Origin of the sequence: Mycolicibacterium bacteremicum (assembly GCF_002086115.1) — a bacterium.
In the GTDB taxonomy this organism is placed as follows: domain Bacteria; phylum Actinomycetota; class Actinomycetes; order Mycobacteriales; family Mycobacteriaceae; genus Mycobacterium; species Mycobacterium bacteremicum.
The window spans coordinates 171407-284366 of sequence record NZ_MVHJ01000006.1; the positions used below are offsets into that span (position 1 = coordinate 171407).

Sequence of the window (112960 nt, forward strand, 5' to 3'; positions counted from 1 at the left end):
CGCACGCAGAACGCGTGCCGGATCGTGATGATTACGCCGACGAGGATGTGCATGTCGCGCGCCCGCCGGCGTCAGGTGTCGAGTTCTCACCTCCTACCGCACTCGGGCAGTCCCGGTGCCGCACGGGCGCCCGCCTGGGGCAGGTGCCGCCGTGAAGCATTCACGGGTTGTTGGCACCGACGGTAGTCGGAGTTCACCTGACTGTGCCACCAATTTCGCAGACCTGTTTTGAGTTCTTCATCTACCGGCAACAGCCGCCCGCCCGGATCACGCGGCGGCCAGTGCGACAACTGCCTGCACAGCCGCCCCGGCAGTTTGCAGGGCACGCACCGATTCACAGGCCGTCGCGCCGGTGGTGACCACGTCGTCGATGACGATCACCGGTCCGTGCACCGGGCGTGTCACCCGCACCCGGCCGGCCAGGTTGCGCTGCCGGTCGGCACTGGACAGCCCGACCGAGTCGCGGGGGAATCCGGTCAGCCGCAGCGCCCCGGTGACCGTGACACCGGGCAGGTCGGCGGTCGCCGCGCGCGCCACCCGGGTCACCGGATCACCCCCGCGGCGCCGGGCCGCCAGCCGGCGGGTGGGCGCCGGGACCACGGTCAGCGGGACGTCGAGCAGGCCCCAGCCGAGCAGCCGGTCCAGCCCGACCCGCAGCGTCTGGCCCAGCGGACCGACCAGATCGGCGCGGCCGCGTTCCTTCACCGCGACGATGGCATTGCGCCGGGCGCCGGCATAGCGGCCGAGCACCAGCACCGGCACACCCGGGTCGAGGCGTGGCGTGGCGACATGGGGCTGGGCGGCGCGGGCGCGCAGTTCGGCCGCACAGGTAGCGCACCAGCGCGTCGCCGGCGCGCCGCAGCCCCCGCACTCCAGCGGCAGCATCAGATCCAGCAGCACCGGTCCAGTGTCGACGGGGGCTCTGACATCACCCGGCCGGTGCGCGGCGAAACCCGCGTACCGGGGGTGCACGCGTCGAAGTCCGCCCCGGGTACGCGGGTTTCGCCGGCAACCGGGCCGGACACCGTCGGCGTTACCGTTAGCATTTCGGCATGTTCGCGCAGCAGCAGGCCATCGTCACCGGCGCCGGCTCCGGGATCGGCGCGGCACTATGCCGCGCGCTGGCCGGGGCCGGGGCCGAGGTGGTGTGCACCGATATCCACGCCGCCGCCGCCCGCGCGACCGCCGAACCGCTCGGTGCGCGCTGGGCCGCCCTCGACGTCACCGACGCCGTGGCCGTGCAGGCCTGCGTCGACGAGGTGGTGGACCGGGCCGGCCGGCTGGACCTGATGTTCAACAATGCCGGCATCACCTGGGGCGGGGACACCGAACTGCTGACGCTGGCGCAGTGGGACGCGATCATCGACGTCAACATCCGCGGGGTGGTGCACGGGGTCGCGGCCGCCTATCCACTGATGGTGCGCCAGGGGCGCGGGCACATCGTCAACACCGCCTCGATGGCGGGGCTGGCCGCCGCCGGTCAGATCACCAGCTACGTGATGACCAAGCACGCCGTCGTCGGGCTGTCGCTGGCCCTGCGGTCCGAGGCGGCCGGCCGCGGGGTCGGGGTGCTGGCCATCTGCCCCACCGCCGTGGAGACACCGATCCTGGACAAGGGTTCCGTCGGCGGGTTCGTCGGCCGCGATTTCTACACGATGGGCCGGCGCAACGCGACGTTCGCCTCGGCCGACGACCTAGCCGCCGACACCTTGCGCGCCATCGAGGACAACCGGGCGCTGCTGGTGTGGCCGCGGCAGGCCCGGCTGGCGTGGCGGTTCGCCCGGTTCGCACCCGGACTGATGCAGCGCATGTCGACCCGGTTCGTCGACCGGCAGCGCGCCGCGCAGCAGCGCCGCTGATCAGCCCGGTAGCACCGGCACCGCGCCGGCGACCATCAGCGGCCGGACCTCCGACCAGGTGAGGTCGTTGTCGGCGGCCGACCCGGACAGCTGCAGGATCCCCCGCCGGTCGGCCACGTACACCGTGGACGGGTTGGCCGCGACCACCGACATCGGCACCGCCAGGTTGCCGTTGGGACCGTCGGAGTTGACGCCGTCGAGGTTCACATAGGACACCGGGTGCGCGGTGTCGGTCCGGGTGACCACGATGTCGTCACCGGTGCGCCATGACAGCGACACCGCGGTGTCACGCAGCCCGAAACCCAGCCGGCGCGGATAGGTCAACGCGTATCCCCCGCCGGGGGTCTGCTCCACCCCGGCCAGGATCACCTCGCCGTTGATCACCATGGCCGCCCGGGTGCCGTCGCGTGAGAGCTGCAGTTCGCTGATGGCGCCGGGGAACTTGGTGGCCACCGCGGTCGAGTCGACCGGGATGCGCGCGGGCTGCCCCGAGGCCGCCTCCTGCAGCACGCGCACCACGTTGACCCCGTCGACGACGGTCCAGATCGCCTCGTCGAGCGACCAGCTGGGCCGGGTCAGCGAGCGCCCGTCCAGCGCCTGTGCCGCATCGCCACCCACCGGCCCGATCCACAGCGAGGACGCCATGTCGGGGGCATCGCGGCGCAGCACCACCACCGACGCGATCTCCTGCCCGCTGCGCGACAGCGCGGCCGCGGTCTGGTCGGGCATCTGACCGAACGGGCCGGGCACCCGCGGGGCGCGCTGGCCGTCCAGGTAGACCAGCGATCCGCCGACCAGGGCGTGCAGCCCGGCGCCGGCACCGTCGGCCGCACCAGGGTCGCTGGCGGCCACATCGGCGGTGTCCCAGCCCTCGGCGAACCGGTCGTCCAGGGCCGCACCGTCGGCGTTGATGATGTAGGGGCCGTTGATACCGGCCCGCGCCAACGTCCAGATGATCTGCGCGGCAAGCAATTGCCGAGTGTGCGGGTCGGTGGTGGACAGGTTCTCCAGGTCGATGCGGGCGCCGCCGTACCCGCGGCCCACCCCGGTCTTGCTGCCGTCGGCGCGGGTGACCGGGCCGCGCAGCCGCATCGGCGCGGCTAGCAGATTGCGCACGGTGTGCGCCATCTCCGGGCGCGGGCCGGTGATCAGCTTGCTCATCAGCTCGGTGGCCAGTTGATCGGAATCCGACACCGCCACATAGCGTGGGTCGGGCACCACGGTGTTGCCGGTCGGGTCGGTGAAATACAGCGTGTTGCGCCGGTAGGTCTGTTGGAACTGCTGCCAGTCCAGGAACACCCCGTTGGGCAGCCGGTCGATGCGCCAGCCGCCGGGAGTCTGCACCAGCTCGATGGGCCCGGGATCGGGCAACGCGCCCTCGGCGGTCTCGAAGACGCCGACATCGGACAGCGAGCCCAGGATGTCGGCCTGCATGGTGACCGACACCCGATCGGGCCGGCGGGTCTCGGTGAACACCACCCGGTCGATCAGCAGGGCGCTGCCCGCGTCATCCCAACCGCGCGAGGCGGATTCGGTGAGGAACTGGCGGGCGGCCAGGTGCCGGTTCGCCGGATCGGCGGTGGCCTTGAGGAATTCGCGCAGCAACACGTCGGGTTCCATGCCCGGTGTCGGGGTGGGCAGCCGGGGCGGCGCGGCCCGCTCGACGGTGCCGATCGCCTGCGGCGCAGACGATGTCGGCACGCCCGCGCATCCGGACACGGCGAGCACCACCGACAACGCGACGCTCACCGCCGCGAGGACGCGTCTCATACGCCCTCCGATTCCCGGTCGCGCCTGCCGCGGTCGGCGGCGCGGGTCGGCCCGCTCACACCGACGGGCTTGAGCGGCAACGGGCTGGTGGTCACCTTGTGCCCTCGCACCAGCGGCAGCGTCAGTCGGAAACAGGCACCCTTGCCGGGTTCGCCCCAGGCCTCCAGGCGCCCCTGGTGCAGCCGGGCGTCCTCGATGCTGATCGCCAGGCCCAGGCCGGTGCCCCCGGAGCGGCGCACCCGCGACGGGTCCGAGCGCCAGAACCGGCTGAACACCAGCTTCTCCTCGCCCGGGCGCAGCCCGACGCCGTGATCGCGGACCGTCACGGCGACCGTGTCTTCGTCGGCGGCCATCCGGATCTCGACCGGTTTGCGTTCGGCGTGGTCGATGGCGTTGGCGATCAGATTGCGCAGGATGCGTTCCACCCGGCGCGGATCGACCTCGGCGATCACGCCGTCACCGGGCATGTCGACATCGAGTTGCACGGCGGCGTCGGCGGCCAGGTGCCCGACGTTGTCCAGCGCGCTCTGTACGGTGGCGCGCAGATCCACCGCCTCGACGGCCAGCTCGGCGACACCGGCGTCGTGCCGCGAAATCTCCAGCAGGTCGGCCAGCAGCGTCTCGAACCGATCCAGTTCGTTGACCATCAACTCGGTGGACCGGCGTAGCGCGGGGTCCAGTTCGTCGCTGTGATCGTGGATCAGGTCGGCGGCCATCCGCACCGTGGTGAGTGGGGTGCGCAACTCGTGACTGACGTCGGAGGTGAAGCGGCGCTGCAGATTACCGAACTCCTCGAGCTGGGTGATCTGACGCGACAGGCTCTCGGCCATGTCGTTGAACGACACCGCCAGCCGGGCCATGTCGTCCTCGCCGCGCACCGGCATCCGCTCGGTGAGATGACCCTCGGCGAAGCGCTCGGCGATCCGCGACGCCGACCGCACCGGTAGCACGATCTGGCGGGCCACCAGCAGCGCGATCGCGGCCAGCAGGCCCAGCAGCACGATGCCACCGGTGGCCATGGTGCCGCGCACCAGCGCGATGGTGGATTCCTCGTTGCTCAACGGGAAGATCAGGTACAGCTCGAGATTGGTGACCGCCGACCGCGACGACCCGCTGGGGCTGCCGACGATCAGCGCGGGGCCGGAGAAGCCGTCGGTGTGCACCGTCGCGTACTGATAGCTGACCTGCCCGGCCTGTACGAAGTCGCGCAACGCAGCGGGGATCTGCTGTACCGGCCCGGCCGCGGTGGCCGCGCGCGGCCCGTCACCGGGAACCACCAGCACCGCGTCGTAGGCGCCGGCCAGACCGGGTCCGGCATCGGCCTTGCGGTCGATCAGGGTGTTGCGCGCCAGTTGCAGGCTGCTGTCCAGCGAGCGGGTCTCCTCGCCGCCGACGATGCCGCCGACGGTGTCGCGGGCCCGCTCGATCTCCTCGGTGGCCGCGCGGACCTTCACCTCGAGGATGCGGTCGGTGATCTGACTGGTCAGCACGAAACCGAGGACCAGGATGACGGCCAGGGACAGCCCGAGGGTCAGCGAGACCACCCGCAGCTGCAGCGAACGGCGCCAGGCGAAACTGATGGCGCGGCCGAGCGCGCCGAGACCGCGCAGCATCGGGGACGGGCCCCGGAACCGGCTGCGGCCACGTTGTCTGGATCCGAAGATCACAGGTACTGCCGAACGATCACGACGGCGGTGCCGTCACACATCACGGCGGTCCGGCCTTGTATCCCACTCCTCGAACGGTCAGCACCACCTGCGGATTCTCCGGGTCGGTCTCGACCTTGGCCCGCAGTCGCTGCACATGCACGTTGACCAGCCGGGTGTCGGCGGGATGCCGGTAACCCCAGACCTGTTCGAGCAGCACATCCCGGGTGAACACCTGCCGGGGTTTGCGGGCGAGGGCCACCAGGAGGTCGAATTCCAGCGGCGTGAGCGAGATCTGCTCACCGTTGCGGGTGACCTTGTGGGCCGGCACGTCGATGTCGATGTCGGCGATCGAGAGCATCTCGGCCGGCTCGTCGTCGTTGCGGCGTAACCGGGCCCGCACCCGGGCCACCAGCTCCTTGGGCTTGAACGGCTTCATCACGTAGTCGTCGGCGCCGGATTCCAGACCCAGCACCACATCGACGGTGTCGGTCTTGGCGGTCAGCATGACGATCGGGACGCCGGAGTCCGAGCGCAGCACCCGGCAGACGTCGATGCCGTTCATCCCGGGCAGCATGAGATCCAGCAGGACCAGATCGGGCCGCAGCTCACGCACGGCGGTGAGCGCCTGGCTGCCGTCGCCGATGACTGCGGTGTCGAAACCCTCGTTGCGGAGGACGATGGTGAGCATCTCGGCCAATGACGGGTCGTCGTCGACGACCAGGATCCGTTGCCTCATGGTGACCATGGTGTCACCACAAGGGGACAAAACCCGGGTGCCACGCGGTGCCGGCTGTGTTATCGGCGTGCCGCGCCCACCCCGGCCGGGCGGCCGCCGGAACTGCGCGTGGCATGTCCGCGTGCCGAGTGGGTACACCGACCCGCATGAGCAACCAGGACGCCTCCGCCCCGGATCCCGACACCGTCGTCATCTTCGCCCCGCTGCCGGTCCTCACGGTGACCGTCGAGGACCGCTCCGGTGAGGACGACATCCACGTGCACGCCGGCGGACAGGGCGTGTGGCAGTCCCGGATGGTGTCCTCGCTCGGCGTGCCGGTGGTGCTGTGCTGCGCGCTCGGTGGCGAGACCGGTCACGTGCTGGGCCACCTGTTGCCCGGCCGTGGGATCGACGTCAAGTCGGTGCCGGTGAGTTCCCGCAACGGGGGCTACGTCCACGACCGCCGCGAGGGCAGCCGCGACATCGTCGCCGAGTCGGCCGGCAACGCGCTGGACCGCCACGAACTCGACGCGCTCTACGAGCTGACCCTGACCGAGGGCCTCACCCATGGCCGGGTGCTGCTGTCGGGTCCGCAGGAGGACCGTGCGCTACCCGCCGAGATCTACCGGCGCCTGGCCGCGGATCTGAGCGCCAACGGCTGCAAGGTCACCGCCGACCTGGCCGGCGACCGGCTGGAGGCGGCGCTCGCCGGTGGCCTGGAGCTGGTGAAGGTCAGCCACGAGGAGTTGCTCGACGACGGCCGCGCGAAGTCCGACGACGCCGGCGAATTGGTCAAGGCCATGCACGGCATGCGCGAGGAGGGTGCGGCGACCATCGTCGTCTCCCGTTCCGGCGCGGCGCCCGCGTTGGCGCTGACCGCCGAGGACGACGTGCTGGAGGTCGTGATGCCCAGCCTGGAGCCCGCCGACCCGCGCGGCGCCGGGGACTCCATGACGGCGGGCATGGTGGCCGCACTGGCTGCCGGTGATCCGATCCGGCGCGCCCTGCAGATCGGTGCGGCGTGCGGGGCGCTCAACGTGGTGCGGCACGGGCTGGGCACCGGCGGGGCGCGCGCCGTGCAGACCCTGGCCGAGCGCGTCGAGCTGCGGCCCTGGAAGAAGTAGCCCCCGTCCGCGAGCAACCGCAAAGGAGACACCATGCCACGGGCACTGGTCACCAACGACGACGGGATCGACTCCCCCGGCCTGCACGCGCTGGCCGGTGCGGCGGTGGCCGCCGGGCTGGAGGTCATCGTGGCCGCCCCCGCCGAGCAGGCCAGCGGCGCGAGCGCCGCGCTGACCGCAGTGCGCGAGGACGGCCGCACCGTCATCGAGCGCCGGGATCTGCCCGGACTCGACGGTGTGCAGGCGTGGGCGGTGCACGCCCAGCCCGGGCACATCGTCGCCGCGGCGCTGGGCGGCTGGTTCGATCCGCCGCCGGATATCGTGCTGTCCGGGATCAATCACGGCGCCAATGTCGGTCGCGCCGTGTTGCATTCGGGCACGGTCGGCGCGGCGCTCACCGCGCAGATCGCCGACACCCGGGCGCTGGCGGTATCGCTGGACGTCGCGCTGCACCCCACCGGTGAACGCTATTGGGACACCGCGGCGGGTCTGGTCGCCCCGGTGCTCGATCTGCTGCGTGACGCGCCGGCGGGCACCGTGTTGTCGTTGAACGTGCCCGACCGCCCGGCGGCCGACCTCGGCCCGCTGCGCCATGCCCGGCTGGCCCGCGGCGGCGCCGTGCAGACCCGCGTCGACGAGATCGGTGACGGCGGGCTGCGGCTCGCCGAGGTCGAGATGGCCGATCCGCCCGAGGAGGGCACCGACAGCGCGCTGCTGATCGCCGGGCACCCGACGCTGACCGCACTGCGGTCACCGGCCGAGCACCATGACGAGCTGGTGCGCAGCTGGCTGGCCTCAGGCTGAGGTGATGTCGGCCGCGAGGGCGGCGGCGTCGACCGCGGGCCCGACGACCCGCCACGGCCCGCCCCAGCCCGCCGCGGCCAGTTCGGCATAGACCGCGCCGGTGCGCTGCTGCAGACCGCCGTCGCGTTCGTAGGCATCCCGGGCGCGGCCGATGTCGGCGGCCGCCCTGCCGATCGCCCGCTGCGCCGCAAGCTCAACTGGAACATCAAGCAGCACTTGATAATCCGGCACCGGCAGGCCGAACCGACCGAACTCCAAGTCGCGCACCCAGGCGACGACTTCGCCGTCTCCACGCTGATGCAGCCGCGCGGCGCTGTAAGCCGCGTTGGATGCCACATACCGATCCAGGATCAGCACGTCATGGCTGTCGGTGAGCCCACGAATATCGTCTGCGGCTCCCGCACGGTCGAGCGCGAACAGGGTCGCCATCGCATACACCGAGTCGGTCAGGTCGCCGTGCTCGCCGTGCAGCGCCTCGGCGGCCAGATCGGCGTGCACGGATCTGCCGTAGCGCGGAAAGGCCAGTGTGGTCACGGTTTTGCCGTCGGCCTCCAGCGCTGTGCGCAGACCTTCGGTCAGCGTGCGCTTGCCGGCCCCGTCGAGGCCCTCGATCACGATGAGCACGCGGCGAGCGTAGCCGACGGCCCTAGAACTGGCCGCAGTTCGGTCTCGTCGGAACCCCGTTGAACCGGTCGGCGATCCACTGCATCGCCGGCTCACCGTCGACGAGCATGGGCAGCGCATGGTTCACCACGGCCTTGTTCAGAAACGGTGGTTGTTCGTTGGTGCGGAACTCGATGTCGGCCCCCTTGGCGCACCAGTCCTTGCCGAGTTGGACCGATGGCCCGTAGGGCACCAACGGATCGAAGCGGTTGTGGTTGATCAGCACCGGCGCATTGGGTTTCAGCGTGCCGAGCTTCTGCAGGTCGAGCAGACCGCGGAACTGCGGGTCCTGCAGTAGTTCGAAGATGGGACCGGTGAAGTAGGGCTGCAGGTGCCGGAACATGAACTTGATCAACGATTCGCCGACACACTGGTCCTTGGTCTTGTCCACGAAGTCCATGCCGCGCGGGGTGAGCAACCCGCGGATCTTGGCCTCCACCTCCGGGTAGGTCTGGAAGACGCTGTTGAGCGCGTAGCCGATCACGGCGACCAGCGCGCTGCCGTCGGCGAACGGGATCAGCTCGGCCAGATCGGCCGGCGGCGCCCCGGCATAGGTGCCCACGATGTTCAGCTCGGGGGCATATGCCGAGGCCATCTCGGCCGCCGACGCCGCCGCGCCACCGCCCTGCGAGTAACCCCAGAAGGCAATGGGCCCACCCGGTGTCAGCGAGGTGCCGGGCAGCAGGCGTGCGGCGCGCGCCGCGTCGAGCATGGCCTGGCCCTGGGACACCCGGTTGACGTAGGTGTGGGTGACCCCGATGGTGCCCATACCTTCGTAGTCGGTCATCACGATGGCGAATCCGCGGGCCACCATGGTGGCGACGAACAGTTCCTCGTAGTTGAAGGTGAAGTCCAGGTACGGCGACCAGTGGATGCCCTGGTTGAATCCTCGCGACGGTGCGCATTGATCACCCTGGCCCTGGGTGCCCGGCCCGTAGACGATCAGCGGCCGCGGCCCCTGGCCCGGCCACGGCGCCCACGGTTCGAAGTAGGTACCGGTCACCACGTCGGGCTTGCCGCGACCGTCGGTGCTGCGATACATGATGCGGGTGCCGTTGGCCATGATGTGGCCGAGTTGGCCGGACGGCTCGAGAACCAATCGGGAGGGCTCGGTTCGCACGAGGGCACCCGGCGGCACGTCCGGCAACGGATTCGGTGGCGTGTAGAACGCGGTGTACTCGTCCTCGTTGTAGTACGGGTACCAGTCGTCGGCATGCGCCAAACCGCTTGCGAGGCAACTGATGACGAATCCGAAAGACATCACGACGAACAGCGCCCCGGCCCGAATCACTACCGGACAGTAACATCACGGTGACCGATTGGCTACGGATTCATCACGTTTCGTTTGACGGCCAAGGTGTAACGTCGCGGCGCGAAATTTGCTTGCCCGCGCGCAGTTTCGCCGGCCTGACCATCCACCAGCTACCGCGGTGTCACGCCGGGCCGCTCAGTCCAGGCTGGTTGCCTGCAGTACCAGGGTGGAATGGGCGCGGTCCAGGAACGCATAGGTGCTGGTGGCCCCGGTGGAAAATCCCGCATCGAGAAGTTCGCCGGACAGGAACGGGCCCGCGGGCACCTCGGCGGCCAGGACGTCGACGACACGGGGAGCGCGGCCACCGTCGACGGGGTCGAACTGCGCCACCAACGCCTCGACCACCACCGGGTTCATCCGCACCACGGCATCGGTCCACCGCGCGCCGGTGGCGTCACTGTCCTGCACCCAGGCCACGGACTCCGGGATGCCGATGGCCGGGATGGTCGCGGTCAGACCCTCGACGTCGTGGCGCACCACGAGTTCGGGTCCGGCGGTGGGCTCGGCAGGCGCGTCCGAACCCCCCGAACAGCCAGCCGCCGCGACGGCACATACGGCCGTCGCGGCGACTGCTGCGATCACACGGTGCACCGTCAGTAGCGGTAGTGCTCCGGCTTGTACGGACCCTCGACGTCGACGCCGATGTACTCGGCCTGGTCCTTGGTCAGCTTGGTGAGCGTGCCGCCGAGCGCCTCGACGTGGATCTTGGCGACCTTCTCGTCGAGATGCTTGGCCAGGCGGTAGACCTCGTTGTCGTACTCGTCGTTCTTGGTCCACAGCTCGATCTGGGCGATCACCTGGTTGGAGAAGCTGTTGCTCATCACGAACGAGGGGTGTCCGGTCGCGTTGCCCAGGTTGAGCAGCCGGCCCTCGCTCAGCACGATGATCGACTTGCCGGACTCACCGAAGGTCCACTCGTCGACCTGCGGCTTGATGTTGATGCGGGTGGCACCGGAACGCTCCAGGGCGGCCATGTCGATCTCGTTGTCGAAGTGGCCGATGTTGCCCAGGATCGAGTGATCCTTCATCGCCTTCATGTGGTCGAGGGTGATGATGTCCTTGTTGCCGGTCGAGGTGATGACGATGTCGGCGTCGGCGATGGCCTGCTCGACGGTCACCACGTCGTAGCCGTCCATCAGGGCCTGCAGCGCGTTGATCGGGTCGATCTCGGTGACCTGGACGCGGGCGCCCTGACCGGCCAGCGACTCGGCGCAGCCCTTGCCGACGTCGCCGTAACCGCAGATCAGCACCTTCTTGCCGCCGATGAGGGCGTCGGTGCCGCGGTTGATGCCGTCGACCAGCGAGTGACGGGTGCCGTACTTGTTGTCGAACTTGCTCTTGGTGACCGAGTCGTTGACGTTGATGGCCGGGAACGCCAGTTCACCGGCGGCGGCGAACTGGTACAGGCGCAGCACGCCGGTGGTGGTCTCCTCGGTGACACCCTTGACCGACTCGGCGATCTTGGTCCACTTGTCCTTGCTCTGCTCGTAGCCCTTGCGGACCAGCTCCAGGAAGACCTTCCACTCGGCCGAGTCGTCTTCCTCGGCGGGCGGAACCACGCCGGCCTTCTCGTACTGCGCGCCGCGCAGCACCAGCATGGTGGCGTCGCCACCGTCGTCGAGGATCATGTTGGCCGGCTCACCCGGCCAGGTCAGCATCTGCTCGGCGGCCCACCAGTACTCCTCCAGCGTCTCGCCCTTCCAGGCGAAGACCGGGGTGCCCTTGGGCTCCTCGACCGTGCCGTTGGGGCCGACGACGATCGCGGCGGCGGCGTGGTCCTGGGTGGAGAAGATGTTGCAGCTTGCCCATCGAACTTCGGCACCGAGGGCCGTCAAGGTCTCGATCAGCACGGCGGTCTGCACGGTCATGTGCAGCGAGCCGGAGATGCGGGCGCCCTTGAGCGGCTGCACGTCGTGGTACTCGCGGCGCAGCTCCATCAGGCCGGGCATCTCGTGCTCGGCCAGGCGGATCTCCTTGCGGCCGAATTCGGCGAGGGAAAGGTCGGCGACCTTGAAGTCGATGCCGTTGCGGACATCGGCGGTCAACGCAGTCATAAGTGGTCAGAGCCCCTTTGTGTCGTTCGTCATCACTGGAGGCAGGCTTGCCCGATACGGCGCAGGCCATGCCGAAACCCGTAGCCTGCGGGCTCGCGGGACAGGTCCTTCGCATCATCGGAGGCGCTCTGCCAGCTACGGGGTATCGCCTTACACCGTAGCCGAAACCGACCATGCCCAACCTCTTCCCCCGTGGCGGGCCGGTTTCGGGACCTCGGCGCCGGGGTACCAGGCCGCTCGCGTTCAGGACCGAGCGGGAGGTGTGCGGTGCGCGCGGAAAACGTCTCCCGCAACGACAGCGGCATGCGCCGGTCGTTGGTGTCCCTGGCGATACTGAACTTCTTCCTCGCCGACGCCCGCGACGGGCTCGGCCCGTTCCTGGACGCCTTCCTGGCCACCCGCGGCTGGTCCTCTGCGAGAGACCGGACGGATCACTGCGGTCCCGGGTCGATGACGCCGTAGCGCTCGGCGAACGGGGACATCAGGCGGGCCAGATCGCGGGCCACATCGTGGTCGGCTTCCGGCGGCATCGACACGTAGCTCATCGCCAGCCGGACGATGGCCCGGGCCAGTACCCCGGCGTCCTCGTCGGTGGCCTTGATCCAGCTGTTCTGGAAGGTCGTGGTGAGGCGCTCCGAGCAGCGGCTGATGATCGGGCCGCTGTCGGTGGTGATGATCTGCAGCAGGTCGGGTTTGGCCTCCCCGTTGAGCAGCGAGATCACCAGCGGATCCGAGGCCGACTCGATGAAGAAGGCCCGGAAGCCTTCCAGGAAAGCCTCGTACACCCGGCCGACGTTGTGGGCGATCGCCGCGTCGACGGCATTGACCAGACGGTCGGCCAGCCGCAGGGCGTACCCCTGCGCGAGACCCTGCCGCGAGCCGAACTCGTTGTAGATGGTCTGCCTGCTGATGCCGGCGGCGCGCGCCACATCGGTCAGCGTGATCGACGACCAGTCGCGCACCAGCAGCATCTCGCGCATGCCGTCGAGGATCGAATCGCGCAACAGGACCCGCGATGCCTCCGCGTACGGCACGCGCTGGGCGCCGGGCCGTGGTGCGTTCATGACCGCGACCCTATAACTTTCGCGCCGGTCAGTTGTGACCGTCACGGCCGTGCGATCTCCACCATGTCGAAATCCGATTTCGCCGCACCGCAATCCGGGCAGCTCCAGTCCTCGGGGATGTCGGCCCACCGGGTGCCCGGCGCGATGCCGTCCTCGGGCCAGCCCTTGGCCTCGTCGTACTCGAATCCGCACTGCACGCAGACGAACAGTTTGTAGTCCATGTCATTCCTTTCCCCGTCGACTCTGCGCTCACGGTGGCGGCTTCTCGTCCTTTCGCGCCGTCAGCGCAGAGTCGGCATCACACTGTTTCGAAATCGGGCTTCTCGCGGACCGCGCAGTCCGGACAGGTCCAGTCCTCGGGCACCTCGGACCAGCTGGTACCCGCCGGGAAGCCCTCCCGGGGAGCGCCTTTGGCCTCGTCGTAGGTGTAATCGCAGCCCGGGCAGCGGTAGACGCTCACCGGTCGGCCCCGTACCGCGCCAGCACCTTGTCGCGCATCCGCGGGTGGATGTTGGCCCGGGTGATGTCACCGTCGTAATGGGCCAGCACGCGGTGGTCCATCACCTTGCGCCACAGCGGCGGGAAGTAGGTCAGCCCGATCATCGAGGCGTAGCCACTGGGCAGGTTCGGTGCGCCGTCCATGCTGCGCAGCGTCTGGTAACGCCGGGTCGGGTTGGCGTGGTGATCGCTGTGCCGCTGCAGGTGATAGAGGAACAGGTTGGTCACGATGTGATCCGAGTTCCAGCTGTGCACCGGCGCGCACCGCTCGTAGCGGCCACTGTCGAGCTTCTGCCGCAACAGTCCGTAGTGCTCCAGGTAGTTCACCGTCTCCAGCAGGGTGAACCCGTAGATCGCCGAGATCAGCATGTACGGCAGCACGCCGACGCCGAAGGCCGCGATGAGCGCACCCCACAGGACCACCGACATCGCCCAGGCGTTCAGCACGTCATTGGACCAGTGCCACTTCGACTTTCCGGCCCGCTCCAGCCGCTTGGCCTCCAGTTCCCACGACGAGCGCAGGCTGCCCCACACGCTACGCGGCAGGAACTCCCAGAACGTCTCGCCGAACCGGGCCGAGGCCGGGTCCTCCGGGGTCGCGACCCGGACGTGATGGCCGCGGTTGTGCTCGATGTAGAAGTGCCCATACCAGGTCTGCGCCAGGGTGATCTTGGACAGCCACCGTTCCAGCGAGTCCTTCTTGTGGCCCATCTCGTGTGCGGTGTTGATGCCGACACCGCCGAGCACACCCACCGAGAGGGCCAGACCGATCTTGGCCGGCCAGCCGAGGCCACCGTCGAATCCCAGCCACCCCAGGTCCGTCGCCGTGAACAGATACGCCCCGAAGATGACGCTGGCGTACTGACACGGGATGTAGGCGTAGGTGCAATAGCGGTAGTACTTGTCGTTCTCCAGCCGCTCCATCACCTCGTCGGGCGGGTTCTGCCCGTCGGGCCCGAAGAAGCGGTCCAGGATCGGCAAGAGCACGTACACCAGCAGCGGGCCGACCCAGAACGGGATCTGCGCCGCGGCGTGCCATCCGGCGTTGTTGAACGCCCAGACCAGCGGCAGCATCACGAACAGTGCCGTCGGGGCGATCAACCCCATCAGCCACAGGTAGCGCTTCCGGTCACGCCATTCGATCGCTGGGACGTCGGTTGACTGGTCGATTTGCGATGTCATCTGTCACACCTCTCTGTGAGGACCATCACTGCTGCATTTGACTATAGACGGCGTTTTGTCGCACGTCTAGACAAATTGTCGGCTTTTGTACAACGCGACGGCTTGAATGGTCCGGCAGAACCGACCCAGCACACTTCGGACACCTTCGGCAGACCGTTCTGACCTGGAAAATCTGCGTGACCCGGCACACACCGCGTACGGTCGGCCAGATGGGGGCACATGCCATCGTCATCGGGGCGAGCCTGGCCGGGCTGTGCGCGGCGCGGGTGCTCGCCGACCATTTCGACCGGGTGACCATCTACGAGCGCGACACGCTGCCCGACGGGCCGGCCAGTCGCACCACCGTGCCGCAAGACCGGCACGTGCACATGCTGATGGCCCGAGGGGCGGCCGAATTCGAGGACCTGTTCCCCGGATTGCTCGACGACATGGTCGCCGCCGGAGTGCCGAAGCTGGAGAACCGGCCCGACCGCATCCACTTCGGCGCGGCCGGTCACGTGCTGGGCACCACCGACGTACTCCAGCGCGAGTTCACCGCCTATGTCCCGAGCCGGCCGCACCTGGAATGGCAGATCCGCGGCCGCACCCTGGCGCTGCCGCGCGTCGAACTGGTCCGCACCGGCGTGGCCGAGCCGACCTACGACCCCGCCGCCCGACGGGTGACCGGCGCGGTGCTCGACACCGGCGAGACCGTGACCGCCGATCTGGTGGTCGACGCCGCCGGCCGCGGTACCCGGCTGCCGGTGTGGTTGGCGCAGTGGGGGTTTGACCGTCCGGATGAGGACACCGTCGACGTCGGCATCGACTACGCCACCGCGCAGGTGCACATCCCGGCAGGTGTCATCGAGGAGAAGGTCGTGGTCGCCGGGGCCTCGCACGACGAGCCCGTCGGTCTCGGCATGCTGTTGTACGAGGACGGCAACTGGAGCGTGACGACCTTCGGCACCGGCAAGGTCCGTCCCCCGCAGAATCTGGCCGAGATATACGCGCTGGCGGACCGGTTGCTGCCCGCGCATCTGAGCGCGGCGTTGCGCAGCGGAACTCCCCTGGGCGGCATGGCCTTTCACAAGTACCCGACCAGCCGGTGGCGCCGCTACGACCGGATGGGAAGGTTCCCGGCCGGCATCATCCCGTTCGGCGACGCGGTGGTGAGCTTCAATCCCACCTACGGCCAGGGCATGACCATGACCTCGCTGCAGGCGCGCAACCTGCGCGAGGTGCTGGCCGCCGGGCACCACGACCTCGCGCGACGGCTGGCGAAGGCGACGAAGAAGACCACCTGGCCGGTCTGGACCATGAACGCCATCGGCGATGTGGCGCTGCACAACGCCGCCGCCGATGGGGCGCCGTGGTGGTATGCGAAGGTGGGCACCCTGTTCGACCAGTTCCTCGGCGCCGCCGAGAGCGATCCCGTTCTCGCGGAATGGTTCCTGCGCCGGTTCAGCCTGCTCGACAGCCTCTACATGGTGCCCGGTCCGCGCACGGTCGCACGGACCGTCCGGCACAACATGAGCCTGCTCGTCGCCGAGAAGCGGCGGCGGCCGGTTCGCGTCACCGCCGCGCGCTAGATACCGACGGTCACCCGGAACAGCCGGGCGGGTTGGTCGGCGTGCAACCGCACCGGTCCGTCGTCGGCGGCGACCCAGGCCGACTCACCCCGGCGCAGGGTCACCGCATCGGCGCCGGCGTGCACCCGCACCGCACCCTCGATCGCCAGCAGGATCTGCGGCCCGGCATGTTCGGCGGGCGCGTCGATCTCGCGGCCGACATGTTCGGCCCCGAGCTGCAGCAGCGAGACCGCGAACTCGGGTGCCGGGGTGTCATAGACCAGTTCCATCCCGTCGTGCAGGACCCGCGGCAGGATCGGGGCATCGTCGGTGGGCGTGAAGTCCAGCACCCGCAGCAGCTCGGGCACGTCGACGTGTTTGGGGGTCAGCCCACCGCGCAACACGTTGTCCGAGTTGGCCATCACCTCGAACCCGACTCCGTGCAGGTAGGCGTGCAGGTTGCCGGCCGGCAGATAGATCGCCTCGCCGGGCGCCAGCGTGATCCGGTTGAGCAGCATGGCCGCCAGCACCCCGGCGTCGCCCGGGTAGCGCTCCCCGAGCTCCAGGATGGTCTTGGCCTCGGCCAGGAAGGCGGTCTCCTTGGACCGGAGATAGTTGATGGCCCCGTCGAGCACCGAGGGCACCAGCACGTCGAGGTCGGGCTGCGGGAAGGTGATCCAGGTGGTGAACAGCGCACGCAGACCGTCGGCGTCGGACTGATCCTTGAGCAGGGTGATGAACGGGGCCAGCTCGGGCACCGACAGCGCCCGCATGAACTCGGCACTGCGGGCGGCCGCGCGGAAACCGGCCAGCGCTTCGAACTGCCCCAGCGCGACGATGATCTCCGGCTTGTGACTGCGATCGCGATAGTTACGGGTGGCCGCCGTGACCGGGATGCCGAGGTGGTTCTCCAGTTCGAAACCCTGCACCGCCTGCTGGGCGCTGGGGTGCGCCTGCAGCGAGAGCGGCTCGTCGGCCGCGAGCACCTTGGCCAGGAACGGCAGCGCATCGCCGAAGCGGGTCCGGGTGGCCTCGCCGAGCTGGCCCTGAGGGTCGGCGGCGATGACGTCCAGCAGCGAGCGCTCCCCGACCTCGCCGGCCAGATACGCCGAATCGCCGGGGTGCGCACCCAGCCACAACTCGGCCTCGGGATTGGCTGTGGGACTGGGCCTTCCGGTGAACTCGGCAATCGCGGTCCGCGACCCCCACGCATATTTCCGAATGGCTCCACGGAGCAGGTTCACGCGATCAACCTCGCACCAGTCGCAGGTACACCGCCGTCATCTCCAGCCGCACCGCCACCGTCGCCAACTGCTGCTCGGGGCGGCTACGGCCCGGGGTCGGCGCGATGTCGGGGACATCATCGGCGCTGACCACGTCGAGGTCGGCGAACCCCTCGGTGCGGGCGACCACGACGGGCCGCTGCTCATCGGAGGTCAGCACGACGGTGCGGACCCGCGACGGTAGCGGACCGTCGAGTTCCTCGTCGTGGAACAGCGCGGCCTCGTAGTCCACCGGCGCCGCGCCGAACTGACTCAGCGCACCCAGCGCGTCGGTCAGCCCGACGGCGGCCACCACCTGGCGGGCCACCCTCAGCAACACCGCCGCACTGTGCTGGGCCAGCGCCAGCGTCGCCGCGCTGTCACCGGCCAGCACGACGTCGCGCCCGGTCAGCCGGTCGGCCAGGGTCTTGGCGGGATTGGTGAACAGCTCCCGGGTGGCACTGTTGCGCAGCGCCTCGGCGTCCAACTCGTCGGCCAGCGCGTTGATGTCGACGCGCAAGCCGCGGTCCAGGACCGCCAGGATCGCCACGCCCGCCGCCAGGTACCGGGTCAACCCGAACTCGTCGGGCACCGGCAGCCGCGGCGCCAGCACCGCGGCGCGGCCGGCGGTCACCTCGCGCAGCGGGCCCTCGTGCGGCGCCACGACCACCACCCGCGCGCCCCGGCGCACCCCGGTCGCGGCCGCCGAGACCAGTACCGGGTCACCGGCGTCGGCACCGGCCACCACGACCACGTCCAGCGCCCCGGTCCACGGCGGGACGTCCGCGGTCACCACGATCGGCACCGCGGTCGCCGCGCCGAGCGCGGCGGTCAGCAGTGTCCCGGCCGCGTGCGCCGGCCCGGAGTCGGCCACCCAGATCAGCGTGCGCGGTGGGCCGTCGGCGCGCACCGCGTCGAGAGCGCCCTCATCGACGGCGGCGGCCGTGGCACGCACCTGCGCCCCGGCCATCGCGGCCGCCCGCAACAATCCGTCCCGGTCGGCAGCCAGCAGTCCCTCGACATCGTCGAGATCGATGGTGGCGGCCCGGGCGGTCATGGCGCCGGCTCGCTCGCCGGCCGGCCGTCATCGGCCTGGGCGGCGATCACCTTCGCCACCTCGTCGACCACCTCGTCGACCTCTTCTGTCGTCCGCGCCTCGACATTGAGTCGCAGCAGCGGTTCGGTGTTGGAGGTGCGCAGGTTGAACCAGCGGCCGTCGCCCAGATCGACGGTGACGCCGTCGAGGTGGTCGAGGGACTGGACCCGACTGCCGAAGGTGGTCAGCACGGCGTCGACGGTCGCGGGGGCATCGGTGACCGTGAAGTTGATCTCTCCGGACGCCTCGTAGCGCTGGTAGTCGGCCATCAGATCCGACAGCGGGCGTTGCTGCTCGCCAAGCGCGGCCAGCACGTGCAGCGCGGCCAGCATGCCGGAGTCGGCACCCCAGAAATCGCGGAAGTAGTAGTGCGCGGAGTGTTCGCCGCCGAAGATGGCGCCGGTCTCGGCCATCAGCGCCTTGATGTACGAGTGGCCGACGCGCGACCGCACCGCGGTCCCACCGCGCTCGGTGATCAGCTCGGGCACCGCCCGCGAGGTGATCAGGTTGTGGATCACCGTCGCACCGATCTCGCGGCCCAGTTCGCGACCGGCCACCAGCGCGGTCACCGCCGACGGCGAGACCGGCCGACCCAACTCGTCGACCACGAAGCAGCGGTCGGCGTCACCGTCGAAGGCCAGGCCGATATCGGCCTTGGTGTCGAGCACGTGCCGTTGCAGATCGACCAGGTTCGCCGGGTCCAGCGGGTTGGCCTCGTGATTGGGGAACGTCCCGTCGAGTTCGAAGTACAGCGGCAACACCGTGATGCCGGGGATCGCCGCCAGCACGGCCGGCGTGGTGTGCCCGCCCATGCCGTTACCGGCGTCGACGGCGACGCGCAGCGGGCGCAGCTCGGCGAGGTCGACCAGCGACCGCAGGAAGTCGCCGTACTCGGCGAGCACATCGCGGTCGGTGATGGTTCCGGCGGCACCGTCATGGGCCGGCACGCCGTTGATCACCTCGTCGCTGATGACGGTCAACCCGGAGTCCTTGCCGACCGGCTTGGCGCCGGCGCGGCACAGCTTGATGCCGTTGTAGGCGGCCGGGTTGTGGCTGGCGGTGAACATCGCGCCCGGGCAGTCCAGCAGGCCGGAGGCGAAGTACAGCTGATCGGTGGAGGCCAGGCCGATCCGTACGACATCGAGCCCCTGCGCGATGACGCCGTCGGCGAACGCATCCGACAAAGCCGGCGAGCTGGCGCGCATATCGTGCCCGATCACCACGGTGTCCACCGGTCCGTTGCCCTCGTCGCGGACCAGGCGGGCGAACGCCCCGCCGACATCGCGGACGAAGTCCTCGTCGATCTGCTCTCCGACCAGGCCCCGCACGTCGTAGGCCTTGATGACAGCGTGGACAGCCTCAGCGGGCCGAGACATGGCTCTCCTCGCTCTCTGTTCGACGGGGGTTGTCAGGACTGCTCTGCGAGCAAGCCTAGTAGTTCGTCACCACCGACGCGGCAGGTCCCGTGATGACATCGCACGGCATCGCAGTTCGCACCGACCACCGCGGTCATACCCCCACGCCCGGCGAATTATTCGGCCGGCGGATCCGGCAGCACCCGCAGGTGGCCACGGCGGCGACCGTTGGGCTCGGGACGGCGCACCGGTGGCGCCATCAGCGACCCGCCCGGCAAGCCGGTGGTCGGGTCGGAGAATCCGGCGGTGACACCGTTGACCGTGGACGGCAGGCCCTCGCGTCCCTCGCGGACGGCATCGGCGAGGGCGACCAGATCGTCCTCGTCGGGATGGGCGGGCAGCGGGCCGGCGTGGCGCACCAACTCCCATCCGCGCGGGGCGGTGATCCGCCCGGCATGCACGACGCACAGGTCCCAGGAATGCGGCTCGGAGACAGTGGCCAGTGGCCCGACGACCGCCGTCGAGTCCGAGTAGACGAAGGTCAGCGTCGCCACGGCGTAGTGCGGGCACCCGGGCCTGCAGCAGCGACGGGGAACGTTCACGCCCCGAAGATTATCGTGCGGGCACCGCTGGGGGGTCCGGACACGCGCGTGCGGGATCGTCGATCTCCAACCGTTACCGGTCGATTATCAACCGTTACCATCTGTCCCGTGGCGCAGCGCAACCATCGGGGATCACGCCGCGGCCGCGGGATGCGTGGACCGCTGCTGCCGCCGACGGTTCCGGGCTGGCGCAGCCGGGGCGAGCGATTCGACATGGCGGTGCTGGAGGCCTACGAGCCCATCGAGCGCCGCTGGCACAGCCGCGTGGCGACGCTGGATGTGGCGGTCGACGAGATTCCGCGCATCGCGCCCAAGGATCCCGACAGCGTGCAGTGGCCGCCGGAGGTCGTCGCGGACGGTCCCATCGCGCTGGCCAGGCTGATCCCGGCCGGGGTGGATGTCCGCGGTAATGCCACGCGGGCGCGAATCGTGTTGTTCCGCAAACCGATCGAGCGCCGGGCCAAGGACACCGACGAACTCGCCGAGTTACTGCATGAGGTGCTGGTGGCCCAGGTGGCCACCTATCTGGGTGTGGACCCGGACGTCATCGACTCACCGTCCGACGACGCCTGAGGCGCGTCCGGACTCAGATGATGCCGCGCTTGAGGCGACGGCGTTCACGCTCGGACAGACCGCCCCAGATGCCGAAGCGCTCGTCATTGGCCAGCGCGTACTCCAGGCAGCGATCCCGCACCTCGCAGCCCTGGCAGATGCGCTTGGCCTCGCGGGTGGAGCCGCCCTTCTCGGGGAAGAACGCCTCGGGGTCGGTTTGCGCGCACAGGCCGCGCTCCTGCCACTGATCGTCGTCGTCGGACGGCGCGCCGAGTTCGGTGCGCTCGGGCACCAGACTCAACTGCGGGCGTGCGATCACTTCGTTCGATTCCGGACCGGTAGTGGTGTGCGGTGCACTGCCCACTGAACCGAGCATCCGGTTGTCGAACCGGAGCACGCGGTCGAGATCGACCTGCTCAAAAGACATGTTCCGCCTCCTCACCTACTTGATGTTCCCCACGGGTGGGGCTCGATGCTGGATGATGAAATCCGAACCCCACCAGCACTACCCCAGCTATCACTATTGTGATGTCCGGCCATCTCATTCGAACGTCTGATCGAAACTCGGTCTGCGCCACCGAAACCGGCGGCGAACCACGAAATGACACTGATGTGATTAGACACTTGTTAGCTGTCCCGGTCAAGCGGAATGGCCAGTTTTCATACCATCCCGTGACATAGATCCGGCGTGTCCGTTCTCCGGCGTGTTCACCACACCCCGGGCGGCGACGACGAAGGATGCGCCAGGGCCTAGGGTCTGAGGGCGTGAAGGTCACCGTTCTGGTCGGCGGCGTGGGCGGCGCCCGGTTCCTGCTCGGGGTCCAGCATCTGTTGGGGCTGGGCCAGTTTGCCGACCCCTCCGGAGGTGCCGACGGCACAGGCGAACACGAACTCACCGCGGTCGTCAACGTCGGCGACGACGCCTGGATGTTCGGCGTCCGCATCTGCCCCGACCTGGACACCTGCATGTACACCCTGGGCGGCGGTATCGACCCCGAGCGGGGCTGGGGCCACCGCGACGAAACCTGGAACGCCAAGTCCGAACTGGCCGCCTACGGCGTGCAGCCGGACTGGTTCGGCCTGGGCGACCGGGATCTGGCCACCCACCTGGTGCGCACCCAGATGCTGCGCGCGGGGTATCCGCTGTCCCAGGTCACCGAGGCCCTGTGCGCGCGCTGGTCGCCGGGCGCCCGGTTGCTGCCGGCCAGCGACGACCGCAGCGAGACCCACGTCGTGGTCACCGATCCCGACGGGGAACGCAAGGCGATCCACTTCCAGGAGTGGTGGGTGCGCTATCGCGCAAAGATCGAGACGCACAGTTTCGCGTTCGTAGGATCCGACAAGGCCACCGCCGCACCGGGTGTGGCGGATGCGATCAGCGGGGCGGATGTGGTGTTGATCGCACCGTCGAACCCGGTCGTCAGCATCGGCTCCATCCTGACCGTCGGCGGTATCCGGGCGGCCCTGCGGTCCACCGCGGCCCCGGTCATCGGCTACTCCCCGATCATCGCCGGAAAGCCGTTGCGCGGCATGGCCGATGAATGCCTGTCCGTGATCGGCGTCGAATCCTCCTCGGAGGCCGTGGGCCGGCACTACGGCGCCCGCAGCGGTGTCGGCATCCTCGATGCCTGGTTGATCGACGAGGGCGACAGCGCCCAGATCGACGGTGTCACCGTCGCGCAGGCACCGCTGCTGATGTCCGAGCCGGCGGTCACCGCCGAGATGGTGCGGGCCGGACTGCAGCTGGCGGGACTGTCGCTGTGAGCACCGAGCACGGCAGTTCGGCGGTGTGCCAGATCATCCCGGTCACCGGCCTGCCCGAGTTCCGGCCCGGTGACGACGTCGCCGCCGCCATCGCCGCGGCCGCCGACTGGTTGCGCGATGACGACGTGGTGGTGATCACCAGCAAGGTGTTGTCCAAGGCCGAGGGGCGCATCGTCAGCGCGCCCACCGATCCGGAGCAGCGGGACCTGCTGCGGCGCAAACTGATCGACGACGAGGCCGTCCGGGTTTTGGCGCGCAAGGGCAAGACGCTGATCACCGAGAACGCCATCGGGTTGGTCCAGGCGGCGGCCGGGGTGGACGGCTCCAACGTCGACGCCGCCGAACTGGCGCTACTGCCGGTCGATCCCGACGGCAGCGCCGCGGCGCTACGCGATGCGCTGGCCCAGCGACTCGGTGTGCGGGTGGGCATCGTCATCACCGACACGATGGGACGCGCGTGGCGCAACGGGCAGACCGATGTCGCCATCGGCGCGGCCGGCCTGCGGGTGCTGCACGGCTATGCCGGCGCCCAGGACGTGCACGGCAACGAGCTGGTGGTGACCGAGATCGCGGTGGCCGACGAGCTCGCCGCCGCGGCCGATCTGGTCAAGGGCAAGCTCACCGGCATCCCGGTGGCGGTGGTGCGCGGGCTGACCCTGCACGACGACGGCTCCAACGGGCGCACGCTGGTGCGCGGCGGCGAGGACGATCTGTTCTGGCTCGGCACCGCCGAGGCGATCGAGATGGGCCGCCGCCAGGCACAGCTGCTGCGCCGATCGGTGCGCCGGTTCGGCGCCGACCCGGTGCCGGGGGAACTGATCACCGACGCGGTGGCCGAGGCGCTCACTGCACCGGCACCGCACCACACCCGGCCGGTGCGGTTCGTATGGGTGCGCGACGGCGACACCCGGACCCGGCTGCTGGACGCGATGCGGCAGCGCTGGGAGCAGGACTTGATCGGCGACGGCCGCTCCCCCGAGGCCGCCGCGCGGCGTACCGAACGCGGCAGACTGCTCTACGACGCACCCGAACTCGTCATCCCGTTCATGGTGCCCGACGGCGCACACGACTACCCGGATCCGGCACGCACCGCGGCCGAGCACACCATGTTCACCGTCGCCGCCGGCGCGGCCGTGCAGGCGCTGCTGGTGGCCCTGGCGGTGCGCGAGGTCGGCAGCTGCTGGGTGGGCTCGACCATCTTCGCCCCCGATATCGTGCGCGCCGAGCTCGACCTGGCCGCCGACTGGGAACCGTTGGGAGCCATCGCGATCGGTTATCCCGACCAACCGCAGGATGTCCGCGCGCCGGTGCCGGTCGACGGGCTGCTACACCACCGATGACCCTGCACACCTCGGTGGTCGACCTGCTGACCCGGTGGCAGACCACCGATCCCGGACAGGACGCGCTACGCCACGCGGTGCTGGCCTTCGTCCTGGCCCGACCCGATGCCTGCCGGCGGTCCTGCGAGCCCGGCCACATCACCGCCTCGGCACTGGTGCTCGACCACACCGGCACCCACGCGCTGCTGACCCTGCACCCACGCGTCGGGCGCTGGCTGCAACTCGGCGGTCATTGCGAGCCGACCGATCCCGACATCCTGGCCGCCGCCCGGCGCGAGGCCGATGAGGAATCCGGGATCAGCGGACTGCGCATCGACCACGAACTCGTTGCCATACACGTACATCCGCTGACCTGCTCGCTGGGGACGCCGACCCGCCATCTCGATCTGCAGTTCGTGGTGCACGCGCCGGCCGGGGCCGAGATCACCCGCAGCGCGGAGTCACTGGACCTGCGCTGGTGGCCGCTGACGGCGATGCCGCCGGGCGACCCGTCGCTGGACGCGCTGGCCCGGGCCGCGCAACGCCGGGTCGCCGAGACGACGGGTTCTGGTGCCAAATCCGAGGAATCACAGCAGAAACCGTAGTGTAGGCGACACTCGGTCAGACGGTGCGGCGACGCCGCGTCAGACGTCGGTGGAGTACCGGATCCCGCCGTCGGGGATGGTGATGCCCGGCCACACCCGCGCCCCGCGCAACAGCTCGCAGCGGGCACCGATATCGGCACCGTCACCGATCACCCCGTCGCGGATCAGCGCACGCGGGCCGATGCGGGCGCCGAACCCGATGATGGAACGCTCGATCACCGCGCCGGCCTCGACCCGCACACCGTCGAAGATCACCGCTCCGTCCAGCCGCGCCCCGGCGCCGATCTCGGCGCCGCGGCCGACCACCGTGCCACCCAACAGCAGCGCACCGGGCGAGACCGCCGCCCCGTCGTGGATCAGGAACTCGCCGCGCTGATGGTTCAGCGCCGGCGACGGCGCGATGCCGCGCACCAGGTCCGCCGAACCGCGCACGAAGTCGTCCGGCGTGCCCATGTCGCGCCAGTAGCTGGCGTCGACGTAGCCGCACACCTTGCGGTCCTCGGCCAGCAGCGTCGGGAACACCTCGCGCTCGACCGACAGCGCGCGGCCCTTGGGGATCTCGTCGATGACCTCGCGCCGGAACACGTAGCAGCCGGCGTTGATCTGGTCGGTCGGCGGATCCTGGGTCTTCTCCAGGAATGCGGTCACCCGCTGGTTCTCGTCGGTGGGCACGCAGCCGAAGGCGCGCGGATCGCTGACCCGCACCAGGTGCAGGGTGACATCGGCGTTGTGCTCGGCATGGCAGTTCAGCAGGGCGCCCAGGTCGGCACCGGAGAGGACGTCGCCGTTGAAGACCAGCACGGTGTCGTGACGCAGCTTGCCCGCCACGTTGGCGATACCGCCACCGGTGCCCAGCGCCTCCTCCTCGACCACATACTCGATCTCCAGGCCGAGCTTGGACCCGTCACCGAAGGTCGCCTCGAACACCTCGGCCTTGTACGAGGTGCCTAGCACCACGTGCCGGAGGCCGGCGGCGGCGATCCGGGACAGCAAATGCGCCAGGAACGGCAGACCGGCGGTCGGCAGCATCGGTTTGGGCGCCGACAGCGTCAGCGGACGCAACCGGGTGCCCTGGCCGCCGACCAGGATGACGGCATCGACCTCTGCGGGATTCACCATTGCTCAGTGCCGTCCTTTCGCCTGCCTACGTCGGGAGTTCCGGACCACCAGACCGGCACGGGTGGCCAGCGCACCGCGGATGGTCCAGCGCAGCGGCGCCTGCCACCAGCGCGGATGTCGGTCAGCCAGAAAAGTGTAGGTGCTGCGGTGGTGCGCCGCCAGGTTCCGCGCCGGATCGCGGCCGGTCGAATGTCCCTTTGCGTGCAGGATCTCGGCAGTGGGCACGTAGACGTTGGTGAACCCGGCCCGGGCCAGCCGGTCGCCGAGGTCGACGTCCTCCATGTACATGAAGTAGCGCTCGTCGAAGCCGCCGATCCGAGCGAACGCCTCGCGGCGCATCAGCAGGCAGGCGCCGGAGAGCCAGCCGACGACGCGCTCACTGGGGGCGAGGCGCTCCTGCCGGTAGGCGGCCGTCCACGGGTTGGACTTCCACACCGGACCGACGACGGCGTGCATCCCGCCGCGGATCAGGCTGGGCTGGTGGCGCGCCGAGGGATACACGGTGCCGTCGGGATCGCGGATCAGCGGGCCGAGTGCGCCGGCCTCCGGGCTGCGCTGCGCCGCGGCGAGCAGTTCGTCGATGCTGCCGGGTCCCCAGACCACATCGGGATTGGCGATGATGAACCATTCGCCCTCGCCCACGTGGGACTCGACGGCCCGGTTGACGGCGGTGCCGTAGCCGAGGTTGCCCCCGGTCCGCAGCAGGGTGGCGTTCGGGTAGCGCTGCTCGGCCGCCTCCGGCGCGCCGTCGGTCGAGCCGTTGTCGGCCATGATGACCGTCACCGGACGGTCGGTGGCATGGGCGAGCGAGGCGAGGAAGCGATCCAGATGCGGACCCGGCGAGTAGGTCACCGTCACAACCGTGAGTTCGTCAGTCACTCTGCCCAGCCAGTTCGTCGCGCACGCACCGTAGATAACCGTCTCTATCGCAGCGCCGTCAAGGCGGCGGCCAGGCCGTCCTGCCAAGACCGCATCGGGGTGTGGGCAGCGTCATAGCCGGCCGTGGACAGCGCCGAATACACCGGTCGCGGGGCGGGGCGGGGATGCTCGGCGGTGCTCACCGGCCGGACCCGCTGGGGGTCGGCGCCGATCCCGGCGAACACGGCCCGGGCCAGTTCGTAGCGGCTGGCGGGACCGCTGTTGGCCACGTGCCACACCGGTTGCGGTGCCGGGTCGTCGGCCAGCGTCAGCACGGCGTCGACCAGATCCGCCACATACGTCGGGGATCCGGTCTGGTCGGCGACGACGTCGACGGTGTCGCGCTCGGCGGCCAGCCTGCGCATGGTGCCCACGAAATCGGCACCGGTCCCGGTGTAGACCCACGCGGTGCGCACCACCTGAGCGCTCGGCAGGGCGGCATGCACGGCACGCTCCCCGTCCAGCTTGCTGGCGCCGTAGACGCTCAGCGGACCGACCGGGTCGTCGACCTCATACGGTCGCGGCGGTCCGGTGAACCGGCCGCTGAACACATAGTCGGTGGAGATGTGGATCAACCGGGCCCCGGCGGCCGCGCAGAGGTGCGCGACGTTGCCGGCACCGGTGGCGTTGACCGCGAACGCACGCGGTTCGTCGGCCTCGGCGACATCGACGGCCGTCAGCGCCGCGCAGTTGACGACGATGTCGCCGGCGCCGAGCAGGCCGCGACCGGCGGCCGGGTCGGTGATGTCCCACTGCGCGGAGGTCAGGGCGAGCAGATCGCGCCCCCGGTCGGTGAGCACACCGGCCAGGAAGCGTCCGACCTGTCCGCCCGCTCCGGTGATGACGATGCGGGCGGGCACGACCGCTAGCCGGCGAGCACCCCGGCGGCGACCTTCGGCTTCCAGTCGCTGGTGAGCAGCGCGCCGTAGTTGGCTTCACGGTCGTTGCGGTTGGAGGTGTCCAGGTCGCGCACGGCGTGGATGAACGCCGGCCCGGCCCAGCCGACGGCGGCCGCGGCGCCGAGCACGTCGACGATCTGCTTGGCCTGCTCCTGCTGGCTCACCCCGTCGCCGGGGATGTCGCTGGTGGAGGCGCCCATCTCGGTCAGCCAGATCTTCTTGCCGCCGTCGCCGTTGGCGGCCATCACGTCATGCATGCGCAGCACATCGGACCAGCCGTTGTTGCTGTCGGCGGCCAGGCCACCGGGGAACACATAGGGATGCGCGGCGGCCGCGTCGAAGGAGCCCTTGGCGCCCGCGGCATACATCTGCTGCAGGAATCCCGGGGGCGAGTCCGGCCCGTTCAGCGGGCTGAGTCCGGCCGCGACGACGGTGGCGCCGGGGTTGGCGCCCTTGATGGCCGGGTAGGCGGCCTTGAGCATGTCGGTGTAGCGGACGGCCTTGTTGTCGGCGAAGCCCATGAACAGCGGAAGGTTCGGCTCGTTCCAGACCTCCCAGGCGTTGATGCGTCCGGCGTAGCGGCTGGCCGCGGCGGCGGCGAAGGCGCCGAAGTCGGCGTAGTTCTTGGGCGGCGAGGACGGGAACAGCAACTGCGCGCCCTCGGTCCGCGCCCAGAACGGGGTGTTGGAGATCAGCCCGAGGATGCGCAGGCCGTTGCTGCTCGCGGCGTTGACCAGGCTGTCGAAGTAGCCCCAGTTGTATTCGCCCGGCCCGACCCCGACGATGCCCCAGTCCAGGGGCAGCCGCACCCAGGAGGCGCCGGTCTTGGCGACCGCGGCGATCTCGCGGGCCGAATCACCCGGGTTTCCGGTGGCCCAGGTGTAGCCCTGGGCGAACCCGTAGCCGTCGGCGGGCGCGGTGACCGCGTACGCCGGCGCGGGCGCCACCGACACCATCGACGTGACCAACGCAACCAGCACCGCGGCGCGGCCCAGCTTCCTGCCCAGAGTTTTCCGCATGACCGACAATTTACCGGACCTTTCCTGCACGTATCGAGCGAACTCCCTGCGCAGACCGGGGTTCACGAGCGGATGCCGGACGCGTCCGTCGTGCACTGTGTCGTTCGCTCAACCGTTGCCGTTACCGGTCACCGCGGCGACGGGATGCGGCAGCGACCGGTTGGCACGCCGACGCGCTTGGGCGGACATCGCAGGGCCGGACAGTAGCCTGGGCTGATGCAGATTCGGCTGACCAGGACGGTCGGCGTCATCGCCGCGGTCGCGGTCGTGGCGTCCACCGGCGTGGCCTGGAGCACGGTCCGCTCGTTCGAGGACGGTATCCACCACGTCAACTCGGCGGCACTGGGCGGCGGCGGCGAGGACGGGGCCATCGACATCCTGCTGGTCGGCGTCGACAGCCGCACCGACGCGCACGGAAACCCGCTCTCGCCCGAGGAGTTGGCCGAGCTGCGGGTCGGCGACGACGTGGCCACCAACACCGACACCATCATCCTGGTCCGCATCCCCAACAACGGGAAGTCGGCCACCGCCATCTCCATCCCCCGCGACACCTATGTCGAGCTGCCCGACGACGAGGGCAAGATGAAGATCAACGGGGTCTACGGCGACGCCAAGCTCGCGACCATGAAGGACCTGATCGAGGTCCAGGGGATGGACCCGGTCGAGGGTGAGAAGGAAGGTATCGAGGCCGGCCGGGAGGCGCTGATCAAGACCGTCGCCCACCTCACCGGGGTCACCGTCGACCACTACGCCGAGATCGGGCTGCTCGGCTTCAGTCTGATCACCGACGCCCTCGGCGGTGTCAACGTGTGCCTGAAAAACCCTGTCTACGAACCTCTTTCGGGTGCCGACTTCCCCGCGGGCTGGCAGAAGCTGGACGGCCCGCGGGCATTGAGCTTCGTGCGGCAACGCCACGACCTGCCACGCGGCGATCTGGACCGGGTGACCCGCCAGCAGTCGGTGATGGCGTCGCTGGCCCACGAGGTGATCTCGGGCAAGACGCTGTCCAGCCCGGCGACGTTGAACCGGCTGCAGACGGCCGTGCAGCGGTCGGTGGTGCTCTCCGACGGCTGGAACATCATGGATTTCATCTCCCAGCTGCAGGAGATCGCGGCCGGCTCGGTGGCGTTCGCCACCATCCCGATCCTGCGGGAGGACGGCTGGAGCGACGACGGCATGCAATCGGTGGTGCGCATCGACCAGGACCAGGTCAAGGAATGGGTCGAGGGCCTACTCAACGAGCAGGCCGAGGGCAACACCGAGAAGGTGGCGTACTCCCCGGACAAGACCACCGTGGACGTCGTCAACGACACCGACATCAACGGATTGGCCGCGGCCGTCTCCGAGGTGCTGACCGGCGGCGGGTTCACCGCGGGCGCGGTCGGCAATCACGACGGCGAACGGGTGGCCAACAGCATGGTCCGCGCGCCGAGCGTCGATGACCTCGGCGCACAGGCGGTGTCCAAGCAGCTGGGCAACCTGACGGTCGTCGAGGACCCGTCGATGGCACCGGGCACCGTGCAGGTGGTGCTCTCCGACGACTACTCCGGACCGGGATCGGGCCTGGAGGGCACCACACCGTCGGCGGATCCGGCCTCCAGCGATTGGTACGAGGGCTATCAGGGCGACGGCCTGGTCTCCTCGACCGAGACCGCTCCCCCGCCGCCGTCGCCGATCATCACCGCCGGCTCCGACGATCCGCAGTGCGTGAACTGACGTGGCGGCCGTGACGGTCAGCGGCGCGCTGCTGGACCCGCTGCTGCAGCGCGATCCGGTCGGCCCGCGGATCACCTACTACGACGACGCCACCGGGGAACGCATCGAGCTGTCGACCGTGACGCTGGCCAACTGGGCGGCCAAGACGGCCAACCTGTTACGCGATGAGCTCGGCGCCGGACCCGGGAGCCGGGTCGCGGTGTTGCTGCCCGCACATTGGCAGACCGCGGCGGTGCTGCTGGGCATCTGGTGGATCGGCGCGGAGGTGGTGCTCGGCGGGTCCGCCGGTGCCGACGCCGAGGTGGCGCTGTGCACGGCCGATCGGCTCGAGGAGGCCGACGCGGCCGTCGGCATGGGTGAGGTGGTGGCGCTGTCGCTGGACCCGTTCGGCAAACCGGTACCGGATCTGCCGATCGGGGTCACCGATTACGCGACCTCGGTGCGGGTGCACGGCGACCAGATCGTCCCCGAGCGCGCACCCGGGCCGGCGCTGGCCGGCCGCAGCGCCGGCGAGGTGCTGGCCGCGGCGCACGCCTCGGCCGAGGCGCAGGGACTCACCGGCTCCGATCGCGTGCTGTCCGCGGCGGCCTGGACCACCCCCGCCGACCTCGAGGCGCACCTGCTCGCGGTGCTCGCCGCGGGGGCCTCACTGGTCCAAGTGAGCAATCCGGACGCCGAGCGGCTGCCGCGACGCAGAGAGATGGAGAAGGTCACCCGGGGCTGAGGTGTTCCGGTTAAGGCCAAGATCAAATACCCTAAGCGTCAATATTCGGCTCGCAGTGGGCCTTTTGCTCCCGCAGTGAGTACATGAAGTTCGCTGCATATCGGCATCTGGGGCATCGACGTGTGCAGGGCTATACGGAGTCCTCCGCCATCGGGTTGCTGCACGCCGTCGACGACATCCAGCGCGCGACTGGCGTCAACGGCCCGATCGCCGAGATCGGCGTGCACCACGGCCAATTGTTCATCGCGATGAAACTGCTCCAGCAACCCGGCGAGGCGTCCGTTGCGATCGACCTCTTCGAGGACCAGGAAGCAAACATCGACAAGTCCGGGCAGGGTGACCGCGACCGGTTCCTCAGCCACCTGGACAGGTGGACCGACCGCGACGGGCTGGTCATCCACCAGGGCGACTCCACCCAGATCATGCCCGGTGACATCGCCGAGATGTCGGCCGTCCGCCTGTTCTCCGTCGACGGCGGACACACCCAGGAGATCGTGCTCAGCGATATGCGGCTGGCCGAGAAGAGCCTTGTCGACGGCGGTGTGGTGATCGCCGACGATGTGTTCAACCAGCAGTGGCCGGGCGTCTGCGTCGGCACCGTGCACTATCTGGAGCAGGGCGGCGCCCTGGTGCCGTTCTACATCGGCTACAACAAGGTGCTGTTCACCCAGCCCGAGCACGCCGACCGCTACCGGCGCACCCTGGACGCCGCTTACGCCGGCAAGACCATGACGGCGATCTTCGAGTCCAGCTTCGTCGGCCACACCGTGAGCATCCTGGTGCCGGTGCCCAAGCATCCGGCCCACATCGCCCGGCGCAGCGATGCGCTGCGCAGCACCTACCGCAAGGTGACCGAGCTCATCAAATAGTCCGGCGAGCAGTCCCCCGCAAGCGGGAGGTGCCCCCAACAAAACTGCCCACTCTCTCGCGAGAGTGGGCAGTTTTGTGTCTGCTCGCGGTAGAACGCTACTTCAGCAGCTGACGGCTCATCACGACGCGCTGGATCTGGTTGGTGCCCTCGTAGATCTGGGTGATCTTGGCATCGCGCATGAACCGCTCGACCGGGAAGTCGACGGTGTAGCCGTAACCGCCGAACAGCTGCACGGCGTTGGTGGTGACCTCCATCGCGACATCGGAGGCGAAGCACTTCGACGCCGAGGCCAGGAACTGCAGGTTGGGCTCGCCCCGCTCGGCACGGGCGGCGGCGGTATAGACCATCAGCCGGGCGGCCTCGATCTTCATCGCCATGTCGGCCAGCATGAACTGGGTGTTCTGGAAGTCGGCGATCGACTTGCCGAACTGCTTGCGCTCCTTGGTGTAAGCGATCGAGGCGTCCAGCGCGCCCTGGGCGATGCCGACGGCCTGGGCCCCGATGGTCGGGCGGGTGTGGTCCAGGGTGGCCAGCGCGGTCTTGAAGCCGGTGCCCGGCTCGCCGATGATGCGGTCCCCCGGGATGCGGCAGTTCTCGAAGTACAGCTCGGTGGTGGGCGATCCCTTGATGCCCATCTTGTGCTCCTTGGGCCCGGCGCTGAACCCCTCGTCGTCCTTGTGCACGATGAACGCCGAGATGCCGTTGGCACCCTTGTCGGGGTCGGTCACGGCCATCACGGTGTACCAGGTGGACTTGCCGCCGTTGGAGATCCAGCACTTGGTGCCGTTGAGGATCCAGTCGTCACCGTCGGCGACGGCCTTGGTGCGCATCGCACCGGCATCGCTGCCGGCCTCGCGCTCACTCAGCGCATAGGAGGCGGTGGCCTCGCCCGCGGCGATCGAGGGCAGCACCTTGGCCTTGAGTTCCTCGGAGCCGCGCATCAGCAGGCCGGTGGTGCCCAGCTTGTTGCAGATCGGGATCAGCGAGGACGACGCGCACACCCGCGCGACCTCCTCGATGACGATGCACGCGGCGACCGCGTCGGCACCCTGGCCGCCGTACTCCTCCGGGATGAACACCGCCGAGAAGCCGGAGCCGTCCAGCGCGGCCAGCGCCTCGTCGGTGTAGCGCGCCTTGGCGTCGACATCCGCGGCATGCGGCGCGATCTCCTTCTCACACAGATCACGCAGCACGGTGCGCAGTTCGTTGTGCTCGTCGGACAGCTGGAACAGGTCAAAGGACGGGTTGGCAACCATCGGGATCTCCTCGCTACTCGCCAGTAACTTTAGCCGGTTAATCCCGATTCACTCAATCGCCGAGCAATCGACCACGCAGAGCGGCGTCTTTCTGCAGCACCATCTCCTCCAGGTCGGCCTGGAAGGCCTCGATCCGGGCCCGCAATGCCGGGTCGGCCGCGCCGAGGATCCGCACCGCCAGCAGGCCGGCGTTGCGGGCGCCGCCGATCGACACCGTCGCCACCGGCACCCCGGCGGGCATCTGCACGATCGACAGCAGCGAGTCCAGGCCGTCCAGGCGCGCCAGGGGCACCGGCACACCGATCACCGGCAGCGGGGTCGCCGAGGCGACCATGCCGGGCAGGTGGGCCGCCCCGCCGGCGCCGGCGATGATGATCTCGATGCCGCGCCCGGCGGCGTGCTGCGCGTAGTCCAGCATCCGGGCCGGGGTGCGGTGGGCCGAGACGACGCCGATCTCGAACGGGATGTCGAACTCGGCCAGCGCGGTCACCGCGGCCTCCATCACCGACCAGTCGCTGTCGCTGCCCATGATGACCCCGACGCGGGGCTGCAGTTTTTCCGTCACCTCAGTGTCCATCCCATCCGTCGGTCCACTCGGCGTGCGACAGCCAGTGCGCCGCCCGTTGCGCCCGTTCCCGCAGGGCCGCAACATATTCCGCATCGTCCGGGGAGCCGCCGGGGGCGCCCACGATGTTGACGTGCCCGATCTTGCGGCCCGGCCGTTCACCCTTGCCGTACAGGTGGATCTTGGCGTCGGGCATCCGGGCGCACAGGTGATGGACGCGCTCGTCCATCGACATCGGAGGTGCCTCCGCCGCACCCAGGACATTGCCCATCACCGTCACCGGCGCCAACGCCGAGGTGTCCCCCAGCGGATAGTCCAGCACCGCGCGCAGGTGCTGTTCGAACTGCCCGGTGCGGGCGCCGTCCATGCTCCAGTGCCCGGAGTTGTGCGGGCGCATGGCGAGCTCGTTCACCAGGATCTGGCCCGCCTCGGTCTCGAAGAGCTCGACGGCGAGCACGCCGACGACACCGAGTTCCTCGGCCAGCCGCAGGCCGAGCGCCTCCGCACCGGCGGCGAGTTCCAGCGGCAGCCCAGGCGCCGGGGCGATCACCTCGACGCAGATCCCGTTGCGCTGCACGGTCTGCACCACCGGCCACGCCGCACCCTGACCGAACGGGGACCGCGCCACCAGCGCCGAGAGCTCGCGGCGCCAGGCCACCCGCTCCTCCAGCATGACCTCGACGCCGTCGGCGAGGTAGCCGGCGACAGCCTCGCGGGCGTGCGCCAGGTCGCGTGCCAGCACGACGCCGCGGCCGTCGTAGCCGCCGCGGACCGTCTTGATGACCACGCCGGCGCCGGTCCGCGCGGCGAACGCGTCGACGTCATCGACGGTGCGCACCGCGGCGTAGGCCGGGATCGGCGCACCGAGGGCCTCCAGCTTGCGGCGCATCACCAGCTTGTCCTGCGCGTGGATCAGCGCCTGTGGCGGCGGGTGCACCGTGACGCCCTCGGCGACCAACTGCTCCAGATGCGCAGTGGGCACGTGTTCGTGATCGAAGGTCAGCGCGGCCACCCCGGCGGCGGCGCGGCGCAACGCCTCCAGATCGGTGTGCGCGCCCACCACCACATCGGGTGTCACCTGGGCCGCGGGATCGGCCGGGTCGGCGGCCAGCACCCGCAGTGACTGGCCGAGCGCGATGGCGGCCTGATGGGTCATCCTGGCGAGCTGGCCCCCGCCGATCATCACGACGGTGGGCGCGCGGGAAGCACTGGGCGTTCGGGGCACGGCACATATGGTGTCATGTCCGGCGGACCCGGTATGCGGACCGTCGGCACCGGCGGTGACCTGCACAGGTTCACGTTGGGCTGGCCGTTTACGTAGACTGCTTCCTCGTGTCCTTTGCTGATGCCACGATTGCGCGGCTCCCCCGCGGACTCCGGCCCTTCGCCGAGCGGCACCATGAGCTCATCAAGTTCGCACTGGTCGGTGCGACGACGTTCATCATCGACTCGGCGATCTTCTACACGCTGAAGCTGACCGTCTTGGAGCCCAAGCCGGTGACCGCGAAGATCATCGCCGGCATCGTCGCGGTGATCGCCTCCTACATCCTGAACCGGGAGTGGAGCTTCAAGGACCGCGGCGGCCGGGAGCGGCACCACGAGGCATTGTTGTTCTTCGGCGTCAGCGGTGTCGGCGTGCTGCTGGCGATGGCTCCGCTGTATTTCTCCAGCTATGTGCTCGGGCTACGGGTGCCCGAGGTGTCGCTGACGGTGGAGAACATCGCCGACTTCATCTCGGCCTACGTCATCGGCAACCTGCTGCAGATGGCGTTCCGGTTCTGGGCGTTCCGGCGCTGGGTCTTCCCCGACGAGTTCGCCCGCAATCCCGAGAAGGCACTGGAGTCCACGCTGACCGCGGGTGGTATCGCCGAGGCGTTCGAGGACCACGCCGAGACCGGGCGCAACGGCCACGCCGCCGACGGCGGCCATCTCGGTAAAAGCGTCGGGCTGGCCCAGAACGGCGTCCACAACGGGTCGGTCACCCCGCTGCACCGCACCGTGCCCGGGCCCGATCAGCTCGGCGATTCCTCCGCGTCGAGGGTGTCGAAGACTTCGTGATAGAGCAGGGAATGCACCTGCTCTACGCGCGGAATGTCGTAGAACTCCAGCGGATCCTGTGACGCCGATTCGATGATCAACGTGCCGGTGCGCAGCATCCGGTCGAGCAGGCCGTGCTTGAACTCCACGCTGTTGATGCGCGCGAGCGGGATGTCGATGCCGCTGCGGGTCAGCAGTCCGTGGCGGAACATGACGCGACGGTCGGTGATCACGAAGTGTGTCGTCCACCACGTCAGAAACGGCCAGACCGAGAGCCAGCCGACCAGGATCAGCCAGACGGCGGCCAGGACGCCGAAGAGGATGCGCTTGGCGTTGTCGTCCCAGTCGGTCTGATTGACCCAGCCGGCGCCGAACGCGGCCGCCGTGCTGGCCAGCAGCAGCACCAGAATGGCTCCCAGCAGCCGCTTCCAGTGCGGGTGCCGATGCAGCACGACACGTTCGTCCCTGGCCAGGACGTTTTCCGGATAGCCCACGAAAGTGGACTCTACTCAAACACCTCGCCGGACAGCGGGCGTAAATGCACAATATCGGCGGCCGCCACCACTTCGGTTCCGGTGCCGGTGTCGATGCAGAGCCGGCCCTGCTCGTCGATTCCCGCCGCGGTGCCCGCGATCTCCCGGCCGCCGGGCAGCAGCGCGCGCACCGACCGGCCCAGGGTGGCCGAGCGGGCCCGGTAGTCGGCCAGCAACCCGGCGCCATCGCCGGCCTGCCAGGCCTGCACCCGCGTGCCCAACTGCTGCAACAAGGTGCGTGCCACCTCGGTGCGGTCGGTGCCCGCACCGAGGATCTGCATGGACGTGGCCTGCGCCTGGCCCAGTTCATCGGGGGTGACGGCGACGTTCAGGCCGATGCCGAGCACCACGATCGGTGCCGGCGAGGCCACCTCGGCGAGGATGCCGGCGATCTTGGCGCCGTCGACCTGCACATCGTTGGGCCACTTCAGCCCGGCGGTGACACCGTGGGCGGCCAGCGTGTCGACGACGGCGACCCCGGCCAGCAGCGGCAACAGCCCCCACCGGTCCTCGGCCACACCGGCTGCGGAGATGCCGACCGACACCACGACCAGCCCGCGTGGCACCGCCTGCCAGCTGCGCCCGCCGCGGCCGCGGCCGGCCGCCTGGTGCTCGGCCAGCAGCACGGCACCGGCGATCTGCTCGTCGGCCGACCGGGCGATCAGGTCGGCATTGGTGGACCCGGTCTGTTCGACGACGTCGAGCCGGTGCCACGGCGCGGCCAGCCCGGCACGCAGCGACCCGGCGTCCAGCGGCGCCCGGTCAGCAGTCATTGCGCACCGGCTGGTCGGCGAATCGCGTTGCCATCCAGTTCAACTGGCTCACCAGGTCGACCTCCGCATGTCCCTTGTCCGGTTCGAACTGCACCGTCACGGTGCCGCCGAGTGCGCACGCCCGGTCGATCGCCGCGGCGGTCCATTCCGCGTCGACCAGGGTATCGGCACCGCCGTACCAGACCGACATCGGCGCGGACAGCGCCCGCTGCGGCAGGGCCCAGGCCCGTAGCAGCGCGCGCATCCGGTCGGCGGCGACCGCGTTGCGCGGTGCGACGTCCTCGGGGCGCAGGTGCTCGGCGGCCGCGCCGCGCTGGTAGATCTGCGGCGCCTGGCAGGCGGTCAGGATGGACCAGTGTTCGGCGGCGGCCCCGGCGCGGAAGTCGTCGCGGTTCAGATCGGGATGGACCCGGGCCAGCGACTCGACGATCACCGGCATGGCCAGCAGCTGGTCGGTGGTCAGCCGGCCGGTCAGGGCCTTGTCGACGAAACCGGTGACATCGGCCGCGGGCGAGGCCGCGACGGCGCCGAGCAGCTGCAGTTCGGGGGCGTAGACCGAGGCCTGCTCGTCGGCGGCCCAGGTGGCCGCGCCGCCCTGGGAGTGGCCGAACGCCATCCAGGTGCCCGAGACGTCGGCGAAGGTGTGCCGCAGCGCCCGCACGCTGTCGATCATGTTCAGTCCGGCGGTCTTGGCGTCCAGGTAGGGGTGCACCCCCTTGGTGCCCAGGCCCTGATAGTCGGGCACGGCGACGGCGTAGCCGCGGTCGATGAACGGGGTGACGAAGGCCAGCGCGCCCAGCATGGTGTCCGACAGCGACGGGGCGCACGGCCCGTCGATGCCGACGGTCCCGTGCCCGATGGCCACCACCCGCCAGCCGCCCGGCGGCGGGTCACCCAGCGGGGTGAACACCGAGCCCGAGACGACGGTGGGCCTGCCGGTGTCCCCCTCGGTGGACCGGTAGAGCACCCGGGCGGCGTGCATGTTGCGCGCCTCGATGCGCCGGGTCACCCCGGGCATGGTGGTCGCCGACACCAGCGAGCCCGGACCGGTGGCGGTCAGGTCGGCGCCGTCGATGGGCACCGGCGGGCCGCCCGCGGACGGGAAGGTGTTCAGGACGGCCAGTCCGATGGGCACGGCGAACGGGGCCAGTGCGGCGTAGAGGGCCACCTGCGCGACGAGTGCGACAGTGACCGCCAGGATGCCGAAGAGCCGGCGCGGTCGGCGGGCTCTGACCTCGGACGGCACGAAAGCCACGCTACCGGAGCGCAGCCGCGCTGCCGGGCCGGCTAGTAGGCGCCGGTACCACCGAGCACGGTGCGCACCGTCTTGAAGGCAATCAGCAGATCACTGCTGATGGACCAGTTCTCGACATAGGACAGGTCCAGGCGCACCGAGTCGTCCCAGGACAGGTCCGCGCGACCGCTGACCTGCCACAGCCCGGTGATACCGGGCAGCACGAGCAGCCGGCGGCGCACCTGGTCGGTGTAGGCGTCGGCCTCGCACGGCAGCGGCGGGCGCGGGCCCACGACGCTCATCTCCTTCTTCAGGACGTTGATGAACTGGGGCAGCTCGTCGATGCTGTAGCGGCGCAGGATGCGGCCGACGGTGGTGACGCGCGGGTCGCGGCGGATCTTGAACAGCACCCCGCCGTCCATCTCGTTCATATCGGCCAGACCGGCGACCATCTGGTCGGCGTTCTCGACCATGGTGCGCAGCTTGATCATCTGGAACGGCTTGCCGTCCAGACCGATCCGCTCGGACAGATAGAAGATCGGGCCGCGACTGGTCAGCTTGATGGCGATGGCGCTCACCAGCAGCAGCGGGAACGCGGCGAGCAGCACGCTGAGCGAGACGAAGATGTCGAAGGCCCGCTTCTGCAGCTTCTTGGTGCCGCTGTACTGCGGCTTTTCCACGTGGATGAGCGGCAGACCGGCGACCGGGCGCATGGTCAGGCGCGGTCCAGCGACGTCGACCATGCCCGGGGAGACCACCAGGTCGACGCCGAGGCGGTCCAGGTCCCAGGACAGTTCCCGCACACCGTCGGGGCCGAGATGTTCGGTGGTGGTCAGCGCGACGGTATCGGCGTTGACCTTGGTGATGGCCTCTTCGACCTGGTGTTCGTCGCCCAGGATGGGCAGCGGGCCGACGCCGGGCACATCGAGGGTGCCGCCGCCGGCCCGGCCGGTCAGGCAGACGCCGACGACGGAGTAGCCGTAACCCCAGGACCGCTCCAGGGACTGCACGAGGCTGCGGACCGCGGCGGCATTGCCGACCGCGACCACGGAGGTGACGCAGCGGCCGCGCTTGCGGTACCAGGCCAGCACGCGCCGGCAGGCGCTGCGGCCGATGAACAGGAAGACCAGTCCCAGCGGGAAGGCCAGCGCCAGATAGCCGCGGGCGTACTCCGGCCGGAAGATCATCAACGTGACCGCAACCACACTGATGGTGGACAGGGTCGCCGACAGCACCCGGCGGTATTCCTCCATGCCCGCGCCGACGATCCGCGGCGAGCGGGTCCGGTACGCGGTCAGCAAACCCAGCCAGATGAGTCCGAAGATGACCGACAGCAACCCGAAGTACTTGGTGAGCGGATCGAAATCGGTGACGGGACGACCCAACCGGACCATCTGGGCACACGCCATCGCCGCGCCGACGACCACGACGTCGGTGATGAGCAGGGCGTGACCGTAACGCCGCTGCCACAGCAACCCATCGTGATCACGAGCGGGCGCCGAGCCCGTCAGGGCAATCGGCGCTTCCGTCTCTCTCACCAACGTCACTTGCGTGTCCACCTTCGTTTGCTGCACCGGTCACTGCATGCTGGATAAGACTATCGCTTTGTTTCCTGATACTTGCAACATTTTGGGTCAAATATCCACCCATTGGCTGACGCGCGCGCAAATTCGCTCACCGATTCGGTCATGATTTGCCACCCCCCAGAGCCCATGTGCATCGGCCAAAACTGACGCCCCCGACAGTTTGACCTGGTAGTTAGCGTAATCCAGCCGTGTTAATCAGACGTACGTATGTCTTTTCGTCCACGTAGCCACAGCGTTACATCGACCCCCGATCCGGGGGTACCTGCGGAAGTGGGCTGACTCACCATTGCTGAAAATGCGATCGCACGCGCGAATCGGATGAATGGTGCTTAGCCGCGAAGCGAAACGCCGCCGGCAACGTGACCGGTTCGGGCCCGGTGTACCCCCAATTCCCTGATCGGCGGCACCCTCGGCGGCCGGGACGGGTACGGCGGTACCGAAAGGGCCCCCGTACCCCGGCGTACCGGGGCCGCGCGGCCTACCTGTACGTCGTTGCGAATTACCCGCCGGCGGGCGCGCGGAAACGTGCGCCGGCCGACCACCGGAACGCCGCGGCAACGGTGTCCGGGCGCCGGCGGGCTAGGCGCACTCGGTGGTCGCGGGCAGCCCGCCGAGACGCTCGGTCAGCCACCCCAGCTGATCGGCGACCTCCAGGTCGCCGTGGCCCTTGTCGGGTTGGAAGTCCCACACCACGTTGCCACCGAGGGCGCAGGCCCGCTCGATCGCGGCGCGGGTCCAGTCCGGGTCGATGTACTCGTCCTCGCCGCCGTAGACCACCGACAGCGGAGCCGCCAGCGGCTGCTGCGGCAGCGCCCAGGCCTGCAGGTACCCCCGCAGCCGATCGGCGGCCTCGGGCGTCTTCGGGGTCAGGTCACCGGGCTGCAGCTGCTCGATGAGGTCCTCCCGGTCGTGCACCGCCGCTCCCGAACACGCGATCAGGGTGTCCCACCGCTCGGCGGCCACGCCGTGGCGGTAGTCGTCGCGGTTGACATCCGGGTGCATCCGGGCCAGCGATTCGATCACCAGGATCAGCGCGGCGGCCTGTTCGTTCGTCAGGGTGGCGTTGACGGCCTTGTCGACCAGTCCGGCGACATCGGCCACCGGCGCGAGCGCCAGTACGCCGCTGGGCAGCAGTTCGGGCGCGTAGGTGCCGGCCTGCTCGCCGACGGCCCAGACTGCGCCACCGCCCTGCGATCCGCCGAGCGCCGCCCAGCGTTCCGACACGTCGGGGAAGGTCTTGCGCAGCGCGCGCACCGAATCGATCATGTTGCGCCCCGCGGTGCGCGAGTCCAGGTAGGGATGGACGCCCGGTGCGCCCAGGCCCTGGAAGTCGGCGAAGGCGACCGCGAAGCCGAGGTCGGTCAGCTTGACCACCCAGTCGGTCATGCCGAGCAGCGTCGCCGACAGCGACGGCGCGCACATCTCGTCGATGCCGACGGTGCCGTGCCCGAAGGCGACCACCGGCCAGCCCCCGGCGGGCGCGCTGCCCTGCGGGACGTAGACCGAACCCGACACCTCCGTCGGCGCACCGGTGTCACCGTCGGTGGACCGGTACACCACGCGGGCGGCGTCGATGCGCGAACCCTGCGGGCTGCGGCTGAACTCCGGCATGGTCATCGCACTGACCAACGAGCCGGGTCCGGCGCCGGACAAGTCCGCTCCGGGGATCGGTTCGGCCGTCGCGACCGGCGGCGGCGGGTCGGACAGCCCGGCCTGTTGGCGCGCCCGCGGCGAAACAGCCAGCGTCACAACGGCAATCAGGATCAACACGGCCAGCACACCGCCGGCCACCAGCAGGATCCGGCGCATCAGCGCTTCCGGAACCGCTTGACGAGGTCCAGGCCCGGACGTTCGACGGCGTAATAGGTGATCGTCGACAGGACGATGGTCACGACTGCCACCACAGCAACGTTACGCAGCATTCCGCCCCAGGAGTCACCGGCGGCCAGATCGTAGCGGCCCAGCAGCAGCAACACCGGGTAGTGCCACAGGTACACCGACAGCGAGATCAGGCCGACGAAGTAGAACGGCTTGGCGTCCAGGAAGCGCGCGATCCGCGAGTCCCGGCCGCGCGCCAGCGGGAACACGACGATCGCGATGAACACCGCGGACACGAAACCGATTCCGGCCGTGGCGAATACGGTGCCCGCCACCGCCAGCACGAGGGCGCCGACGAAGGACACCAGCAACAGCGGGTAGCAGGCCATGTTGATCCGGCGGGCCGCCGGCGCCGAGATGACGCCCTGCTCGATCGCGACGAACAGGATCGCCGCGAACATGCCGTAGGCGAACAGGTCGGCGTTGGTCAGGAAGCTGCGCATGAACACCGCGGCCCAGGTCGGTCCCCAGTTCTGCATCATCACGGTGTCCGCGCCGGTGGCCGAGAACACCAGCGGTGCGAACAATCGGCCCACCACGCCGACGGTCAGCAGGATCACCGGGGCCAGGCATGCCAGCACCAGCGGTTTGACGTCGGTGCGCCGGCGCAGCCCGAAGAGCATCAGACCCAGCAGCGGCAGCGAGGCGTAGAACGCGATCTCCAGGGTCAGCGACCAGGACGGGCTGATTCCGGTCTGCACGTAGTCGGGGATGTAGGTCTGGGTGAGCGTCAGATTGGCCAGCAGCTCCCACGGATCGGTGATCATCCCGGTGCCGGCGTCGGTGCCGTGCGGCTGGATCGCGGAGTTCTCCACGTAGGCCACCTGCAGCACGTAGTTGCACAGCAGGAAGATCACCAGATACCCGGGGAACACCCGGAAGATCCGGTGCAGCACATACTGCTTGGTGTCGGGCATCGAGGCCGTCGACCGGTCCTTGGTCAGCCGGCGGATGTAGGGCAGGAACAACAGGAAGCCGCTGAGCACGAAGAACAGGATCAGCGCCAGGCCCAGCACACCCAGGAACGCCTTGTCGTGGGTGACCGGCGAATAGCTCAGCGCGACATGGCCGACCACGACGGCCAGGCAGCCCAGCCCACGGATGCCGTCGAGCCCGATGATCCTGGCGCGATTCGGCGCGCTGGCCATCACCTGTGATTCGACCGCCGAATCGGGGGCGGCCGCCGCCGGCGGTGGGACGTCCCCGCGGGCCGCGTTCGTGTCTGTCATGGGGGTTCTCCGGTCGGGCGACGGTCTCGGTGCGGGTCCGGCGGTGGACCCGCTAGGCGGTCCGGAGGATCGACGGCCCGCCCTCCACCGTGCAGGTGTTGTCGGCGGGAGCGTCGGCGAACCGCTTGATGATCCAGTCCAGCGCGACGATCGGGTCGAAGTCGCCGTGTCCGCGACCGCCAGCGATGAACGATGCCACGATGTCGCCCAGATCGCAGGCTCTTTGCACCGCGTCGGTGGTCCAGGCCACCGGCACCACGTCGTCGGCGTCGCCGTGCACGACGAACATCGGGGCGGCCGCCGGGGCCTTGGGCAGACCGCTCATCTGCTGCAGGTATCCACGCAGCCGATCGACCGCCTCGGGGGTGGCCGGCCGCAGATCCTCGGGCGGGATCTTCTCGGCCACCTCGAGACGCTCCTCGGCGGCGTCGATCGAACACCCGGCCAGCAGGTTCCAGTTCTGGGCGACCAACCCGCGCCGGTAGTCGTCGAGGTTCATCTCGGGATGCGCGTTCTGCAACGAGGACAGGATGAGCACCATCGCGATGCGCTGCTGCGGGGACAGCGTGCCCGCGGCGGCCATGTCGGCCAGGCCGGTGATGTCGGCGGCCGGGGACACGCTCACCGATCCGAGCAGCCGGGTGTTGCGGGCGCCGTAGGTGTTGAACACCTCGTTGGCCGCCCAGGACGCCTGCCCACCCTGGGACACCCCGAAGGCGACCCAGCGCTCGGAGATGTCGGGGACCAGGCGTTGTGCCGCGCTGGCCGCGTCGACCATGTTGTAGCCGGCCGTCGTCGCATCCAGGTACGGGTGGTAGCTGTTGGTGTTGCCCAGCCCCTGATAGTCCGGCACCACCATCACGTAGCCGAGGGTCACCAGCGCCCGGATGGCGTCGGCCGAGCCGAGCAGGGTCGGCGACAGCGAGGGCCCGCACTCCGACAGCACGCCCGTGGTGCCGTGCCCGAACACGATGACCGGCCAGCCACCCTCGGGCGCCGTGCCGTCCGGCACGAAAACGCTGCCGGTCACCACCTGCGGGCTGCCGTCCACCCCGGAGGTGGAGTTGTAGCTGATGTGCGCGGCGATCGAGGTGATGCGCAGCAGCCGGCGGTCGACGGTCGGCAGCCGGGTCGCGCTGACCAGCGAGCCGGGGCCGGTCGCGGAGAAATCGGCGGGCAGCTGGATCTCGGTGACCGCGGGCGCCGGGGGTTCGGTGTCGGGCCCGGCACAGCCGGCGGCCACCAGCGCGACCGCCAGCAACGAGCTCGCCAGCATCTTCTTGGGCAGTATCACAGAGCTCCTAGGACTTACCGGTGGACATCGCGACGTTGACGACGTCGACCAGCTGGCCGCGGGTCAGCACGTTGTCCCTGGCGATACCGACGGCCAGCACCAACACCGCGCTGAGCGCGAAACCCAGCCCGGCGGCCACGATCAGCGTGTTCTTCACGTCGGGTTGCACCTCGTGGGCGGTGGTGGCCGGATCGACCGGCATCAACTCGGCGACCGGCCCGGTGTACTGGATGGCATCGGTGGGCTCGGCCTGGATCCACTCCAGCTCCCCCGACAGCTTCATCAGGTTGCCCGCCAGCGCGTTGACGGCGGTCACGGTCTGGTCGGCGTCGGAGCCGGCGACGGTCACCCGCAGCAGCACCGAGCTGGGCCGGCCGAACCTGTTGATGCCGTAGGGCTCCCAGGTCGCGGTGGTGTTGGCGGCCAGCTGCTCGGCCGTCATCGGCAGGCCGGTCTCGTCGATGGCGCGCTGGCTGACCACCCGCGACTGCGCCAGCGAGGAGTATGTCGCCATCCGGCTGTTGGCGCCGAGACCACCGGCATAGGCCGAGTACGTCCCGGGGTCACCGGCGACATGGGCGAACAGCAGCGCCGACGCGGTGTAGCTGCGTTCGAAGGTGGCCTTCTGCAACAGGTAGGCCGCACCCGGGGCCAGCACGGTGGCAACCAGGATGATCAGCCAGCCCTTGGCCAGGATCGTCGGATAGTCCCGCACCCGCGGAACATCAACCGGGGCCCTCAATTTCGCCCCAGGCAATCGTTGGGCGGCGGGTCGGCACCGTCGAGGCGGTCCATCAGCCAGGGCAGCGTGAAGCCACTGTCCAGATCGGCGTGCCCCTTGCCGACACCCTTCTCGATCTGGATGTAACTGCCCATCGCGCAGGCCCGGTCCAGCGCCTGCTCGAACCAGGCCTGGTTGACCAGCATGTCCTGGGTGCCGTAGCCGACCACCATCGGCGTCAGGTTGGGCGCCTGGGGCACCGCGATCTCGGCGAGGCGGTCCCGCAGCCACACCACGTCCTCATATGTCGCGGGCTTGAGGTCCTCGTTGGTCATCAGCGCGCGCACCCGGGCGATGTCGTCGAAGTTGGGTGGGATGCAGTCCAGCAGCGCGTCCCAGTTCTGGGCGGTGACACCGCGGCGGTAGTTGTCCAGGTTCATCTCGGGGTTGAACCATTTGAGCGACTGCAGCGCGAACACCAGGGTGACCCGCTGATCGGGGGTCAGCGTCTCGTTCCACGCGGCGTCGGCCAGGCCGGCCATGTCGGCGGCCGGAGCCATCGACACGGTGCCCAGCAGGTCCAGGCCCTGCCCGTAGGTGGGGGCCTGCTCGGCGGCCGCCCACACCGCCAGTCCACCCGCGGAGTGCCCGTAGGCCAGCCACTTGCCGGTGGTCTCGGCACCGACCCGCTGCGCCGCGCGCACCGAGTCGATCACGTTGTAGCCGTAGGTCTTTGCGTTCAGGAACGGGTGCTGATAGCCCTCCACCCCGGCGCCCTGGAAGTCCGAGACGGTGACCAGGAATCCGGCCCGCACGAACACCGACATGGTCCAGGCGTTCAGCGGCAGGCTGCCGTACAGGCTGCTGGCGCACTTGTTCAGCACACCCTTGGTGCCCTGCCCGAAGGCCAGGATCGGCCAGCCCCCCTTGGGCGGATCGCCGGGCGGGATCGCCACGGCGCCGGAGACCTCGGTCGGTTGGCCGTCGACACCGGAAGTGGACCGGTACACCACCCGCATATAGGTGGCGTCGTCCTGGTTGAGCAGTTCGCTGCCCGACATCGGCTCCACCGAGATCAGCGATCCGGGCCCGTCGTCGGTCATGTCCGGCGGTGGGAGCCGCGGCTTGCCGTCGAACGGCGGGGTGAAGGTCTTGATGGCCGGCGGTGCCGAGGCCTCCGGCGGGGGCGCCGGCTCGGCGGGCGCGCAGGCGGTCACCAGCACGACCGCCGCACACAGCGCCGCCGCGGCGCGGAACACCCTCGGCGACACTCCTACCTCTTGGCCGATGACGAGGTGGGCGAGTCGGCCTTGGCGGCGTCATCGTCGGACGGGGCGGCCGCGGCGCGCGAGGTGCCGGCCGCGGACGCGCTGTGCTTGCGATCGGCCGAGAGCTCACGACGGTGTCCCGGCTCGAAGGTCGCGACCACGCCGAGCACGGTGGCGTGCGCGGTCTGCAGCACGGTGATGCCCTTGCGCAGTGCCGAGGCCTTGGTGTGCCCGATGCGGCCGAGCACCAGGGCGCCGTCGCCCAGCGCGGCGGGCACCGTGCCGTCGGCGTACTTGGTCAGCGGCGGGGTGTCGATGATCACGTACTCGAAGTGCCCGCGCAGCAGCTCGAGCACCCGCGAGGTGCGCTGGTCGCCCCACAGGTCGCGGCGCACCGAGGGCACCGGGCCGGCGGGCAGCAGCGCCACCCGCGATCCGGGCACCTCGATCAGCGACTCGGACAGGTCGTGCTGACCGGCCAGCAGGGTGCTGAATCCCTTGGTGCCCGCCTGCTTGAGGGCGGCGCCGTCGAGGCCGAGCAGTTGCGGCAGTTCGGGTTTGACCAGATCGCCGTCGACGAGGACCACCGAGTGGCCGGCCTCGGCGAACGCCGCGGCCAGATCGGCCGCGGTGGTGGACCGGCCGTCCTGCGGGGACGGGCTGGTCACCGCGATCACCCGGGGGTGCTGGCCGTGCGCGTTGCGGGCGAACTGCACATTGGTGCGCAGCTCGCGCAGGCGCTCGACGGGCAGACCACCGGCCTCGATGTCGACGATGCCGGTGCGGTTCTCACCGTCGGCGACCAGGGTGCCCAGCAATGGCACGCCGGTGACGTCCTCGATGCGCTCGCGGCGGCGGATCTTGGTGTCCGACAGGCCCAGCGCGATGGCCAGCAGCACACCGAGCACCAGCCCGCCGACGGCGCCGGCGGCCAGCCGGATCGGCAGGCCCATGGACTCGACCCGGGTGCCGTAGCTGGCGTCGTCGACCAGCACGGCCGCCGCGGCGGCCTCGCCACCGCGGCGCGAGGTCTCCAGCTCGGCGGTGACGTTGACCAGCTGATCGGCCACGGCGTTGGCGTAGCGCTGCGCGGCGGCCGGATCCGGATCGGTGGCGGTGATGTCGAGCAGCACGGTCTGCGGCATCGGGACGGCCGTGATCTTGGAGCGCAGCTCCGCCACCGAGATGGGCGCCTTCAGCTGCGCGATGGCGCGGGCGGCGACCTGATCGCTGGTGGCCAGACCGGCATAGGAGAACACCCGCTCCTGGGAGAACAGGTTGTTCTGGTAGGCGTCACCGACCGAGGTACCGCTCTGGGTGGTGACGAACAGCCGGGTCGTCGAGGAGTACTGCGTGGTCGACAGGAAGGTGCTGGCATAGCCCACAGCAACGCCGATCAGCGTTGCCAGGAGAACCACCCACCAGAACCGGCGAAAAATTCGCAGGTAATCACCGACGGCCAAGGGAGCACTCCATTCGCTTCTGGATCGCCACGACAATGCAACGATAGCGTCAACAACGACAGCCGCACAGTTTGCGGGTGGCACCCTAGGTAGCGGCGCCGGCGAAACCGATGCAAGGATAGTTAAATGCAACAACGGTGCAGTAAAGCCGTGAGGATCATTCCGCAATGAAGACGAGTCCGCAATGAAACTCGTCGCGTCGGCGCGGAACAACGTGCTCGTCGGCGCCGCGATCGTTGCGTCGGTGGCGCTGGTGGCCGGTGCGGCCACGGTCGTCGGCAAGCCGGCGATCATGGCGGTGGCGGCGCTGATCGCGCTGTCGGTCGGCGTGTATATCGGCCTGCGTCATCCGCTCTGGCTGTACTGGGGCATGGCCGTCGCGGTCGGCACACTGCCGTTCGGCTACTTCCCCGGTGTGCACCTGCCGCTGTATCTGCCGTTCGCCGGCGGGGCGCTGGTCGCGGCGCTGGTACATCCCAACGCGGCCAAGCGTTTCCCGGTGTTGGGCAGCACCCTGGCCAAGGCTGTGCTGGTGCTGGTGATCATCTCCGGGATCTCGATGATCATCACGTTCAGCTCGATCGTCAACATCCTGGACTACACCAAGTGGGCCATCGCGACGGGCGCGTTCTTCGCCATCCTCGCGCTGCCCCGTGAGCACCTGGCCAAGTTCGGCCGGGTGTTCGTCTACGCGGCGGCGTTCAACGCCTCGTTCGGCATCGCGTCGATCGTGATGGGGTCCAATCAGATTCTGCTGCAACCGTTTCGGATCTTCGGCTACGCCGTCGCCAACACCGAGCGGTTCTTCTTCACGGGCGGTACCGCCGACCTGCGCGGTGACGGTCGATTCGCGGTGGCCGCCGACAGCCAGGCGTTCAGCCGCCTCGGCGGGCTGTGGCTGGACCCCAACGCCGCAGGCATCGGGCTGGTGATCTCCTTCGTGATCGCCCTGATCGTGTTCAGCGGCTGGCGCCGGGTGGTACTGGCCGGCATCCTGGGCGCGGCGATCGCCCTGACGCTGAGCCGGTCGGCGATCGTGTCGGTGTTGGTCGGCGTTTTGCTGGTGTTCCTGTTCCACCCGATGCGCGCCCGCGACCGGCAACTGCTGATCGGCACGCTGACGCTGGCCTTCATCAGTGCGTTCATGGTTCCCTCGGTGCGCACCCGGCTGCTGGGGACGCTGAGCCAGAACGATGCCGGTGCGACCGACCGCGTCGATTCGATCCGCGAGTTCCCCGGCCGGATGGGCGGGCATTGGCTGTTCGGGTGGGGTTGGTCACAGCGCGAGTTCAAGGACGGCGCGTACGCCTTCCTGGAGAATTTCGTGTCCAACGCACCGTTGATCGCCATCCACCGCGGCGGGATCTTCGTCGGACTTGCGTTCCTGGGCGTCGTTGCGATCGGTTGCGTAATTGGCTACCGACTGCTGCGGGCGAATTCGCTGCCGCGGGCGCTATATGGCGGCGTATTCATCGGATTCTCGTTCGTCGCGCTCAATCTGGACCATCCCGTGGTGGTCATCCCGCAGATCGTGTTCCTGTACACGATTTTCCTGACATTCCTGGCCTACGCCGATCAGCTGCGGGTGGAGGCCGCCGAATCCGACGCGCAGGTGGCGCGCGTCGAGGATGCCCGAAAGTTCGAGGACCCGCCGGTGGCGGTGCCCGCCGGCGGCTAACCGAGCAGCGCCTCGACGGCGCGGTGCGGGCGCCGCTGCTCCCAGTACCGCCGGTTTCGCTCATACAGCCGATCCCCGGCCGCGGCCGCTTGCTCGACGTCGAGCAGCGAACGCCGGCAGGCGGCGACGAAGGCGTCGTCGTGGTCGTAGGTGTCCAGTTCCAGCAGCTCCCCCAGCGAGCCGACCGCCGCCGTGGTGCCCACCACGGGCAGCCCCATCCGGGCCGCGTCCAGGATCTTCACCCGCACGCCGCCGCCGGTGCTGATCGGCGCGATCATGGTGCGGCACGTCGCCAGGAACGCGCCGAGATCGTCGACGAAGCCGAGATCGCGCACTCCGCCCGGGTACATCGGATCCTTGGCGCCGGCGTTCTTGGCGCCGATGATGCACAGCTCGGCGCCCTCGATGCCGGCGGCGATCCGTGGCCACAGCCGCAGCGCGGTCAGGAACGCCTCCTGGTTCGGCGGCCAGTCCCGGGTGCCCATCAGCACCAGCCGGCGCCCGGTGTCGGCGACCGGAACCTGGTCGGCCGGTGGCAATGTCAGGTCCAGCCAGCGTGCCGAGGGCACCCCGTTGGCGCGGTAGAACTCCGCCTCCTCGGCGTCATAGGTGCCCACCGCGTCGGCCGCCCGGGCCACCCGCAACTCGTCACGCACCAACGGAGGTGTCTGCAGCCGGCCCAGCAGGCCGCGGGTGGCCCGCCACACCAGGGACTCGCTGACATGGGTGTTGACCACCAGCCGGGCCCGGCCGACCTGTGTGCTGCGCAGGAAGGATTCGGCCATGTAGCTGTGCTCGGCGACGAACACGTCGGCCCGGGCCGCCGAGATCGCGGCGACCAGGTCGTCGTTGTCGAAGCGGGCGTGGGTGAGGCTGCGGCCCGTGCGGGCGACATCGGCGAGCAGGCGCAGCGGCTGCACCCCGGACTTGGGCACCCGCACCAGGGGCATCCCGCCGGCCAGCACGTCGGTCTCGACGGTGCCGGGCGGCAGGTGGGACAGACAGATCGCCGACACCTCGTACCGATCGGCGGCCAACGACATCACCAGCCGGGACAGCTCGACATCGCCGCCGTGTTCGGTGGACGGATCCTTCGACAGCAGGAAGATCGCAGTCGGGGTCATTGCGGCGCCTTCGTGTCGGCGGGCCTGCGGTACAGGATGTAGGCGTAGATGGCGAGCAGCAGGGCGTCGGCGATCACGGTGGCGATCGCGGCGCCGACGGCTCCGGCGACGGCCAGCAGCGCCACCAGACCGAGTTTGACCGGCAGCAGGCTCAGATTGGCCACCAGCCGCGTGGTGTCGCGGCGTTGCAGGTAGAGCACCGCCTGGAAGACCGAGGTGACGGTGCGCATACCGCAGAACAGGCTCATGATGATCATCGCGACGGCGAGTTCCTGCGGCGCGGGCGTGAACAGCATGACCACCCCGGCGATCAGCACCAGCAGACCGGCGACCACGCCCAGGATCAGGGTGCTGCGCAGCGGCGGTCCGGACGCCAGGTGCCCGTCCCCCTCCCGCATCGACCTGTTGTAGGACATACCGAACGACTGGCCCACGGCGACGATGGCGATCGTCACCGTCACGGTCAGCGCGTAGTAGCCGACGGTGGTGTCGTCGGTGAGCCAGCCCAGCAGCAGCACATCGCCTTGCAGATAGGCCGCCAGGCCCAGCATCTCGCCGATCAGGACGGCGATCAGTCGGGGCGGGCCGGGCATGCCGGGGCGGTGCCGGAGCACGATGAAGCCGACGACCACGGCGATCACCACGTACGGCGACACCAGCCACATGCTGGCCGCCTGCAGGGTCGGGTTCTCGGCCAGGAACAGATACGCCGCGGCCAGCGCGACGCTGACCACCTGGCGAATGGTGTCGGCCTGGGCGACCCGCTGCGGTTGCCCGTCCCGCGCCCAGTGACTCTGGTAGGCCTTCATGATGATCTCGCCGCCGGCCACGAACAGCCCGAACCAGGCAATGTAGCTGACCTGCACCAGTGCCACGCCGGCCACCATCAGGGCCAGCCCGAGCAGGTACCGGCTGGCCCGTTCGGCCAGGAAGCGGTCCTCGGACTCGCGCACCGCGCGCACCGCGAACGGGTTGTCCAGCGGCGGGCCGATCAACGAGAAGACCGCATAGGCCATGCCGTACTGGCCGTAGTCGGCGATGCCGAGCTGGGCGATGATGATGACCGTCCACAGCAGGCCGACACCACGCCCGCCGTACAGCCAGAAGACGGCCCACAGGGTGCGCATCAGGTGGTGCCGGGTCGGGGCGGCAGCGGCCGGCGCCGGCTGCTCCAGCGGATCGCTCACCCGGGCCGCACCCGCGACCAGATGTCGACGAACGCCTCGGCGGTGCGCGCGGCCGATCGTTCCTGCCGGGTGCGATCGGCGTTGTGCCCCAGCTCGGTCAGCCGGGCCCGGTCCTCGAGCAGCGACTCGATACCGGCGGCCAGCCCGGCGGCCACCGCGTCCTGCCCGTCACCGCGCGGGGTGACGTTGAGAACGCCCTGAGCGCTGCCCAATTCGGCCAGCGACCCGTACCCGGTGCACACCACCGGGGTGCTGTAGGCCATCGCGTGGGCCACCACCCCGGAGGCCGGGTAGGTCTCGGCGTAGAAGTGCCGCTTGCCGTAGGGGACGACGATGGCGCGCACCGACGCGAAGAAGGCGTCCTCCTCGGCGCCGTCGACGCCGCCGAGGATCTCGATGCCCTCGGCCTTCGGCAGTGCCTCGGTGCCGCGGCCGGCGACCCGGATGGTGATATCGGCGGGCAGCAGTTCGCGGATCCGGGCGATCTGCTCGAAACCCTTGCCGCGGTAGACGAATCCGAAGAACCCGACCGCCTTCGGGCGGTCCTGTGCGGGCGTGATGGCCGGGCGTTCGCGCACCAGGTGCGGCACACAGTAGGTGGTGGTGTCGGGGTAGGTGCGGGCGATCGACTGCCGACCGGTCTCGGTGAGCGCTATCAGGGTGCGCCCCGCGTGTACCCGGCCCTCGACGGCCCGTGACACCGGCCGCAGCGGGTAGTGGATGCCGTGGGTGAGCAACCGCGAGGACGCGATCCGCTTGGTGCGGGCCAAGAACCACAGTCCCTGCGGCGGGTCGTGGATGGTCGCGGTGACCGGCACATCGGTGATCCCGGCGGTGGCCCAGAACGTCGGCAGCACCCCGGTGGACAGTTCGGCGTGCACCAGGGTCCGCCCGGGCGGTCCGTCGTCGATCAACCTGCGCACCTGCGCGCGGTGGCGGCGCAGGTCGGCAAGGGTGTCCGCGCCCGGGCCGGCGGTCCGGTGCTCGACGATCTCGCCGAGGTGGGGACGCAGCGCGGTCACCAGATCCTGGGCGTAGTCGCCGACGGCGGTCTGCCCCTCGTCGGGCGCGACGAAGACGAGCCGGTGATCGGCCAGCGGGCCCATCAGTAGAACAGTGGGCGGTGATTGTTGGTGTAGCCCAGCGATTCCGCCGGACGCTTACCGATCACCTTGGCCGGTACCCCACCGACGATGTCGAGGTCGGCGACGTCCTTGTTGACCACGGCGTGCGCGGCCACCACCGCACCACGGCCGATGAGCGAGGGCAGCACCATCGCCCGGCTGGCGATCCACACGTAGTCCTGCACGACGGTCGGGATCGGGACCGGCAGGAAGTCGGGGTGGTTGATGTCGTGCCCGCCGCCGATGAAGTGCACATCGCTGGCGATGGTGACGTTGTTGCCGATGTAGAGCCCGGCCCGCGAATCCAGCAGGCAGCGGAATCCGATCGCCACGCCGTCACCGACGGTGAGGAACTCGATGTCCAGCACGGTCGTGCCGCGCAGGATCGAGGTGCGCTGGCCGATCCGGGCGCCCATCAGGCGCAGATAACCCTGCCGGATGGTGTGCGACGGGATGTAGGTGACAAAGCTGTTGAAGAACAACTCGCCGAGCCGGTTGCGGATCTTCCGGCCGCGGGTCATGCCCTGCATCTTGTAGTCGACGACGCGGTTGTTCTCGTCGAGGATCCACTCCGGCGGCGGCGGCATGTGCAGTGCGGGCGCGGCGGCCTGCTTGCGGGCGACGTCCTCCGGATCAGCCGACGCGGGTACTCCGGTCATGATCATGTGCTCCTTTTGCGATTGCGCGTCCACCATAGCCATCCGGGCGGTGGTGTCGCCTGGTTCAGGTCAGGATGGTGTGGGCGGCGGGGCCACCGGACCGACGAGTTGTTCGACGGCCGCGTAGAGCGATTCGGCGTAGCGCGCCTCGGTGAAGCGCTGGGCGTGCGCGCGCAATGCGTCGGGGTCGAACGCACCAGCCTCGAACCGGTCCAGCGCCGCGGCGATGGCGGCGGGCTCGGGGCGGTCGAAGAAGACCCCGGTGCTGCCCTCCACGACGGTGTCCAGGAAGCCGCCCCAGCGCAGCACGATGCTGGGCTTGCCCGACACCGCGGCCTCGATGGGCGTCAGTCCGAAGTCCTCGTAACTGGCCGCGATCAACGCCCGGCAGGACTGGTACAGCCAGGCCATCTGACCGTCGGTCAGCGCCGAGAGCAGCATCACGTTGGGGGTGCGCATCTTCTCCAGCCGCGCGGCCTCGGGTCCGTGACCGACGACGACGAGCCTGCGGTCGCCACCGGCGAACGCGCCGACCACCGCGTCGACGTTCTTGTAGGCCATGAACCGGGACACGCACAGATAGAAGGGGTCACCGCCGTCGGTGAGCCAATGCGCGATCTCGGGAACGGGTTCGGTGGCGGCATGCGGTTTCAGCGCGATCGGCGAGGGCAGCACCCCGGCGCTGATGCCGTACGCGGCGTGGATGCGGTCCTTGATGGCCGTCGATACCGCCAGGTAGCGGTGCACGCTGTCGGCCGCCCGCTTGTCCCAGGCCTTCAGCGCGGGCGAGCCGACCTTGAGCACGGCGCGCTTGAGCTTGTCCCCGTCGGGCTTGAGGTAGTGGTCCAGCGCGTAGAGCCAGTGCGCCGGGGTGTGGCAGTGCACCAGTTTGGCTCCGTCGGTACGGAATCCGTGCGCCCACCCGCTGCTGCTGGTCACCACCACGTCGGCGTCGACGTACATGGCGCCGGCGGCGAAGGGCAGCACCGGCAGGGCGGCGCGATGATGCTTGCGGAACAGCGGGATCCGGTTCAGCGGGGACACCCGCACATCGCGGTCGGCGAACTCGGGATAGGTGCCGTCCGGATCGTAGAGCAGGGTGTAGATCGGCGCCTCCGGAAAGGCCTTGCTCATCGAGAGCACGACCTTCTCGGCGCCGCCGCGCTGGGTCAGATAGTCGTGGGCGATGGCCACCCGCGGGCCGTCGACACCGTCGAACCGGTGCGGGGGCACGATGCGATCCTCACCCACCGAGGTGTCCTCCCGGCAGCGGCCCCATACCGGGGCAGCCCTTCGACGTCGCCTGCAGGCTCAAACTCTTCGACCCTCTCCCTCGACGCCGGGTACTCGGTGTGACGTTAGCCGACCCGGTCCGGCCCCGCCGACCCGACACCCGCCAGTCCCGCGGACCCGGGCAGGTGACCGCGTGGCGGGGCGTTCAGGTGGCGGGCGCGGCGGCCTCGGCGGCGGGCACGGTCTGGTTCGCCAGATTCTCGGCCACCTCCTCGGCCCAGATGCCGTAGGCGTGGGTGGTGTCGACCTCCAGCTCGAAACGGTCGGTCATCGCGGCGGTGACGTCGGCGGCGTCCACATAGAACTGCTCATACCAGCGGCGGTGCTGATACACCGCGCCGTCCTCCTCGGTGAGCAACGGGTTCTCGATGCGCGTCTTGTGCCGCCAGATCTCGACGTCCTCCAGGAAACCCTCGCCGAAGGACCGGCTCATCGCGCCCGCCAGCTTGGCCGCCTTCTCCGCGGGCAGGCCCGGCATCTGCTGCACGGCCACCCCCCACTGCAGCACGAAAGAGTTGTGCGTCACCGGGTAGTGGCAGTTGATCAGCGCGACCTCGACGGTGAAACCGGGCGCCAGGTCGTTGTGCAGCCAGTTGATCATGTACGCGGGACCGAAGTAGGTGGCCTCGGAGCGCAGATGCGTACCGTCCCACAGCTTGTCGGGATCGGCGGTGTAGTCCGGCCGGGGCTTGGACTCCATGAACTGGCTGGCCGTGTGCCCCTCGATGACGTTCTTGAAGAACGTCGGGTAGGCGTGGTGGATGTAGAAGAAGTGCGCCATGTCGACGTTGTTGTCCACGATCTCACGACAGTGCGACCCCTCGATGAGCACCGAGTTCCACTGCCAGGGCGACCAGCGCCCCTCGGCGTAACCCTCGATGGTCGGCGGGATGAGTTCGGCAGGCGGGGTGGAGCGTTCGGGGTCGTGCCAGACCAGCAGTTGTCCGTTGACCTCGTGGGTCGGCCAGGTGCGGGTGCGGGCCAGCCGCGGCGTGCGTTTGGCGTAGGGCACCAGCGTGCACCTGCCGTCGGCACCCCAGCGCCAGTCGTGGAAGGGGCAGGCCAGGCTGTCGTCCTTGATCGAGCCGCGGGACAGGTCCCCACCCATGTGCCGGCAGTAGGCGTCCAGGACGTGGATCGACCCGGCGGCGTCGCTGAACACCACCAGCTTGGTGCCGAAGGCCTCGATACCGTGTGGTTGCCCGTCCCGGAAGGTCTCGGCCAGCCCCAGGCAGTGCCAGCCCCGGGCGAAACGGGTCATCGCCACACCGGCGTCGATCTCGCGGATGTCGGTCATGAGGTCCTGCCTAGCATGTCGCGGACGGCGAGGTGGCTGAACAGCATGCTCGTTCCGATCGGATTTCCGCCGCCGGGATAGGCGGTGCCGCTCGGCGCGGCCATGGTGTTGCCCGCCGCGTACAGCCCCGCGATGACCTCGCCCGCGGTGTCGAGCACCCGGGCGGCGGTGTCGGTGCGCAATCCACCCTTGGTGCCCAGGTCCGAGACACCGAACGCGGCGGCGTGGAAGGGGCCCCGCTCGATGGGCACCAGCGGCGACGCCCCACCGGAGAACGCCCGGTCATACGGTTCGTCGCCGCGGCCGAAATCGTCGTCGTGCCCGGCGGCGACGAAGGCGTTGTACCGCCGGACCGTCTCGGCGAGATTGTCCGGCGAGACGCCGATGGCGATGGCGAGATCGGCCAAGGTGTCCGCGGTGCGCCACAATCCGGCTCGCACGTACTGTTCGGTGGCCACCATCGAGACGTTGGTGGCCTGAACCGGCGGCACCACGCCGGCGCGGTCGTCGTAGACCATCCAGAACGGCAGCGTCACGGTCCCGGCCGCGATCGCCGCCAGCACGCCGCGGCCCAGCCGGTCATAGGCCGCGGACTCGTTGACGAAGCGTCGGCCGGCGTCGTCGACGAAGATGCCGCCGGTGAACCACAGGGCGAACGCCGAGCTGCCGTCGGGGTGGGTCAGCCCCGGCGACCACCACGCCTGATCCATCAGATCGGTATCGGCGCCGACGGCGATGCCGGCCAGGTGCGCCAGTCCGCGGTTACTCGCCGGCCCCATGCTGTCGCGCACCGTACCGGGCACCCCGTAGCGCTTCCGCATCTCGGTGTTGTGCTCGAATCCGCCGGCGGCCAGCAGCACGCCGCGGGTCGCCCGGACCGCCGCGCGTCGGCCGCCGTGTTCGGTGACGGCGCCGACGACCCGGCCGTCCTGCACGATCAACTCGACCAGCGCGGTGTCCAGCCGTGCCGCGGCATGTGGGTACCGGGCGGTCGCGGCGAGCAGCCGGGCGATCAGCGCCCGCCCGCCGACGAAGTAGTCGTCCGGCTGCGGCGCGCCCAGACGGTCGGCGTCCAGCGGTCCGCGCACCGCGGTCCGCAACTGCGGTGCGGCCTCGACGCGTAGCGGTCTGGCACAGATGTGGCGCATCCCGTCGGCCCGGGCCTTGGGTGCCGCACCGAAGTAGTCCGGCCACGGCAGCAGCGAGAACTTCAGCAGCTCATCGGATTCGAGGTACTCGATCAGTGGCGCCCCGCCCCGGACGTAGGTCTGCTGCAGGGCGGCCGCGGTGCGGTCCCCGACCACCGCGCGGTAGTACTCGTAGGCGTCGTCGAGGGTGTCGTCCACCCCCGCGCGCTGCAGCACCGGGTTGCACGGGAACCACATGCCGCCGCCACCGGAGTACGCGGTGGTGCCGCCGAATTTGTCCGATGCCTCCACCAGGAGTACCGAAAGGCCTTCGCGTGCCGCGGTATAGGCGCCGGTCACCCCGCCCGCTCCCGACCCGGCCACCAGCACGTCGACGGTCTCGTCCCACACTCCGGCATCCGCATCGCTCACCGTCCCTACCTAGCATGTCCGGCGCCGGGCCGGGCGCGATCGGACGGGGTGGACCGCAACACATCGGGACAGCAAAAGTCTTTGCGATTGCCACAACCTCGGCGTGCCGACCCGAAATTGACGCCTATGTCGAGCACCCGGACCCGATGGCGGTATCGGGGACATTTAGCCATCCGTCACACAGCTATGTCCGATTCCGGCCCGCCGGGCGGGCCGCGCGCGGTAACGTCCGACATTCCACGACGACTTTGCGGGGGCAAGCCGAATGGTGCAGACCTACTTCACCGACACTGCCGATGATGTCGAGTACCGGGATTTCGCCGACCTGTGGCAGGGCTACGACGAGTCGGTGCTCGAGCTGGCCCGACGGGAGGGTGTGCACGCGGTCGCCGAACTCGGCGGCGGGGCCAACCCGGTGGTCGGCGACCACGACAAGTGGGGTTTCGCCGATCACCGTGTGGTGGTCGACATCTCACCACTGGAACTGGACAAGGCCGCCGTCGATGTCGCCACCCGGGTGGTCGATCTGTGCCAACCGGTCACCGAGGACATCGGTCGCTACGATCTGGTGTTCTCCAAGATGCTGTGCGAGCACCTGCCCGATCCGGTTGTCTTCCACCAGAACTGCCACCGGCTGCTCCGCCCGGGCGGGTTGTCGGTGCACTTCTACCCCACCCTGGGCACCTTCCCGTTCCTGGTGAACAAGATGATCCCGGAGCGGACCGCGCGGCGAATCCTGGACAAGGTGCAGCCCGGCCGGCTGGACCAACCGAATCTGGAGAAGTTCCCCGCCTACTATCGCGGGACCACCGGGCCGACCCGGCGCGCGATCGACAAGTTCGAGGGGTTCGGCTTCAAGGTCGAGCAGTGGAAGTCCAGCTTCGGCCACGCCTACTACACGGTGATCCCACCGCTGCAGGCGCTCGAGGACGCCAAGAGCAGATTCCTGCGCAGGCACCCGATTCCGGCGCTGGCCAGTTTCTCGGTGGTCGTGTTGCGCAAGATCGGCTGAGCACTCAGGCGTGCCGGCGGCGGCCGTGGCGGGCGAATTCCTCGTCGAGTGCCGCCCGGTGGTCCGCGTCCATTGCCTGATACCGCACCGGCGGCCGGCCCGACCACCGGTAGACATCCTCGTCGGTGCGCCAACGCTGTTGTTGCAGTTCGTGTTTGACGACCTTGTTGGATCCGGTGACCGGTAGCCGCCGCGATACCCGCAGCAGCCGGGGAATGGCCTTGGCCGCGAGATCGGGCTGGCCGATCAGATATTCGGCGAAGGCGGCGACGTCGAACCGGTCGGGCTCGGCCACCTCGATGGCCGCCATCACCTGATCGCCCGAGCGCGGATCGGGCACCGCGAAGGCGGCCGCCGCGATCACCGCGGGGTGGCGGCGCAGCGCGTGTTCGACGGTCAGCGCGGACAGATTCTCCCCGTCCACCCGGATCCAGTCGCCGCGGCGGCCGGCGAAGTAGATGAACCCGGACTCGTCGAGGTAGCCCAGATCCCCGGTCCAGTACCACCCGTGCCGGATGCGTTCGGCGTCGGCCGCCTCGTTCTTGTAGTACCCCTCGAAATTGCGGGTGCCGAACTTGTCGACGATCTCACCCACGGCGTCGTCGGGGTTGAGGACCCGCCCGGCGCCGTCGAGGACGGCGGGCACCCGGTCGCGCAGTGTCACCGGGTCGACGATGGCGACACCGTCATGGGCGGGCCTGCCCAGCGCACCCGGCGGCGCGTCGGGATCGGCCGCGACCGCCCCGCCGCCCTCGCTGGAGCCGTAGCCCTCGTGCAGCTGCGCGCCGAAGCGACGCCGGAACTCGACCTGATCGTCCGGGGAGGCCTCGGTGCCGAACCCACGCTGCAGCGGGTTGTCGGCATCGTCGGGCCGCTCGGGGGTGGCCATCAGATAGCCCAGCGCCTTGCCGACGTAGGTGAAGAAGGTGGCCCCGAAATAGCGGACGTCGGGCAGGAACGCCGACGCCGAGAACGACGGCGCCAGGCAGACCGTCGCACCGACCGACAACGCCGGCGCCCACAGCGCCATGATCGCATTGCCGTGGAACAGCGGCATGCTGCAGTACTCCACGTCGTCGCGGTGGTGGCCGTATTTGTCGCGGGCCGCATAGGCGATACGGGCCAGCCTGCCCTGTGTGCAGCGCACCGCCTTGGCCGCGCCGGTGGTCCCGGAGGTGAACAGCAACAACATCAGGGTGTCGGCGCCGACGGCCGGCAGTGCGGTGCCCCGGTGCCCACCGAGCGCTGCCCGGTAACCCGCGTCGTCGACCACCAGCACCCGGTCCGGCGCCAACCCGGAGGTCAGCCGGCCGAGCCGGGCGGCGCCGTCGGTGTCGGTGATGATGAGCCGGCAGTCGGCATGGTCGATCTCGGCGGCCAGCTCGGCGTCGCCGCGGGTCGGGTTGATGCCCACCACGGTCAGCCCGCCCAGCGCCGCCGCTCCCAGCCAGAACACGAAGTCGGCCACGTTGGGCAGCAGCACCCCGACATGGGGCGGCAGCTCGGGCTGCCCGGCCAGCAGTGCCCGCCCCAGTTCGGCGCGGGCGACGGATTCGGCGACGACCTCGTCCCAGGTCCAGTCCCGGTCCCGGGTGCGTAGGCCGAGGTGGGTGTCACCGCGTCGGTCGAGCAGCATTGCCGCGATGGATTCGCGGGTCTGGTGGGTGGTCGGCACCGACACAGCTTGGCCGCCGGAGCGGACACGGTGACTTAACTCGCACCTCTCTTATGCAGTTCTTAGAAGTACGGCTAGCATCGACTCCCATGACGAGCACTATCGAGCCGGCGGCAGAGCACGTAGTAGACATCCACACCACGGCCGGCAAGCTGGCCGACCTGCGCAAGCGCGCCGAAGAGGCGCTGCACCCGGTCGGTGAGGCCGCGGTCGAGAAGGTCCATGCCAAGGGCAAGCTGACCGCCCGTGAGCGCATCTACGCGCTGCTGGACGAGGGTTCCTTCGTCGAGCTCGACGCGCTCGCGCGGCACCGCAGCACCAACTTCGGCCTGGAGAAGAACCGCCCGCTCGGTGACGGTGTGGTGACCGGCTACGGCACCATCGACGGCCGCGAGGTGTGCATCTTCAGCCAGGACGCCACCGTCTTCGGCGGCAGCCTCGGCGAGGTCTACGGCGAGAAGATCGTCAAGGTGCAGGAGCTGGCCATCAAGACCGGCCGTCCGCTGATCGGCATCAACGACGGCGCCGGCGCCCGCATCCAGGAGGGTGTGGTCTCCCTCGGCCTGTACAGCCGGATCTTCCACAACAACATCAAGGCCTCGGGCGTCATCCCGCAGATCTCCCTGATCATGGGGGCCGCGGCCGGTGGCCACGTCTACTCCCCCGCGCTGACCGACTTCGTCATCATGGTCGACCAGACCAGCCAGATGTTCATCACCGGCCCCGATGTCATCAAGACCGTCACCGGCGAGGACGTCACCATGGAGGAGCTGGGCGGCGCCCAGACCCACATGGCCAAGTCCGGCACCGTGCACTACGTCGCCTCCGGCGAACAGGACGCCCTGGACTACGTGCGCGACCTGCTGAGCTACCTGCCGGCCAACAACTACGCCGATCCGCCGCGGTACCCGGCGCCGCCGCACCCGGGCGCCATCGAGGACAACCTCACCGGCGAGGACATCGAGCTGGACACCCTGATCCCGGATTCGCCGAACCAGCCCTACGACATGCACGAGGTCATCTCGCGCATCCTCGACGACGACGAGTTCCTGGAGATCCAGGCCGGGTACGCGCAGAACATCATCGTCGGCTACGGCCGGGTCGACGGCCGCACCGTCGGCATCGTGGCCAACCAGCCGACGCAGTTCGCCGGCTGCCTGGACATCAACGCCTCCGAGAAGGCCGCCCGCTTCATCCGCACCTGCGACTGCTTCAACATCCCGATCGTGCTGCTGGTGGACGTCCCGGGCTTCCTGCCGGGTACCGGTCAGGAGTACAACGGCATCATCCGCCGTGGCGCCAAGCTGCTCTACGCCTACGGCGAGGCCACCGTCCCGAAGATCACCGTCATCACCCGCAAGTCCTACGGCGGCGCGTACTGCGTGATGGGTTCCAAGGACATGGGCGCCGACGTCGTGGTCGCGTGGCCGACGGCGCAGATCGCCGTGATGGGCGCCTCCGGCGCGGTGGGCTTCGTCTACCGCCAGGAGCTCAAGAAGGCCGCCGCCGAGGGCGAGGACGTCGACGCGTTGCGCCTGGAACTGCAGCAGTCCTACGAGGACACCCTGGTGAACCCGTACATCGCCGCCGAGCGTGGTTATGTCGACGCGGTCATCCCGCCCTCGCACACCCGCGGTTACGTGGCCACCTCGCTGCGCCTGCTGGAGCGCAAGATCAGCCAGGTGCCGCCGAAGAAGCACGGCAACATCCCGCTGTAGCGTCTTCGGACCGACCCGCGACAAGCCCTCTGCGAGAAGGACTTTCATGAGCCACGACGTCGACATCATCGAGGTCAGCGATCCGCGCGACATGACCATCGACGACCCCGCACCGCCGGTGCCGGAGTTCCGGGTGGTCAAGGGCGACCCGTCGGTCGAGGAACTCGCGGCGCTGGTCGCGGTGCTGTCCGCGGCCGGCGGCACGGGCCCGGGTGAGCCGGGTCCGCAGGAGCTCAACCTGTGGGGCCACCCGGTGGACAAGCTGCGGTACCAGAGCCACTCCTGGCAGCGGATCACGCTGCTGGAGCGGACCCACATGCGCAGGTGACGACCCGCCTCGTCCTGGGCTCGGCCTCGTCGGGCCGGCTCGGTGTGTTGCGGTCGGCCGGCGTGGACCCGTTGGTCGTGGTGTCCGATGTCGACGAGGACGCGATCATCGCGCAACTGGCCGGGTCCGGTCCGGCCGAGGTGGTCGCCGCCCTGGCCGCCGCCAAGGCGGACCGGGTGGTCGAACTGATCGACGCGGACGCGGCCGCCGATTGCGTCGTGGTGGGCTGCGATTCGATGCTCGAGGTCGACGGGAGGCTGAGCGGGAAACCCGGCACGGTCGACCGCGCGCGTCAGCAGTGGCAGGCCTGTGCGGGCCGCACCGGTGTGCTGCACACCGGGCACACGGCGCTCCGGGTGGCCGACGGCCGGGTGATCGACCGGGCGCAGCGAACCGGTTCCACCACACTGCATTTCGGCTCCCCCACCGACGCCGAACTGCAGGCGTACCTGGCCAGCGGGGAACCGCTGTTCGTGGCGGGCGCGTTCACCCTCGACGGCCTCGGCGGCTGGTTCATCGAGCGGATCGAGGGCGATCCGTCCAACGTGATCGGCATCAGCCTGCCCCTGCTTCGAAACCTCTTGGCCGGGCTCGGCATCTCGGTGGCCGCGCTGTGGCAGGCAAACGGGCTCACCGACGACGCCTGATTCGCCTGCCCGCCGCCAGGATGGCGGTGGCAGCGGTGGTCGCAGGTGCGCCGAATGAGGTGTCGGTGGCCAGGATCAGGCGCACCGTCCGCATCGCCGCCGTCACCACCTGCGCACCGCGGTCGCGCATATCGGCCTCGAAATCGGCCACTGCGACCCGTAATTCGACGGCACCGGCAGCCACCTGCACCAGCCCACGCACCAGGCTGTCGGCATCGCGGATGGCAGCGCCGGCTCCCATCCCCGCCGTCGGCGGGGTGGCGTGTACGGCATCGCCCAGCGCCGTGATCCGGCCCGCAGGCCACGGTGCGAGATCGGCAGCTCGCTGCGGCGCCGCATTGAACCGGAACGCGCCGATGCTGTCGGGATCGGCGGCGGCGATGACGTCGAGAACCCTGCGGTGCCAACCCAATTGGGTGAACCGCAGCCGCAGCGCGTCCCGCAGGTCGGCGCCGCGTAGCGCACGCAACGCGGCGGCCCCCGGTGTGTCCGGCAGCATCGCACCCCAGATGTAGGTGGGCCCGGTGGTCACCGCTGTGCGCAGCTCGGCTGCATCGAGCACGGCATGCCCAACCGGGTCCAGGTAGCCGACGTACAACGCCGCACCATGCGCGCCGATGGCCACGCCCGACCGTGTTCCCAGCCGTCGTTGCTCCGCGGGAGGCAGGGTGTCGCGCCGAGTCCGTCCGGAGAATCCGATGATGCCCGCCGAGGTGCACGTCGGGCGGCCCGCCAGCTCGGCGGCGATGATCGAGTGCGCTCCGTCGGCGCCGACGAGCAGGTCACCACGGTGCTCTGACCCGTCGGTCAGCGTCAGCGTCGGCGTGCCGTCGCCGGCATGGCCGATCGCGGCCGCACACCGCCCCAGGGCCAGGTCGTCCGCGACGGCATCGCCCAGGATGCCGCGCAGCGTGATCCGGTCGATGTCGACGCCGCGGTCGGGGCCCAGGTCGGGCCCGTGGCCGAGCAGCTTCCCCCGGTGATCCCACCAGGCGTCGCGATCTCGCAGCCGCAGCGCCGATGCCGAGGCCAGCAACCGCTCCATGATCTCGGGCGCGACCAGTTGCCGCAGCGCCGCCTGCGCCGCCGCGTCCAAGGTGATGTGGTAGCCGCCCGTCTGCCGGATGTCGGTGTCGCGTTCGAACACGGTGACCGACAGACCGTTGCGGCGACAACCCGCGGCAAGCGCGAGACCGCCGATCCCACCGCCCACCACAAGAATCCGCATGATGGCACCCTTCCTTGGCAGTACCGAGTGATCGACCCCTGACTCTGCCGCCGGTAGTGGACACCGAGTGGCCGGGACTCTGCGATCATGGCGGCCGTGGCCGACACTTCGCTGCGCGCCCTACGCCTGCTCTCGCTGCTCTCGACGCATCGGCTCTGGCGCCTGGCCGAGCTGGCCGAGCGTCTCGGCGCGGGCGAACGCACGGTGCGCCGCGATATCGAGACGCTGCGCCGGCTCGACTATCCGATCCGGACCGTCCACGGTCCCGCGGGCGGCTACCGACTCGACTCCGCGCACACCCTGCCGCTGCAACTCGACGACGACCAGGCGCTCGCTGTCGCGGTCGCCCTGCAGACCGCACCGAACACGGTGTTCGGTCTCGAAAACGATGCGGCACGGGCGTTGGAGATCCTGCGGCAGGCCATGCCGCCCCGGCTCCGGGCGACGATGGCGGGACTCCCGCTGACCCGGCTGCGCAACTACTGGGAGTTCGCCGCCGGTCCCATCGACACCGACGCCCTCAAGGCCGTCGGTGGCGCGGTGCGACGGCACCACGTGCTCATCGTGGAGGTGATGCGTCCTGACGGCAGCCGGCCCGAACCCTCCGACAGCGACTTCGCCCGGGCCCGCCACGTCGAGCCGCATCACCTGGTGGTGTGGGCATCGCGTTGGTACCTCGTGGGTTTTGACCGCACCGGGCAACGGTGGATGGTGCACCGGGTCGACCGGTTGTTGATCCGCCCGCCGACCGGCATCCCGTTCACACCGCGCGAAATACCCGGCGGCGATGTCGCCGGGCTGGTCATGAGCAGCCATGACCGCGGGGACGTCCCGGCGCAGTGGCAGTGCGCCGGGTCGGCGCGGCTGCCGCTACCCGCCGAGATCGTCGCCCGCTGGGCACCGGGGGGATCGCTCGTCGAGCAGCTCGATGCCGACAGTTGCCGACTGACCGTCGGCGCCTGGTCCTGGGCGGGCATCGCCGGAATCCTGACCACGTTCGATTGCGCACTCTCCGATGTCGAGCCGGCCGCACTGCGAGACGCGTGCCGGCAGAGCGCGATCCGCCTCGCCCGGGCAGCGTCGATCACCGACTCCGACGCGTCTCCCGCCGGTTCGCCTTCTTGATCGCTTCCACCAGTTCGGCCTTGGTCATGGTGGACCGACCCCGCACATCGAGGCGGCGGGCGATCTCCATCAGGTGTTTCTTGGTGGCGTTGGCGTCCACTCCCTCGGCGGTCTCGCCGCGCGCGTTCGGTCCGCCGCTGAGGGCACGCTCGTCCGACGGGCCGCGCCGGGCCTTCGGCTCCCAGTGATCGCCCACCTTCTCGTAGCTGTGCTTGAGTGCGGCGTACGCGACCCGGTGGGCGGGCTCGCCCTCACCGTAAGTCTGTGCGGCGGCGTCATGGGTCTCGGCGAAGGTCCGCTGCGCCTTGGCATCGGATCTGCGCAGCGTGCTGGGCAGTTCATCCTGTTTGGGGGTGCCCTTGGCGGTCGTCTTCGGCATGTCGACCCTCCTGTGGTCCGGTGCGGTGCCCGCTGCCCGTGCGGGTGCCCCGGCGCAGCCGCGGGCAAACCGCAACCGACCTGGACCGACCGGCCCCGGCCTACCTGCGCTCGAGCACCCTGGTCTGGCGGATGACGTCGGCCGACAGGGTCCGGTAACCGTAGTCGTCGAAAAGAACCGTCACCCGGTCGGACTCGCCGCTGATCACGACACCGGAACCGAACTCCCGGTGCTCGACCGGCGTGTCGACCGGCACGGCCGGGCGCGCCACCGGCGTCGGTCGATCGGCGGTCTCGGCGCAGTTGTCGCAGTTGCCGCACGGCTGCGCCACCTCCTCGCCGAAGTACGCGAGGAGGTTTCGCCGTCGGCACTCGCGGGCCTCGGCATAACCGCGCGCCATCTCGATGCGACTGCGGTCGACGCGCTCACCGCTCGCGGCCACGTCCATGGCGCGGGCCAGCGCCGTCACCGGATCGGTGCAGATCGCGGTGAAACCGTTGCGCCCGGAGCGGACCACCCGCGCCTGTTCCAGCAGGTTCACCGCCGCGGTGAGCCTGCGGCCCCGGACGTCGAGAGCGCTGCGCAGTTGCTTGAGGCGTTTGGGGGCGCCGGTGTTCAGCGCGGTATGCACCGCACGCAACAGCTCCTCATCCGGCCGGTGGGAGCTGAAGTACCGGGCGGGCGCCAGATCCTCCGGGCGCTAGAACAGCAGGGCCAGGGCCGGGTCGCCGTCGCGGCCACCGCGGCCGATCTGCTGGTAATAACCGTCCAGCGAGCCGGGAATCGAGGCGTGCACGACCGCCCGCACGTTCGGTTTGTCCACGCCCATGCCGAAGGCCAATGTGGCCGCGACGATCTCGACCTCGTCATCACGAAATCGCCGGTGCACCGCATCGCGTTGCCGCGCAGTCATTCCCGCGTGATAGGCCGCAGTGGACCGCCCCGCCGACGACAGCTCCTCGGCATAGCGTTCGGCATCCTTGCGGGTGGCCGTGTAGAGCAGCACCGGACCAGCCAGCTCCGCCGTCGCGGACAGCACGGCCTGTCGCTTGCCGGCATCATCGGCGTGCCGGCGAACCTGCAGACACAGGTTCGGTCGATCGAATCCGCTTGCCAAGACCCGGGGTTCGCGCAGCGACAACCGATCGATGATCTCGCGCCGCACCACTGCTCACCCCCCGGCATTACCCGGCAGCGGGCGTGCCAACCCGGCGAAATCTGCATGCATGATCGGCGCCGGGTCGGGCATAGCTCTCCTCATGACGATCTCGCCCGATGATGTCCGCCGGCTGTTGGACTCCGATGACACCGCGGCATTGCTGGTCCTCGTCGAGGGCCGCACCGCCGTGATACCCCCCGCCGCGCTGGATTCCGACGAGTTCCGCGGGGCCCTGACATGCGCGTCCCGCGCGCAGGTCGTCGAGACGCTGGGCTCGGACGATCCCTCCGAGCACGAGCTCGCCGAGCAGGCCGCCGCGATCGATGCGGCGATCGGCAATCTGGGTGGCTGACCGCGCCACCCGCCCGGCGCCGAAAACGGTGTATTGGATCCTCGGGCCTCGGGTATCACCCCGCCATGCCTGACACCGCCGTCCTGGTCACCGACATGATGAACAACTATCGCCATCCCGATGCCGAGCAGCTGGCCGCCAGTGCCGCCACCGTCATCGACCCGTTGGCCGACCTGATCCGCCGGGCCCGCCGACACGACGACGTCACGGTGATCTACGTCAACGACAACTACGGGGACTTCACCGCGGTGTGGGATGACATCGTGCGCGACGCACGCGAGGGCGCCCACCCCGAACTGGTGGAACCGATCCTGCCGACCAAGGACTGCCTGCGCCTGAACAAGGTGCGGCACAGCGCGTTCTACGCCACACCGCTGGACCACCTGCTCAAGCAGCTCGGCGTGCACCGGTTGATCCTGACCGGTCAGGTCACCGAGCAGTGCGTGCTCTACACCGCTCTGGACGCCTACGTGCGGCACTACGACGTGGTGGTACCGCCGGACGCCGTCGCCCACATCGACTCCGCGCTGGCCGAGGCGGCGTGCGAGATGATGCGCCGCAACATGCGCGCCGAACTGATCGCCGCGCGCGACTGTCTGGCCGACTCCTGATCATTGCCGTCGCCGCACGCGACCGGGCGGCTGCGCATGAGTAGGCTCATGGGCGTGTCGCTGCCTGCCGATCCCGATCCTGCCCTCGCCGCCTACGCGCACCCCGAACGCCTGGTGACCGCGGACTGGCTGTCCGCCAACCTCGGCCGTCCGGGACTGGCCATCGTCGAGTCCGACGAGGACGTGCTGCTCTACGACACCGGACACATCCCCGGCGCGGTGAAGATCGACTGGCACACCGATCTGAACGACCCCGCCGTCCGCGACTACATCACCGGCGCCCAGTTCGCCGAACTGATGGACCGCAAGGGCATCTCGCGCGACGACACCGTGGTCATCTATGGCGACAAGAGCAACTGGTGGGCGGCCTACGCGCTGTGGGTCTTCACCCTGTTCGGACATCCCGATGTGCGGCTGCTCGACGGCGGCCGCGACCTGTGGGTCAGCAACGGGCGCGACACCACCCTGGACGTACCGAACAAGCCGAGTTCGGGCTACCCGGTGGTCGAGCGTGACGACGCCGCGATCCGCGCCTTCCGTGAGGACGTCCTCGGAGCGCTCGGCGAGCAACCGCTGATCGATGTCCGGTCCCCGCAGGAGTACACCGGGGAACGCACCCACATGCCGGACTATCCCGAGGAGGGCGCACTGCGCGGCGGGCACATCCCGACCGCGGTGTCGATCCCATGGGCCAAGGCCGCCGAGGACAGCGGCCGGTTCCGCAGCCGCGCCGAACTCGACGCGCTCTACGGCCACCTCACCGCCGACGACAAGACGATCGTCTACTGCCGGATCGGCGAACGGTCCAGCCACACCTGGTTCGTGCTGACCCATCTGCTGGGTCTGCCGAACGTGCGCAACTACGACGGCTCGTGGACCGAGTGGGGCAACGCCGTGCGGGTGCCGGTGGCCACCGGCGACGAGCCCGGATCGGCCCCCGCGACGCCATGACCATGCCCGCGGCACTGGCCGAGGTGGTCGGCGAGTTCGGCGAGGTCACCGGGCAGGACAAACTGCAACTGCTGCTGGAGTTCGCCAACGAGCTGCCCGCGCTGCCCGCGCATCTGGAGGAAGCGGCCATGGAGCCGGTCCCGGAATGCCAGTCGCCGCTGTTCCTGGACGTCGACGCCTCCGACCGCGCGCACGTCCGGCTCTATTTCAGTGCGCCGGCCGAGGCCCCGACCACCCGCGGTTTCGCCTCGATCCTGGCCGCCGGCCTGGACGGGCAGTCCGCCGAGGACATCCTGGCGGTGCCCGACGACTTCTATTCCGACCTCGGCCTCGCCGCCCTGATCAGCCCGCTGCGGCTGCGCGGGATGTCGGCGATGCTCACGCGGATCAAGCGCAGACTGCGCGACTGAGCGGCCGGTTACCGGCGCGTTCGTCAATTTTGCCGGCCACGGATATTTTTCCCGATCCGTGCCAGAATGGCACCGGGTCGGCCTGCGGGCCAGCTAGCCGGATGGACACTCGTCGATGCGTGTCACGGCATACGTGAGCTCGGGGGCAGCAAACGAAGAATCAGAAAGGGGCCCGATTCCATGAATCGGCAAGCCAGGGACGTCATCCTCTACGAACTCAACGAGGTGCCGTGGGACGTCGTGGACATCTACGTCAAGAACCGCCCCGAATCCCATCTGGCCGCCCTGCTCCAGGAGGGGCAGTCGCTGACCACGATCCACGAGGACCGCGAGGAACTGCAGGGCCTGCAGCCGTGGCGCACCTGGCCCACGCTGCACACCTCCAGCTATGAGCACAACTCCTTCGACCTCGGCCAGGATCCGTCCACGTTCCGCGGCGACCCGATCTGGGATGTGGCCGAACGCGCCGGCCTGTCGGTCGGGTTGTTCGGACCGATGCAGAGTTGGCCGGCCCGGCCGTTCCGGCACGGCGGCTTCTACGTGCCGGACACCTTCGCCTCGGACGCGAAGACCTATCCCCCGGCCCTGGAACGCTTCCAGGCCTTCAATCTGGCGATGACCGGTGAAAACGGGTTCTCCCCCGATTCGGCACTGAGCCCCAAGGCGCTCGCGGGGACCGCGGTGGACCTGGTGCGGCTGGGCCTGACCCCGCGCTCGACCGCGACGCTGGCCACCCATCTGGTCAAGGAGCGCATCGATCCGCGCTACAAGGCGTTCCGGTCGGCCATGCAGGCCCCGTTGAGCTTCGATCTGTACTGGCGCCAGCACCGCAAGGTCCAGCCGCGCCTGAGCGTGTTCTTCACCAACCACGTCGCGGGCATGATGCACCGATTCTGGGGCGACGGCATGCCCGGTTACACCGAGAAGTACGAATACGACGCCGACGAGGTGTACGGCAGCTTCATCATCGCCGCGATGGACATCACCGACCGGCAGGTCGGCCGTATCCGCAAGTACCTGGCCAAGCATCCGCAGTCGATGCTGGTGCTCTCGGCCAGCATGGGCCAGGGTCCGGTCGCGGTGCCCAAGCTCGACGGTGGCCGGTTCGTCCTCGACGAGCACACCAAGCTGATCGCCAAGCTGGGTCTCAAGCCCGCCGATGTGGCGCTGGCCATGTACCCGATGCTCTCGCTGGTGTTCGCCTCCGAGGCCGACGCCGCCGAGGCCGTCGCGCCGCTGGAGTCGGTCCTGGTCAACGGCACCGACCGGTTGTTCGCCCGGTTGCGCGTCGAGGGCAAGACCGTCACCTTCGGCATCGACTACACCGTGCCCGGCGAGGACACCACGACGGTGACCATCCGGCCGCTGGGCGCCGAAGCTGATGTCACCGTGCCGGCCGCCGAGCTGGGCCTGAGCGTGCATTCGCGGATCGGCGGCTTCAACACCGGCTACCACATCCCGGAGGGCATCCTGCTGGCCGCCGGCGCCGGCATCACCGCGGATCCGTCCCGCAAGAATGTCGACGTGCTCGACGTGGCGCCCTCGCTGTTGGCCAACGCGCTCGGCGTGGAGCCCCCGCCGTCGATGAAGGGCATCCCGACACTGTTCGGCTGAGATGGATTTTCGACAGCTGTCAACAACGGCGGCGCTCCCATCCGGGGGCGCCGCCGCTGTGTTCCGGCGACGTACCTGCCGCCGTTCCCGCAGGCAGTGATCATGCACGTCAACCGTACCGACGAGTAACAAAGGCGCCTTACCGAAAGCTCGACGGTAACTCTCCCGGAAATTGAGGGGCCGACTCGCCACCCCGGGATTGGACACTTAAACTTCGCCCGATACATTCTTAAAGACGTTTCTTAGAGAAGATGCCACCAGGAGGCGCAGTGCCAAGTCACGCCAGCTCGAAGATCTCGAAGGTCCTCGTCGCCAACCGCGGGGAGATCGCCGTCCGTGTGATCAGGGCCGCGAAGGACGCCGGGCTGACCAGCGTGGCCGTCTACGCCGAACCCGATGCCGATGCGCCGCACGTGCGATTGGCCGATGAGGCGTTCGCCCTGGGCGGACAGACCTCGGCCGAGTCCTACCTGGTGTTCGAGAAGCTGCTCGAGGCCGCCGAGAAGTCCGGCGCCAACGCCGTGCACCCCGGCTACGGCTTCCTCTCGGAGAACGCCGATTTCGCCCAGGCCGTGCTGGACGCCGGACTGATCTGGATCGGCCCGAGCCCGCAGTCGATCCGCGACCTCGGCGACAAGGTCACCGCGCGCCACATCGCCGCCCGCGCGCAGGCGCCGCTGGTGCCCGGCACGCCCGACCCGGTCAAGGACGCCGATGAGATCCTGGCCTTCGCCAAGGAGCACGGTCTGCCGATCGCCATCAAGGCCGCCTTCGGCGGTGGTGGCCGCGGTATGAAGGTCGCCCGCACCCTCGAAGAGATCCCCGAGCTGTTCGACTCGGCCACCCGCGAGGCTGTCGCCGCGTTCGGCCGCGGTGAGTGCTTCGTCGAGCGCTACCTGGACAAGCCGCGCCACGTCGAGGCGCAGGTCATCGCCGATACCCACGGCAATGTCGTCGTCGCGGGCACCCGCGACTGCTCGCTGCAGCGCCGCTTCCAGAAGCTCGTCGAGGAGGCCCCCGCGCCGTTCCTGACCGACGCGCAGCGCAAGGAGATCCACGAGTCCGCCAAGCGCATCTGCAAGGAGGCCGGCTACTACGGCGCGGGCACCGTCGAATACCTGGTCGGCCAGGACGGCCTGATCTCCTTCCTCGAGGTCAACACCCGCCTGCAGGTGGAACACCCCGTCACCGAGGAGACCTCGGGTATCGACCTGGTGCTGCAGCAGTTCAAGATCGCCAACGGCGAGGCCCTCGACATCACCGAGGACCCGACCCCGCGCGGCCACTCCTTCGAGTTCCGGATCAACGGTGAGGATGCCGGTCGCGGCTTCCTGCCCGCCCCCGGCCCGGTCACCAAGTTCGAGCCGCCCACCGGTCCCGGTGTCCGGATGGACTCCGGCGTGGAGAGCGGTTCGGTCATCGGCGGTCAGTTCGACTCGATGCTGGCCAAGCTGATCGTCACCGGCGCCACCCGCGAGGAGGCGCTGGCCCGGTCGCGCCGGGCGCTGGCCGAGTTCAACGTCGAAGGCCTGGCAACGGTCATCCCGTTCCACCGCGCCGTCACCGCCGACCCCGCCTTCATCGGCGACGGCGAGAAGTTCGACGTGCACACCCGCTGGATCGAGACCGAGTGGAACAACACCGTCGAGCCGTTCACCGGTGGCGAGCCGATCGAGGAGGACGACACCCTGCCCCGGCAGACCGTCGTGGTCGAGGTCGGCGGGCGTCGCCTGGAGGTCTCGCTGCCCGGCGATCTGGCACTCGGTGGTGGCGGCGGTGCTGCGCACGGCGCCGTCCGCAAGAAGCCCAAGCCCCGCAAGCGCGGTGGCGGCGGCGGCGCGGCGGCCTCCGGCGACTCGGTGACCGCACCCATGCAGGGCACCGTGGTCAAGGTGGCCGTCGAGGAGGGCCAGCAGGTCTCCGCCGGCGATCTGGTCGTGGTCCTGGAGGCCATGAAGATGGAGAACCCGGTGACCGCGCACAAGGACGGCACCATCACCGGCCTGGCGGTGGAGGCCGGTGCGGCCATCACCCAGGGCACCGTGATCGCCGAGATCAAGGACTAGTTTTCGGGGCCGATGGCCGCTCATCGCGCGTGATGAGCGGCCATTCGCCGGTTCTGGAGGTCTGATGGAACCCGTCGAGATCAACAACGGTCAGTGGTATCTGCGCGGCCTGCGCTGCGACGACCGCGTCGACGACCGGCCCGCCCTGACCGACCTCGGTGAGGATGACCTGGACTACGTGCACGATGCCGCCGACGGCTGGGCCGATGACACCCGCTACACCTGGGCGGTCTGCGAACCCACCACCGGCGAGATGCTCGCCGAGATCGCCCTGGACCCGGTGTCGGGGTACCTGACCAGCCGCGCCCGGCCCGGGTTCGAGGATGTCGCCGCGATCTCGGAGGACACCGTGCGCCGGTATGCCTCCGCCGCGCTCGGGCTGGAAGTGCACACCTGAGTTCGGCGCACTACCGCGCAGGCTCGTCGACGTCGGCACCGGTGGCCAGATCACCGCACTCGACGGCGAGGACGTCATCGCGGCCGCGCAGGAACGGCCCCGCCCCGGTGTCCCCCTGCAGCCGCCCGGCCAGCTCGGGCCAGTGCCTGCGGGCCAGCACGACGGGATGGCCGGGCCGGCCGCCGAACACCGCTCTGGCCAGCCCCGATGCCGATGCCCGCGCCGCGTCGAGGACCCGGCGCACGGTGTCGGCGCCGATGTCCGGGGTGTCGACCAGGGTGATGACAACCCAGTCGACATCGAGCCCGCCGACGGCGGCCAGCCCGGCCCGCAGTGAGGCCGACAGACCGTCGGCCCACTCCCGGGCGATCACCGCACGAGCCGGCGGCGGAACATCCACCTCAGCCGCGCCCAGCACCACCAGCACCTCGGCACAGCCACCCGCGTGTACCGCGGCCACCGCCGAGGACAGCCAAACACCTTCGGCGGCAAGCACTTTCGGCATGCCGAAGCGGGTGCCCGCGCCGGCGGCCAGCACCAGTCCCGCCGCCCGCTGCGATGCCATGGCCCCAGTCTGCCCGGCATAACGTCCGCGGTGTTCGGCAGGGAGGTGTCTAACCAGCGAAATCAGGCGTAAGGTCAGATCAGGTTGAGCCCGCAGCCTGACCCTTCCGACTGTCGGAGCCGCCATGACGACGCCAGATCCCGTCGCTCTTGCGACGTCCCCGCCGCGTGCTGCACCCGGCCGGGCCGCCCACACCGTGCGTCGGCTGCCGCCGGAGGCGACCGTCATCGCCGTGTTCGGCGAACTCGACGCCGCCAATGCCCGGCAGTTCAGCAACTACGCCTTGCAGCACCTCGCCCACACCGATCAACTGATCGTCGATCTGTCCGAGGTCGAATTCTTTGGCACCGAGGCATTCTCGATGCTGCACACGATCAGCGTGACCGCCGCAGGCAAGGACGCCCGCTGGATCATGATCCCGAGTGCGGCGGTGCGAACACTGCTGCAGATCTGCGATCCCGACGGGGCCCTGCCGACCGCGACGCACCTCACCGAGGCGGTCGCCCGGTTGCAGGGCCACCCGCTACTGCAACTCGTCCCGAAGTTTGGCGAGTGAGCGGGCGAGCAGCCGCGACACGTGCATCTGCGAGATGCCGACCCGCTCGGCGATCTGGGACTGCGTCATCGACTCGAAGAAACGCAGGATGAGCACCGTGCGCTCGCGCTCGGGCAACTTGGACAGCAGCGGTCGCAGCGCCTCACGATTCTCGATCTGATCCAGCGCGTCATCCGGTGAGCCGAGCGTGTCGGCGATCGCCGGCGCCTCATCGTCGCCGGAACCGCCGCTGTCGATGGACAGGGTGTTGTACGAACTGCCCGCGATCAGGCCCTCGACAACCTCGTCGCGGTCCATGTCCAGCTCGGCGGCCAACTCCGACGGGGTCGGCGCGCGGCCCAGCCGCTGCGACATCTCGGCCGTCGCGGCACCGAGGCGCAGGTGTAGTTCCTTGAGCCGGCGCGGCACCTTGACCGACCAGCCGTTGTCCCGGAAATGCCTGCGGACCTCGCCCATGATCGTCGGTACCGCGTAGGACGCGAAATCCGATCCGGCCTCGACGTCGAACCGGTTCACGGCGTTGACCAGGCCCACCCGGGCGACCTGGACCAGATCATCACGTGCCTCGCCGCGACCCTCGAATCGGCGGGCGATGTGATCGGCCAGCGGCAGGCAGCGGGTCACGATCCGCTCGCGCTGGCGCTCGTGTTCTGCCGACCCATCACGAAGTTCGCCGAGTACGCGAAACATCTCGATGACGTCAGCGTATTCAGAATTCACTGCAACAGACTCGCTCGCCGAGCAGTGAGGGAGATGCCGAAGATCTGACCCGCGCCGTCGCGGTGGCCGTCGGTGAAGGTGCCGACCTCGTCGGTCAGCGAGCTGAGCACGTGCCAACTGAAGCTGCCCGGCGCGACGATGGCATCCTCATCGCTGTTGCAGGTGGCCGAGGCCTTGATGACGACGGCGTCGTCGCGCGGATGAATCGAGACCACCAGCGGCGTATCCGGTACCGCGGCCTTCACCAGCCGGGTACACGCCTCGTCGACGGCCAGCCGCAGGTCGGAGACGGCGTCGAAGTCCAGATCCTCGAAGGTCGCGGCGGCCGCGGTGAGAACGCGCAGCACCGCCAGATTCTCCAGGGTGGCGGCCACCCGAAGCTCCACCGACCGATCACCACCAGCCGCGGCTTCGTACGTGTCCGCACTCTGCTGAACCATCTGACCTCCCGACATATTCGCTCGGAGGTTACCCCACCCCGAACCATGGCTAACCAACGGAACCACCCCCGCAGCGCAGCGCGCGGCCCGCGAGAGCGGCAACACGCTGGGCCCGAAGGCGGCATGAACAATGCATGGGCCTGTCAGTACCCGGCCGGTGTGAGCGGCCAAACGTGACCCGGCGTGCGGTTTCCGCCTGCGCGCCACGGGTATTCCGCCACCATGAGTACTGATCGCGTACCCGACGATGTGCCCGTCGCCGATGCCGTCGAACAGTCCCGCGAGGTGGTCGAGGCGGACGCTGCGCCCGGCCCGGTCACCGGCCCGCCGGCCCTGGAGACCCCCGACGCCGATTGGCAGGAGCAGTCCATCGACGCCGGCGATGATCTCGACGGTCACGACGACCGGTACTGAACACAACCGGTGTGAGCGGTGGTGAAAGCGGCTGGGAGTGGAGTGGTTTGCACCGATGCCGAGGTGGGAACATTCCCGGGCATGTTGGTACGCCGAATAGCCCGCCCGTTGTTGTCCGCTGCTTTCATCGGCCAGGGAATCGAAGCCCTGCGCGATGTGAAGCCTGCCGCTGAGGTCGTTCAGCCCACCCTGGACGGACTCCAGTCGTTGCCCAGCCCGGTCTCGGACAAGGTTCCCGACAACGCCGTGACCGTCGCTCGTATCAACGCCGCCGTCCAGATCGGCGGCGGTCTGCTGCTGGCCACCGGCCGGGTGCCGCGGGTGGCCGCGGGTCTGCTGGCCGCCACCGTCATCCCCGCCAATCTGGGCAGGCACATGTTCTGGGACGAGACCGACCCGGTCGCCAAGGCCGAGAAGCGCCGCGCCTTCCTGACCGACCTGAGCCTGATCGGTGGTCTGGTGCTGGCGTCGGCGGACACCGCAGGCAAGCCCTCCCTGGGCTGGCGCGGTCGCCGGGCCGGGCGCAAGGTCGTGCAGGCCGTTTCCGAGCGGCTGCCCGGTTCCGATGACTCCCTGCTGGACTCCGAACTGGCTGACCGACTCGGGCACGGTGTGCATGTCGGGGTGGAGCGCAGCCGCGAACTGGCCGACGCCGCCTTGGAGCGGGGCGTCCCGTTGGCCGCCTCGGCCTTCGAGTCCGCCGCGGACTCGTTGGGCATCGCGTACGACCGCAGCGCCGCGGCGCTGTACAAGGGCGCGGAGAAAACCGCACCCATCGCCAAGAAGGCCCGCAAGCGTGGTGCCGAACTGGCCGAGACGGCGCTGGACCGCGGCGCCACCGCGCTGGAGAAGGGTGCCGAGAAGAGCGCCCCGATCGCCAAGAAGGCCCGCAAGCGCAGCGCGAAGCTGGCCGAGGAGGCCGTCGAGCGCGGTAGCTCGGCCCTTGAGCGCGCGGCCGAGCGCAGCGCACCGATCGCCGCCGAGGCCCGCCGCCGTGGCGTGGAGCTGGCCGAGTCCGCCCGCGAGCAGGCCGAAACCGCCTGGGAGCAGGGCAGCGATCAGGCGGCATCGGGCTGGCGTCGGGTGCGCAGCAAGGTCTGATCGCCCCATGTGACACCGAGGTCTGATTCGCATGACCGTCTCACCGAAGCTCCCGGCTCCCGCCGGGCCGGTCTCGGGAGCGCTCATCGCACAGCTGTCCGGCCGGGTCCAGGATCTGACCCGGGTCCGGCCGGACGGCGCAGACCCCATGGGCCGCGATATCCAGCTGGCCCTCTTCGTGGCCTACGAACTGTGCTACCGCGGATTCCGCGGCACCGACCCCACCTGGGAATGGGACGCCGATCTGGTCGGTCTGCGCGGCCGCTTGGAGCGGTCCTTTCTCGGCCACCTGCGCCGGTGTGCCGGCGATATCACGGGCACCGACGTCTGGGCCGAGATTCGTCGGCCGGCAGGTGGGCAGCCGGACGGCCCCGCACACTTCCTGCGCACGGAGGGCACGTGGCAGCAGATGTGCGAGTACTTCGTGCACCGCTCCGTGTACCACCTCAAAGAGCCCGACCTGCAGGCCTGGCTGATCCCTCGACTGGCCGGTGCGGCCAAGGCCGCAGTGGTGGCCGTGCAGTATCAGAACTACGGCGCCGGCACCGCCGCACATATGCGGCAGCGCATCTTCGCGGAGTTGATGTCCGCCGCCGGCCTGGACGGCGGATATCTGGCCTATCTGGACATGGTGCCCGCCGAAGCGCTGGCGGCAGTCAACGCGGTGTCGATGTTCGGGCTCAACCGCAGCCTGCGCGGTGCGGCGATCGGGCACTTCGCCGCCGAGATGACCTCCGCACCCGCGTCACAGCGACTGGTGCAGGCGCTGCACCGGCTGCGGGCACCGGCGGCGTGCGCACGGTTCTACCGCGACCGCATCGAACCCGACGCGGTGTCCGGACGGTTGGTCGACGATGTCGTCGGCGGGTTGCTGGCCGATGAACCGGAGCTGGAGGCCGACGTGGTGCTCGGCATCCGGGCGCGCCATATTGTCGAGGATCGGCTCGCCGCGCGGATGGTGAAGTGCTGGGCCGACGGCGAGACGTCGCTGCTGCGCTCGCTCTGAGTCAGTCGCCCAGTTCGGCACGCAACGCCGCCAGCAGTGCGGGTGCGGCCTCGGCCAGGAACCGGTCCTGGCTGTCGCCGCCCACCTGGACCAGTGCCACGTCGGTGAATCCGGCGTCGCGGAAGGCGCCCACCTTCTCGACGATGGCATCGAGGTCCGGACCGCACGGTATCGACGAGGCCACATCCTCGGGCCGGACGAACTGGCTGGCTGCGGCGAATCCGGCCGGGGTGGGCAGATCGGCGTTCACCGACCAGCCGCCGGCGAACCAGCGGAACTGGTCGTGTGCCCTTTCGATTGCGGCGTCGCGGTCGGAATCCCAGCACACCGGCAACTGCCCCACCACCCGGCCCTCCGGTAGGCCCATCGGCTGCCGCGCCCGCTGCCAGCTCGCCACGACGTCCCCGTCGGGCGCGGTGTTGATCAGGTGATCGGCCAGCACGGCGAATTTCTCGACCGTGCGGTCCCCGGTGATGGACACTCCGATTCCGACCGGCTCCTCCGGGACGTCCCAGATCCGCGCCGAGTCGACCGAGAAGTACTCGCCGTGGAAGTCGACCAGGTCGCCGGTGAGCAGCTCGCGGATCACCTTGATCGCCTCGGCCAGCATGTCGAGCCGGCGCGGTGCGGCGGGCCAGCCGGCACCGACCACGTGTTCGTTGAGGTTCTCCCCGCTGCCGAGGCCGAGGGTGAACCGGCCGTCGGCGAGGATCTGTACGGTGGCCGCCTGCTGGGCCACGACGGCCGGGTGATAGCGCATCGTGGGGCAGGTGACATAGGAGTACAGGCCCACCCGTGAGGTCATCGTGGCGACCGCGCCCAGCACCGCCCACGCGTTGGGCGCATGGCCCTGACTGGTCAGCCACGGTGAGAAGTGGTCACTGCACACCTCGAAGTCGAAACCGGCCTGCTCGGCAGAAATAGCATGCCGCACAAGGTCTTTGGGCCCGGCCTGCTCTGTCATCAAGGTGTATCCGAATCGCGTCATGCGCATCGCATACCCGAGCGTCCGGCCCGACAAACGCCGAGGTCACTCCGCCGGTTCATCGGCCGACCGCGTCGGTCGGCCGGCGCGCACCCGGAGCATGACGGGCAGCGCGATCCAGAAGACGACGATGCCCGATGCGGTGACCAGTCCGGCCACGACACCGATCCGCGGTTCGAGCACGGCACCGAAGATCAGCACCATCACCCCGACCAGGGTGAGGGCGAGCAGCAGGATGCCGGCGTAGGCGAGGCGGTGCGCGGTGTAGACGACGACATCGAGACGGTGCCGGCGAAACATCAGTCGGTGCACACCGATCGGAGCGATCAGCAGCACGGTCGCCGCGATGGAGCAGGACACCGTGCACAGGTACACGATGCGCAGTTCGGGGCGCAGATCCTCGAAGCCGTCGTGGAACGGCAGGGTCAACAGCAGGCCGGTGAGGAGTTGGACGCCGGTCTGCACCACCCGTAACTCCTGCAAAAGGCTGGACCAGTTACGGTCCAGCCTTTGCACACTCGTCTCGTTACGGGCGTTCTCGTTCCAACGCCGGTCATGCTCCAAACTGTCCATGACGGACGGCGGGCATCAATACCAGGCGCGTCGACCCGCCACCGGCCGGCCGATGGAACCCAGCAGCCAGAACACCGCGCCGGCCACCAGCAGCACCACGCCGACCACCCACAGCAGGTACACGTCCAGCACGAACCCCAGTATGAGCAGAATCGCTCCGAGGACTATCACGACACCCTCACCTCCATTGTTCCCATCGAACTCGGTTGCGGCAGTTTGCAATCGGTGACCTTCGGATTGACTCCGGCGTAATTGAGGGGTCCCGCGACCACCGTCAGCGCGATGGATCCCGCTGTCGCACAGTTCGTTTCTCCGCCCGCGAAGTAGTCGCGCTGCCACGCCGCGAACACCCCGATCAACAACCAGATCAGCACCACCGTGCCGATGAGTCCGCGTCCCATGAGGCCTCCATCGCTAGGTCTGTTGCGCGACTTGCTCTGTTGCCCGGGCGGAATACCCCGCTGACGGGCCCGTCAAACCGCTCAACGACCATGTTTGGGCCGCCGCCGTGCGGGAAGCCCGGCGGTGTGCGGGACCGAGCCCCGCACATCACCAATCCACTCCAGTAGCGGAAAGGTCGGATGGATGAGCGACAAGAGCGGGCCCGAAGAGGGCCTCAGTGGCGTCGTCGAAGGCGTCAAGGGCAAGGCGAAGGAGGCGGTCGGCAGCGTCACCGGCCGCGATGATCTGACCCGCGAGGGCCAGGCCCAGCAGGACAAGGCCGATGCCGAACGCGAGGCCTCCAAGAAGGAAGCCGAGGCCGAAGCCGCGCGTAGCGGTGCCGACGCCGCCGAGCAGCGTCAGCGATCCGAACAGCAGTAGCGCCCCTACCGCACGATCGGCCACGAACCGGCCCAGCCCGGCTCCCCCGCGGGGCTGGGCCTTTTCGTGGGCGCCGTGTCGTGGGCGCCGTGTCGTGGGCGCCGTGTCGTGGGCGCCGTGTCGTGGGTGGCTCGCCGTGGCGCCTTGTCGTGGACACCTTGTCATGGGCGCCTTTTCGCCGACCCCCGACCCGTGGGCGGGGCCGCTGATTCGGCGGCTCCGGGCGTCAGCTGGCCGGGCGTTGCCGGACCACCTCCGGATGCGCCGCGTACCAGCGCTCCTCCAACTGCCGCACGCGACGGTGCTCCACCGCCATCCACAGTGCGCCGACGACGAAACCCGCGGCCGACAGGGCCGCCAGCGTCAGGCCGACGTCGTGGTGACGGGTGGCGAATGCGGCAAGGCATCCGACGAAGAGCACCAGCGACACACCGATGACGATGAGCGCGGGCATGATGATGTTGTCTTTCATCGACTCGCCGGCGTGAGTGCGCGTCGTGCGGGTGTGATCGACAGGATCTCTGGGACCTTTCATAGCTACCCTCCTGCGTCCCGACAACCCGTTTCCGGGTCATGGTCCAGGGTAGAACCGTCGCGCGGCGTTCACTGCCCGAATCCACCGATCGCCGGCAGACCCATGGTGAGCACCAGCAACATGAGCAGCATTAGGAACCACCCGGCGCCCTGCCAGGCCCACCACCTGCCGTTGACCTTCCACAGTCGGTACGTGCGCAGGAACGCACGCACACCCGCGGCGAAGAGCAAGACCGGCGCACCGAGTGCCAACACCAGGCGCTGGGGTCGCCCGCAGGCGGCGGAATCGGTCACCGCGCCGTCGCAGCCGTGTGCCAGCACCGCGGCGAGGATCAGGAAGGCCACCCCCAGGATCGACGCCATCAGGCCGAATCGGATCGCCGAGCGGGTCTCCGGGTCGTCTCGGTGTGCTCCGTTCGGCTCGCCGTCCATCAGCGCACCCCCGGCCCTCGGTCGGCGAGCGCGCCGCACCGGTCGTCGAGCGTCGCGCAATGGTCCATGGCGGTTGGGTGCCCGGTGCGACGCCGGACAAACGCACCCGCGGTCGGGTCCCTGGCCAGTCCGCGCGGTGGCCTGGGCTTGCTACTCCAGCCCTTCGGCGATGCGCTTGATGGCCAGCAGACGACGGTCCCACTGCCGGGCGATCTCGGTGAGTTCGGCGCCCAGTGCGCTGAGCTTCGCACCGAGCGCGCGGTACCGGATCTCCCGACCGGCCGGCACGGCCTCGACCAGGCCAGCGGTCGACAGGACCGACAGATGCTTGGCGATCGCCTGCCTGCTGACCGGCAGTCGGGTGGCCAGTGCGCTGGCGGACAGGTCGGCCGAGCCGAGTTCGGTGAGTATGCGCCAACGGGTTTCGTCGGCCAGCACCGCCAACATGACCGGCGGTTCGGCCGTCATGCCGACATCTCGAGGAACCCGATGAGGTCGTCGAGTTCGGCCTGCCAGCCGCCGGTGTTCTCGGCGTGTGCCGTCGCCGGATCGTCCAGTTCGTCGAAGCCGCTCTCCAGCACGGAGAGTCGGGTGCCACCGTCGATGGGGCTCAGCTCGAAGCGCACCACGGTCGAATTGCCCCGCACCGGGTCGGTATCGGACTGTCTGGCCCAGCGGTACACCAGCAATGTCGGCGCCTCGATCTGCTCGACAACCACCCGGAACCGGCCGTGCCCGGACCAGCCGAAGAAACCCGTACCGCCGGGCACCGGATCGAATTCGGCGCTGTCGCCCATCCATTGGGCGATCAGGTCCTGCTCGGTGAGTGCGGCCCAGACCTTGGCCGGCGCGGCGGCGATGTCGATGCTGCGGGTGATCTCGAGTGTGCTCATGGGATTCTCCTCGGTGCCGAATGATTGCAACTCCAGAGTTGCACATCGGCGGATCTAATGCAACCCTCAAGTTGCATGTCGGCCCACGCTCCTATGATCCGTGCGTGCGCATCACGACCCTCGTCGCCCTCGGCGCCGCCGCGGGCGGGGCGGCACTGCTCTGGGGCGCGAGCGCTATCGCCGCACTCGGTGTCGCGATGCTGGTACCGGTGCTCGTCGCGGCGGTGCCGCACGTGCTGACCGGCCTGCGCACCCCGGCACCCGGTGAGAACCCGGTCGATCTGATGTCGGGCACCGAGTTCGAGGATTACGTCGCCCGGATCGCGCGATCCTGCGGGGTCTCGGTGATCATGACCTCGGTGACCGGTGACTGGGGTGTCGATTTGGTGGTCGGCCGCCGCCCCGACCGGTTGGCCATCCAGTGCAAGCGCGTGGCGCGACCGGTCGGCACCGGGGCCGTGCAGGAGGTCGTCGCCGGCGCCGCCATGCAGGATTGCTCGCACACCATGGTGGTCACCAACAACGATTTCACGCCGGCGGCAAGGAAATTGGCCGAGCGTCACGGATGCACCCTGGTCGGCGGGGCCGATCTGCCGCGACTGAAGAAGCTGATCCGCGAACTCGCCGGACCGACGCGCTGATTACCCGCCGGCCAGGACGTCGCGCACCGCGTCCACCGCGGCGTCGAGTTCGGCGGGTGACACCGTCAGGGCCGGCCGGAAGCGCACCGAGTCCGGTCCGCTGGCGAGCATGATGACCTGGCGGTCCCACAGTCTGCGCACCAGTTCGTCGCGCTCGGCCGTGCTCGGCAGGCTGAAGGCGCACATCAGCCCGCGCCCGCGGGGGTCGAGCACCTTGCCGGGGAATTCGGTTGCCAGCCAGTTCAATCTACCGAGCAGATGCCTGCCCGCATCGGCCGCGTGACCGATCAGATCCTCGGCCTCGACGATCTCCAGGATGCGCCGTGCGCGGACCATATCGGTCAGGTTGCCACCCCAGGTCGAGTTGATCCGGGAGCTGACGGCAAAGACGTTGTCGGCGACATCGTCGACGCGCCGGCCCGCCATCACACCGCACACCTGGGTCTTCTTACCGAACGCCACCACATCTGGGGTAACGCCCAATTGCTGGTAGGCCCAGGCGGTTCCGGTGATGCCACACCCGGTCTGCACCTCGTCGAAGATCAGCAGCGCGTCGAACTCGTCGCAGAGCGCGCGCATGGCGGCGAAGAACTGCGGGCGCATGTGCCGATCGCCACCCTCACCCTGCACCGGTTCGGCGATGAAGCAGGCGATGTCATGCGGATGCGCCACGAACGCCGCGCGGGCCTGGCGCAGCGACTCCGCCTCCAACTCCTCGATGTCGACACCGGGCCGGACGTACGGGGCGTCGATGCGCGGCCAATCGAACTTCGGGAACCGCGCGACCTTGTTGGGGTCGGTGTTGGTCAACGAGAGGGTGTAGCCGCTGCGACCGTGGAAGGCGCCACGCAGGTGCAGCACCCTGGTACCCAGTTCCGGGTCGCGTCCGTTGGCCTCGTTGTGCCGACTCTTCCAGTCGAACGCAACCTTCAGCGCGTTCTCCACGGCCAGCGCTCCCCCGTCGACGAAGAACAGGTGCGGCAGCGCCGGATCGCCGAGCACCCGGGCGAAGGTCTGCACGAAACGGGCCATCGGCACGGTGTACACGTCCGAGTTGCTCGGCTTGTTGACGGCGGCCTGCGCGAGCTCGGCGCGGAACGCCGCGTCATCGGCCAGCGCCGGGTGATTCATGCCCAGTGCCGAGGAGGCGAAGAACGTGAACATGTCCAGGTAGCGACGTCCGTCGCGGGCGTCGACGAGAACCGACCCGCGGGAGGCGTCCAGGTCGAGCACCAGGTCCATGCCGTCGGTGAGCAGGCTGGCACGCAGCACATCGTGCACCCGGTCGGCGGTGACGGCCCGGTCGGGCGCGGCAGAAGTCAGAACAGCGGTCATGCCGCCATCCTAACGCAATCTTTACGGTTTGATCATGCGTAGACCGGAACTATTCCGGTAGGTATGCGCGCCCGTCGTAAAAAGTCTGTAAGATGATGGTGCTTCGCGTGCGCACGTTGGCGGCTGTCCGGATCCGCTGCAACAGGTCTTCCAGCGCCCGCGCCGAGGCGACACGCACCAGCAGTACGTAGCTCTCATCCCCGGCGACGGAGTGACAGGACTCGATCTCGTCGATATGCCGCAGCCGGGCGGGAGCGTCATCGGGTTGAGAGGGGTCCAGCGGGGTGATTGCGACGAACGCCGACAGCATCGGCCCGACGGTCTCCGGGTTGACCCGTGCGGTGTATCCGAGGATCACCCCGCGCGACTCCAGCCGGCGGACCCGCGACTGCACCGCCGAGACCGACAGGCCGGCGGTGGCCGCCAGATGCGCCAGCGTCGCGCGCCCGTCGGCGACCAGCTCCCGGACCAGCAGCCGGTCGATCTCGTCGAGGTGGTCGATGTCGGTCATGGCCGAACTGTATCGGAGGCGCCGTGCCGCGCATTGAAACCTGGCAGTTGCGGGCACAATTCGCCGCGGCGCTGTCCCGCATGTACGGGGCGGAGGTCCCCGCCTACGACACCCTGGTCGCGGTCAGCGCTGAGGTCAACGCCGATCACGTGCAGCGGCACCCGCAGGCCGAGCGGCTGGGGTCACTGGCCCGCGTCACCGCCGAACGGCACGGTGCCATCCGGGTCGGCAGCGCCGAGGAACTCACCGATGTCGCCGACCTTTTCTCGGCATTCGGCATGTACCCGGTGGGCTTCTACGACCTGCGCACCGCGGCCTCCCCGGTGCCCGTGGTGTCCACCGCGTTCCGGCCCATCGATCCGGACGAACTGGCCCGCAACCCGTTCCGGGTGTTCACCTCCATGCTGGCCACCGCCGACCCGCGCTTCTTCAACCCCGATCTGCGCAGCAGGGTGGAGACGTTCCTGAGCCGACGCCGACTCTTCGCTCCCGATCTGATCTCCACCGCCCGTCGGATCGCCGCCGAGGGTGGCTGCCCGACCGATGAGGCGGCGGGCTTCGTGGCGGCCGCCGTCGCGTCGTTCGCGCTGTCCGGCGAACCGATCGACCGCGGCTGGTATGAGGAACTGTCGGCCGTCTCCGCGGTCGCCGCCGACATCGCCGGGGTGCGCAGCACCCACATCAACCACCTGACCCCGCGGGTACTGGACATCGACGCCCTGCAGCAGGCCATGACCGATCGCGGCATCACCATGATCGACGCGATCCAGGGACCGCCCGCGGTGGCCGGCCCCAAGGTCCTGTTGCGGCAGACGTCCTTCCGCGCGCTGGCCGAACCCCGCCGGTTCCGCGATGCCGACGGTTCCGTCTCCGAGGGCACCTTGCGGGTGCGGTTCGGCGAGGTCGAGCAGCGCGGTGTGGCGTTGACCCCGCTCGGCCGCGAGCGCTATGACGCGGCGATGGCCGAGTCCGATCCGGCCGCGACCTGGCACCGGCACTTTCCCGCCGACGATGCGCAGATGTGCGCCGACGGACTCGCCTACTATCACCGCGACGACCCGACCAGACCCGTTGTCTACGAGGATTTCCTGCCCGCCTCGGCGGCCGGGATCTTCCGGTCCAATCTCGACCGGGACACACCGGCCACCGGCGGTCCCGACGAGACGCAGTACAGCCGGCAATGGATGGCCGACCGGATCGGCCATCACATCCACGACCCCTACGAGCTCTACGAGAAAGTCGCGTGTTCATGACCACCGCCGTGAAATCCACCCTGCCCACCGCCGACGACCTGCGCAGCCAGGTGCGCGCCGCATTCGACGCCCTGGGCGCTGCGACCGTGCTCGGCGAACCGGGCACGCCCGGACTGCCCGCGAGCAGCCCGATCACCGGGGACGTGCTCTACACCGTCGCGGAGACCACCGCGAGCGAGGCCGATGCCGTCATTGCCGCCGCAGCAACGGCTTTCACCACCTGGCGTACCACCCCGGCACCGGTGCGCGGGGCCCTGGTGGCCCGGCTCGGGGAACTGCTCACCGAGCACAAGGCCGAGCTGGCCACCCTGGTGACCGTGGAGGCCGGCAAGATCACCTCCGAGGCGCTCGGCGAGGTGCAGGAGATGATCGACATCTGCCAGTTCGCCGTGGGATTGTCCCGGCAGCTGTACGGCAAGACGATCGCCTCCGAACGGCCGGGCCACCGGCTCATGGAGACCTGGCACCCGCTCGGCGTGGTCGGCGTCATCACCGCCTTCAACTTCCCGGTCGCGGTGTGGGCGTGGAACACCGCGGTCGCGCTGGTGTGCGGTGACACCGTGGTGTGGAAGCCCTCGGAGCTGACCCCGTTGACCGCGCTCGCCTGCCAGGCGCTGGTCGAGCGCGCCGCCGCCGATGTCGGCGCACCGGCCGGGCTGGCCGGACTGGTGCAGGGCGGTCGCGAGATCGGTGAACAGCTGGTCGACGATCCGCGTGTCGCGCTGGTCAGCGCCACCGGCTCGGTACGGATGGGCCGTGAGGTCGGGCCGCGGGTGGCCGCCCGGTTCGGCAAGGTGCTGCTCGAGTTGGGCGGCAACAACGCCGCCATCGTGACCCCGTCGGCGGACCTGGACCTGGCCGTCCGGGCCATCGTGTTCTCTGCGGCCAGTACCGCCGGTCAGCGCTGCACCACGATGCGCCGGGTCATCGCGCACCGATCGGTCGCCGACGCGCTGGTGCAGCGCATCGCAACCGCGTACGCCAGCCTGCCGGTCGGTGACCCGGCGGCCGAGGGCACGTTGGTCGGGCCGCTGATCCACGAGCGCTCCTACCGGGACATGGTGGGTGCGCTGGAGCAGGCCCGCGCCGACGGCGGCGAGGTCGTCGGCGGCGAGCATGTCGAGCTCGGCGAGGGCTCCTACTATGTTCGCCCGGCCCTGGTGCGGATGCCGGCGCAGACCGCGGTGGTGCATGCCGAGACGTTCGCCCCGATCCTGTACGTGCTGACCTACGACGACCTCGACGAGGCGATTGCCCTGAACAACGCCGTGCCGCAGGGGCTCTCGTCGGCCATCTTCACCACCGACATCCGCGAGGCGGAGCGGTTCATGGCCGCCGACGGGTCCGACTGCGGCATCGCCAACGTCAACATCGGCACGTCCGGCGCCGAGATCGGCGGGGCGTTCGGCGGCGAGAAGGAGACCGGCGGAGGCCGCGAATCCGGGTCCGATTCGTGGAAGGCCTACATGCGTCGGGCGACCAATACCGTGAACTACTCCTCGGAGTTGCCACTTGCTCAGGGGGTCCGATTCGGCTGAGCCGACGGGTTTTAGTATGGCCGCGTGAGCGAGCAGGTCGAACAGAGAGAATTCCAGGCAGAGGCCCGTCAGCTGCTGCAGCTGATGGTGCACTCCATCTACTCGAACAAGGACTCGTTCCTGCGGGAACTGGTCTCGAACGCCTCCGATGCGCTGGACAAGCTGCGGCTGGCGGCCTACCAGGACAAGGACCTGGACGTCGACACCTCGGATCTGCACATCGCCATCGAGGTGGGGACGGGCGCGGCCGGTGATGGCGACGACACCGCGGGCCGGACGCTGACCATCCGCGACAACGGTATCGGCATGTCCCGTGACGAGGTCGTCGACCTGATCGGCACGCTGGCCAAGTCCGGCACCGGGGAGTTGCGCCGCAAGCTCAGCGAGGCGAAGCAGGCCGGCGACGCCGCCGGCGGTCGAAGCGGGGCAGGCGATGTCGGCGATCTGATCGGTCAGTTCGGCATCGGCTTCTACTCGACGTTCATGGTCGCCGACAAGGTCGATCTGCTGACCCGCAAGGCGGGTGAGAGTACCGCTACTCGTTGGGAATCCAGCGGCGACGGTACCTACACCATCGCGACCGTCGACGATGCCCCGCAGGGCACCTCGGTCACCTTGCATCTCAAGCCGGAGGACGCCGACGACGAGCTGCACGACTACACCGCACCCTGGAAGATCCGGCAGCTGGTCAAGAAGTACTCCGACTTCATCTCCTGGCCGATCCGGATGGAGGTGGAGAAGACCGTCCCGGCTCCCGAGGACGCCGAGGAGGGTACGCCGCCGACCGTCACGACCGAGGTCGAGACGATCAACTCGCGGACCGCGCTGTGGGCGAAGTCCAAGAGTGAGGTCTCCGACGAGGAGTACAAGGAGTTCTACCGGCACATCGCCCACGCCTGGGATGAGCCGCTCGATGTCATCGCGATGAAGGCCGAGGGCACCTTCGAGTACCAGGCACTGTTGTTCATCCCCTCACAGGCGCCGTTCGACCTGTTCAACCGCGACGGGCACACCGGCGTGCAGTTGTACGTCAAGCGCGTCTTCATCATGGGCGACTGCGACGAGCTCATGCCGGAGTACCTGCGCTTCATCAAGGGTGTCGTCGACGCGCAGGACATGTCGCTCAACGTGTCCCGCGAGATCCTGCAGCAGGACCGCCAGATCAAGGTGATCCGGCGCAGCCTCACCAAGAAGGTGCTGTCGGCCATCAAGGATCTGCAGGCCAACCGTCCCGACGACTACGCGACGTTCTGGACGCAGTTCGGCCGCGCGTTCAAGGAGGGCCTGCTCTCCGACGCGGACAACCGCGACACGCTGCTGGCCCTGTCGTCCTTTGCCTCGACCCACTCCGAGGACGCCCCAACCACGCTGGCCGACTATGTGAGCCGGATGAAGGACGACCAGGAGCAGATCTTCTACGCAACCGGCGAGTCGCGCCAGCTGCTGGAGCGTTCCCCGCACCTGGAGGCCTTCAAGGCCAAGGGCTACGAGGTGCTCCTGCTCACCGACCCCGTCGACGAGGTGTGGGTGGAGTCGGTGCCCGAGTTCCACGGCAAGGCACTGCAATCCGTCGCCAAAGGTGAGGTCGACCTCGGTGATACGGATTCGGACAAGCCGGAGCACGGGGACTTCGCCGAGCTGCTCACCTGGTTGCAGGAGACGCTCGATGAGCATGTCAAGGAGGTGCGCCTGTCGACCCGATTGACGTCGTCGCCGGCCTGCCTGATCACCGATACCTTCGGCATCACCCCACAGCTGGCGCGCATGTACCGCGCCTCGGGCCAGGACGTGCCGGTCGGCAAGCGCATCCTGGAGCTCAACCCCGACCACGCCCTCGTCACGGGGCTGCGCGACGCCCTGGCATCGGGGGCCGAGGGGCTCAGCGATGCCGCCGAGTTGCTCTACGGGACAGCGCTTCTCGCCGAGGGCGGGTCGCTCGACGACCCGGCACGCTTCGCCGCCATCCTGGCCGATCGGTTGGCCAAGACCATCTAGCCGAGCCGGGCCGCCGAGCCCTTTCACTGTGTAGTTGTCAAGGTGCCTCGTGAACTGCTCTGCGCGACTTCGGTTGTGCGGCTGGGTTATGCGGCAGTCGGTAGCTCGGTCATGGTGCGTCGATTGTGTGAGCGCAGGTGCTCCGGCTCAGGTCCCGACGGGTCATGTGGTGGGATGAACCAGGGATGACGGTCGCGGCCGAGGTACACCGTCCAGCCGCCGTGATGGATCAGGCTGTGGTGTAGCCGGCACAGCAGCACGCCGTTGTCGAGGCTGGTCTGGCCGCCTTCACTCCAGGGTTGGATGTGGTGGGCGTCGCACCAGGACACCGGCCGACCGCAGCCCGGATGCGCACAGCCCCCGTCGCGTACCCCGAGCGCTTTGCGGATCGCGGGCGTGAACAGCCGCTCGGCGCGGCCGACGTCGAGTGGCACCCCGGAGCAGTCGACGATCACACTGGTCAACGTGGAATCGCACGCGATCAGGTCCGCGGTCGCCGCGCTGACCGGGCCACCGAACCCGAGCCGATCCACCACCTCCTCGCCGCCCACTGCCGCGGCGGCAGATGCGGGCCGGATCAACGTGACGTGCGGTAGCGCCCCACCGGACATCGGTCGCGTCGACTGCGACAGATAGGTCCGCAGGATCTGCGCGACCGCATCACCACGGCGCTTCTCGATCGGCCGCGGGTCCGGTGACCCATCCGGCAGCGGGACCGGCCGGCACAACGGATCCAACGCCGCACACAGCCCTTCCCCGGTCCCGACGTCGAGGTTGAGGGTGGCCTCATACCGGCCCTCCTCGCCCAAGACCAGCGTCATCGTGTTCAGGTCGGCGTCCTCGGCAACCGGCACTGCCCGCTCCGCCGGAGGGAGGGCTGCGGCGCGGTCGATGCCGATCGCCCGCGCCTTCTTCACCACCTCGGCCGGGGTGGTCTGAATCATCAGTTTGGTCACCACACTCGCCCGATCGTCCTCGGACAGCTTGGTTCTGGCATTGATATGGGTGACACCCTTGCCGACGGCATCGGCGAACTCGATCCCGACACCACCCAAACGTTGCGCGGTGGTCAGCGCCGGCAGCAGATCCGCTGACCGGCCCACCCGCACCGCGCGCACAGCCGCACCCGGCGCCATCCCCAGCAGGGTCAGCAGATCGGTGCCTGTCCTCAAATGTCTTCGCGCCGGGATCCCGGCACGTTCAGCCGCCGCCACAGCCGACGCGACAACAAAAGCCAACAGATTGCCCGCCGTCACCGCCGCAGCCAACACCGCCAACAAAGCCTCGTCATCAACCACCGGCCGCGGACACTCCAACAGATGACACAGCCGTCGATCACCCTGATCGTCCGGTGGCGGCGACGCCGGGGTGAGGGCATCGATCAGCGCATCGACAAATGAGTCGAAATGGGAGGCGTCCATGATGGATACCGGCTTTCACACTCGGTGCCCGAGGGCACGATGAGGCAACACATGCCTGGTCCCGCAAGACCAGGGCAACCTCGCCGCGACCGGGGCCACGGTCTGGCGCTCACCGGGTGACGATCGGGAGCGATGTTGCATTCGAACTTGTGTTCGATCGTACACGTGTTCGAATACTCCCGCAAGCCCTTCCTGCGTCGACTCAACGAAAATGCGCGCGCCGTCCCGCCACTGCTTTGCGGTCGGCCAACGCCAGCCCCATCAATCGAGGATGTGCCGGACCGCGATCGCCTCTCACCTCGGACTGTTCCGCAACGGAGTTCGCACCCGCCGAAGCTGAGCAATGAGACCAGAGCGTGCGTGGGCCTCAGCGCCGAACGTCGGCCTGCAACTCCCCGAGCACCGCCTCGGTGTCGGCGCCCAACCGCGGCGCCGGTCCACGAACACGGCCCGGCGTCCGCGAGAACCAGGTCGGCACGCCCGGAAATCGCACCGGGCCGTCCGGCGTCTGCACCGTCTCGAACAAGCCGACGGCATTGAGTTGCGGTGAATCGAACAGCGCGTCGAGGCTGTTGATCGGCGTCGCCGGGATCTCCAGTTCTGCGAACAGCGCCAACCACTCCGCGGTGGTGCGCTCCAGCATGGTCTGCGCCACCAGCCCGTACACCGTGTCGATCTGCTTGGCCCGCAACGCCAACGTCGCGTACTCCGGCGTATCCCAGGCCGGCCGCACCGCGTCGATGAACGCCTTCCAGTGCTTGTCGTTGTATATCAGCGCGGCGACATGCCCGTCCTTGGTGGCGTAGGGCCGCCGATTGGGCGCCACCGTGCGCGGATACACCGCCGGCCCGAGCGGAGGGTCGAACATGGCGCCGTTGGCATGTTCGACCAGCATGAAGGATGCCATAGTCTCGAACATGCTGACCTCGACCTCCTGTCCCTCGCCGGTGCGCTCCCGGTGGAACAGCGCCATCATGGTGGCGTACAGCGCGGTGAGCCCAGTGACCTTGTCGGCCATGATCGTCGCGACATACGTTGCATCGCCGGTCAATTGACGTTGCGCCGCCGGCAGCCCGCATTCGGCCTGGATGGTGTCGTCATACGCCGGCCGGTCGGCGTCCGGTCCGCGTCGGCTGTAGCCGTAGCAGTTGGTATAGATGATGTTCGGATTGATCGCAGCCACCGAGACGTAGTCGAACCCGAGCCGGGCGATCGCCTTGGCCCGCATGGAATGGATGAACACATCCGCCGTCGCGATCAGTGCCCGCAGCGCCGCCGCACCCTCCTCGGAACGCAGATCGAGCACAACGCTGCGTTTGCCGCGGTTCACATTGACGAAAACACCGTTCATACCGGGGGACGGACCCACCGCCACATTACGGGTGATATCGCCCTCGGGCGGCTCGATCTTGATCACGTCGGCGCCCATATCGGCCATGATCTGGGTGCAGTAGGGGCCCATCACCACCGACGTGACATCGATGACGCGCACCCCCTCCAACGGTCCATTGCTGTCACTCATGCTGGGCCCCTTGGGATGCCATGGCGAACGAATACCTGATGTGGTCGGTGTGACCGTCGGGCACGGGCGGGAACACCAGCGGTGCGGTGTCGTCGCGGATGGCATCGATATTTGCCGCCACGTCCTCGACCGACCAGGCCGGCCGGTACACCCCCGCCGTCTCGGCGATGAACGCGCGAGCCACCCGCCCCCCGATGGCGACCAGCATCTCCCCTGTCACCGAACAACTCTCGTGGGACAGCCAGGCCACCGTCGGCGCGACCAGTTCCGGCCCCATCGGCGGGTAGGCCGAGGTATCGATACCCTCGGCCATCCGGGTGACCGCGCTGGGCACCACGACATTGCATGTCACATTGTGCGCCGCCCCCTCGAGCGCCGCCACATTGGACAGTCCGATCAGCCCCGCCTTTGCCACCCCGTAGTTGGCCACGTTGTGGTTGCCGTACAACCCACCGATCGAAGACGTCAGCACGATCCGACCGAACCCGTTGTCGCACATGAGCGGAAACGCCTGCCGGACGACGTGGAAGCCGCCCCGCAGATGCACGTCGAGTACGGCATCGAAGTCCTGGTAGCTCAACTCCCGCAGCGACCCGCGACGAACGGTGCCGGCATTGTGGATCAGGATGTCGACCCGGCCGAACACCGACACCGCGGCGTCGATTATCGCGCGCCCGCCCTCGGGGGTTGCCACCGAATCGGTGTTGGCCACCGCCACGCCCCCGGCAGCGGTGATCTCGTCGGCGACCTGCTGTGCGGGAGCGGCATCGGCGCCGTCACCGGTCAGGCTGCCACCGGGATCGTTGACCACCACCTTCGCGCCGCGGGATGCCAACAACAGCGCGTACTCACGCCCCAGCCCCCGACCGCCACCGGTGATGACGGCAACCCGGTCATCGAATCTGAGGGCAGCGCTCAAGAGAGCTCCAGACCCGCAAGGTCGCCCTTGGTCCGCCACTCGGCGATCAGATCATCGAAGGCGTAGAAGCCCGGCGAATAGAACTCCCCGAGGAAGGCACCGTTGCGCACCGCGCCGCCGCGGCCCTCGTTGTTGTAATAGCCCGGCGTGCAGGACAGTTCGAAGGCGGAGTTGTCGATCGACAATTCACGGACGGTGGACACCCAGGCGTCCTGTCCCTCCTGACTCGGCTCCACCGTCGTGGCATCGCGGTTCTGCGCCTCGGCGATGATGTAGGCGATGTGCTTGGCCTGTTGCTCGAACATCGCGGTGGTGTTGGCCGACACGCCACCCTGGATGAATCCCATGAAGAACTGGTTGGGAAACCCACGGCTGGTCATCCCGTGCAGCGTCTTGTAGTCATCGCGCCAGTGATCGAACAGGGACAGCCCGTCCCGGCCGGTGATCGCGTCGATGGCGAAGCGGCGGTGGATCTCGGTGGAGATCTCGAAGCCACTGGCGAAGATCACGCAGTCCACCTCGTATTCGACACCGCCGGCGACGATGCCCTTCTCGGTGAGCCGTTCCACCCCCTTGGACGCCGACACGTCGATCAGCGTCACGTTGGGCCGGTTGAAGGTGGCCAGATAGTGCTCACTGGAGGTGGGCCGCTTACACATGAAGCGGTAGTACGGCTTCAGCGCCTCCGCGGTGTCCGGGTCGTCGACGATCTCGGCCACCCGGCGGCGCAGCCGCTCCATGATTTTGTAGTCCTCTTCCTCGCGGAAGGCCATGATCTGCTCGATGCCGACCGATGCCGGGTCCTCGCTGCCGGCGATCCGCGCGGTCAGGTTGCGACCGAGTTCGGTCCAGAAGTCGCACACGAGATCCGGTTCACCGAACACCACACCGACGAACGGGGACCAGTTGTGGAAGTTGCGCTTGCGCTCCTCCTGCCACCCCGGCTGCAGGGAGGCCGCCCAGGCCGGATCGGTCGGAGTGTTGCTGCGCGCGTCGACCGAGGACGGGGTGCGCTGGAACACGAGGAGCTGCTCGGCGTCACGGCCCAGATGCGGCACCAGCTGAATGCCGGTCGCACCGGTGCCGACCAGTGCGACGCGCTTGTCGGCGAGCTTGTGCAGCCCGCCGTCGGCGCTCCCACCGGTGTAGTCGTAATCCCAGCGCGCCGAGTGGAAGACGTGCCCGCCGGCAGCCCGGAAGTCCTTGATCCCGGGGATACCCGGCAGCTTGGGCCGGTTGTAGGAGCCCTGGGCCATCACGACAAATCGGGCCCGGATCTCATCGCCGCGGTCGGTGTTGATCTGCCAGCGCTGCACCCCGTCCTGCCAACGTAGTTCGCGCACCTGGGTGGAGAACAGTGCACCGTCGTACAGGCCGAAATGCTTGCCGATGTTGCGGCAGTGCTGGAAGATCTCGGCACCGTCGGCGAACTTCTTGCTCGGCATGAAATCGAGCTCTTCGAGCAGTGGGATGTAGCAGTAGGCATCATTGTCGCACTGGATCCCAGGGAACCGGTTCCAGTACCAGACCCCGCCGAAGTCACCGGCCATCTCGATGACGCGGATACCCTCGACCCCGGCCTTCTTCAGGTACGCACCGGCCAGCAGCCCGGCGAACCCGCCGCCGAGGATGACGACGTCAACGTCCTCGGTGATCGGGTCCCGCTCGGTCACGGTGGTATAGGGATCCACCTCGGCGAACTCGGCGTACTCGCCTTCGAGTTCCAGGTATTGATCACCGCCGTCGGGGCGCAGCCGCTTCGCCCGCTCCGCGGCGTACTTCTCACGCAGAGCGGGGATGTCGATATCGGCCGGGGTGTCGGTCGGCCCGCACGAATTCGCCAGCGTCGTCATGCGATAGCGTTCTCCGGCAATGCCGCGGGATGCAGCGGGGCGGCCATCTCATGCACCGCGGGCAGCACTTCCTCGGCGAACAGCCGGGTGCTCGCAAAAGCGTCCTCGTAGGGCATGGTGCCGAACTGCGGCACGATGGTCACCTCAGAGAACGAGCAAGCCTCCTGGGCGGCCTTGAGCTTCTCGAAGACCACCTCCGGCGTGCCGATCAGCAGATTGGAGGCGTGGTATCCGGGCGGGCCGCCCTTCTTCTGGTCGCCGACCTGTGATGCCAGCACCGCGGTGGCGGTCGCCTCCCGGGCGGCGTAGGCCTCATATCCCTTGACCCCGCGGAAGTTGGAGGCGTCGGCAAATCCATAGTGCACGTTGACATCACGGTTCGCCGTCCAGATCCACTCCTCGGTCAGCGCGGCCAGTTTCTCGTCCTCCTTGGCCGTGCAGTACATGAACATCACGTTCTTGGGCTGACAGGGCTCGAAGCCCTCTTCGGCGCGGAAGGTGTTGACCTTGCGGACCTCCTCACCAGCATCCCAGATCGGCTTGTTGCCGACGAACAGTGGGACCATTCCGCGCCGCGACAGGATCTCCAGCGACTCGGCCGTCGACGACGAACTATAGATGCGGGAGAACAGGTCCTTGCTGATCGGTTCGGGACGTAGCGACATCTCCGGGAACTTGAAGATCTCGCCGTCGTAGGAGAAGCGTTCCCCACTGAACGCCAGTTCCAGCACATCGAGTGTCTCGTTGAAGCGCTGCCGACTCTGTTCGCGCGGCACGCCGACGGCGTCGAACTCGCTCTTGGACACCCCTCGTCCGATGCCGATGGTGGTGTAGCGGCCGTTGGAGACGATGTCGAGGTAAGCGATCTGGTGTGCCAAACGGACCGGGTTCCACCACGGTGCCACCGCGACGAAAGTCCCCAGGCTCACCCGTTCGGTGCGTCCGGCGAAGTATGTCAGCGCCTGAATCGGGTTGGGCGTCATGCCATACGGGGTGCCCTGGTGCTCGGGGAACCAGATACCGTCGAAGCCCAGCGGCTCGGCCAGATCGCCCAGCGCCAGCGCGGCCTGCACGCATTCGTAGTCCGGGGTCACCGGCGGCACACTGAAATCACCCGCCATCACCCGCTCCCAATCGCGCGAGTTCTGCGCACCGGTACCGAGATTGACCTTCATGTTATGTCTCCTTGCTCGGGATCTGCGGAGTCACCGCTTCACAGATCGCTAGATATCTTGAGGTTCCCCGATACCCATGTACTTGGACAGCTGATGGTGCAGATTGACGGTGCTGCGTTCGCGGTACGGATTGGGCAGCGTGCCGGGGAAGCCGGCCGACTTCATACCCTGCTGCACGGCGGCCATGTTCGAGAAGTCCTGTGGCAGCACCGAGAGCCAGTTCGGCGAATCCTTCGGCGTGTAGGCCCATTCGGTCTGTGGCTCCTGGCCTTCGGGATACAGCTCGAACACCGCGACCTCGAAGATGCACTTGTTCGGGTCATAGCTGGGGTCGGGGCGCGCCGAGTAGCACAGCGCACTGGTCAACCCCTGGCCCACCTGGAAATTCGGGAAGATCTGCCAGGCGGTGCCGCTCTGCCCGAGGATGTCGGGCGGGATGGTCGGCCAGATCACGCCGCGGGCCTCGTCGTCCCGGCGGGCCGAGGCCAGCCAGTGCTGCAGCACCTGGTCGGCGGGAGTGCCCTCGGGCAGTTCGTCGACCAGCCGCTTGGCCGCTTCCACCAGCGTCCTGGTGGTCGTGGCGTTGGTTTCCTCCATGGTGTAGACCTGCATCTCGGCGGTCGAGATGCGCGGGTCCCCGGTGCCGAGTCTGATCTTGGACTTGGTCTCGTCCATACCTTTCGGCGCGTCGTAGCCGATGTTGCTGTGCTTACCCTGCGCCTTGGCCCAGCCCTTGAACTCTCCGAACTTGTTGAACTCCGGGTGGGTGGTGAACACGTGGTAGGTCTCGTTGAAGGCCTCCATCGCGACCTTCCAGTTGCAATCGAAGTACAGCCATTTGCGCCACTTGTAGCGCATGTTCTGCAACCCGAAGGGATCCAGGATCTTCGACGCCGGGAACAGATAGTCGGCCAGCGACTCGGCCGCGGGGTCCATGTTGATGAACAACCAACCGCCCCAGGTGTCCACCTGAACCGGCGCCAGATGCGTGTTGGTGGGCGTCAGTTTGCCCTGCCAGTCGTCCTGTTCGCGGATGTGGGTGCACGCGCCGTCGAGTCCGTATGTCCAGCCGTGGAATCCGCACACGAAGGATTTCCGGGCCCGGCCGACGGCGTTCTTGGCGCCGTCGGGGTTGTCGATCAACTTGCGGCCGCGGTGCATGCACACGTTGTGGTGCGCGGTGAACTCCTCGGGTCCGGTGCGCACGATGATGACCGAGTCGTCGAGGATGTCGTAGGTGAGGTAGCTGCCGATCTCGGGGATCTCCTCGACCCGGCCGACCTGCTGCCAGACTTTGCGCCACAACCGGTCCCGCTCGTTGCGGGCATATTCGGGCGAGATGTAGGCGTCCACCGAGATGGTGGTGGGCTGGGACAGGTCCTCGGCGATCACGCCCGTCGAATCGTCGGGTTCGGCGTCGATCTCGATGGCTGCGTCGAGGTCGGATTCGGTATGGGTCACGTGCTGGTCCTTTCAGATCCGACTGATCGCTCGGCGGAAGTTCTCGTCCTTGAGGAACAGGGAGGTGTTGTCGGCGCCCAGGTGGGTCCACTTCAGGTTCAGTCCACCGTCGACCAACAGCGTCTGTCCGGTCACGTAACCGGCCAGATCCGACAGCAGGAACAGGATCGCGCCGGCTTGTTCGGTGGGAGTACCCCTGCGGCCCATCGCGATTGCGGTGCGGTCGCGTTCTGGATCCTCGTCGACGTAGGTGGCCGAGGCGGCTGTTTCGGTGACCCCCGGTGCGACCGCGTTGACCCGGATACCGCTGGCGGCCAATTCGACAGCCAGGGTCCGGGTGGCCGCGACGATGGCGGCCTTCGCCGTGCCGTAGGCGATGTGGTACGGCGCGGTGTTCATCCCGCTGATCGACGAAACCGACACGATCGAACCGGGGTTGCCCTGTTCGCGGATCTCGGCGGCCACCGCCTGGCTCATGAAGAACATGGTCTCCAGGTTGGCGGTGAACAACTCCCGCCAGTCCGCCCGGGACACCCGGGTGGCCGGCATCCAGGTCGCCGGGGCCGCACCACCGGCGATGTTCACCAGGCCGTAGAGAGTTCCCTGCGCTGCGCGGGTCGCCTCCAGAACCGTCGCGATGCCGTCGTCGGTGGCGGCGTCGGCGACGACCGGCTGGACCGCGAGTCCCTGCGCGGCCAACGGGCCGACATGGGTGTCCAGGTTCTCGCGTGACCTGCCGACCGCGATCACGGTGGCACCGGCCTCGGCGGCAAGCCGGGTGACGGTCGTACCGATCCCGCCGCCGCCGGCGCCGGACACCACGACGATGCGTCCCGTGAGGTTCAGCAGCTCGCTCACGGTATCAATTGTCCGTACAAGAATTGACGTTCTGCATATTGCAGAACACTATTCCGCAGGGCTTTTACATCGTCAAGGGCGGATTCGCTGAGCACCCGTTCTATTGTCTGGACCAGTTCGGCCTTGGTAGCGTCCTGCCATGACCACCTTTCAGACCGGCCGATACGCCGCGGCGGAGCCGGAGGCGGCGGCAGGGTGGACCGTGCGACGGTTGACCGCGCCCAGCCGGCTGTTCGGCGCCAACGGTTTGCGCACCGGACCCGATGGACGGCTGCACATCGCGCAGGTGACGGGCAGCCAGATCAGCGCGCTCGACGTGTCCACCGGCGCGCTGGAGACCATCAGCGCCAAGGGCGGGGACATCGTTGCTCCGGATGACCTGGCCTTCGGGCCCGACGGCGCGCTGTACGCCACCGAGGTGATGGACGGTCGGGTCAGCGTGCGCGACGCCGCCGGCGCCACCCGGGTGCTGCGCGACGATCTGCCCTCGGCCAACGGGATCACCGTCCATCAGGGGCGGTTGTACGTCAACGAATGCCGGGACGGCGGCCGGCTGTTCGAACTCGATGTCGACGGTGGCGAGCCCCGATTGATCCTGGCGGACCTGCCGTCCCCCAATGCCATGGAGTTCGGCCCGGACGGGCTGCTGTACTTCCCGGTGATGACCGCCAACCAGATCTGGCGGGTAGATCCCGCCGGTGGCGCGCCCGAGGTGGTCGCCGGCGATCTCGGAGTGCCGGACTCGGTGAAGTTCGACGCCGACGGCACCATCGTATCCACCCAGGTGGCCAGCGGTCAGGTGCTGCGCATCGACCCGCGCAGCGGCAACCGGACCGTGCTGGCCACCCTCACACCGGGATTGGACAACTGCGCCTTCGTCGACGGACGGCTGTTCGTCTCCAACTTCACCGGCTCGATCACCGAGATCCTGCCCGACGGCGCCACCACCGCCGTACTGCCGGGCGGGCTGAACTGGCCGCTGGACATCGCCGTCGGCACCGACGGCGTCGTCCATGTCGCCGACGGCACCTATCTGTACAGCCTGGGCGCCGACGGATCACTACACACCGTCGGCATGCTGTTCAGCCCCGGCTATCCGGGGTTCGTGCGCGGTCTGACCCCGGTCGGCCCCGGCGAATTCCTGGTGACCACCTCCGGTGGCCAGGTGGCCCGGTACCGGCCGGCGGACAACGAGACCGAGTATCTGGCCGATGGTTTCGACCAGCTCTACGGTGTCGTCCTGCTGTCCGACGGCAGCCCGGTCGTGGTCGAACAGGGCACCGGCCGGGTGCTGCGGATATCCGGCACGGATACCGAGGTGCTCGCCGCCGGCCTGGACACCCCGGTCGGTGTGACAACCGACGGTGACGGAGCGGTCCTGGTATCGGTATCCGGTGCGGTGCTGCGGGTGACCGGTTCGGGCACCGAGACCGTCGTCGACGATCTGGTCACCCCGCAGGGCATCCTGGTGCGCGCCGACACCCTGTACATCGTCGACGCCGGCACGAAGGCGGTCATCGCCGTCGATCTGACGACCGGAACCCGGCGGACCATCGCGGCCGGCCTGCCGGTGGGCGCACCCCCCGGTGTCACCCCCAAACCGCTGCGCGGGATGCCGCCGTTCTCCGGCCCGCAGGGACCGTTCGCGGGTATCTCGGCGGGAGCCGATGGCACACTGTACATCTCGGCCGACGGGGAGGGCAGCGTGCTGGCGCTGCAGCGTTCATGAACACCCACACCGCCGCCGAACATCGCTACCTGCAGGTGGCCCGCACCCTGCGCAAGGAGATCGTCGACGGGGTGTACCCGGTGGGCTCGCAACTGCCCACCGAGCACGAACTGTGCGAGCGGTTCGCCGTCAGCCGGTACACGGTGCGTGAGGCATTGCGCCGGCTGCGCGAGGACAATCTGGTCTCCTCCCGCCCGCGAACCGGCACCCAGGTGGTACCGCGGCCGACGACGAGTTCCTATGCGCAGGACGTGATGTCGATCAACGATCTGCTCGCCTTCGCCGCCGGGGCGCAGTTGGAAATCGAGTCCAACACGATGGTCACCATCGACGCCGAACTCAAAGGGCGCACCGGTCTGGGGCTCGGTGAGCAGTGGCTGGCGGTGCGCGGCTACCGCCAGGACGCCGCGGCACATGTCCCGATCTGCCGCACCGAGTATTACGTCAACCGGGCATTCGCCTCGGTCGGCCGGTTGCTGCATCGCCACACCGGTCCGATCTTCCCGCTGATCGAGGATCTGTTCGGGGTCAGCATCGTCGAGGTGCGCCAGGAGATCTCGGCGGTCCCGGTGGACCACGATCTGGCCGCGCTGCTGCGGATTCCCGTCGGCGCGCCCGCCCTCCAGCTGCAGCGCTGCTACACCACCTCCGACGGCGAGGTCGCCCAGGTGACCGTCAACACCCATCCGGCCCAGCACTACCGGCACTCGATGACCATGCGCCGGGTCAAGGGTGCGGGGTGAGCACACTGGCCGACGCGCTCCTCGAGGCGTCCCACAGTACCCCCGACCGGGTGCTGATCGTCGACGGTGACAGCACCCTCGACGCCGCTACACTCCACCGGCAGGCCACGGCACTGGCTGCCGCGATGTCGGCGCGCATGCCGGCCGGCAGCGTCGTGTCGTTCATGCTGCCCAACTGGCACGAGGCCGCCATCGTGTACCTGGCGGCGACGATGTCGCAGATGGTGGTCAACCCGATTCTGCCGTCCCTGCGCGACAGCGAGTTACGGTTCATCCTGAGCGACGCCGATGTGCGGATGATCTTCATCCCGGAGCAGTTCCGCGGGCACGACCACGCCGCGATGCTGCGCAGGGTCAGCGCCGACCTGACCGACCCACCGGAGGTCGTGGTCGTCCGCGGTGCCGGGGAAACATCCTTCGCCGACCTGCTGCAGACACCGCCCGCACCGCCGACCCGACCCGACCCGGCAGCGGTTCGCATGATCATGTACACGTCCGGAACCACCGGCCGCGCCAAAGCCGTTCTGCACAGCCATGAGTCGATCCACGCACTCATCCGTCAGATCGGGGCGCACTGGCGCGTCGACCCGGGCGACACCTTCCTGGTGGCCTCACCCATCGCCCACATCGGCGGTTCGATCTACGCGTTCGAATGCCCGTTGCTGCTCGGGTCGACGGCCGTGCTGATGCAGCACTGGGATCCGGATTCGGCGGTACACCTGATGCAGCAGCACCGCTGCACCCACATGGCCGGCGCCACACCGTTTCTGGAGGGCCTGCTGGGTGCGGCCGAACGGGCCGGCACCCGGTTGCCCGATCTCAAGGTGTTCATCTGTGGTGGTGCGTCCGTATCGCCCGCGCTCATCACCCGGGCGGGCGGCTATTTCGAGAAGGCCGTTGTCACCCGGGTGTACGGGTCGACCGAGGTGCCGGTGACCACCGTCGGTTCACCCGATGACCCGGCGCGGGCCGCCGATACCGACGGGCGACCGGGTATCGCCGAGGTCGTGCTGGTGGACGGGGAGATCCGGGTGCGTGGTCCGCAGATGCTGGTGGGCTATCTGCGCGACGAGGACACCGCCGCCGCATTCGACGCGAACGGCTACTTCCGCACCGGTGATCTGGGCAGGCTCACGCACGACGGCTACCTGGTGGTGACCGGCCGCGCCAAGGACATCATCATCCGTAACGGCGAGAACATCTCTCCCAAGGAGATCGAGGACATCCTCATCGGCCACCCCGGCATCGCGGAGGTCGCGGTGGTCGGCGTCCCCGATGCCCGCACGGGTGAACGCGCCTGCGCCGTCATCGTGGCCGCCGATGGCGACCCGCCCGACATCGACGATCTGGCCGCGCTGTTGCACCGGCACGGGTTGGCCAGGTTCAAGACACCCGAACGGGTGGTCGTCTGGGAGTCGCTGCCCAGAAACGATGCCGGCAAGATCCTCAAACACCAGATTCGGGCCACACTGACGAAGGAGTCGCACTGACATGCAGGTAGCGATCGTGACGGGTGCCAGCAGCGGTATCGGGTTCGGTTGCGCCACAACGCTCGCCGCGGCCGGAATGGCCGTCCTGGGCGTCGGTCGCGATGCGGACCGGCTGGCCGATGTGGAGCGGGCGATCGGCGATCCGGAGCGCGTCGCCACCCTGGCTGTCGACCTGACTGCCGACGACGCGCCGGCCCGCATCATCGACACCGCCGTGGCCCGGTGGGGGCACGTCGACTTCCTGATCAACAATGCCGGGGTCGGCAGTCCGAAACCGTTGCACGAGACCGACGACGAATCGCTCGACTACTTCCTCGGCCTGATGTTGCGCGCACCGTTCCGACTGGCCCGTGATGTCATCGGCCACATGGGACCGGGCTCGGCGATCATCAACGTGACGTCGACGTTCGCGGTGGTCGGCGGTCTGCGCGGTGGCGCCTATTCGGCAGCCAAGGGCGGGCTCACCGCCCTGACCGGGCATATTGCGTGTCAATATGGCGCGCAGGGCATCCGGTGCAATGCCGTTGCCCCGGGGGTGACGCTGACCCCGATGGTGGAGAAGCGCCTCGACGACCCCGGGTTCCGCAAGATGCAGACCGAGATGACGCCGCACACCCGGCTCGGCACGGTCGACGACATCGCCGCCACCGTGGCGTTCCTGTGCTCGCCCGGTGGTGCATTCATCAACGGGCAGACCATCGTCGTCGACGGCGGGTGGAGTTCGACCAAGTACCTCTCGGAGTTCGCGCTCACCTCCGACTGGGTCGCCAAGTGAACCTGTACGCGCTGCTGGACCAGGCCGCAACGCGTTTCGGTGAGCGCGGCGCGGTCTACCGCGGGACCCGGCAGGTGCACACCTGGGCGCAGTTGCGCGAGCGGGTGCTGCGGCTGGCGACCTCGATATCGGCCCGGCACGACACCGGCGCACGCATCGCCATCGCCAGCGAGAACCGGCCGGAGATCATCGAAGTGATGTTCGCCGTATGGGCGGCCGGTTGCGCGGTGGTGCCGATCAACTTCAAGCTGCACCCCCGCGAGATGGCACAGATCATCGACGATTCCGGCGCCGCGATCGTCTTCGCCTCCCCAAAGATCGCCGCCGGGCTGGCCGGCGTCACCGAGACGCCGGTCGAGGACGTCGAGACACCGTTCTACGCAGCGCGATTCGAGTGCGTTCCCGCGACACCCGCCGACACCGATCCGAGTGCGTTGGCCTGGCTGTTCTACACCAGCGGCACCACCGGCCGATCCAAGGGCGCCATGCTCAGTCACCGCAACCTGATGGCGATGACGGTGTCCCACCTGGCCGATTTCGACTCCCCCGATGAGAACTCCAGCCTGCTGCACGGCGCACCGATGTCGCACGGCTCCGGTCTCTACATCGCACCCTACGTACTGCGCGGTGCGCGTCAGGTGGTCCCCGAATCGGCGGGCTTCGAACCCGACGAGTTCCTGGACCTGTGTGCCCACCACCCGGGCGTCAGTTGCTTCCTGGCCCCCACCATGGTGGGCCGCCTGATCGCCACCGGTCGGCCACGGCCGGCGAATCTGCAGACGGTGGTCTATGGCGGCGGCCCCATGTACGTCGACAGCTTGAAGAAGGCGATGGCGGCGTTCGGTCCGATCTTCGTGCAGCTCTACGGGCAGGGCGAGGCGCCGATGACCATCACGGGGCTGCGCAGGCGCGACCACTGCGATGCCGATGACAGCGTCCTCGGCTCGGTCGGTTATCCGCGCTCCGGTGTCGAGGTGGCCGTGCTCGACGCCGACGGCAACCCGGCCGGCGTCGGCGAGATCGGCGAAATCGCCTGCCGTGGTGACGTCGTGATGTCCGGATACTGGAACAACTCGGCGGCCACCGCCGCCACACTGGTCGACGGTTGGCTGCACACCGGTGACATGGGTTCGTTCGACACCCGCGGGTATCTGACGCTGCGCGACCGGTCCAAGGACGTGGTGATCAGCGGCGGCAGCAACATCTATCCGCGCGAGGTCGAAGAGGTGCTCATCACCCATCCAGGGGTCGACGAGGCCTGCGTCGTCGGCGCCCCGGACCCGGACTGGGGCGAGGTGGTGGTGGCCTTCATCGTCGGGACGGCCGCCGAAGCGGACCTCGACGCCCACCTGCTGGAGCGGATCGCCCGGTTCAAGCGGCCCAAACGCTACGTCCACGTGGCCGAACTGCCCAAGAACAGTTACGGCAAGGTGCTCAAGCGGGAGTTGCGCGAACTCGTGCGCTGAGCACTGGTAGACACGACACATGCAGATCGAGGGCAGCGTCGTCGTCATCACCGGAGCGGGGTCGGGGATCGGCCGGGCACTGGCCGCGGCCTTCGCAACAGCCGGCGCCTCGGTCGTGGCCGCCGACATCGACGCGCAGGCGGCGGCACAGACCGCCGCCGGCATCGGCGAGCGCGCGGTCGGTGTCGGCGTGGACGCCGCGACCGTCGACGGCATCGCGACACTGCTGGACACCGCCCGGTCGGCGTTCGGGCCGGTCGACATCTTCGTCGCCAACGCCGGCATCATCGGCGCACCCGAGCTGGGCAGCGACGCCGACTGGGACCGGGTACTGGAGGTGAATCTGCGCGCCCACATTCGCGCCGCGGACGCCCTCATCCCGGAGTGGACGGCCAGGGGGCGCGGATACTTCGTGTCCGTCGCGTCGGCGGCCGGTCTGCTGACCCAGATCGGAGCGGCCGGCTACGCCGTCACCAAACATGCCGCCGTCGGCTTCGCGGAGTGGCTCGCGATCACGCACGGCGACAATGGGATCGGCGTGACGGTGGTCTGCCCGATGGGGGTGGCGACACCGCTGCTCGAGGCGATCACCGACTCCGCGGACGCCACCGCCCGGGTGGCGGCCGCCTCGATCACCACTGCGGGCGCGGTGCTGTCCGCCGAGGATGTCGCGGCCGCCACGCTGGACGGGGTCAGCGCGGACAGGTTCCTGGTGCTGCCGCACCCCGGCGTGCTGGACATGTATCGCGGCAAGGGCGCCGACTACGACCGCTGGATCGCCGGCATGCGCCGGTATCAGCGGGCCCTGCAAGCGAGCTCGACGACCACCGACTGACGAGAGGACGGCAACCCATGGCAACACTGCAAGCCGATGTGGTGGAGTTCCTGATGACCGGAACCCGCACCGGCATGCTGGGTTACGTCGCGGCCGACGGCCGGCCGCTGGTCGCGCCGGTCTGGTTCGTGGTCGACGGCGACACCCTGGTGTTCAACACCGATGCCGGCTCGGCCAAGGCGCGCGCGTTCGCCCGCGACCCCAGAGTGGTTCTGTGCGTTGATGATCCGCATCCGCCGTTCTCCTTCGTCCAGATCCAGGGCACGGTGGAGGTGTCCGAGGACCTCGACGAGGTGCGGTCGGTGGCCACCCGCGCCGGCGGCCGCTACATGGGCGCCGGCCGGGCCGCGGAGTACGGGCAACGCAACGGTGTCCCGGGTGAACTCGCCGTCCGGATCACCCCCACGAAGGTCGTCAAGGCGTTTCGCGTCGCCTCCTGAAGCGGCGTCCGAAACGGCACGACGACCGCACCTCCTAGCCCCCGCAGCGGTTACGGAAGTCCTTGGCGGGCTGCCGGATACCGCGCAGCTCGTCGCGCACCTGCGGGTTGGCCGTCATGTACTCCTCCAACGCCGCACGCCGCTCCTCCTGCGTCGTCCCGCGCAGGGATGTGAAGAAATCGTTGACCGGCGGGTGGGTGAACAGGTAGGCCGATGTGGCCGCCGAGACGCCGGCCAGCACGCCGGTGAGATCGGCCGCCGTGCAGTTCGGTGGCGGCGGCGGCAGCGGTTCGGCCACCGCCGTGGTTGCCGGTGCGACGAGCACGGCCAGCGCACCCAGCGTGAGTGCGACGGCCCGCCGGGCTGAGGTCGTCTTCCACAACATGTCGTCCTCCTCGGTAGGTGTGTTGCTGCTCATCGACGCCCGCCGCGTCCGCCGCCCCGGCCGCCGCCCGGCTTCGGGCCTGGGTTCGGCCGTCCGATATCCGGTCGACCGGGCCCCGGCGCACCGATGTCCGGATCGAGATAGACATCGATCGTCCAGCCGCCGTACCAGTCGTCGCAGTCCATCCAGTCGATATCGCACGGAGAGGGGGCATAGGGTCCCGACCCACTCGGCCCGCTGCCGGTGTTGGCCCCCCGCACGTCACCCTGCGAACAGATGGTGGTGCCGCCGGCGCTGGTGCAGTCGGCGGCGGCGGTGGGTAGCGGTGCGAGGGAAAGTCCCGCGCCGACGAGCGCGGGCACAGCAAACAAAGCGATCAGCCGCATCTGAAGACTCCTTCACTCTCCCCGTCATGAGTGATCTCACGGCGTGCCGACGCCGTGATCATAGATCCACAAAACGCAACGCGCTGGGTATTCACGCTGCTCAGGGTTACTTGTCGGTGGGTGGGGGCACCATGGTGGGATGCCACCGGTGTCCGACCCCCTCGACCGCTTCAGTGAGCTGACGCGGCAGTGGTTCGCGGGCACCTTCCCGGCCCCCACCGCGGCCCAGGCCCAGGCCTGGGACGCCATCGCCGACGGCAGCGACACCCTGGTGGTCGCACCCACCGGTTCGGGCAAGACGCTGGCCGCCTTCCTGTGGGCCATCGACGACCTGGCGCGCGCGCCCGCCGAGGCGCCGGGCACCCGGGTGCTCTACGTGTCACCCCTCAAGGCGCTGGCGGTCGACGTCGAACGCAACCTGCGTACTCCGCTGACCGGGCTGACCAGGGTCGCCGAGCGCCTGGAGGTGCCGGCCCCGGCCATCACCGTCGGTGTGCGCTCCGGTGACACCACGCCCAAACAGCGCCGCGACCTGATCACCCGCCCACCCGACATCCTGATCACCACGCCCGAGTCGCTGTTCCTGATGCTCACCTCGTCGGCCCGCGAGACGCTCGCCACCGTCCGGACCGTCATCGTCGACGAGGTGCATGCCGTCGCCGCCACCAAACGCGGAGCGCATCTGGCCGTCTCGCTGGAGCGCCTCGATGCCCTGCTGGAGCGCCCGGCGCAACGGATCGGGCTGTCGGCGACGGTGCGCCCCGCCGAGGAGGTGGCCCGCTTCCTGACCGGTTCGCAGGCGACCATCGTGTCCCCGCCGGCGGACAAGACATTCGAACTCCAGGTGCAGGTTCCGGTGCCGGACATGACGAACCTGGCCGAGGGGTCCATCTGGCCCGATGTCGAGGAACGCATCGTCGACCTGATCGAGGCCCACCGGTCCTGCATCGTGTTCGCCAACTCCCGCCGGCTCGCCGAGCGACTGACCTCGCGGCTCAACGAGATCCACGCCGAGCGCAACGGTGTGGAGCTACCCGGGGCGGCAGACTCCGGGGGCGCCAACAAGAAGGTGGCCGGCGGCGCACCGGCCTACGTGATGGCCAGCGGGCAGAGCTTCGGCGCCCCGACCGAACTGGCCAAGGCGCACCACGGATCGGTCAGCAAGGAGCAGCGCGCGCTGGTCGAGGACGACCTCAAGAGCGGGCGGCTCAAGGCCGTGGTGGCCACCTCCAGCCTGGAGCTGGGTATCGACATGGGTGCGGTGGACCTGGTCATCCAGGTGTCCGCACCGCCGTCGGTGGCCAGCGGCCTGCAGCGCGTCGGCCGCGCCGGGCACCAGGTCGGGGAGATCTCCCAGGGCGTGTTGTTCCCCAAGCACCGCACCGACCTGATCGACTGCGCGGTCACCGTAGAACGCATGAAGGCCGGCCAGATCGAGACCATGCGGGTACCCACCAACCCGCTGGACGTGCTGGCCCAGCACACCGTGGCCGCGGCCGCGCTGGAGCCGCTGGACACCGACTCCTGGTTCGATACCGTGCGCCGCAGTGCACCCTTTGCGACACTGCCGCGCACCGCATTCGAGGCGACCCTGGATCTGCTGTCGGGCAAGTATCCCTCCACCGAGTTCGCCGAGCTGCGCCCGCGGCTGGTGTATGACCGTGATGCGGGCTCGCTGACCGCCCGCCCCGGCGCACAGCGGCTGGCAGTCACCTCCGGCGGCGCCATCCCGGACCGCGGGATGTTCACCGTCTACCTGGCGTCCGAAGACGAAAAGCCTTCGCGGGTCGGCGAACTCGATGAGGAGATGGTCTACGAGTCCCGCCCGGGAGACGTCATCTCCCTGGGTGCCACCAGCTGGCGGATCACCGAGATCACCCACGACCGGGTGCTGGTGATCCCCGCGCCCGGGCTGCCGGCTCGGCTGCCGTTCTGGCGGGGCGACAGTGTGGGACGTCCCGCCGAACTCGGGGCCGCGGTCGGCGCGTTCACCGGCGAGCTGGCCAAGCTGGATTCCGCCGAGTTCCGGCAGCGCTGCCGCGATGTCGGCTTCGACGACTACGCCACCGACAATCTGTGGCAGCTGATCGACGAACAACGACAGGCCACCGGCGCGGTGCCCAGTGACAGCACCCTGGTGGTGGAACGGTTCCACGACGAGCTCGGCGACTGGCGGGTGATCCTGCACTCGCCCTACGGTCTGCGGGTGCACGGACCGCTGGCCCTCGCGGTGGGTCGGCGGCTGCGGGAACGCTACGGCATCGACGAGAAGCCCACCGCCTCCGATGACGGCATCATCATCCGGCTCCCCGACGGCGGGGACGACCCGCCGGGCGCAGACCTCTTCGTGTTTGAGGCCGACGAGCTCGATGCCATCGTCACCGCCGAGGTCGGCGGGTCGGCGCTGTTCGCATCCCGGTTCCGTGAGTGCGCGGCCCGCGCTCTGCTGCTGCCGCGACGGCACCCGGGCAAGCGCTCCCCGCTGTGGCATCAGCGCCAGCGGGCGTCCCAACTGCTCGATGTCGCCCGCAAGTACCCCGAATTCCCGATCGTGCTGGAGGCGGTCCGGGAGTGCCTGCAGGACGTCTACGATGTGCCCGCGCTGACCGAACTGATGGCCAAGGTCGCCCAGCGCCGGATTCGGTTGGTCGACGTCGAGACGGCCACTCCGTCGCCGTTCGCGGCCGCGGCCCTGTTCGGCTATGTCGGGGCATTCATGTACGAGGGCGACAGCCCGCTGGCCGAACGCCGGGCGGCCGCGTTGTCCTTGGACACGGTGCTGCTCGCCGAACTGCTCGGCCGGGTCGAACTGCACGATCTGCTGGACCCCGACGTGGTGGCCACCACCGCACGCCAACTGCAGCACCTGGAGTCCGACCGGGCCGCCCGCGACGCCGAGGGTGTCGCCGATCTGCTGCGCCTGCTCGGGCCGCTCACCCAGGATGAGATCGCTGCGCGTGCAACGACACCCGAGATCGGCGGCTGGCTGGAGGGACTGCGGGAGGCGCGCCGTGCGCTGACCGTGTCGTTCGCCGGCGAAACCTGGTGGGTCGCCGTCGAGGACGTCGGACTGCTGCGGGACGGTGTGGGTGTCGCGGTGCCGGTGTGGGTGCCGATCAGCCTCACCGAGTCCGTCGCCGACCCGCTGGCCGAACTGCTGGGCCGGTATGCGCGCACGCACGGCCCGTTCAGCACCGACGAGGCCGCGGCCCGGTTCGGGCTGGGCATCCGGGTCACCTCCGATGTGCTGGGCAGGCTGGCCGCCGACGGGCGGCTGATCCGCGGCGAGTTCACCGCCGCCCCCGGCCCGTCCGAACAGTGGTGTGACGCCACGGTGCTCAAGATCCTGCGGCGGCGTTCCCTGGCGGCGCTGCGGGCGGCGGTCGAGCCGGTCAGCACCGCCGCCTACGGGCGGTTCCTACCGGCCTGGCAGCACCTGGGCTCCGAGCAGGTGCGCGGTGTGGACGGCCTGGCCGGTGTCATCGAGCAGCTGGCCGGTCACCCCCTGCCCGCCTCCGCGGTGGAATCGCTGGTGTTCGGGCAGCGGGTCGCCGACTATCAGCCGGCCATGCTGGACGAACTGCTCGCCTCCGGTGAGGTCACCTGGTCCGGCGCCGGCCAGATCGGCGGCAGCGACGGCTGGATCGCGTTCCATCCCAGCGACAGCGCCGCGCTTACGCTGGCCGCCCCGATCGACATCGACTTCACCGACACGCACCGCGCCATCATGGAATCGCTCGGCCACGGCGGTGCCTTCTTCTTCCGTCAGCTCGCCGACGGCTCGGCCGGTGCGGAGCTCAAGAAGGCGCTGTGGGATCTGGCCTGGGCCGGCTGGATCACCGGTGACACGTTCGCACCGGTGCGCGCGGTGCTGTCCGGGCCGCGCCGGGGTGGCGCGCCCTCGCATCGCCAACGTCAGCGCCCACCGCGGCTGAGCCGCTACAGCCTCACCCAGGGGCAGCAGCGCACCGATCCGATCGTGGCCGGGCGGTGGTCGGCGCTGCCCACCGCCACACCGGATTCCACAGTGCGCGCACACTTTCAGGCCGAGCTGCTGCTCAATCGGTACGGGGTGCTGACCCGCGGTGCCGCCGACGGCATCCCCGGCGGATTCGCCATGTTGTACAAGGTGCTGACGGCCTTCGAGGATGCCGGCCGCTGCCAGCGCGGGTACTTCGTCGAGTCCCTCGGCGGCGCGCAGTTCGCCGCGGCCTCGACAGTCGACCGGCTGCGTTCCTATCTGGACGGGGTGGATCCGCAGAAACCCGAACTGCACGCGGTGGCGCTGGCTGCGACCGATCCGGCGAACCCGTACGGGGTGGCACTGCCCTGGCCGGACGACACCGAGGTGACCCACCGGCCCGGACGTAAGGCCGGCGCCCTGGTGGTGCTCGTCGACGGGGTGCTGGTGTGGTTCCTGGAGCGCGGCGGGCGGACGCTGCTCAGCTTCGGGGCCGGAGCCGACGCGCAGCATGCCGCCGCGGCTGCACTGTCGGGTCTGGTGAGCGCGGGCCGGGTGCCGTCGCTGCTGGTCGAGAAGATCAACGGGGTGAGCGTGTTGGAGGCGGCCGGCGACGAGGTGCTCACCGGGGTGCAGGACGCACTGTTGGAGTCCGGTTTCGCGCGCACCCCGCGCGGCCTGCGGCTGCGCTGATCGCCCGATAATAGAGCCATGCCCGAGGGTGACACCGTCTTCCGCACCGCGACCAAACTGCGTGAGGCGCTCGTCGGGCGAACCCTGACCCGGTGCGATGTCCGCGTGCCGCGGTACGCGGCGGTGGACCTGACCGGGCAGGTGGTCGACGAGGTGCTCAGTCGTGGCAAGCACCTCTTCATCCGCGTCGGTGCGGCCAGCATCCACTCTCATCTGAAGATGGACGGCAGCTGGGTCATCGGCTCGTTCCGCGGGCCGCAGCATCGCATCCGCATCGTGCTCGGTACCGCCGACACCGTGGCGTTCGGCATCGATCTCGGCGTGCTGGAGGTGCTCGAACGCGCCCACGACCAGGACGCCGTGGCGCACCTCGGCCCGGACCTGCTGGGCCCCGACTGGGATCCGCAACTGGCGAAGGCGAACCTGATGGCCGAACCGGACCGCGAGTTGTCCGACGTGCTGCTCGATCAGCGGGTGATGGCCGGTGTCGGCAATGTCTACGCCAACGAACTGTGCTTCGTGCTCGGCCGGCTACCCGACTCGCGGGTCGGCGATCTATCCGATCCGCTGCGCGCCGTGCAGCGAGCGCGCGACATGCTGTGGTTGAACCGGAACCGCGCGAACCGCATCATCACCGGCAACACCCGGCGCGGGCAGCAGTTCTGGGTGTACGGCCGTGCGGCCGAACCGTGTCGTCGGTGCCGCACCCCGATCAAACGGGACGACACCGGCGAACGCATCCGGTACTGGTGCCCGAACTGCCAGCGGTGAGGCGGTAACCGCCGAAATCCCTTCCCATTGCAAGTATTCCCGTCCGCCGACGGGATAACTCGGGAAAACTTTGCTCGCAAAGTGTCACATACTGCAATTAACGGTGATGTATATTTTTGCCTGCGGGGGTACCACACGCACCAGGTCCGCTCACAGCAGGGGTTTTCAGCTCCTCTGCGGCTGACAGGTGTTTGCCTACGCGCGGTAGCGACGATCTGCCCGCCCGTCGTCCCGCAATGCGTCGCAACGGTTCCGGTCGGGATGACTTCGG

At 69.1% G+C, this 112960-nt stretch carries 112 protein-coding genes; 44 read left to right on the forward strand and 68 right to left on the reverse strand.

Annotated features, from left to right (window positions below):
• Positions 1–267 precede the first annotated feature (267 nt).
• Positions 268–897: a ComF family protein gene (locus BST17_RS09450; RefSeq protein WP_083057544.1), complete on the reverse strand. Its 630-nt coding sequence runs from the start codon at positions 895–897 to the stop codon at positions 268–270.
• Between the two features lie 155 nt (positions 898–1052).
• Between BST17_RS09450 and BST17_RS09455 the strand changes: the two genes are divergently transcribed.
• Complete coding sequence (locus BST17_RS09455; RefSeq protein WP_083057374.1) at positions 1053–1859, forward strand: SDR family NAD(P)-dependent oxidoreductase; 807 nt, start codon at positions 1053–1055, stop codon at positions 1857–1859.
• Here the strand turns inward: BST17_RS09455 and lpqB are convergent, their stop codons facing one another.
• From lpqB to mtrA, 3 genes are read right to left on the reverse strand one after another with little or no spacing between them, the layout of a single operon-like run.
• Positions 1860–3629, reverse strand: coding sequence for an MtrAB system accessory lipoprotein LpqB (lpqB, locus tag BST17_RS09460; RefSeq protein WP_083057376.1), 1770 nt, complete (start codon positions 3627–3629; stop codon positions 1860–1862).
• Positions 3626–5296: an MtrAB system histidine kinase MtrB gene (mtrB, locus tag BST17_RS09465; RefSeq protein WP_083057377.1), complete on the reverse strand. Its 1671-nt coding sequence runs from the start codon at positions 5294–5296 to the stop codon at positions 3626–3628. The genes lpqB and mtrB overlap by 4 nt, the downstream gene beginning before the upstream one ends.
• Before the next feature lie 40 nt (positions 5297–5336).
• Positions 5337–6023, reverse strand: coding sequence for a two-component system response regulator MtrA (mtrA, locus tag BST17_RS09470; RefSeq protein WP_019514701.1), 687 nt, complete (start codon positions 6021–6023; stop codon positions 5337–5339).
• 137 nt (positions 6024–6160) lie between these two features.
• Between mtrA and BST17_RS09475 the strand changes: the two genes are divergently transcribed.
• Entirely contained in the window at positions 6161–7117 is a 957-nt protein-coding gene (locus BST17_RS09475) for a 1-phosphofructokinase family hexose kinase (RefSeq protein WP_083057379.1), read from the forward strand.
• 33 nt (positions 7118–7150) lie between these two features.
• Positions 7151–7921 (forward strand): 5'/3'-nucleotidase SurE, encoded by a 771-nt coding sequence (surE, locus tag BST17_RS09480; protein WP_083057381.1) that lies wholly within the window; start codon positions 7151–7153, stop codon positions 7919–7921.
• Here the strand turns inward: surE and BST17_RS09485 are convergent.
• From BST17_RS09485 to ahcY, 4 genes are all read right to left on the reverse strand, one after another.
• The gene (locus tag BST17_RS09485) at positions 7913–8545 is read right to left on the reverse strand and encodes a dTMP kinase (RefSeq protein WP_083057382.1); all 633 of its coding nucleotides are present in this window, start codon (positions 8543–8545) and stop codon (positions 7913–7915) included. The genes surE and BST17_RS09485 overlap by 9 nt on opposite strands.
• Positions 8546–8567: 22 nt before the next feature.
• Positions 8568–9845, reverse strand: a complete 1278-nt coding sequence (locus tag BST17_RS09490) for a lipase family protein (RefSeq protein WP_083057545.1) — start codon at positions 9843–9845, stop codon at positions 8568–8570.
• A gap of 186 nt (positions 9846–10031) precedes the next feature.
• Entirely contained in the window at positions 10032–10478 is a 447-nt protein-coding gene (locus tag BST17_RS09495; protein WP_133053524.1) for a hypothetical protein, read from the reverse strand.
• A gap of 11 nt (positions 10479–10489) precedes the next feature.
• Positions 10490–11950, reverse strand: a complete 1461-nt coding sequence (ahcY, locus tag BST17_RS09500) for an adenosylhomocysteinase (protein ID WP_083057385.1) — start codon at positions 11948–11950, stop codon at positions 10490–10492.
• Positions 11951–12217: 267 nt separating this feature from the next.
• On the opposite strand from ahcY, the gene BST17_RS09505 reads away from it, so the two are divergent.
• Complete coding sequence (locus BST17_RS09505; RefSeq protein ID WP_083057387.1) at positions 12218–12412, forward strand: hypothetical protein; 195 nt, start codon at positions 12218–12220, stop codon at positions 12410–12412.
• On the opposite strand, the gene alkX is transcribed toward BST17_RS09505, so the two are convergent.
• From alkX to BST17_RS09525, 4 genes are all read right to left on the reverse strand, one after another.
• Complete coding sequence (alkX, locus tag BST17_RS09510) at positions 12382–13014, reverse strand: TetR family transcriptional regulator AlkX (RefSeq protein WP_083057388.1); 633 nt, start codon at positions 13012–13014, stop codon at positions 12382–12384. The two genes, BST17_RS09505 and alkX, sit on opposite strands and share 31 nt — an antisense overlap.
• Before the next feature lie 41 nt (positions 13015–13055).
• Positions 13056–13235, reverse strand: coding sequence for a rubredoxin (locus tag BST17_RS09515; protein WP_030134843.1), 180 nt, complete (start codon positions 13233–13235; stop codon positions 13056–13058).
• Positions 13236–13312: 77 nt separating this feature from the next.
• A complete protein-coding gene (locus BST17_RS09520) occupies positions 13313–13474 on the reverse strand; it encodes a rubredoxin (RefSeq protein WP_083057390.1) in 162 nt (53 codons plus the stop codon).
• Positions 13471–14694, reverse strand: coding sequence for an alkane 1-monooxygenase (locus tag BST17_RS09525; RefSeq protein WP_083057391.1), 1224 nt, complete (start codon positions 14692–14694; stop codon positions 13471–13473). Before BST17_RS09525 ends, BST17_RS09520 begins: the two co-directional genes overlap by 4 nt.
• A 209-nt stretch (positions 14695–14903) precedes the next feature.
• Here BST17_RS09525 and BST17_RS09530 point away from each other — a divergent pair, with 209 nt between their 5' ends.
• On the forward strand, positions 14904–16262 hold the full coding sequence (locus tag BST17_RS09530) for an FAD-dependent oxidoreductase (protein ID WP_083057393.1): 1359 nt from the start codon (positions 14904–14906) through the stop codon (positions 16260–16262).
• Here BST17_RS09530 and manA read toward each other — a convergent pair.
• The 4 genes from manA to BST17_RS09550 all read right to left on the reverse strand — a co-directional run bounded on the left by manA (position 16259) and on the right by BST17_RS09550 (position 20556).
• On the reverse strand, positions 16259–17485 hold the full coding sequence (gene manA, locus BST17_RS09535; protein WP_083057394.1) for a mannose-6-phosphate isomerase, class I: 1227 nt from the start codon (positions 17483–17485) through the stop codon (positions 16259–16261). The genes BST17_RS09530 and manA overlap by 4 nt on opposite strands.
• Positions 17486–17489: 4 nt before the next feature.
• A complete protein-coding gene (locus BST17_RS09540; protein WP_083057396.1) occupies positions 17490–18560 on the reverse strand; it encodes a TobH protein in 1071 nt (356 codons plus the stop codon).
• Entirely contained in the window at positions 18557–19975 is a 1419-nt protein-coding gene (locus BST17_RS09545) for a phosphomannomutase/phosphoglucomutase (RefSeq protein ID WP_083057397.1), read from the reverse strand. The genes BST17_RS09540 and BST17_RS09545 overlap by 4 nt, the downstream gene beginning before the upstream one ends.
• A gap of 155 nt (positions 19976–20130) precedes the next feature.
• On the reverse strand, positions 20131–20556 hold the full coding sequence (locus tag BST17_RS09550; protein ID WP_083057399.1) for a DUF3499 domain-containing protein: 426 nt from the start codon (positions 20554–20556) through the stop codon (positions 20131–20133).
• Between the two features lie 150 nt (positions 20557–20706).
• On the opposite strand from BST17_RS09550, the gene BST17_RS09555 reads away from it, so the two are divergent.
• Entirely contained in the window at positions 20707–21129 is a 423-nt protein-coding gene (locus tag BST17_RS09555) for a metallopeptidase family protein (RefSeq protein ID WP_083057546.1), read from the forward strand.
• Positions 21130–21142: 13 nt separating this feature from the next.
• On the opposite strand, the gene BST17_RS09560 is transcribed toward BST17_RS09555, so the two are convergent.
• Complete coding sequence (locus BST17_RS09560; protein ID WP_207573608.1) at positions 21143–21409, reverse strand: WhiB family transcriptional regulator; 267 nt, start codon at positions 21407–21409, stop codon at positions 21143–21145.
• A gap of 464 nt (positions 21410–21873) precedes the next feature.
• On the opposite strand from BST17_RS09560, the gene cofD reads away from it, so the two are divergent.
• The 3 genes from cofD to BST17_RS09575 are packed head-to-tail and all read left to right on the forward strand — an operon-like array spanning position 21874 to position 24796.
• Positions 21874–22872 (forward strand): 2-phospho-L-lactate transferase, encoded by a 999-nt coding sequence (gene cofD / locus BST17_RS09565; RefSeq protein WP_083057402.1) that lies wholly within the window; start codon positions 21874–21876, stop codon positions 22870–22872.
• Complete coding sequence (locus BST17_RS09570; protein WP_083057404.1) at positions 22869–24212, forward strand: coenzyme F420-0:L-glutamate ligase; 1344 nt, start codon at positions 22869–22871, stop codon at positions 24210–24212. The genes cofD and BST17_RS09570 overlap by 4 nt, the downstream gene beginning before the upstream one ends.
• A complete protein-coding gene (locus BST17_RS09575; RefSeq protein ID WP_083057405.1) occupies positions 24209–24796 on the forward strand; it encodes an NUDIX hydrolase in 588 nt (195 codons plus the stop codon). The genes BST17_RS09570 and BST17_RS09575 overlap by 4 nt, the downstream gene beginning before the upstream one ends.
• Positions 24797–24835: 39 nt before the next feature.
• On the opposite strand, the gene manB is transcribed toward BST17_RS09575, so the two are convergent.
• From manB to BST17_RS09595, 4 genes are read right to left on the reverse strand one after another with little or no spacing between them, the layout of a single operon-like run.
• Positions 24836–25915 (reverse strand): mannose-1-phosphate guanylyltransferase ManB, encoded by a 1080-nt coding sequence (gene manB, locus BST17_RS09580; RefSeq protein ID WP_083057407.1) that lies wholly within the window; start codon positions 25913–25915, stop codon positions 24836–24838.
• A gap of 3 nt (positions 25916–25918) precedes the next feature.
• Positions 25919–26794 (reverse strand): glycosyltransferase family 2 protein, encoded by an 876-nt coding sequence (locus tag BST17_RS09585; RefSeq protein ID WP_083057408.1) that lies wholly within the window; start codon positions 26792–26794, stop codon positions 25919–25921.
• A gap of 44 nt (positions 26795–26838) precedes the next feature.
• Positions 26839–27693 (reverse strand): dTDP-4-dehydrorhamnose reductase, encoded by an 855-nt coding sequence (gene rfbD / locus BST17_RS09590; protein ID WP_083057410.1) that lies wholly within the window; start codon positions 27691–27693, stop codon positions 26839–26841.
• 5 nt (positions 27694–27698) lie between these two features.
• Positions 27699–28751, reverse strand: coding sequence for a cellulase family glycosylhydrolase (locus tag BST17_RS09595; protein ID WP_234807605.1), 1053 nt, complete (start codon positions 28749–28751; stop codon positions 27699–27701).
• A 216-nt stretch (positions 28752–28967) separates the two neighbouring features.
• On the opposite strand from BST17_RS09595, the gene BST17_RS09600 reads away from it, so the two are divergent.
• The 3 genes from BST17_RS09600 (at position 28968) to BST17_RS09610 (ending at position 32060) form a co-directional block, all read left to right on the forward strand.
• Positions 28968–30467, forward strand: a complete 1500-nt coding sequence (locus tag BST17_RS09600) for an LCP family protein (RefSeq protein WP_083057412.1) — start codon at positions 28968–28970, stop codon at positions 30465–30467.
• 10 nt (positions 30468–30477) lie between these two features.
• Positions 30478–31191 (forward strand): TIGR03089 family protein, encoded by a 714-nt coding sequence (locus BST17_RS09605; RefSeq protein ID WP_109750074.1) that lies wholly within the window; start codon positions 30478–30480, stop codon positions 31189–31191.
• An 83-nt stretch (positions 31192–31274) separates the two neighbouring features.
• The gene (locus tag BST17_RS09610) at positions 31275–32060 is read left to right on the forward strand and encodes a class I SAM-dependent methyltransferase (protein ID WP_083057415.1); all 786 of its coding nucleotides are present in this window, start codon (positions 31275–31277) and stop codon (positions 32058–32060) included.
• A 97-nt stretch (positions 32061–32157) separates the two neighbouring features.
• Here BST17_RS09610 and BST17_RS09615 read toward each other — a convergent pair whose 3' ends face one another.
• Genes BST17_RS09615 through BST17_RS09625 form a run of 3 tightly spaced genes read right to left on the reverse strand, consistent with a single transcriptional unit; the run spans position 32158 to position 35066 of the window.
• Positions 32158–33318: an acyl-CoA dehydrogenase gene (locus BST17_RS09615; RefSeq protein WP_083057416.1), complete on the reverse strand. Its 1161-nt coding sequence runs from the start codon at positions 33316–33318 to the stop codon at positions 32158–32160.
• 52 nt (positions 33319–33370) lie between these two features.
• Positions 33371–33895 carry a 5-(carboxyamino)imidazole ribonucleotide mutase gene (gene purE, locus BST17_RS09620; RefSeq protein ID WP_083057418.1) on the reverse strand — a complete coding sequence of 175 codons (525 nt, stop codon included), beginning with the start codon at positions 33893–33895 and terminating at the stop codon, positions 33371–33373.
• A complete protein-coding gene (locus tag BST17_RS09625; RefSeq protein ID WP_234807613.1) occupies positions 33885–35066 on the reverse strand; it encodes a 5-(carboxyamino)imidazole ribonucleotide synthase in 1182 nt (393 codons plus the stop codon). Before BST17_RS09625 ends, purE begins: the two co-directional genes overlap by 11 nt.
• A gap of 149 nt (positions 35067–35215) precedes the next feature.
• On the opposite strand from BST17_RS09625, the gene BST17_RS09630 reads away from it, so the two are divergent.
• On the forward strand, positions 35216–35941 hold the full coding sequence (locus tag BST17_RS09630) for a GtrA family protein (RefSeq protein WP_083057419.1): 726 nt from the start codon (positions 35216–35218) through the stop codon (positions 35939–35941).
• On the opposite strand, the gene BST17_RS09635 is transcribed toward BST17_RS09630, so the two are convergent.
• The 10 genes from BST17_RS09635 to BST17_RS09680 form a co-directional block, all read right to left on the reverse strand.
• A complete protein-coding gene (locus BST17_RS09635) occupies positions 35896–36414 on the reverse strand; it encodes a PH domain-containing protein (RefSeq protein ID WP_083057420.1) in 519 nt (172 codons plus the stop codon). The two genes, BST17_RS09630 and BST17_RS09635, sit on opposite strands and share 46 nt — an antisense overlap.
• Before the next feature lie 11 nt (positions 36415–36425).
• Complete coding sequence (locus BST17_RS09640) at positions 36426–37226, reverse strand: biotin--[acetyl-CoA-carboxylase] ligase (protein ID WP_083057421.1); 801 nt, start codon at positions 37224–37226, stop codon at positions 36426–36428.
• Positions 37216–38472, reverse strand: coding sequence for a lipase family protein (locus tag BST17_RS09645; RefSeq protein ID WP_234807606.1), 1257 nt, complete (start codon positions 38470–38472; stop codon positions 37216–37218). The genes BST17_RS09640 and BST17_RS09645 overlap by 11 nt, the downstream gene beginning before the upstream one ends.
• A 41-nt stretch (positions 38473–38513) precedes the next feature.
• Complete coding sequence (locus BST17_RS09650; RefSeq protein ID WP_234807607.1) at positions 38514–39998, reverse strand: sugar transferase; 1485 nt, start codon at positions 39996–39998, stop codon at positions 38514–38516.
• A 627-nt stretch (positions 39999–40625) separates the two neighbouring features.
• On the reverse strand, positions 40626–41855 hold the full coding sequence (locus tag BST17_RS09655; protein WP_083057422.1) for a lipase family protein: 1230 nt from the start codon (positions 41853–41855) through the stop codon (positions 40626–40628).
• Positions 41855–43153, reverse strand: a complete 1299-nt coding sequence (locus tag BST17_RS09660; protein ID WP_083057423.1) for an acyltransferase family protein — start codon at positions 43151–43153, stop codon at positions 41855–41857. The genes BST17_RS09655 and BST17_RS09660 overlap by 1 nt, the downstream gene beginning before the upstream one ends.
• A gap of 52 nt (positions 43154–43205) precedes the next feature.
• Positions 43206–44447 carry a lipase family protein gene (locus BST17_RS09665; protein ID WP_234807608.1) on the reverse strand — a complete coding sequence of 414 codons (1242 nt, stop codon included), beginning with the start codon at positions 44445–44447 and terminating at the stop codon, positions 43206–43208.
• 7 nt (positions 44448–44454) lie between these two features.
• On the reverse strand, positions 44455–45162 hold the full coding sequence (locus BST17_RS09670) for a YveK family protein (RefSeq protein WP_083057424.1): 708 nt from the start codon (positions 45160–45162) through the stop codon (positions 44455–44457).
• A 23-nt stretch (positions 45163–45185) separates the two neighbouring features.
• Positions 45186–46427 (reverse strand): lipase family protein, encoded by a 1242-nt coding sequence (locus tag BST17_RS09675; protein WP_083057425.1) that lies wholly within the window; start codon positions 46425–46427, stop codon positions 45186–45188.
• A 14-nt stretch (positions 46428–46441) separates the two neighbouring features.
• Positions 46442–47899: a tyrosine-protein kinase domain-containing protein gene (locus tag BST17_RS09680; RefSeq protein ID WP_165762254.1), complete on the reverse strand. Its 1458-nt coding sequence runs from the start codon at positions 47897–47899 to the stop codon at positions 46442–46444.
• 184 nt (positions 47900–48083) lie between these two features.
• On the opposite strand from BST17_RS09680, the gene BST17_RS09685 reads away from it, so the two are divergent.
• Positions 48084–49577: an O-antigen ligase family protein gene (locus BST17_RS09685; RefSeq protein WP_165762255.1), complete on the forward strand. Its 1494-nt coding sequence runs from the start codon at positions 48084–48086 to the stop codon at positions 49575–49577.
• Here BST17_RS09685 and BST17_RS09690 read toward each other — a convergent pair.
• From BST17_RS09690 to BST17_RS09720, 7 genes are all read right to left on the reverse strand, one after another.
• Positions 49574–50701, reverse strand: coding sequence for a glycosyltransferase (locus tag BST17_RS09690; protein WP_083057428.1), 1128 nt, complete (start codon positions 50699–50701; stop codon positions 49574–49576). The two genes, BST17_RS09685 and BST17_RS09690, sit on opposite strands and share 4 nt — an antisense overlap.
• Positions 50698–51888 carry a lipopolysaccharide biosynthesis protein gene (locus BST17_RS09695; RefSeq protein WP_083057430.1) on the reverse strand — a complete coding sequence of 397 codons (1191 nt, stop codon included), beginning with the start codon at positions 51886–51888 and terminating at the stop codon, positions 50698–50700. Before BST17_RS09695 ends, BST17_RS09690 begins: the two co-directional genes overlap by 4 nt.
• The gene (locus BST17_RS09700) at positions 51885–52994 is read right to left on the reverse strand and encodes a glycosyltransferase (protein ID WP_083057432.1); all 1110 of its coding nucleotides are present in this window, start codon (positions 52992–52994) and stop codon (positions 51885–51887) included. The genes BST17_RS09695 and BST17_RS09700 overlap by 4 nt, the downstream gene beginning before the upstream one ends.
• Positions 52994–53671, reverse strand: coding sequence for an acyltransferase (locus BST17_RS09705; RefSeq protein ID WP_083057555.1), 678 nt, complete (start codon positions 53669–53671; stop codon positions 52994–52996). The genes BST17_RS09700 and BST17_RS09705 overlap by 1 nt, the downstream gene beginning before the upstream one ends.
• Positions 53672–53740: 69 nt before the next feature.
• Complete coding sequence (locus tag BST17_RS09710; protein WP_083057433.1) at positions 53741–54922, reverse strand: glycosyltransferase; 1182 nt, start codon at positions 54920–54922, stop codon at positions 53741–53743.
• A gap of 187 nt (positions 54923–55109) precedes the next feature.
• On the reverse strand, positions 55110–56261 hold the full coding sequence (locus BST17_RS09715; protein ID WP_083057435.1) for a 3-ketosteroid-9-alpha-monooxygenase, oxygenase component: 1152 nt from the start codon (positions 56259–56261) through the stop codon (positions 55110–55112).
• On the reverse strand, positions 56258–57820 hold the full coding sequence (locus BST17_RS09720) for an FAD-binding protein (RefSeq protein ID WP_083057436.1): 1563 nt from the start codon (positions 57818–57820) through the stop codon (positions 56258–56260). Before BST17_RS09720 ends, BST17_RS09715 begins: the two co-directional genes overlap by 4 nt.
• 265 nt (positions 57821–58085) lie before the next feature.
• Here BST17_RS09720 and BST17_RS09725 point away from each other — a divergent pair, with 265 nt between their 5' ends.
• Positions 58086–58832: a class I SAM-dependent methyltransferase gene (locus BST17_RS09725; protein ID WP_083057438.1), complete on the forward strand. Its 747-nt coding sequence runs from the start codon at positions 58086–58088 to the stop codon at positions 58830–58832.
• A 4-nt stretch (positions 58833–58836) separates the two neighbouring features.
• On the opposite strand, the gene BST17_RS09730 is transcribed toward BST17_RS09725, so the two are convergent.
• Positions 58837–60468, reverse strand: coding sequence for a steroid-22-oyl-CoA synthetase (locus BST17_RS09730; protein WP_207573609.1), 1632 nt, complete (start codon positions 60466–60468; stop codon positions 58837–58839).
• A 128-nt stretch (positions 60469–60596) separates the two neighbouring features.
• Between BST17_RS09730 and BST17_RS09735 the strand changes: the two genes are divergently transcribed.
• From BST17_RS09735 to BST17_RS09745, 3 genes are read left to right on the forward strand one after another with little or no spacing between them, the layout of a single operon-like run.
• Positions 60597–62225: an acyl-CoA carboxylase subunit beta gene (locus BST17_RS09735; RefSeq protein WP_083057439.1), complete on the forward strand. Its 1629-nt coding sequence runs from the start codon at positions 60597–60599 to the stop codon at positions 62223–62225.
• Between the two features lie 46 nt (positions 62226–62271).
• Positions 62272–62553 (forward strand): acyl-CoA carboxylase epsilon subunit, encoded by a 282-nt coding sequence (locus BST17_RS09740; protein ID WP_083057441.1) that lies wholly within the window; start codon positions 62272–62274, stop codon positions 62551–62553.
• The gene (locus BST17_RS09745) at positions 62550–63200 is read left to right on the forward strand and encodes a Maf family protein (RefSeq protein WP_083057442.1); all 651 of its coding nucleotides are present in this window, start codon (positions 62550–62552) and stop codon (positions 63198–63200) included. Before BST17_RS09740 ends, BST17_RS09745 begins: the two co-directional genes overlap by 4 nt.
• On the opposite strand, the gene BST17_RS09750 is transcribed toward BST17_RS09745, so the two are convergent.
• Positions 63184–64428 (reverse strand): FAD-dependent oxidoreductase, encoded by a 1245-nt coding sequence (locus tag BST17_RS09750; protein ID WP_083057444.1) that lies wholly within the window; start codon positions 64426–64428, stop codon positions 63184–63186. The two genes, BST17_RS09745 and BST17_RS09750, sit on opposite strands and share 17 nt — an antisense overlap.
• 96 nt (positions 64429–64524) lie before the next feature.
• On the opposite strand from BST17_RS09750, the gene BST17_RS09755 reads away from it, so the two are divergent.
• On the forward strand, positions 64525–65553 hold the full coding sequence (locus tag BST17_RS09755) for a helix-turn-helix transcriptional regulator (RefSeq protein WP_083057559.1): 1029 nt from the start codon (positions 64525–64527) through the stop codon (positions 65551–65553).
• On the opposite strand, the gene BST17_RS09760 is transcribed toward BST17_RS09755, so the two are convergent.
• From BST17_RS09760 to BST17_RS09770, 3 genes are all read right to left on the reverse strand, one after another.
• Positions 65513–65932, reverse strand: coding sequence for a ChaB family protein (locus tag BST17_RS09760; RefSeq protein WP_083057445.1), 420 nt, complete (start codon positions 65930–65932; stop codon positions 65513–65515). The genes BST17_RS09755 and BST17_RS09760 overlap by 41 nt on opposite strands.
• Positions 65933–66032: 100 nt before the next feature.
• Complete coding sequence (locus tag BST17_RS09765; RefSeq protein WP_083057447.1) at positions 66033–66563, reverse strand: RecQ family zinc-binding domain-containing protein; 531 nt, start codon at positions 66561–66563, stop codon at positions 66033–66035.
• A 69-nt stretch (positions 66564–66632) separates the two neighbouring features.
• Positions 66633–67097 (reverse strand): helicase-related protein, encoded by a 465-nt coding sequence (locus BST17_RS09770; RefSeq protein ID WP_165762256.1) that lies wholly within the window; start codon positions 67095–67097, stop codon positions 66633–66635.
• Between the two features lie 94 nt (positions 67098–67191).
• Between BST17_RS09770 and BST17_RS09775 the strand changes: the two genes are divergently transcribed.
• The 7 genes from BST17_RS09775 (at position 67192) to BST17_RS09805 (ending at position 73492) form a co-directional block, all read left to right on the forward strand.
• Positions 67192–67443, forward strand: coding sequence for a hypothetical protein (locus tag BST17_RS09775; protein ID WP_083057450.1), 252 nt, complete (start codon positions 67192–67194; stop codon positions 67441–67443).
• A 65-nt stretch (positions 67444–67508) separates the two neighbouring features.
• Positions 67509–68054, forward strand: a complete 546-nt coding sequence (locus BST17_RS09780) for a cysteine hydrolase family protein (RefSeq protein WP_083057451.1) — start codon at positions 67509–67511, stop codon at positions 68052–68054.
• Positions 68055–68108: 54 nt separating this feature from the next.
• Positions 68109–69005 carry a sulfurtransferase gene (locus tag BST17_RS09785; RefSeq protein ID WP_083057561.1) on the forward strand — a complete coding sequence of 299 codons (897 nt, stop codon included), beginning with the start codon at positions 68109–68111 and terminating at the stop codon, positions 69003–69005.
• Entirely contained in the window at positions 69002–69415 is a 414-nt protein-coding gene (locus BST17_RS09790; RefSeq protein WP_083057453.1) for a SufE family protein, read from the forward strand. Before BST17_RS09785 ends, BST17_RS09790 begins: the two co-directional genes overlap by 4 nt.
• Before the next feature lie 180 nt (positions 69416–69595).
• Complete coding sequence (locus BST17_RS09795; RefSeq protein WP_083057454.1) at positions 69596–71029, forward strand: hypothetical protein; 1434 nt, start codon at positions 69596–69598, stop codon at positions 71027–71029.
• 269 nt (positions 71030–71298) lie between these two features.
• Positions 71299–73095, forward strand: coding sequence for an acetyl-CoA carboxylase biotin carboxylase subunit (locus tag BST17_RS09800; RefSeq protein ID WP_083057456.1), 1797 nt, complete (start codon positions 71299–71301; stop codon positions 73093–73095).
• Positions 73096–73159: 64 nt separating this feature from the next.
• Positions 73160–73492 (forward strand): hypothetical protein, encoded by a 333-nt coding sequence (locus BST17_RS09805; RefSeq protein ID WP_083057457.1) that lies wholly within the window; start codon positions 73160–73162, stop codon positions 73490–73492.
• Positions 73493–73502: 10 nt separating this feature from the next.
• Here BST17_RS09805 and BST17_RS09810 read toward each other — a convergent pair whose 3' ends face one another.
• The gene (locus tag BST17_RS09810) at positions 73503–74057 is read right to left on the reverse strand and encodes a nucleotidyltransferase family protein (protein ID WP_083057459.1); all 555 of its coding nucleotides are present in this window, start codon (positions 74055–74057) and stop codon (positions 73503–73505) included.
• A 124-nt stretch (positions 74058–74181) separates the two neighbouring features.
• Here BST17_RS09810 and BST17_RS09815 point away from each other — a divergent pair, with 124 nt between their 5' ends.
• Positions 74182–74613 carry an STAS domain-containing protein gene (locus BST17_RS09815; protein WP_109750062.1) on the forward strand — a complete coding sequence of 144 codons (432 nt, stop codon included), beginning with the start codon at positions 74182–74184 and terminating at the stop codon, positions 74611–74613.
• On the opposite strand, the gene BST17_RS09820 is transcribed toward BST17_RS09815, so the two are convergent.
• Positions 74581–75333, reverse strand: a complete 753-nt coding sequence (locus BST17_RS09820) for an RNA polymerase sigma factor SigF (protein WP_083057462.1) — start codon at positions 75331–75333, stop codon at positions 74581–74583. The genes BST17_RS09815 and BST17_RS09820 overlap by 33 nt on opposite strands.
• On the reverse strand, positions 75330–75773 hold the full coding sequence (locus BST17_RS29635) for an ATP-binding protein (RefSeq protein ID WP_083057464.1): 444 nt from the start codon (positions 75771–75773) through the stop codon (positions 75330–75332). The genes BST17_RS09820 and BST17_RS29635 overlap by 4 nt, the downstream gene beginning before the upstream one ends.
• Positions 75774–75995: 222 nt before the next feature.
• Between BST17_RS29635 and BST17_RS09830 the strand changes: the two genes are divergently transcribed.
• From BST17_RS09830 to BST17_RS09840, 3 genes are all read left to right on the forward strand, one after another.
• Complete coding sequence (locus BST17_RS09830) at positions 75996–76187, forward strand: hypothetical protein (RefSeq protein WP_083057465.1); 192 nt, start codon at positions 75996–75998, stop codon at positions 76185–76187.
• Between the two features lie 81 nt (positions 76188–76268).
• The gene (locus BST17_RS09835; protein ID WP_083057466.1) at positions 76269–77288 is read left to right on the forward strand and encodes a DoxX family protein; all 1020 of its coding nucleotides are present in this window, start codon (positions 76269–76271) and stop codon (positions 77286–77288) included.
• Between the two features lie 31 nt (positions 77289–77319).
• Positions 77320–78294 (forward strand): iron-containing redox enzyme family protein, encoded by a 975-nt coding sequence (locus BST17_RS09840; protein ID WP_083057467.1) that lies wholly within the window; start codon positions 77320–77322, stop codon positions 78292–78294.
• A gap of 1 nt (position 78295) precedes the next feature.
• On the opposite strand, the gene BST17_RS09845 is transcribed toward BST17_RS09840, so the two are convergent.
• The 4 genes from BST17_RS09845 to BST17_RS09855 are packed head-to-tail and all read right to left on the reverse strand — an operon-like array spanning position 78296 to position 80253.
• A complete protein-coding gene (locus tag BST17_RS09845) occupies positions 78296–79282 on the reverse strand; it encodes an LLM class F420-dependent oxidoreductase (RefSeq protein WP_083057562.1) in 987 nt (328 codons plus the stop codon).
• 42 nt (positions 79283–79324) lie between these two features.
• Positions 79325–79852 carry a DUF6328 family protein gene (locus BST17_RS09850; protein ID WP_083057468.1) on the reverse strand — a complete coding sequence of 176 codons (528 nt, stop codon included), beginning with the start codon at positions 79850–79852 and terminating at the stop codon, positions 79325–79327.
• Positions 79853–79867: 15 nt separating this feature from the next.
• Positions 79868–80023 (reverse strand): DUF6131 family protein, encoded by a 156-nt coding sequence (locus BST17_RS28705; RefSeq protein WP_109750064.1) that lies wholly within the window; start codon positions 80021–80023, stop codon positions 79868–79870.
• Positions 80020–80253, reverse strand: a complete 234-nt coding sequence (locus BST17_RS09855) for a hypothetical protein (RefSeq protein ID WP_083057469.1) — start codon at positions 80251–80253, stop codon at positions 80020–80022. Before BST17_RS09855 ends, BST17_RS28705 begins: the two co-directional genes overlap by 4 nt.
• Positions 80254–80437: 184 nt before the next feature.
• On the opposite strand from BST17_RS09855, the gene mbp1 reads away from it, so the two are divergent.
• Positions 80438–80674, forward strand: coding sequence for a microaggregate-binding protein 1 (gene mbp1, locus BST17_RS09860; protein ID WP_083057470.1), 237 nt, complete (start codon positions 80438–80440; stop codon positions 80672–80674).
• Positions 80675–80900: 226 nt separating this feature from the next.
• Here the strand turns inward: mbp1 and usfY are convergent, their stop codons facing one another.
• From usfY to BST17_RS09880, 4 genes are all read right to left on the reverse strand, one after another.
• Complete coding sequence (gene usfY, locus BST17_RS09865) at positions 80901–81209, reverse strand: protein UsfY (protein ID WP_083057471.1); 309 nt, start codon at positions 81207–81209, stop codon at positions 80901–80903.
• 68 nt (positions 81210–81277) lie between these two features.
• Positions 81278–81640, reverse strand: coding sequence for a hypothetical protein (locus BST17_RS09870; protein WP_083057472.1), 363 nt, complete (start codon positions 81638–81640; stop codon positions 81278–81280).
• A 150-nt stretch (positions 81641–81790) separates the two neighbouring features.
• Complete coding sequence (locus BST17_RS09875; RefSeq protein ID WP_083057473.1) at positions 81791–82108, reverse strand: ArsR/SmtB family transcription factor; 318 nt, start codon at positions 82106–82108, stop codon at positions 81791–81793.
• The gene (locus BST17_RS09880; RefSeq protein ID WP_083057564.1) at positions 82105–82533 is read right to left on the reverse strand and encodes an SRPBCC domain-containing protein; all 429 of its coding nucleotides are present in this window, start codon (positions 82531–82533) and stop codon (positions 82105–82107) included. The genes BST17_RS09875 and BST17_RS09880 overlap by 4 nt, the downstream gene beginning before the upstream one ends.
• Before the next feature lie 104 nt (positions 82534–82637).
• Here BST17_RS09880 and BST17_RS09885 point away from each other — a divergent pair, with 104 nt between their 5' ends.
• On the forward strand, positions 82638–83174 hold the full coding sequence (locus BST17_RS09885; RefSeq protein WP_234807609.1) for a restriction endonuclease: 537 nt from the start codon (positions 82638–82640) through the stop codon (positions 83172–83174).
• Here BST17_RS09885 and lat read toward each other — a convergent pair whose 3' ends face one another.
• Positions 83175–84509 (reverse strand): L-lysine 6-transaminase, encoded by a 1335-nt coding sequence (gene lat / locus BST17_RS09890; protein ID WP_083057474.1) that lies wholly within the window; start codon positions 84507–84509, stop codon positions 83175–83177. It abuts the gene before it with no gap.
• 49 nt (positions 84510–84558) lie between these two features.
• Positions 84559–85020 (reverse strand): Lrp/AsnC family transcriptional regulator, encoded by a 462-nt coding sequence (locus BST17_RS09895; protein ID WP_083057475.1) that lies wholly within the window; start codon positions 85018–85020, stop codon positions 84559–84561.
• A 23-nt stretch (positions 85021–85043) separates the two neighbouring features.
• Here BST17_RS09895 and hglS point away from each other — a divergent pair, with 23 nt between their 5' ends.
• From hglS to htpG, 3 genes are read left to right on the forward strand one after another with little or no spacing between them, the layout of a single operon-like run.
• Positions 85044–86273, forward strand: a complete 1230-nt coding sequence (gene hglS / locus BST17_RS09900) for a 2-oxoadipate dioxygenase/decarboxylase (protein WP_109750066.1) — start codon at positions 85044–85046, stop codon at positions 86271–86273.
• On the forward strand, positions 86270–87811 hold the full coding sequence (amaB, locus tag BST17_RS09905) for an L-piperidine-6-carboxylate dehydrogenase (RefSeq protein ID WP_083057477.1): 1542 nt from the start codon (positions 86270–86272) through the stop codon (positions 87809–87811). Before hglS ends, amaB begins: the two co-directional genes overlap by 4 nt.
• 24 nt (positions 87812–87835) lie before the next feature.
• Positions 87836–89806, forward strand: coding sequence for a molecular chaperone HtpG (gene htpG, locus BST17_RS09910; protein ID WP_083057478.1), 1971 nt, complete (start codon positions 87836–87838; stop codon positions 89804–89806).
• Between the two features lie 86 nt (positions 89807–89892).
• On the opposite strand, the gene BST17_RS09915 is transcribed toward htpG, so the two are convergent.
• From BST17_RS09915 to BST17_RS09945, 7 genes are all read right to left on the reverse strand, one after another.
• Entirely contained in the window at positions 89893–91227 is a 1335-nt protein-coding gene (locus BST17_RS09915) for an HNH endonuclease signature motif containing protein (protein WP_083057480.1), read from the reverse strand.
• A gap of 367 nt (positions 91228–91594) precedes the next feature.
• Entirely contained in the window at positions 91595–92749 is a 1155-nt protein-coding gene (locus BST17_RS09920; protein ID WP_083057482.1) for a CaiB/BaiF CoA transferase family protein, read from the reverse strand.
• On the reverse strand, positions 92742–93668 hold the full coding sequence (locus tag BST17_RS09925) for an SDR family NAD(P)-dependent oxidoreductase (RefSeq protein WP_083057484.1): 927 nt from the start codon (positions 93666–93668) through the stop codon (positions 92742–92744). The genes BST17_RS09920 and BST17_RS09925 overlap by 8 nt, the downstream gene beginning before the upstream one ends.
• Complete coding sequence (locus tag BST17_RS09930) at positions 93665–95521, reverse strand: flavin-containing monooxygenase (protein ID WP_083057485.1); 1857 nt, start codon at positions 95519–95521, stop codon at positions 93665–93667. Before BST17_RS09930 ends, BST17_RS09925 begins: the two co-directional genes overlap by 4 nt.
• Positions 95518–96696, reverse strand: a complete 1179-nt coding sequence (locus tag BST17_RS09935) for an LLM class flavin-dependent oxidoreductase (protein ID WP_083057487.1) — start codon at positions 96694–96696, stop codon at positions 95518–95520. Before BST17_RS09935 ends, BST17_RS09930 begins: the two co-directional genes overlap by 4 nt.
• Positions 96697–96744: 48 nt before the next feature.
• Entirely contained in the window at positions 96745–98157 is a 1413-nt protein-coding gene (locus BST17_RS09940; RefSeq protein ID WP_083057489.1) for an aromatic ring-hydroxylating oxygenase subunit alpha, read from the reverse strand.
• 12 nt (positions 98158–98169) lie between these two features.
• Positions 98170–99015 (reverse strand): SDR family NAD(P)-dependent oxidoreductase, encoded by an 846-nt coding sequence (locus tag BST17_RS09945; protein WP_083057490.1) that lies wholly within the window; start codon positions 99013–99015, stop codon positions 98170–98172.
• A gap of 139 nt (positions 99016–99154) precedes the next feature.
• On the opposite strand from BST17_RS09945, the gene BST17_RS09950 reads away from it, so the two are divergent.
• Genes BST17_RS09950 through BST17_RS09980 form a run of 7 tightly spaced genes read left to right on the forward strand, consistent with a single transcriptional unit; the run spans position 99155 to position 106493 of the window.
• Positions 99155–100744, forward strand: coding sequence for an SMP-30/gluconolactonase/LRE family protein (locus BST17_RS09950; RefSeq protein WP_083057492.1), 1590 nt, complete (start codon positions 99155–99157; stop codon positions 100742–100744).
• Positions 100741–101487, forward strand: a complete 747-nt coding sequence (locus BST17_RS09955) for a GntR family transcriptional regulator (RefSeq protein ID WP_083057493.1) — start codon at positions 100741–100743, stop codon at positions 101485–101487. Before BST17_RS09950 ends, BST17_RS09955 begins: the two co-directional genes overlap by 4 nt.
• Complete coding sequence (locus tag BST17_RS09960; RefSeq protein WP_083057495.1) at positions 101484–102977, forward strand: AMP-binding protein; 1494 nt, start codon at positions 101484–101486, stop codon at positions 102975–102977. Before BST17_RS09955 ends, BST17_RS09960 begins: the two co-directional genes overlap by 4 nt.
• A 1-nt stretch (position 102978) precedes the next feature.
• Entirely contained in the window at positions 102979–103752 is a 774-nt protein-coding gene (locus BST17_RS09965; protein WP_083057496.1) for an SDR family NAD(P)-dependent oxidoreductase, read from the forward strand.
• Entirely contained in the window at positions 103749–105218 is a 1470-nt protein-coding gene (locus tag BST17_RS09970; RefSeq protein WP_083057498.1) for an AMP-binding protein, read from the forward strand. The genes BST17_RS09965 and BST17_RS09970 overlap by 4 nt, the downstream gene beginning before the upstream one ends.
• A 19-nt stretch (positions 105219–105237) precedes the next feature.
• Positions 105238–106053 carry an SDR family oxidoreductase gene (locus tag BST17_RS09975; RefSeq protein WP_083057500.1) on the forward strand — a complete coding sequence of 272 codons (816 nt, stop codon included), beginning with the start codon at positions 105238–105240 and terminating at the stop codon, positions 106051–106053.
• A 17-nt stretch (positions 106054–106070) separates the two neighbouring features.
• Complete coding sequence (locus tag BST17_RS09980; RefSeq protein WP_083057501.1) at positions 106071–106493, forward strand: PPOX class F420-dependent oxidoreductase; 423 nt, start codon at positions 106071–106073, stop codon at positions 106491–106493.
• 34 nt (positions 106494–106527) lie between these two features.
• Here BST17_RS09980 and BST17_RS09985 read toward each other — a convergent pair whose 3' ends face one another.
• Together BST17_RS09985 and BST17_RS09990 are read right to left on the reverse strand one after the other, a co-directional pair.
• Positions 106528–106878 carry a heme-binding protein gene (locus BST17_RS09985; protein ID WP_083057503.1) on the reverse strand — a complete coding sequence of 117 codons (351 nt, stop codon included), beginning with the start codon at positions 106876–106878 and terminating at the stop codon, positions 106528–106530.
• A 29-nt stretch (positions 106879–106907) separates the two neighbouring features.
• The gene (locus BST17_RS09990; protein ID WP_083057505.1) at positions 106908–107264 is read right to left on the reverse strand and encodes a hypothetical protein; all 357 of its coding nucleotides are present in this window, start codon (positions 107262–107264) and stop codon (positions 106908–106910) included.
• A gap of 139 nt (positions 107265–107403) precedes the next feature.
• Between BST17_RS09990 and BST17_RS09995 the strand changes: the two genes are divergently transcribed.
• Positions 107404–111918: an ATP-dependent helicase gene (locus BST17_RS09995; RefSeq protein WP_083057506.1), complete on the forward strand. Its 4515-nt coding sequence runs from the start codon at positions 107404–107406 to the stop codon at positions 111916–111918.
• Between the two features lie 18 nt (positions 111919–111936).
• Positions 111937–112689 (forward strand): endonuclease VIII Nei2, encoded by a 753-nt coding sequence (gene nei2 / locus BST17_RS10000; protein ID WP_083057508.1) that lies wholly within the window; start codon positions 111937–111939, stop codon positions 112687–112689.
• Positions 112690–112960 lie beyond the last annotated feature (271 nt).

What these genes read in the sequence shown, in the direction of transcription:
- BST17_RS09455 (WP_083057374.1), top strand. Translation starts at nt 1,053, where the DNA reads ATGTTCGCGCAGCAGCAGGCCATCGTCACCGGCGCCGGCTCCGGGATC.
- lpqB (WP_083057376.1), bottom strand. Translation starts at nt 3,629, where the DNA reads ATGAGACGCGTCCTCGCGGCGGTGAGCGTCGCGTTGTCGGTGGTGCTC.
- mtrA (WP_019514701.1), bottom strand. Translation starts at nt 6,023, where the DNA reads ATGGTCACCATGAGGCAACGGATCCTGGTCGTCGACGACGACCCGTCA.
- BST17_RS09475 (WP_083057379.1), top strand. Translation starts at nt 6,161, where the DNA reads ATGAGCAACCAGGACGCCTCCGCCCCGGATCCCGACACCGTCGTCATC.
- surE (WP_083057381.1), top strand. Translation starts at nt 7,151, where the DNA reads ATGCCACGGGCACTGGTCACCAACGACGACGGGATCGACTCCCCCGGC.
- BST17_RS09490 (WP_083057545.1), bottom strand. Translation starts at nt 9,845, where the DNA reads ATGTCTTTCGGATTCGTCATCAGTTGCCTCGCAAGCGGTTTGGCGCAT.
- ahcY (WP_083057385.1), bottom strand. Translation starts at nt 11,950, where the DNA reads ATGACTGCGTTGACCGCCGATGTCCGCAACGGCATCGACTTCAAGGTC.
- alkX (WP_083057388.1), bottom strand. Translation starts at nt 13,014, where the DNA reads ATGAACGCACCACGGCCCGGCGCCCAGCGCGTGCCGTACGCGGAGGCA.
- BST17_RS09515 (WP_030134843.1), bottom strand. Translation starts at nt 13,235, where the DNA reads ATGGACTACAAACTGTTCGTCTGCGTGCAGTGCGGATTCGAGTACGAC.
- BST17_RS09525 (WP_083057391.1), bottom strand. Translation starts at nt 14,694, where the DNA reads ATGACATCGCAAATCGACCAGTCAACCGACGTCCCAGCGATCGAATGG.
- BST17_RS09530 (WP_083057393.1), top strand. Translation starts at nt 14,904, where the DNA reads ATGGGGGCACATGCCATCGTCATCGGGGCGAGCCTGGCCGGGCTGTGC.
- BST17_RS09540 (WP_083057396.1), bottom strand. Translation starts at nt 18,560, where the DNA reads ATGACCGCCCGGGCCGCCACCATCGATCTCGACGATGTCGAGGGACTG.
- BST17_RS09545 (WP_083057397.1), bottom strand. Translation starts at nt 19,975, where the DNA reads ATGTCTCGGCCCGCTGAGGCTGTCCACGCTGTCATCAAGGCCTACGAC.
- BST17_RS09555 (WP_083057546.1), top strand. Translation starts at nt 20,707, where the DNA reads ATGCGTGGACCGCTGCTGCCGCCGACGGTTCCGGGCTGGCGCAGCCGG.
- BST17_RS09575 (WP_083057405.1), top strand. Translation starts at nt 24,209, where the DNA reads ATGACCCTGCACACCTCGGTGGTCGACCTGCTGACCCGGTGGCAGACC.
- manB (WP_083057407.1), bottom strand. Translation starts at nt 25,915, where the DNA reads ATGGTGAATCCCGCAGAGGTCGATGCCGTCATCCTGGTCGGCGGCCAG.
- BST17_RS09595 (WP_234807605.1), bottom strand. Translation starts at nt 28,751, where the DNA reads ATGCGGAAAACTCTGGGCAGGAAGCTGGGCCGCGCCGCGGTGCTGGTT.
- BST17_RS09600 (WP_083057412.1), top strand. Translation starts at nt 28,968, where the DNA reads ATGCAGATTCGGCTGACCAGGACGGTCGGCGTCATCGCCGCGGTCGCG.
- BST17_RS09610 (WP_083057415.1), top strand. Translation starts at nt 31,275, where the DNA reads ATGAAGTTCGCTGCATATCGGCATCTGGGGCATCGACGTGTGCAGGGC.
- BST17_RS09615 (WP_083057416.1), bottom strand. Translation starts at nt 33,318, where the DNA reads ATGGTTGCCAACCCGTCCTTTGACCTGTTCCAGCTGTCCGACGAGCAC.
- purE (WP_083057418.1), bottom strand. Translation starts at nt 33,895, where the DNA reads ATGGACACTGAGGTGACGGAAAAACTGCAGCCCCGCGTCGGGGTCATC.
- BST17_RS09625 (WP_234807613.1), bottom strand. Translation starts at nt 35,066, where the DNA reads ATGATCGGCGGGGGCCAGCTCGCCAGGATGACCCATCAGGCCGCCATC.
- BST17_RS09640 (WP_083057421.1), bottom strand. Translation starts at nt 37,226, where the DNA reads ATGACTGCTGACCGGGCGCCGCTGGACGCCGGGTCGCTGCGTGCCGGG.
- BST17_RS09655 (WP_083057422.1), bottom strand. Translation starts at nt 41,855, where the DNA reads ATGCGCCGGATCCTGCTGGTGGCCGGCGGTGTGCTGGCCGTGTTGATC.
- BST17_RS09660 (WP_083057423.1), bottom strand. Translation starts at nt 43,153, where the DNA reads ATGACAGACACGAACGCGGCCCGCGGGGACGTCCCACCGCCGGCGGCG.
- BST17_RS09685 (WP_165762255.1), top strand. Translation starts at nt 48,084, where the DNA reads ATGAAACTCGTCGCGTCGGCGCGGAACAACGTGCTCGTCGGCGCCGCG.
- BST17_RS09690 (WP_083057428.1), bottom strand. Translation starts at nt 50,701, where the DNA reads ATGACCCCGACTGCGATCTTCCTGCTGTCGAAGGATCCGTCCACCGAA.
- BST17_RS09700 (WP_083057432.1), bottom strand. Translation starts at nt 52,994, where the DNA reads ATGGGCCCGCTGGCCGATCACCGGCTCGTCTTCGTCGCGCCCGACGAG.
- BST17_RS09705 (WP_083057555.1), bottom strand. Translation starts at nt 53,671, where the DNA reads ATGACCGGAGTACCCGCGTCGGCTGATCCGGAGGACGTCGCCCGCAAG.
- BST17_RS09715 (WP_083057435.1), bottom strand. Translation starts at nt 56,261, where the DNA reads ATGACCGACATCCGCGAGATCGACGCCGGTGTGGCGATGACCCGTTTC.
- BST17_RS09725 (WP_083057438.1), top strand. Translation starts at nt 58,086, where the DNA reads ATGGTGCAGACCTACTTCACCGACACTGCCGATGATGTCGAGTACCGG.
- BST17_RS09730 (WP_207573609.1), bottom strand. Translation starts at nt 60,468, where the DNA reads ATGCTGCTCGACCGACGCGGTGACACCCACCTCGGCCTACGCACCCGG.
- BST17_RS09735 (WP_083057439.1), top strand. Translation starts at nt 60,597, where the DNA reads ATGACGAGCACTATCGAGCCGGCGGCAGAGCACGTAGTAGACATCCAC.
- BST17_RS09740 (WP_083057441.1), top strand. Translation starts at nt 62,272, where the DNA reads ATGAGCCACGACGTCGACATCATCGAGGTCAGCGATCCGCGCGACATG.
- BST17_RS09750 (WP_083057444.1), bottom strand. Translation starts at nt 64,428, where the DNA reads ATGCGGATTCTTGTGGTGGGCGGTGGGATCGGCGGTCTCGCGCTTGCC.
- BST17_RS09760 (WP_083057445.1), bottom strand. Translation starts at nt 65,932, where the DNA reads ATGCCGAAGACGACCGCCAAGGGCACCCCCAAACAGGATGAACTGCCC.
- BST17_RS09775 (WP_083057450.1), top strand. Translation starts at nt 67,192, where the DNA reads ATGACGATCTCGCCCGATGATGTCCGCCGGCTGTTGGACTCCGATGAC.
- BST17_RS09780 (WP_083057451.1), top strand. Translation starts at nt 67,509, where the DNA reads ATGCCTGACACCGCCGTCCTGGTCACCGACATGATGAACAACTATCGC.
- BST17_RS09790 (WP_083057453.1), top strand. Translation starts at nt 69,002, where the DNA reads ATGACCATGCCCGCGGCACTGGCCGAGGTGGTCGGCGAGTTCGGCGAG.
- BST17_RS09795 (WP_083057454.1), top strand. Translation starts at nt 69,596, where the DNA reads ATGAATCGGCAAGCCAGGGACGTCATCCTCTACGAACTCAACGAGGTG.
- BST17_RS09805 (WP_083057457.1), top strand. Translation starts at nt 73,160, where the DNA reads ATGGAACCCGTCGAGATCAACAACGGTCAGTGGTATCTGCGCGGCCTG.
- BST17_RS09810 (WP_083057459.1), bottom strand. Translation starts at nt 74,057, where the DNA reads ATGGCATCGCAGCGGGCGGCGGGACTGGTGCTGGCCGCCGGCGCGGGC.
- BST17_RS09815 (WP_109750062.1), top strand. Translation starts at nt 74,182, where the DNA reads ATGACGACGCCAGATCCCGTCGCTCTTGCGACGTCCCCGCCGCGTGCT.
- BST17_RS29635 (WP_083057464.1), bottom strand. Translation starts at nt 75,773, where the DNA reads ATGGTTCAGCAGAGTGCGGACACGTACGAAGCCGCGGCTGGTGGTGAT.
- BST17_RS09830 (WP_083057465.1), top strand. Translation starts at nt 75,996, where the DNA reads ATGAGTACTGATCGCGTACCCGACGATGTGCCCGTCGCCGATGCCGTC.
- BST17_RS09835 (WP_083057466.1), top strand. Translation starts at nt 76,269, where the DNA reads ATGTTGGTACGCCGAATAGCCCGCCCGTTGTTGTCCGCTGCTTTCATC.
- BST17_RS09840 (WP_083057467.1), top strand. Translation starts at nt 77,320, where the DNA reads ATGACCGTCTCACCGAAGCTCCCGGCTCCCGCCGGGCCGGTCTCGGGA.
- BST17_RS09845 (WP_083057562.1), bottom strand. Translation starts at nt 79,282, where the DNA reads ATGACGCGATTCGGATACACCTTGATGACAGAGCAGGCCGGGCCCAAA.
- BST17_RS09850 (WP_083057468.1), bottom strand. Translation starts at nt 79,852, where the DNA reads ATGGACAGTTTGGAGCATGACCGGCGTTGGAACGAGAACGCCCGTAAC.
- BST17_RS09855 (WP_083057469.1), bottom strand. Translation starts at nt 80,253, where the DNA reads ATGGGACGCGGACTCATCGGCACGGTGGTGCTGATCTGGTTGTTGATC.
- mbp1 (WP_083057470.1), top strand. Translation starts at nt 80,438, where the DNA reads ATGAGCGACAAGAGCGGGCCCGAAGAGGGCCTCAGTGGCGTCGTCGAA.
- usfY (WP_083057471.1), bottom strand. Translation starts at nt 81,209, where the DNA reads ATGAAAGGTCCCAGAGATCCTGTCGATCACACCCGCACGACGCGCACT.
- BST17_RS09870 (WP_083057472.1), bottom strand. Translation starts at nt 81,640, where the DNA reads ATGGACGGCGAGCCGAACGGAGCACACCGAGACGACCCGGAGACCCGC.
- BST17_RS09875 (WP_083057473.1), bottom strand. Translation starts at nt 82,108, where the DNA reads ATGACGGCCGAACCGCCGGTCATGTTGGCGGTGCTGGCCGACGAAACC.
- BST17_RS09880 (WP_083057564.1), bottom strand. Translation starts at nt 82,533, where the DNA reads ATGAGCACACTCGAGATCACCCGCAGCATCGACATCGCCGCCGCGCCG.
- lat (WP_083057474.1), bottom strand. Translation starts at nt 84,509, where the DNA reads ATGACCGCTGTTCTGACTTCTGCCGCGCCCGACCGGGCCGTCACCGCC.
- BST17_RS09895 (WP_083057475.1), bottom strand. Translation starts at nt 85,020, where the DNA reads ATGACCGACATCGACCACCTCGACGAGATCGACCGGCTGCTGGTCCGG.
- amaB (WP_083057477.1), top strand. Translation starts at nt 86,270, where the DNA reads ATGACCACCGCCGTGAAATCCACCCTGCCCACCGCCGACGACCTGCGC.
- BST17_RS09915 (WP_083057480.1), bottom strand. Translation starts at nt 91,227, where the DNA reads ATGGACGCCTCCCATTTCGACTCATTTGTCGATGCGCTGATCGATGCC.
- BST17_RS09920 (WP_083057482.1), bottom strand. Translation starts at nt 92,749, where the DNA reads ATGAGTGACAGCAATGGACCGTTGGAGGGGGTGCGCGTCATCGATGTC.
- BST17_RS09930 (WP_083057485.1), bottom strand. Translation starts at nt 95,521, where the DNA reads ATGACGACGCTGGCGAATTCGTGCGGGCCGACCGACACCCCGGCCGAT.
- BST17_RS09935 (WP_083057487.1), bottom strand. Translation starts at nt 96,696, where the DNA reads ATGAAGGTCAATCTCGGTACCGGTGCGCAGAACTCGCGCGATTGGGAG.
- BST17_RS09950 (WP_083057492.1), top strand. Translation starts at nt 99,155, where the DNA reads ATGACCACCTTTCAGACCGGCCGATACGCCGCGGCGGAGCCGGAGGCG.
- BST17_RS09955 (WP_083057493.1), top strand. Translation starts at nt 100,741, where the DNA reads ATGAACACCCACACCGCCGCCGAACATCGCTACCTGCAGGTGGCCCGC.
- BST17_RS09965 (WP_083057496.1), top strand. Translation starts at nt 102,979, where the DNA reads ATGCAGGTAGCGATCGTGACGGGTGCCAGCAGCGGTATCGGGTTCGGT.
- BST17_RS09975 (WP_083057500.1), top strand. Translation starts at nt 105,238, where the DNA reads ATGCAGATCGAGGGCAGCGTCGTCGTCATCACCGGAGCGGGGTCGGGG.
- BST17_RS09980 (WP_083057501.1), top strand. Translation starts at nt 106,071, where the DNA reads ATGGCAACACTGCAAGCCGATGTGGTGGAGTTCCTGATGACCGGAACC.
- BST17_RS09985 (WP_083057503.1), bottom strand. Translation starts at nt 106,878, where the DNA reads ATGTTGTGGAAGACGACCTCAGCCCGGCGGGCCGTCGCACTCACGCTG.
- BST17_RS09990 (WP_083057505.1), bottom strand. Translation starts at nt 107,264, where the DNA reads ATGCGGCTGATCGCTTTGTTTGCTGTGCCCGCGCTCGTCGGCGCGGGA.
- BST17_RS09995 (WP_083057506.1), top strand. Translation starts at nt 107,404, where the DNA reads ATGCCACCGGTGTCCGACCCCCTCGACCGCTTCAGTGAGCTGACGCGG.
- nei2 (WP_083057508.1), top strand. Translation starts at nt 111,937, where the DNA reads ATGCCCGAGGGTGACACCGTCTTCCGCACCGCGACCAAACTGCGTGAG.